Here is a 115,343-nt window from a genome sequence, read left to right on the forward strand (position 1 = left end):
ATGACCTAATAATTGCAAGACATATGTTATACCATGTGAAAGATGTTGAAAAAACAATTCAAGGCTTTTATAAAGTCATTCGTTCTGGCGGAACACTTTTAGCTACAACAAATTCTAAAGTTTCATTACCTCGTATAGTTGAAATGTGTAACAACATGCTTGACGCATTTGATCTAGCGAAAACATCACCAGCAGTCTCTCCATTTTGTTTAGAAAATGGTAAAGAGATAGTAGCATCTGCTTTTCCAACGGTTGAAGAAACAGTTATTCATAATGCGCTCGTTTTTCATCATGCTACCCCAATAGTAAACTATATTTCCAGCATGTTTCCATCGTTAAATATACCCGATAATATGTATCTTCAAGCCGAGATGAAAGAATGGCTAACAGAAGAAATCAACAAGGAATTATCGCTCCATAACGGTATATGGCGCGATCCAAAAACGTTAGTAATTTATCGGTGTAAAAAAGCTAGCATTTGCTAGCTTTTACACGTTTTCTCGTAAAAGTTTCTCCATTACTACATTGCCTTTACCACAATAAAAATCTGTATTATGTTCGTCTGCCACTCCAAAATAAGAGGCAATCGCTATTCCAAATGGTACAAATGCATGCCCTTGTGCTGTAATGATATTTGAGTGTTGCACAACTTCTTCATACACGAAATTTTCTACTGGAAAACAATCGAATTTTTGATAATCTATAGTCGCAGTATAAGAAATCCCTTTAAATAACCCTGCTTTTGCTAGCGCATACGGTCCAGCACAAATTGCCGCCACTAATTTTTCTTGTTCGTGAAATTGACGAATGACTGAAAAAAGAGATTTCGCATCTTTCAACTGTACTTCTTCTCCACCTGGAATAAGTACCCCCTCATACTCATCTACACGTACTTCACTTACTTCTATATGTGGTTGCACTTGCAAACCTGTTTCACTTATAATCAATTCTTTTGTTAAGCCCGCTGTAATGATTTCAAATTTATTTTTCAGCAATGCCGTCGCTACTGTTATTTCAAACTCCGCAAATGTTGGGTATACAAATAAAAGTATTTTTTTCATAGCCCTCTCTCCTTTAACCAGTCCATAAAATATACCTCTAAATCGTCAACTGTTAATCTATTTGTGTCCACATAAGTTACAGGAAATTGTTTATACCAGTCTTTTTCAGTTTCTGCTAATTTAAATTGCTCCTCAAATGTACTTCTGTTTCTTGTTCTATCATTATTTTTTCTATCATATACATTCTTTTTCGTAACATCTAAGTAAAAAATCACATCCGAACGGCATTCTCTTAATTTATATAATTCATCTTTCAATTCAGTTTCTATATCCCACTCTTCTCCTATACTCGTTGGATAAAAGAGTGTAAAAAACTCAATGTCTTCTGGTCCGCGATCAAAAATTACGACTGAATCTTTCACATTTTGAAACTCCTTTATTTTTGCTTCCATAAACATTTTTTGATTCATAATAAACCCTACTTTTGAATTCATATCTAAATTCAATTTTTTTCGCTTCTCTACAATTGGATATGGATTTTCATATATAACTCGAAACCCTCTCTTTTCTAACCTTTTTGCTAATGTTGTTTTTCCGCTAGCCATCGGCCCTTGCAGTGAAATTACGTATGTCACACCTCTCATTCCCTTACACTTTAGTACACCTATAATATACAGAATCTTGAAAACTCTCAACATTATATATATCATCTTGTTTCTTATTCTTATCTAACTTATAATGAAAAATAGAGATTATGACGGACGCATCAATAATGTAAGCTTGGAAATCCAAGCTTACATTATTTTTTGCTTTCCCTTTTCTAATAAAAAGAGTATACTAGATTAGAACGTATGTTCTTAATAATTACATACAGTAAGGAGATAGAACAATGGTATACGACACAAAAGCAATTTCTTGGAATGAATCTTTAAAACAACTTCAACGCCGCTATACAAACAAACAAGTTGACCGAAAAGAATTTGAGGATATTGAACTGATGGAATTCTTCCGCGATAACGACTACATTTCTTTACCTACACACATAAGCGGCCTATCAAAAACACGTTTTACTTCTTACTCTATTTTCACAACTGAAGATAAAGATCGTAAAGTTGGCACATTAATCATTGAATATGTAGAAGATGATAATAATAATTTACATGTGGAACAACTATACTTTGTTTAAATGATAACGCTTGGTCAAAATGACCAAGCGTTCTTGCTTTCTATGAATCTCACTGTATATAATATGAATAAAAGAAAACCGCTATCATTAAGGGGGGATATGCTTGCTCGAAGGATGGTTCAGTTGGTTCATTGTATTATGGACGGTTATTTTATTAGGGCTTATGTCTATCGGTGGATACTTTATGTTCAGAAAATTTTTAAAACGTTTACCAAAAGAAGACGGCATGTCCATTTTGGATTGGGAAGAACACTACATAAATAAAACGAGACATTTATGGGCTGACGAACAAAAACAATTGTTAGAAGAGCTTGTAAGTCCTGTTCCAGAACTATTTCGCGATGTTGCAAAATCAAAGATTGCTGGAAAAATCGGGGAACTTGCATTACAAGAAAATGCCTCTCAAATTACACAAGACTTAATTATTAAAGGATATATCATTGCCACACCAAAGCGTGATCATAAATTTTTAATTAAAAAACTACAAGAAAAAAAGATTGATTATTCTAACTATCGATCTTTACTCGCAAAGTAACTTCATATTATTTTCGATAAAAAAGACAGCGCCTTTGACGCTGTCTTTTTATTTGGTACATATACAGTTTTTAAGTTAGCTTCATATCTTTTTCATTATAAAAACCATCTTCTTTTTCCATTTCCTTTTGTAATTTCGTAAAGGAACGGTACATGGCAATTCTCCATGACACAATCATCGCGAACGCCAGTAAGAAGAACATGCCACTAAGTTGTCCTAAATCAAGAGATTGGCTTAAGTATGTTTTAAATACAATCCGCACGACAAGTAATCCAATTAATATAAAAACAAACGCTTTTGAACGCTTCAAATAAATCTCTTGTCCTCTAATTTCAAATTTAGATGTTTTAATAAGAAAAATAGAGAAAAACAAACCGACGCCAATTGCTTCTAACATTTCCGCTGGAGTTAATCGAAATTCAGGAAAAACATACATCAATGCTCCCGTGCTCATAAAAAATGGCGGAAGTATAATTTTTTTCAATGTTGCAGGTTTCTTAGCTGCTTTTAAACGAATAAACATCGCACCGACAGCCATACAAACAGCAACGATACTTGATAAAAGAACTATGTTCATATTTTCTCATCCTTTTTTGTGGCTATATGCAAAATATACTTTCATTATATGCTTTTCCGTTAGTATTTCCAACATTTTCGCAGAATAATACTAAAAACCGGTAAAACCACCAAATAAACTTGAGAAATATACGATAATTTTCGTCATCCAGTTAAAGTATAGGAAGACCCCCATAACAATCATAATATATCCTCCGACTTTCATGAAGGCCATACTATTTCTTTTAATCCAAGACATTTTCGTAATAAAGAATGACAGTACGAAAAACGGGATAGCAAATCCAAGTATGTAAGCAATCATGTAAATCATTGCTGATTCTGGGTTTGTTGCTGCTAATCCAATTACGGACACTAGAATTGGTCCGGTACATGGCGTCCACCCTGCTGCAAAGGCTAATCCAATTAGTACTGATCCAAAATAGCCACTTGGACGATTTTTAAATGTAAATTTACGGTCTTGCATTAAAAATTTCGGCTTAAACACCCCGACAATAATTAAGCCGAACACGATGATAAATATACCACCTAACTGTCTGATTAAATCTTTATAGTCAGTAAAGATTCCTCCAATAAAACTTGTACCAAATCCAATTGCAATAAATATAATTGAAAATCCAAGTAAGAAAAACGCTGTATGTATCATACTTCTTTTGCGAAGCATTGCATTTTCTTCTTTCAATTCAGAAACCGACATACCTGTTATGTACGATAAAAATGCCGGATAAAGCGGTAAGCAACATGGGGAAATAAATGATAAGAACCCGGCGCCAAACGCTAAAAAAATACTAATATCTTGCATCATTCCACTCCTCTCCCTAAATATTGTAACAAAAACACATAAAAATACTATGAACAATTCGTGAAATCACTTTTACAACGTGGCAATAAGAAAAACCGTACTTCCTCACAGTTTCTAATAAAACGTTTTCATTTCCTTCTATTATATAGAAAAAACTCAAATGGATTATGAAAACTCCTTTAATTGTCATTACCATAACAAAGGTAACATAGTTTCTCAAATAATTAGCACGTTACTAGTACGTCTATATACATATTGGTTTAAAAAATATTTTTTCAAATGCTGGCTCTATACAATGCAAAGTTGATTTTATAATACTTCTACTATTAATAATTTCAAGATTATGCATAAATATCATACTTTTATTATTATTCTATAAAATGTCATACTTTTCTTTCATTTGACCCTTTATTTCTAATTTTGTATACTTCCCTCTAGTTATATATTTTCGATACGGAACAACTTCATATAGATGGGAGGAATTTTTCATGCTTCGTTATTCTCTTTTAGTTTTATTAGGAGCGTGTAGTTATGGAATTTTAGCTATTTTTGTTAAGCTTGCATATGCAGAAGGATTTTCACTTGGAGAGGTAATTGGCAGCCAATATTTGTTCGGTTGGATTATTTTGCTTGCTATTACACTTCTATTTTCTAGACATCGCGTTCCTTTAAAGCAAGCATTACTTTTATTCGTTGCAGGAACATCTGCAAGTTTTACCGGAATTTTTTATTATGCTTCATTAAAAACTGTACCAGCTTCTATTGCAATTATTCTTTTATTCCAATTTGTTTGGGTCGGAATTATCATTGAAGCAGTCGCAACAAAAACATTACCTTCAAGAGAAAAAGTTATTTCTGTTATTTTCTTACTTGTAGGGACATTTTTATCAAGTGGTTTACTTGAACAATCAGCAGGTGCTTTCGATACGACTGGGATCATTTTAGGTTTATTATCTGCTGTTACATTCGCAACATACATTTTCGTGAGCGGAAAAGTTGCTGTTGAAGTACCTTCATTACCGCGCGGTGTTCTCTTAATGACTGGTGCTTTAACTTTAGTCATGATTGTATTCCCACCAACATTTATTTTTAATGGTGCCATTTCTCAAGGTCTTTGGAAATACGGTTTAGGATTAGGAACATTTAGTATCGTAATTCCATCTATTGCCTTTACAATCGGTATTCCAAAAATCGGTTCTGGCTTAGCAACTATTCTTGGTGCAGCGGAACTACCAGTTACAACAATTATGTCCGTATTCGTTTTAAAAGAGGCTGTACTATCTTCACAATGGTTCGGTGTATCACTTATTTTAATCGGGATTGCAATCCCGCAAATTGCATACGCAATGCGTGGACGTTATCGTAAACATCATACGCATAAAAAAGTCGCAGCATAAAGCGAAACTTTAATTAGTTGAACCAATCGGACTGCCCATTAATACGGGATAAACGAGAGAGGATTTTCATTTGAGAATCCTCTCTTTTATTGTTGTATACTTATGATAAATATTTTGCTGAAGAAAGAAGGCATACTACATGGTATCTATTTCAAATCAACTAAAAGAAAAACTTATTTCCATCCGTCGACATTTACATGAGTATCCAGAACTATCATATGAAGAGTTCGAAACAACAAAAGCAATAAAAAATTGGTTAGAAGAAAAAAACATTACTATCATTGACTCCAATTTAGAAACAGGAATTATCGCTGAAGTGTCTGGTAATAAAAACGGGCCAATTGTAGCAGTTCGTGCTGATATTGATGCCCTTCCTATTCAAGAAGAAACACATTTGTCCTATGCATCTAAAGTACGAGGAAAAATGCATGCTTGTGGACACGATTTTCATACAGCTGCCATTTTAGGTACTGCTTTCTTATTAAAAGAAAGAGAATCTTCCCTAAATGGAACGGTTCGCTTCATATTCCAACCAGCTGAAGAAAGTAGTAATGGCGCTTGCAAAGTTATTGATGCTGGACATTTACGTAATGTGCAAGCGATTTTCGGCATGCATAATAAACCTGATTTACCAGTAGGTACAATTGGCATTAAAGATGGTCCACTGATGGCTGGAGTTGATCGATTTGAAATTGAAATTCACGGAGTTGGTACACACGCGGCTGTACCAGATGCTGGCGTAGATCCTATTGTCGCATCCTCTCAAATTGTGATGGCACTGCAAACAATTGTAAGCCGAAATATAAGTTCATCTCATAATGCGGTTGTTAGTGTTACAAATATTCACGCAGGAAATACGTGGAACGTAATTCCTGAAAAAGCTACGTTAGAAGGAACGATTCGCACGTTCCAAGCTGAAACACGTGAAAAGATTCCAGCACTCATGGAGCGTATTATTAAAGGTGTATCTGATGCATTAGGTGTAAAAACGAAATTCCGTTTTTATTCAGGTCCTCCTGCTGTTCACAACGATAAAGCTCTTTCAGACTTATCTACTCAAGTTGCCACAAAGATGAATCTTAATATCATCTCGCCTAGTCTATCAATGGCTGGAGAAGATTTCTCATTTTACCAACAGGAAATACCAGGTTCATTCGTCTTTATGGGAACGAGCGGTACACATGAATGGCATCATCCTGCTTTTACAATTAATGAAGAGGCACTGCCTATAAGTGCAGAATACTTTGCTTTACTAGCCGAAAGAGCACTTAAACAATTCTCATAAAAAAAGCCGTTCAAAGTGCATCTCAGCACCCTGAACGGCTTTTCTTATTAAGTTAAATCACGTTTTAAAAACACAGTATATGAAATACATAAAAATACGAACAAATAAAGTAGCAACATACATGATGCAAACGGGAATGTTACTCCATCAATAAAACTTCCGTTCTTTGAAATACTATATAAATCTGTGTTTGCTGGCAATAAATATTTCGCCCAGTTATATCTAGTGGCTGCTAATAACGCAATATTGCCTGATAAAGCAAGGAATAGTGAAATACCAATTGCACCTCCACTAGATCTCGTTAACACAGAAATCATAAATGCAAACGATGCGTACACAACCGTTGGTAACCACGATAAAACATAATATTTACTTGCTTCTACAAAAATGTTTTGTTTTATTATATTTCCATCTTGGAAAATAAACTCACTCCATGCAGGCTGTTGGAATTTATAAATAACAAGTCCACATAAAGCGGAGAAGATCATATTAAATATAAATAATAAAGCTGCAAATATAACGATTGCTAAAAATTTTGCTGTTAAAATTTTAAAGCGACTCGCTGGTCGTATCGTTAAAAATTTATATGTTCCCCAGCTATATTCATTCGCAAAAATTGTACTTGCATACACGAGGATAAATGGGAGCAAAATTGGAAATACGATAAAACCTGTATCTCTCATGAAAGAAAGTGGAGAACTGCTTGCCGGTGCTGTATCCGTATCTAAATGCTTCATCTTAAGCTGGTATTCTTTTACAAGCTCATCCCCTGATTTTTCTGCTAAAATAGCTTCTTTTTTCATGCCAAGCTTTTTCTCAATTTCTACAGTTCGTTCTGTATAATCTACTTTCCATCCTTTTGTTTCCGGTTCAAAATACTTTACCGTAACCCATCCTAATCCGATTATTAATACTGCAATAACTGCAAATGGAATAATCGTTCGCTTCCGCTTAAATATTTTATACAGTTCGTTATATACTAAATTAAACAATATCTTTTCCCCCTGTTAATTCTAAAAATTGCTCTTCTAACGTTTTTCTTTCTTCATATACACGATACACTTGAATATTTTTCTCAAGCAATGTACGAATAACATTTGGGATTTCTTCATCTTTTACATTAATAAGTAATTCATTATCTTTTACTAAAACATCATGCCCTAATATTTCTGCTGCTTTATTCGCATCATCTACACGTATACGGATCGTCTCCATCTCTTCGCTTTGGCTATGCTGAATATTTTGCGTAGCCACATATTCCCCGTGCTGAATAATGATAACTCTGTCACACATTAATTCAACTTCTGAAAGTAAGTGACTTGATACAAGTACAGCTTTTCCTTGTTCATGTGCAATTTTTTTTATGTACATTCTCATTTCATGTATTCCACTAGGGTCTAATCCATTTGTCGGTTCATCTAGTATCAACACGTCTGGATCGTGAATAAGTGCCTGAGCGATTCCTAAACGTTGTCTCATGCCGAGTGAATACGCTTTTACTTTGCGATCAATTACTTGTCCCATCCCTAACAATTTCACTACTTCATCGATACGTTCTTCGGTCACATTACCATTCATTCGTCCGAAATATGTTAAATTTTCATAGCCGCTCAAAAAAGGATAAAATTCAGGTGTCTCAATTACCGCTCCAATTTTCGCAGCTGTTTTTTCGAATTGCTGTTTCACAGATTGACCATCAATCCATACTTCACCTTCTGTCATACGGATCATACCAACCATCATTCTCATTAAAGTCGTTTTTCCAGCACCGTTTGGTCCGAGTAAACCGACAACCTCGCCTTTTTTCACTTCAAAACTAATATTTTGTACAAGTGTCTTTGATCCGATTCGCTTCGTTAACCGATCGACTTTTACAATTGATTGTTCATTTGTCATTCTATACAACCTTTCCTTCCCATTCTTTGTCAGGTCTTTTCACTGTAACATGATTATTTTTATGTGTAAAATGGAAAAAGGCATGATTTCTCATGCCTTTTTCTTGAAATGCAACGAATTTTTATCTTGTAAACTTTGAACAAATCGAAAACATTGCACCATCGATAATAGAAGGATAACAATCATAATTATACTCACTACTACTATTGCATATATTGTAATCGGTGCACTATTTATCCCTTGTATTCCTGCTATTCTTATAAAGATAATCGTAAATAATTTTAAAAATAACATCCCATTAACTAATCCAAAAACAAACGCTGCTCCATAAATGAATAATTGCTCCTGACATAATAAACATAGTACTTCTTTTCTTTTTATATTTTCTGCTACATAAGATGTAAACTCCTCTCTCCTCACTAGCAAAAGGGAGTACATCATTTTATATGTAGTAAAAATACATATGAAAATTAGTACAATAAACAGTGTGTAAAAATACATTTGAAATACAAATGCATCCCCTACTTTCAAAATAGCTCCTTCATTAAATTGTAACGATATCATAAAAAACAAAATCATAATACTCATAGCAATCCACATAAATTGCTTCATCCTTTTGGTAGCAAATGTTCTAATATTTTTTCTCGCTAACCGACATAAAGACATAAAATTCTTCCCCTACCTTATTACATACGCATTCTATACTACTAGTGTATAAAAATATGACATTTTAAACATCGCACTACAATCGGAATTTCTTCTAAGTCTTTAGTCCTAGAAAACGAAATGATAAAAAATCACATTTAGAATATAATTGTAAAAAGGAGGAGATTGCATGCGTATAAAATTACTATCAATCTTGTTTTTATTATTACTCACAAGTTGTAGCAAAATAAAAAACAATGAAGTTGCCATTGTTGAGCCATACAAATTAACAAAAGAGCAAGCTTCTATTTTACAAATGACTCCTTTTCAAGAAGGAAATAGCATGTTTTATAACGTTACGCTTAAAAATGATAAAGATGAAATAAATGCTACAATTGATTATTATAACAATGGTAAAAAAACAAAAGAAATTGCTAATATAGCTACCTCACATTTTTCAAAAAAGAAAGTAAAGCTTTCTTTTTTACCACCACATTTCCAATTCGATAAAGATATACAAGAAAAAAGGCAGTGGTATATGAATATTGAAGGTGCTTCAACGCTTGTTCATGAAGAAGCACCACCAAGCGTAAATAGCTCCGCAACTACTACAATCCAATCTATAAAAAATTTAAAATACAATCAAAAAACAATTTTAGCTGCTGTAATCCAAACAAGTAAAGAAACTGTAAGCGTCCCTACAATTGACGAAGACAAAGGTATTGATTTACTCTTAAAAGAAAATGAACACGTTTATCTATTTAGTATCGAGCTAAAAAAAGAACAATAAAGCGGAAATGCAACTTAAGTTGCATTTCCGCTTTATTGTTTAACAAGGTGTACTTTTATAAATCTGAATTAACTTCATTTTCTGTTACTACTATTACTCATCTTCTACTTCTATTCTTTTCTTCTCTCTTGCAATTTTTAAAAACTCTAGCAACTCTGGATTACTATTCATTTTTTTGTAAGCCACTGACATTTCTGCCACAAAATTAGAATCATATAATTCTTTATATACAACTTCTGTTTTATATAACTTATTTGCCGATACGGGTATTACTGTAATTCCAATCCCTGCCGCTACAAGCCCCATAACTGTTTGATACTCTGTTGCTTCTTGTACAATACGTGGACTAAATCCAACTTCTCTGCAAAGAGATAAAATTGTATCATACAAAGCTGGCCATACTGGTCTCGTAATAAATACAAATGGCTCATCTCGTAAATCTTCTATATGTATTTCATCTTTCTCTGCAAGTGGATGTGCCTTTGGTAAACATAAGGTACAAGATAACCTTTGAATTGGCTCTAATTCTAATAATTGTGTTGGAATTGGTGGACGTAAAAAGCCAATATCAATACGGTTATCATGAAGTGCATGAACTTGATCTGGTGTTGACAATTCATGTAATGCAACAGACACTCTCGGAAATTTCTTTCTATATTCCCTAACAATTGATGGTAAAATATCATATATCGCCGCACCTACAAAACCAATTGAAAGTGATCCTACTTCTCCCCTTTGCGCACTTTGTGCAACTTCTACTGCTTTTTCAATTTGTTCAAACGCTTTTTTTACTTCTTTTAAAAACATTTCTCCTGCTTCTGTTAGTTCAACCTTTCTTTTCGTTCTTGAAAATAATGTAACTCCCATTTCTTTTTCTAATTGCTGTATTTGTTGACTAAGTGGTGGTTGTGTCATTTGTAAACGAGCAGCTGCCCGTCCAAAGTGTAACTCTTCTGCCACAACAACAAAATATTGCAAATGCCGTAATTCCATTTTTGGACACCCTTTTCACTTTCGATTAATATGTCTAATATATTAATAACATATAATTTATATATTAGACAAATATTTTGAATGAACGTATAGTAGAAATTGTTAATTCTTTTTTACAATTTTTATGTAAAAAAAGAAAGAGGTGGTTACTGTATGAAATGGTGGAAGTTAAGCGGACAAATTTTGTTACTATTTTGTTTCGCTTGGACAGGTGAATGGATTGCAAAACAGGCACACCTCCCAGTTCCAGGAAGTATAATCGGTATTTTTTTATTATTAATTTCGTTAAAATTTAACCTAGTTAAGAAAGAATGGATACAGGACGGAGCAGATTTTTTATTAAAAGAACTTATTTTATTTTTCATCCCTTCTGCAGTCGCTGTCATACGTTACAGAGATACACTAACACAATATGGAATCGATCTCATTTTAATTATTATGATTAGCACTCTTTGCGTTACCTTAGTTACAGGACTTTTAACAGAATTGCTACTAAAGCGGAAAGGATCAACGCAATGATCGGATTTCTTTGTTTACTATTAACACTATTCACATATTGGATATCAAAAAAAATGTATCAACGTTGGAATTGGAGTCTACTTTCTCCTCTTCTCGTCTGTCCCATTATTTTAATTGCTTTATTGCTCGGATTAGATACACCTTATGAAACATATGAATCTGGTGGTCACTGGTTAACTGAATTATTAAAGCCCGCAACAGTTGCTTTTGCATGGCCAATCTATAAATATTTTGATTTGTTAAAGAAACATGGAATGGCTATCTTACTTAATGTCATTGTCGGTTCGTTTTTATCAGTCATTACTTCAGCACTACTAGCAAATTATTTTCAAATTGATTCATCACTAGAACATAGTTTAGCGCCACATATCGTAACAACACCAATCGCAATGGCTATTTCAGAAATGATTGGTGGTATGTCACAATTAACTGCTGTATTTGTCGTTTTAACTGCCTTAACAGGAGCATTGCTCGGTCCTTCTCTCATACGCATTTGCCGCATTAAAACAGCAATCGCAAAAGGTATTATGTTAGGAACGAGCGCAAATGGAACCGGTACATCAAAAGCATTCGAAATCGGTCCTGTGGAAGGAACAATTGCAAGTTTATCCATGCTTTTAACAGCAGGCGCTAGTTTAGTTATCGTTCCGCTTTTCTTGTCTTGGATACATTAAAGGAGCAAGTATTTACATACTTGCTTCTTTATCTATATATTGGCACAGCAATTCATAATCCTCTGGAAAAGCTAAACACAATTGTTCAATTTCATGTATCCCTTTCCAAGCAATTTCATGTATTAACTCATCAGGATCTTGGATTTTCATATTACCGCCTATTTGTTTAACAAAATAATAATGGACATACACTGGAACACCGTATGTAATACCCTCTTTTTCATATATTTTATTTACCACTTCCACATTGTAACCTGTTTCTTCCCAAACTTCCCTGATACAACATTCTTCTAGTGTCTCTCCCTTTTCAAGTCCTCCACTTGGGACAGACCATCTTTTTTCTTCTCCCTCTTTGCCCTGCAGTACCATTAAAACTTCATTTCTTTCATTTACACATACCGCTGCACTACCTATCCATCTCTCCATAAACATCCCTCCCCTACTAAAATTCGCCCTCTTTTTTATTTTCCCCTTGAAAAAAAGAGGAAAATAATAAAACAATGACGAAAAATTATATCAACTTCATAGACAATCCTTTTTTAGAAATTAAAACTGGAAGGATGAAAATATGATTTCTAATTATGTTGTGGAATGTGTCTTTTGTGAAGAAAATCGAAAGGCTCGCCAAGCTATTGTCACAGTTCCCGCGACTACTCAGCTACTAGCCATTGAAAAAGTGCGTGCGGAATGCAAACGTCGCTTCGGAAAAACTGTATTATTACAAACAGAAATTAAAGAAAAAATTGTTTTTGAACAAAAAGAAAGCCGACCATAAATTGGTCAGCTTTCTTATCCGATCATATTTTCACATGAAGATTAGGGGCATCCTCTTTAAGGATCGGGATTTTCCCATTATGTACGTTCCATAATGGTCATCGAACAATATATTTCTATGCAATTAACTATTGAATAGAATAGGGCAAAACTTGTTCGCATTTTTAGAAAAGGGATAGGGATATAATTCAAGTAGTACTTCGAATACTCGAACTTTACACTCATAATATTAAAACAAATCCTTTTATATGGGAAATATGAATTACCTACATAATTCATTCGTAAAATATATTAATAGTTTGCTATATTAATTTTATCCCGCTATTTGTAAGCAGTAACCCCCTACTTATTATAATTTCACCTTACTCCATCAATAGCATACATCCAGCTAAAACCGGTGTCATAATCATCGAAAACCTCAAAAGCATTCGCGGTGCATAATTTGTAAACTTCGCGCCAATATATGCCCCTAACATGGTCCCAATTAATACTTGCAATAACAATATATAATCTAAATATCCTTCCGAACTATATCCTAGACCGCCTCCAATTGCAATCGGTAATATAACAAGCATTGTTGTCCCTACAGATTGCTGAATCGTTAATCCCAATAGAACCATTAATCCAAGCTGAATAAACGGTGCAGAACCAATCCCAAATGAACCAGCCATCATTCCAGTAACTAATCCAAGGCATATACATTTCAACAAGTAGTTCATGGAAAACTCCTTATGCTTATATAAAGATGACTGTTCTTTGTTTTGGAACATAATTAATTTAATAAACATAAAAATTGCCGATAAAAATAACATCCCAGCTGTAAACCAATGAAGAAGATGTGCTGGTATAAGTGAACCAAATTTAGAACCAATATAAGAGCCAATTGCGCCAAATCCCCCAACAATCCCGCCTATAATAAGTGCTACATTACCTTCACGGTAATGACTGACAACACCTGATAATGTCGTAAACGCCATTGCAGTTAAAGATGTTGCAAGAGCAACATGAATAGGAATATGAAATACTAAAGTGAGTATCGCGATAATAAACCCAGCTCCTCCAGCTCCAACAAATCCTAATAAAATACCCATTACTAACATTGTTATAATAATTGCCACAGACTTTCCCTCCAGTAACACAATTATCCATCATATTTATCCTTACATACAAATAAAAAGCATCCTAGATGGATGCTTTTTATTTCAATGATATGTACTTAATCTTGATTAATCAAAATAACCGCTGGACCAGCTACTACTACTCCAGCTACTTCTATTTTTTCAAATTCCTTTACTGTAATAGATATAACTCCTTCTCTTTCCATCAATTCTTTACTCAGGACATCAGTCGGGATTGCTTTCACCGTCTTACCTCCTTTTCATTTATACAATATGATAAAGTGAAACTTTCATCAGTGGGGTTTTGGTCCGTACTTATTGATTATTAACCCTCACCAATCGGGCGAATAATCGCCCAATGCATCTATATATATGCATCACCTCCGCTTTCATTCCTTATTCCACTCAAAAACCTTCTCCCCCTTCCTTGACATATTGAAAAATAAAAAAGAAGCTATAACATATAGCTTCCCTCCACGTTTCTTTAATCTTTATGCACCGTATATTCCATGACTTTACCATCTCTATCAAATTGTAAAATAAGCTGTTCGCTATCTATTGGGATAAAGCCACGTTCAGTCCCAAGATAATACAAAGTGATAACTCCTTCTCCCCCACTTCTCGTTTCCGTTGGGGCTCCTAACAATTGTGTAATTTCTTCATTTGATTTCCCTATTAATTTATATTTTTGTAATAGATCATCTACCATATGTACCCGCTTATCTGCATGATTTAACCATCTATTTTGATTAAACTTTGATGTATATTCATTTACACTTAGTTGTACAGTGCACACTATTAATGGTATGAGTGCTACTATTAACCCCCCCAACATTTGCTTCTTTTCTTCATTACGATTTTTAGAAACATATAAAATAGCCCTTTGAATCATGACTAATAAAACAAATGGTATGAATACTACAAAAATGCTCCTTACACTTAAGGGTATATGGACCATATCAATGACGAATATAAATACAATGTACATTACTATATACAAACAAAAATAGACATACAAAATGCCACGTAGCATAGCGTTCAGAAAGATCTCCCCTTTTAACTCACTATATAATTCATCCGGCTAATCATTTCTCGAATCTGTTCTAATTCTTGCACTGTATATACTATTTTTCCTGCTAAGATTTCATTTCTGAAGAACGTTACAATTTGCTCCCGATCTTTTAATCTAGGTGTTTCCTCACTTGAAAGATCTATTATTTCTTTTCCATTTTCATTATAAAAATATACAACTGGTTTTACCTTTTCTTTTATACTATTAGCCTGCATTTCTTTCAAACAATTGTATAAAATTTGAGATAGTTTCTTCGCCTTATATACTGGATTCCCTTCATTTTTCACTTGTATAGTTGCCGAATCTTTACCTACTATATATTCAAATGTCTCTTCTTTTTCAAGTTCTTGTTGATACTTACCCATTTCATCAATCATAAATGAATATATACCAGCATTTTCTTTCGTTAAACCATGAATTAATTTCTCTTCCCATTCTTTCGTCTCAAGTAGATAAATACCAGTTTTGCACAAAATGAGATGATGGATTCGATTATCGTTTATTTCACTATTATTTTTAATAAAAACATTCGGCATGATTTCAATTTCAGCATCTAATATGATGCCTTGCTCTATGAATCCTCGCTTCATATAATGTAATGTTTCGTACGTATTCATTTCAGCGCCGTTTTTAGTATATTCTCGTAAATTTGCAATTAATTTTTGAAACATATGTATTTCGTTATTATGTTTATTTTGTATTTCACCACGTTCTTTACTATGTTGCATAGCTAATTGATTCTTCATCATACGCATATTTTCAATTTCTCTATTTGCACTTACTTGTAAATCATTGTATTTTTTCTGTTCCATATTTTTTAAATTATTTTGTTGTTCTTTATGCTCTATCACCGTAGCTGCAATTTCGTTTTCATACGTTTCAATTGCTTGTTTCTTTTCAAATTCTACTTGCTGACTCTCTGATTCTAACTGTTTATTTTTATAAAACAGCACAAATACTACAGCTAATAATATTAAAACCGCACCTATTAGCACATAATTCATATTTTTACCCCTTTATTTCATTTTCGATTATTTTTTATAAATATATCTATTATAGTATACTATGGTTTCGATATAGACTTTGTAAAAGTTGTATATTTTTAATAAAAGGCACCTCTGACGGGGCACCTTTTATTTTCACTCTATTGTACACCATACTGAATATAACTTGGATCATAGTATATCCATTGATTTGTTCCTAAGCAAAGCCATCCATCTTGCTTACTCCATACTCGATACGATTCACCATGATGTAACTGTCTTATAACATTTCCATTTAATGATGGAGCATCACGCAAATTTACATTATCACCAGTAATAGTCGCCACATAATGTTTATACTGAATATAACTCGGATCATTATATACCCACTGATTTGTCCCTAAACAAAGCCATCCATCTTGTTCTCCCCAAACTTCATATGTTTCGCCACGATTCAATTGGCGAATTACACTAGACTGCAAAGATGGTCCACTTCTCAAATTCACATTATCTCCATTAATTATAGCAACCCCGTACACTGGAGTTGCATTATTAGGCGGGGAAACATTACCTCCACCACTTGCTCCATTCCCTTTTAAAGCTTCTAATGAAACTGCAGCTGATACATCACAATTTCCTACGCCTGAAATTTGTCCTGAATCTGTGTACTGCCACGCTGTCCACGTTGTCCATCCACCAGCATCAGCAGGCGGTGTACTCGAGTATTTAGCAATCCAAAGCGGTATATCACTTAATCCGCTAATTCCGAACTCATTAATATACCAAACTCCTGTATATAACATTACATCTTTTCCAGTAGCCTGTTTCACATAATTTATGAAGCTTCTTGCCCAATTCGATATAGCGTTACCAGTTAAATTACTGTTACTCGGATCTATTGGTGATTCTAAATCCAGAACTGGCATTAAGTCTGTCTGGTTATTTTGTAATATACTCACAAAATATTTTGCCTCTGAAATTGCATCATTTTGTTCTGGGCGTGCAAAATGGTATGCACCAATTAATACATTCGCATTTCGTGCTGCTTGTACATTCTTAGTAAAAGTAGGATCAATGTAGTTTACACCTTCTGTCGCTTTTGCATACGCTGCTGGAATTCCAGATGCCTTCACTGCATTCCAATCAATATTCCCTTCCCAATGAGACACATCAATAAACGTAACATTTGAACTTGATCTGTTTTGCATATAAAATCTCCTATCATTTTTTTACTTCGTATACATACAATATGTACAAGTTTCATAAGAGGACACGACATTTATGCTATAGAAACAAAGAGTAAACATATTTTGTATACAAAATAAAAAAGACCTTGTATTACAAGGCCTTTTGCAAACTCACTTTATTTTGTAGCAAATACATATTATAATACAAACCTTGCTCACTTAATAATTCTTGATGTGTCCCTCTCTCTACTATCTCTCCATCATGCATCACAAAAATTTGATCCGCATCTTGAATTGTAGATAACCTATGCGCAATGGCTATCGTCGTTCTACCTTTTCGCATTTGTTGCAACGCTGTTTGAATAGCCTCTTCTGTTTCTGTATCGATATTAGCTGTTGCTTCATCTAATACTAATACTTTCGGATTCGTTGCTATCGTTCTAGCAAAAGCAATTAATTGTCGTTGACCGCTTGAAAATGCTGCACCTCTTTCTACTACTTCTGTTTCATACTGTTTTGGTAACTTTTCAATAAACGTATTCGCTTGCACAAATCGAGCAGCTTCTTTTACTTCTTCATCCGTAATTTCTTCATTATACATACGAATATTTTGCTTTACATTTCCAGCAAATAAAAATGCATCTTGCAATACGAGTCCTATTTTCTTTCTAATTTCTCGTTCTTCAAATTTTTCTAAATCTACACCGTCTATTACAATATTTCCTGACTTAATATTATAAAATCGCATTAACAAATTCATAATCGTACTTTTTCCGCTACCAGTATGCCCAACAAAAGCAACCGTTTGCCCTTGTTTCACGTGAAATGATACATTTTTTAAAACGTCACGCTTTCCATCATATGAAAAAGTAACATTTTTAAATTCAATATCTCCATCCACGATTTGAGGATTCTCATTGCCTTTTTGAACCGGTGCTAAATCTTTCTCGTCCATTAAATGAAATACACGTGATGACGAAACAAGTGCCTGTTGGAAGAAGGACAATTTCATCATCATCTCATTTACAGGTTGGAAGAAACGATGTATATAGTTAACAAAAGCATATAAAACTCCTACTTCAACAGGGCTCTTTAAAGCATCAATCCCAAATAAACCTAGTACTAACGCAATAGCTACAATATGTACTAAATCCGTAGCTGGTCGTAAAAGTAATGCGTCTAACTTCAAAGTACGTCGCCCTGCACTATAATGTTTATTATTCACTTCTTCAAACTCTTTTCTCATACGTTTTTCTTGTCTGAACACTTGAACAATATTCATTCCTTGTATGGACTCGTTCAACTTTGCATTTAACACGCTTAGTTGATTACGTACTTCTAAATAAAAAGCTGCACTTTTCCGGCGATATAATACCATAATCGCAAACATTATCGGAATTAATACGAGAGAAAATAGCGCTAATTTTACATCTAATAAAAACATCGCTACTAAAATACCTACTAAAAAGACTACATTTTTTACAAATGTTGATAATACACTGACATAAAAATCTTTAATCGCTTCCGTATCATTTGTTATACGCGATACAAGTGTACCAATCGGCGTACGATCAAAGAAACTTAATGACAGCTTTTGAACATGTTCATATACTTCAACTCGCATATCTTGAACAATCTTAAAAGCAATGTTCTGAAAGTACAATAGATTTAAATACGTAAATAGTACTTTTAATAAATGAGCAACTATGTAAATTACAAATAAAGTAACGAGCGCTGATCGTTCAAAATCCCGCGGTACTAGGTGTTCATCGAGGAATTGTTTAATTAAAAAAGGACCCATCATTTCCGTTACTGTCGCACCAACTAAAAAGATAAATGCTAAAGATAGTAACCCTTTATATGGCTTCATATAGGAAAGCAATCTACTTAAATCACTTCGCTTCTTCTCTACCATCATACGCCTCCTTTCTCGACTAAAGCTTCTAATTGCTGGCTTTCATACATTTCCTTATACCAGCCGTTTTCCTTCATTAATTCCTCATGTGTACCTCTTTGTACAATTCTACCTTCATCAACAACAAGAATAAGATTGGCATGCTGAATTGCACTTAATCGGTGTGCAGTAATAATCGTCGTTTTCCCTGCTCTCTCCCTCTTTAAGGCACTTAAAATCGTCTCTTCTGTTTTTGCATCTACCGCTGATAAACAATCATCCAAAATTAAAATTTCAGCATTTGTTAATAAAGCACGAGCAATAGAGATTCGCTGTTTTTGACCACCAGATAACGAAACACCTCTTTCCCCTACTACTGTTTCATATCCTTCTGAAAATTGGAGGATGTCATTATGAATACAAGCAATCTCTGCTGCTTGGGTAATTTCATTATATGTAGCATCCGCCTTTCCAAAGGCAATATTCTCGCCAATACTTGCTGAAAATAAAAAATGATCTTGCGGCACGTATGAAATGGCAGAACGGACACCATGAAGTGTTATATCTCGAATATCTCGCTCCCCAATTTTTAATTCACCATTAAAATGATCATACTCACGGATTAAACATTTTAATAAAGTCGTTTTCCCTGCGCCTGTACGTCCTACAACTCCTAGCGTTTCGCCCTTCTTCAAATCAAAGTGAATATCGTTTAAATGTAACAATTCATTTTTCTTATACGAAAATGAATCAACGGCAAACGAAACATTACCGCTCGCTATTGTATGTACAGCATTTTCGCTATTTACTACATCTGATTTTTGTGAAAGAATTTTTTCTACACGGTCATATGAAGCACGCCCACGCTCCATAATATTGAATAACCATCCAAACGCTAACATTGGCCAAACGAGGGTACCTAAATATGTCGTAAATGTAACGAGATCACCTACTGTTAATTCACCTCTTACAACTAATACCGATCCGTAACATACTGCGATTAAAAAAGAAAATCCAACGATAAGAGAGATTGTCGGATCAAATAACGAATCAATACGTGCAACTAACACATTTTTATGTACAACATCTTCTGATTTTCTTCGAAACGCCTGTAAATCTTCTTTCTCTTGTCCAAGCGAGCGAATCACTTTCATTCCACTCATACTCTCTTGCACTTTATCATTGATTTCCGAAAACGATTGCTGTGCTTTATGAAACCTTTTATGTAATAAAGTTCCATAATAATTTGTCGAAATAGCTACAATCGGCATTGGAATTAAACTTAATAATGTTAACTTCCAACTAATTGTAAAACCCATCGCTACGAGTACACATCCTCCGACAGCTAATGAGTCAACAAGCGTCAAAACACCTGCTCCAGCAGTTTGCTGGATCGCTTGAATATCATTGGTCGCATGTGCCATTAAATCACCTGTCCGATTTGACTGATAGAAAGATGGACTCATCTTTGTAAAATGTTCATACAAATTTTTTCGTAATTGGCGAGCTAATTTTAATGAAGACCCGAAAATCATAATACGCCATATGTAACGTAATATGTACATCGTAATACCTACAATTACTAATAGTACAACCCATTTTAGTAACTTATCGGTCGTCAATGTTCCATCATTAATTTCATCTACAACGATTCCAATTACTTTTGGTGCTACAAGTTCTAAAAGTGCAACGCCAAACAATAAAATAATTCCAGTTATGTACGCTCGTTTTTCTTGTTTAAAAAACCACGCTAAATTCATAAACACTTTCATTTTTTTCCTCCTCCCTTAAAATGAGCGATGTTTTCAGTTTACCAAAAATACAGAATTTTTAAAAGTTTTAAAAACTATAACTAACAAAAAGAAAGACACTCTTAGCGAGTGTCTTTTAGCGCTTATTTCATTTGTTGCTTGTTCATTGCGCTCATCATTTGATTGATTTTCTTTTGGGAAGGTTTTTGTCCCATTTGCATCATCATCATTTTTAACATTTGTTCGTTAATTGGTGGATTTTTTTGTAAGTAATTCATCATGTATTTGCGGGCAATGAAAAATCCTAACGCCACGCCTGCTACTAGTGCTACTACGCCCACTAGAATACCTAACCAAATTGGCATATATTTTCCTCCTTCATGTTGTCTACCTTACAGTGTACTAAAACCTTTTCAATAAGACAAGATACAATTCGACATTTTTTACACATATGTTCGTACTTGTTTTAGAGGATTCAGCCATCCGTACTTTGTATTTTCATAATCCATAGCTAAAAATGTTAATTCACACTTTCTTAACACCTCAAAGAACGTCGTTTCCATAGAGACATTTCCAGAGGTATTCATACGAATATAGTGCGGTTTCACCATTATTTCGCCGTACTCCGCTCCCGTATAAAGTGTATGTGTATGATGTGTTCTATCATATTTACCAAGAACGCGCAAAGCTTGTTCTAATTTATGATGAATTTTCATTACTTGCAATGGCATCGTTATATACATCATTTGCTTATATAACACTTTTTTCTCCGAAAGGGACCCAGATTCTGAAAATCGAGCAAATAAATCAAAAAACAAATATTCACGACCAAAATAAGCTTTCGCAATATCCTCTTGAATTAAATACAATTCATACGTTTTCATTTTTCCACTCCCAATCTGGACAACCTTTTCTCTTCATTATATATAAGAAAATTTGCAATGATTGTCTGACTGCGGAGAGATAAAAAACTTTTTCTGTCGAAAAAACTCATTTACATAGAAAAACCTCTCCATGCCGGAGAGATTTTTCTGAAATGATTAAAGCATTTCTTTTACTTTACGAACAACGTTCTCTACAGTAAATCCATACTCTTCCATAATCTTCTCACCAGGAGCAGAAGCACCGAATGTATCGATACCTAACACATCTCCTTCAAGACCTACGTAACGGTGCCATCCGAATGTAGCACCCATTTCGATTGCGAAACGTTTTGTTACTGCTTTTGGTAATACAGATTCTTTGTACTCTGCAGTTTGAGCTTCGAAGCGATCCATAGATGGCATGCTGACAACAGCTGCGTCAACGCCGTCTACTGCTAATGCTTTTTGAGCTTCAACAGCTAGGCTTACTTCAGATCCAGTTGCAAGTAAGATTACGTCAGCCGTTTCTTTCTTGCTTGCAGAAACTACATATGCACCTTTTGCTACTTTTTCATACGTATCATCTTTTGCACCTTCTAATGTTGGAAGGTCTTGACGAGTTAATACTAAAGCAGTTGGTTTGTTTGTAGATTCTAAAGCTAGTCTCCAAGCTGCAACAGATTCGTTACCATCAGCAGGACGGATAACAGAAACGTTTGGCATTGCACGAAGCGCTGCTAATTGCTCGATTGGTTCATGTGTTGGACCATCTTCACCAACAGCGATACTGTCATGTGTGAATACATACGTTACTGGCAATTGCATTAATGCTGCAAGGCGAATTGCTGGACGTAAGTAATCAGAGAATACGAAGAACGTACCACCGTAAGTTTTTAAACCACCATGTAGTGCAATACCGTTCATTGCTGCACCCATTGCGAACTCACGTACACCGTACCAAATGTTTTTACCGCTGTAATCATCTCTTGTAAAGTCTTTTTCGTTATTCATGTATGTTTTGTTAGAACCAGCAAGGTCAGCAGATCCACCGAAGAATGATGGTACAGACTCTGCAATTGCATTAATTACAGCACCAGAAGAATTACGAGTTGCTGCTTTTGATCCTAATTCATAAGTTGGTAAGTTTTGCTCCCAACCTTCTGGAAGTTGACCGTTCATTGCTGCTTGGAATTCGTTTGCTAATTCTGGGTATGCTTGTGCATATTCACCTAGCATCGTGTTCCACTCAGCTTGCGCAGTTTCACCAACATCTTGTACTGTTTTACGGAAGTTGTCATATACTTCTTCTGCTACGTGGAAGTCTTGCTCAGCAGTCCAAGCATATGCTTCTTTCGTTAATTTTGTTTCTTCTACACCAAGTGGAGAACCATGTGAAGCTGATTTTCCTGATTTGTTTGGAGAACCGAAACCAATTGTCGTTCTTACTTCAATTAGCGTTGGGCGTTTTTCGTCAGCTTTCGCTTCTTCAATTGCTTTCGCGATTGCTTCAATATCGTTTCCATCCTCAACACGGATTACTTGCCATCCGTATGCTTTGTAACGATCTTCTACACTTTCAGAGAATGAACGATTTAAATCGCCATCTAATGAAATATCGTTTGAATCGTAAAGCACAACAAGACGACCTAATTGTAAATGAGCAGCTAATGAAGATGCTTCAGCAGAAACGCCCTCCATTAAATCTCCATCACCACAAATAGCGTATGTATAATGATCTACTACATTATACGCATCACGGTTATATTTAGCAGCTAAATGTCTTTCAGCCATTGCCATACCTACAGCAGTTGCAATACCTTGTCCAAGTGGACCAGTCGTTGCATCTACACCAGCTGTATGACCATACTCAGGATGTCCTGGAGTTTTGCTTCCCCATTGACGGAAGTTCTTTAAGTCATCCATTGTTACATCATAACCAGATAGGTGAAGTAGGCTGTATAATAACATTGAACCATGACCTGCAGATAATACGAAACGATCACGGTTAAACCACGTTGGGTTATTTGGATTGTGTTTCATAAATTGAGTCCATAATGTATAAGCCATTGGTGCTGCACCCATTGGCATTCCTGGGTGACCAGAGTTTGCTTTTTCAATCGCATCGATGGATAATGTGCGAATCGTGTTGATAGAAAGTTGTTCGATTGAATGTGACATGCTATTCTTCCCTTCGCTTATATTAGTAAACGTTTTATACATTTATATGATAGCTTCCCACGCAAGATTATACAACATGTATCGACAAATATGTTGATATTTTTTTGATTTTTTATAAAAAAATCAATGTATCCGGGAATGTATGGGCATTCAATATGACATACTTTTTCATTATTTTTATTTTAAAAAGAAAGGGAATTATCTGTATATTTATACAAATTTCTTCTACACTTACTTTTTTAAATAAGTTTTTAAAAACATAAAAAAGCATCTAACTTCGATGCTTTTCAAATAAGTTAAACAATCCGTTTCCGAATCGAGCTTGAAATCAAATCAATTATAATTACCATTAAAATAATACCTAATAAAATAATACCAACACGAGACCAATTCCGTGAACTCAGCGCAAAAATTAAAGGTGTACCAATCCCTCCTGCTCCGATAACTCCTAAAATCGCAGCGGATCGTACATTAATTTCAAATCTGTATAACGTATACGATAGAAAATCTGGTAACACTTGCGGTAACACCGCATACCAAAGTATTTGAAAACGATTTGCTCCTGTTGCTAGTAACGCTTCCGTCGGTCCTTTATCTATGTTTTCAATTCCTTCTGAATATAGTTTTCCTAACATTCCAATAGAATGCAATCCTAAGGCTAATACTCCTGCAAAAGAGCCTGGACCAACAGCTTTTATAAATAAAAGAGCCATAACTAATTCAGGAAACGTACGAACAAAACTAAGTACAAATTTCCCAAATCCTGAAGTTAATTTTCCACTACTCATATTCGTTGCCGCCCAAAAAGCAAACGGAACAGATAAAAATGCAGAAATAAATGTACCTAATATCGCAATTGCCAACGTATCAATTAATCCATGTAATAAATCTTCACCATCTGGCAAAGATACATACGACCAGTCTGGAGTCAATATCCCTGTCATAATTGCTTTTGTAATTTCTCCCGCCGTTTCCTTTATTCCCTCTAGCGGTACTCCTGAAAAAGCCCATATATAAACAAATGTAAGTGCTATAAAAATAAACGAGCGATACACACTCGGTTTCTTCGGTTTTGGTACGATTATCGTCGTTTTACTCATTATAATTTCTCCCGCAACAATGTACTTACATAATCAATTACCAATACAACAACAAGAGTATAGATGATAATAGATGCAGTTTGTTGATATTGTAAAAATCCAAGTGTACGATCATAATATAGTCCAATACCACCTGCTCCTACTAAACCTAGGACAGCCGCTGCCCGTACATTCACCTCAAATGTATATAGTACATAGGAAACAAAGTGTGCTTTTACTTGTGGAATGACTCCATAAACAATCCATTGCACCTTATTAGCCCCTACAGCTGTCATCGCTTCTAGTGGGCCAGGGTCAATTGATTCAATTGATTCATACAACAATTTCGCCACGAGCCCAATTGAGAAAAAAGTAAGAGCTAAAATACCCGGAAGTGGTCCTATTCCAAAAATAGCTACGAAAATTGCCGCTAATAATAAATCTGGTATCGTTCGAATAAAATTTAAAATCAATCGAGCTGGACTGTATAAAAATGTACTAGTAAACACATTACTTGCCGCAAACAGTGCAAGTGGAATAGCTAAAATCGCTCCTAAAGTCGTCCCAATAATCGCCATACGTATTGTATCTAACATTGCTGTTGTAATAACTTGAAAATAACTCCAATCTGGCGGCACCATTTCTTTTAACAAATCCATTATATTAGGAAAACCAACTACTATCTTTGAAAATGATGCGTCGACCTGTATACTACTTCCCCACAACAGTAAAATGAATAGAATAAACGTTAACATATGTTTTAACTTACTCGGCGGCTTCGGTATCGACTTCGAATATATCGTCACATCATTCATTTAGCTGCCACCTCTAACAATTCACTTTTCTGTGCTACGTCACCATAAATTTCAGCAAACTTTTCATCCGTTGCTGCTTCTACTAAACCATCAAAAACAATTTCGCCTGCATGTAATCCAATAATACGCGTCGCATATTGCCTAGCTAAAGCAATAGAATGTAAGTTTACAATTGTTGTAATTCCAAAATCTTCATTAATTTTCTTTAAATCATCTAATACTTGCTTTGTTGTTAGCGGATCTAACGACGCAACAGGTTCATCTGCCAATATGATTTTTGCTTCTTGCGCCAATGCTCTAGCTATCGATACACGTTGTTGTTGTCCTCCTGATAATTCATCAGCACGTGCATATGCTTTTTCTAAAATATTCACTCTTTTTAACGCTTGAAATGCGAGCTCCACATCCTCTTTCGGAAACAAACCTAACGTTGTACGCAATGTCGAATGATATCCAACACGGCCAGCTAATACATTCTTCAATACTGTTGATCGCTTTACAAGGTTAAAACTTTGAAAGATCATACCAATATCCCGGCGCATACGTCGTAAATCTTTTCCTTTTGCAGCAGTAATAGACTCACATTCAATCATGATTTCGCCTTCTGTAATCTCATGAAGACGATTTACCGATTTTAGAAGTGTAGACTTTCCAGCTCCGGACAGCCCTACCATTACAACAAACTCACCTTTTTGAATTTTCAAGTTTATATTATTCAATCCTTTTGTACCATTTGGATACACTTTGGAGACATTTCGAAATTCTATCACACATCTTACCTACCTTCTATGTATTCAAAACGACAAACTAACTGAAAACATTCCCTTTCAGCTAGCTGCCATTTCCATATGTATTATTGCGTTTTTACTTTCTTCCCATATTCACGAACGATGTCAAATTTACTATCATCAGATTTAACATATCCTTCATGTGAATATACTTCTTTAATGATTTTGTGACCTTCCTCATTTTTTCCAATTTCAATGAAAGCATCCTGTAATTTCTTGCTCCACTCTTCATCTAAATCAGAACGTACCGAAATCGTATCGTTTGGAATTTTCTCCGTAAATTTCACTATTTTCGTTTGCTCGAATATATTCGGATAATCTTTTTTTACAATATTACGAGCATCTTGGAATACAACAGCTGCATCTACGTCACCATTTAAAAGAGCAATAAGCGACTGATCGTGACCTTTTAATGTAACAGGTTTCACATCTTTTAACGGATCAATTCCCTCTTTTAATAGAACAGCTGCAGGCCATACATACCCTGCTGATGATGTTACATCTTGATAACCAATCTTTTTACCTTTTAAATCTTTTACACTATTTATATTAGAGTCTTTTTTAACAACAAACTCAGATTTATAATAATCTACTAAATCTTTTGTAGGAGCTCCTGTTTCATCCTCTACTCCAAAACGTTGTGCTTGTAAAATTACATTTGCAGCCTTCTTTTCATGTGCTAATACGTACGCTGTTGGCGGTAAAAATCCTACATCTACTTGTTTAGATGCCATCGCTTCTACAATTGTATTGTAGTTCGTTGAAATACTAACTTTTACTGGAATATTTAACTTATCACTTAATAGCTTCTCAAGCGGTTTTGCCTTCGCCTCTAACGTATCTGCATTTTGAGAAGGAACAAATTGAACATTTAAAGTCTTCGGTACATACCCTTTTTTCGTATCTTCATTTTTACTTGCACTTGATTCCTTCGTTCCACAGCCACTTAATAATCCCGCTGCTAGTACAACTGTTGTGCTCATTGCAAAAACTTTTTTCAACATATTAATGCCTCCATTTTTCATTGTTATAAAATAACCTTTCATAAACATGAAGAAATATATCACATATTTTTACAAATAATTGATTATTTACATAATCTTTACACATTCTATACACTCACATTAAAATTCTCTTCACATATTTGATATGATGAATTGGAAGATAACAATAGAAAAGGTGAGTCATATTGGAACAAAATCAAACTGTAACTTTAAACATCTTATTAACAAGCGATATACATGGCACTGTTTATCCTATTCACTACCAAGATAACTCCCCAGCAGAACTTGGTTTAGCTAAAATTTCTACTCTTATAAAAAAAGAACGTTCCCAAAATACAAACGTTCTTTTAATTGATAATGGCGACTTTATTCAAGGAACACCATTTACTTATCATTATGTTACATACGAAAAAAACAAAAAAAACCCAATGTCCTTATTAGCGAATTACTTACAGTATGACGCTGCAATTATCGGCAATCATGAGTTTAATTACGGGATGGGTATATTAAATAACGCTGTGACTACTGCGAACTTCCCGTACCTATCAGCAAACATTTTAGATAAAAACATAAAGAAACCTTATTTCGGAAAACCTTATATAATCAAACAGATTGAATCCAATATAAAAATCGCTATTTTAGGGGTGACAACGCACTACATTACCAATTGGGAACAACCCCATCACATTAAAGACTTACAATTTGAAGATGCATTAGAAACAACGAAAAAGTGGGTTTCTTACATTCGCAAACATGAGAAACCAGATTTACTAGTCGTAGCGTATCACGGGGGAGTTGAACGAGATTTACAAACCGGGGTACCGACTGAAGTTTTAACAGGAGAAAACCAAGGATATGCAATGTGCCATGAAATTGAAGACATAGATATTTTATTAACAGGTCACCAACACCGGGAAATTGCTCACACAATGGCTAACGGTGTAACAATTTTACAGACCGGATGTAATGGAAACTCAGTTGGAAAAGTAAAAATAACATTCGAAAAAACAAAACATAAATGGGTTAAAAAAGAGAGTTCTTCTGAATTATTATCTGTACAAGGAGTTGAGGCTGACCAAGATGTACTTTCATTGGTAGCCGATTACGAAGAGAAAACACAAAAGTGGCTTGATCAACCTATTGGAATCATTCAGGGGGATATGCAAATTTCAGATGCTATGCAAACTCGTTTGCATGATCATCCTTTTATCGAATTCATAAATAAAATACAGATGGATATAGCTAATGTATCAATTTCTTGTACAAGTTTGTTCCATAATACATCTCCAGGTTTCCCGGAACATGTAACAATGCGTGACATCGTTTCTAATTATATTTATCCAAACACATTAAAAGTAATTAGAATAACTGGAGCGGATATAAAAAATGCTCTTGAACTCTCTGCTTCTTATTTCACATTAAAAACAGATGGATCCATCACCGTAAGTCCTACCTACATAGAACCAAAGCCACAACATTATAATTATGATATGTGGGAAGGGATTTCATACGTATTAAACATTTCAAAACCAATTGGTGAAAGAGTAGAATCTTTACAGCATAACAGTGCTCCTCTTAATATGAATGAAGAATATGACGTTGTAATGAATAATTATCGTGCAAGTGGCGGGGGAAATTTCTTTATGTTTCAAAACAAACCGGTAGTAAAAGATATACCCACAGATATGTCTGAACTTATCGCTAATTATATATTGGAACATAAAACGATAGAAGCAACAGTTAATAACAACTGGAAAGTTATTAAATAACGATTTTTACATATAAAAAAGATGGGCTTCGCCCATCTTTTAATTTAATTTTGCATTATCTTGCTTTTTTAAAGCTTTTAATTTCGTCGGTGTAACATCTGTACCTTCTTCGTTAACAACTTTAATACCTTTAAGTTCGTTTAACATATTTTGACGAAATCCTTTTAAATATTGTTCACGTAGCGATTGACGCTCACGTTGCTCTTCTTCAGTTAAACCTTCAGCTTTTGCTTTTTTCGCTAAGAAGTTAATGCGTTCAACGAGTTCGTGATTAATCATCTCGAATCCCCCTTCTAATCAAAACTGATTATTATCATACAATAGTTACTCTTCTTTATCAAGCAATTGCTTCGTATACTCTACATATCTACGATGTACAGTCGCCTTTGAAACATTATGACCAAATCCACGTAATGTTGCTGCAATTTCTTCAAACGTGAGTTCACTTTTTCGCAAACGTACAATTTCCTCAATTGGCACTTCTTTTTTCTCTCTTCCTACACTTAAATGACGATTTTTTAAATTTTTTTCTGGACGATAACCTTTTTCTACTGCACGTTGCATACCTCGTTTAATTTTCAAATTATGAATCTTTCTTTGATATTCTTCAACAATACCAATAATATCTAATACCATTGAATCAGAATCCGACAATTGTAATTCACCATTATGTGTATGCGTATATACTTTTATGCCTTCTTTATGTAAACAATGCATTAACGCGATCTTCGCATTTCCTCTACCAAGACGCGTTTCATCTTGTATAAGTAACACATCAATTTGTTCGTCTCGAATTGTATCCAACACCTCTAATATACCGTCACGTTCAATTGTATATCCACTAGCCTGCTCTTCAATCACCTTAGTAACATTCATTTGATAGCGCTCAGCTAAATGCAATAATTCATCTTTTTGACGTAATAATGATGTTTCTTGCGCTTCTTTCGTTGTACTCACACGTGCATAAATAATTGCATTCATTTTGAACCCCTCTTTCTCCCTATTATTTCCCTATAGTGTAACATAAATCCGCCATTTGTTCGAACTTATGTTTGTAGAATGTTTTTTCACATGTTATACTTATTAATAAGAAAAATGAAAGAAAACGAGGTGTTAGAAAACATGGAAAAGTTAACGAAACGCCAGCAAGACATTCTCGACTTTATTAAGCTAAAAGTACAAGAAAAAGGATATCCACCTTCCGTACGTGAAATTGGTCAAGCAGTCGGCCTCGCTTCTAGTTCTACAGTGCACGGACATTTATCACGATTAGAAGAAAAAGGATACATTCGACGCGATCCAACAAAACCACGTGCCATTGAAATTTTAGGTGAAGACCGAATGGATACGGAAACACAATCTGTTATTCAAGTTCCAATTGTCGGAAAAGTCACTGCTGGTTTACCAATTACAGCGGTCGAAAGCGTAGAAGAACATTTCCCACTTCCAGCTAGTATTGTTGCTGGAGCAGACCAAGTGTTCATGTTACGTATTTCTGGAGATAGTATGATTGAAGCTGGTATTTTCGATGGAGATTTAGTTGTTGTTCGCCAACAGCAGTCTGCATATAATGGTGAAATTGTAGTCGCTTTAACAGAGGATAACGAAGCAACAGTTAAACGTTTCTATAAAGAAAAAGACCATTTCCGTCTACAACCAGAAAACTCTTCATTAGAACCTATCATTTTAAAACAAGTGTCAGTTATCGGGAAAGTAATTGGCGTATATCGTGATTTACATTAAAAATAACAAAAAGAAGATAATTACCTTATTTATATACGGTAATTATCTTCTTTTTGTATTTTGATAGATTTCCATGCATTCTATTTCTTATTAACGAGTTTCAATCGTCACATCTCCCGCAGCCGTTTTACCGCTAATCTTTTTACTACCATTTCCAATTGTTACATTTTTATTTTCTTCATTAAAAATTGTTACATCTCCAGCAGCACTTTGCCCAGTAATTACCGCATCTTGTGGTGTTTCCGATAAAGTAATATCTATATCTCCCGCAGTTGAACTTGCTTCTAGATTATACTTAGAATCATGATCTTGAATATTTATTTCCCCACTTGTTGTTTTTGCGGTCACTTTCCCTAATACCTTCTTAAAGTTCACCTCACCAGCTTTTGTCGATCCCTCCACATTCTTAGCCGTTACTTGTTTCAACTCTACTTCTCCAGCAAGTGTCCTAACACTTACGCTATCACTTTTCACATCACTCATTTCGATTTGTCCAGCAGATGAATTTACTTTTACATCTTGGTAAGAGCGTTCGGGCACAAGGAGAGTCAATTTAGACGTTTGAAACCTAAAATCGTAAAAAGAAAAATCAAATGAAGCACCTTTTTCTCTTTCCCCAATAATTTTTAATGTGTCACCATCTTCTGCGATACGAATCTCTTGTTTACGTACATCTCCCGATTGCTTTACATAAAAAGAAGAGTCAGGAGATTTTTGGACAATAATATCCCCGGCATCTAACTTAACTTCTATATTTTTTAATGTTTCGTTTTTAATTACATTTTCTTTATCGCCTTTTTCAGCAGTTTGTACTGCTTTTTCATATGTTTGGGAAATTCCTATTACTCCAATAATGATACAAGCGATAGCGATTAAAAATAGTTTTTTCATCATTTACTCTCCTTTTATCATTTTGAAGTTCCATATTACATATCGTACACACAATCTCTTAAACCACTTTGTACTATAAAAAGCGATAATACATAAAAATAAACCTACCCCAACAAACGTTATACTAACGAAAAGATCCAACCATATAAAAGTACCCATAAATACTTTTCCAATAACGAAAAATGGTGTTACTACACTAGCAATACCACCGATCCAAAAAGAAAATATAAAAGCAATAATTGCGACTAACGGGCCTAACACAATAATAAAATTAAACAAACTAAGTCCAATCGCTGCCATAACAGCTCTTGTCACATTTGAAGTCGATGGATTTTTTTTCATTTCATCGAAGCGATACATCGCAAGTAATTCTTTCGCGATTACTTTCGGAGAACCAAGGCCCTGTATTATTTCCGATTCAGTTTTCCCCTCTTCTAGTCCAAACTGAAAGTGCTCTTCATAATCCAATAAAATATCTTGCCTCTCTTCCTCTGGTAACTTTCTAAGATAACTTGATAATTCTTTAAGAAACCCTTCTTTACTCATCCCATTCCACCCCTTCAACAATTTCTTGTACCCCTTTCGCAAAATCACGCCATTCTGTTACTAACAAATGAAATTGCGTCTCCCCTTGCTCTGTTAATTGATAATATTTACGAGGTGGCCCTTCCGTAGATTCCTTTAAATACGTTTGAAAATACCCTTCTTTCGTCAAACGACGTAATAAAGGGTATACTGATCCTTCCGATATTAAAAATTTATTAGAAATTTGCTGAACAAGTTCATAACCGTAACTATCTTTACGTTTTACAAGTGCTAATACACAAAGTTCAAGCACACCTTTTTTAAATTGAACGTTCAAGTGCCATCCTCCTTTCCTATCTTAGTACTGTTCAATACACGGTACCTGTTTTATCCATAATATACCACTTAGTATTGTTTATTGCAAGGTACTAAACTATATTTATTCCCTAAATTTAGAAAATGAACTAACGAAATCCTGAATAAGACTGCGTTATAACTAAGCATCATTACGTTAATATCATTGAGTGATAATCTGATTCACAAGCCACAAACTTATAGCCTTGCAGATGAGGACATAAAAATCATCGCTCGCGTTGTACAGGCAGTAAAGAATTATTAAGTTATAGCACAAGTGATTTAAAAAAGATAAAATCAATTCTTTTGAAAAGATTTTCTTAGTAACATGATTCAAAATAACCAAAAACAATCCATTATCTAGTAGTTAATATATCCAATAACTTCACTAAAAAAGCCCTGATACCGTAGTATCAAGGCTTTTTTAGTTCATAAATTATATAAAACTTACGTTTATCTGATAATGTTTTTCTATGATATCACTACTTGTTATTAATTATTGGCTTTTATGTGGTTGTTTTTCATTTTGCAACCACATAAAATTGTAATAATAGGGAATTAAAAAACCCTTGATACTAGTTGTATCAAGGGTTCAAGCCTCTTAGTATAGAGACATATATTGATCGCGTTCCCATTGGTGAACTTGTGTTCTAAAGATATCCCACTCAATCTCTTTCGCTTCGATGAAGTGCTCAAGTAAGTGTTCTCCTAGTGCACCGCATACTACTTCATTAGATTGTAATGTAACTAATGCTTGCGCTAATGTTGCTGGTAAGTCAACGATACCTGCTTCTTCGCGCTCTTCTTTTGTCATTACATAGATGTTACGATCTACTGCTGCTGGTGGAGTTAATTTGTTTTTAATTCCATCAAGACCTGCAGCTAATAATGTAGCCATTACTAAATATGGGTTTGCAGCTGGGTCAACACTACGCACTTCTACGCGTGTACTAATACCACGAGATGCAGGGATACGTACTAACGGACTACGGTTTTGTGCAGACCATGCTACGTAACAAGGCGCTTCATATCCAGGTACTAGACGTTTATATGAGTTTACAGTTGGGTTTGCTATCGCTGTAAATGCTGGTGCATGTTTTAAAATACCTGCGATGAAGTGACGAGCATCATCACTTAATTGTAAGTCACCGTTTGCATCAAAGAATACGTTCTCACCATTTTTAAATAATGATAAGTTACAGTGCATACCTGAACCGTTCACACCATATAGTGGTTTTGGCATAAACGTTGCGTGTAAACCATGTTTACGAGCAATTGTTTTTACAACAAGTTTGAATGTTTGAATGTCATCACATGAGCGAATTGCATTTGCATATTTAAAGTCAATTTCGTGCTGTCCTGGAGCAACCTCATGGTGAGATGCTTCAATTTCAAATCCCATTTCTTCAAGTTCAAGAACGATATCACGACGACAGTTTTCCCCTAGATCCATCGGCGCAAGGTCGAAGTATCCACCGTTATCGTTTAGTTCTAATGTTGGATTTCCTTTTTCATCAACCTTAAATAGGAAGAATTCTGGCTCTGGTCCAAGATTGAAGTCTGAAAATCCTAAAGCTTCCATTTCTTTTAACACACGTTTTAAGTTGTTACGTGGGTCTCCATCAAATGGAGTGCCATCTGCATTGTAAATATCACAGATTAGTCGAGCTACTTTACCTTTTTCAGCTGTCCAAGGGAAAATTACCCAAGTGTCTAAATCAGGATATAAATACATATCAGACTCTTCAATACGTACGAAACCTTCAATCGAAGATCCATCAAACATCATTTTGTTATCAAGAGCTTTCGTTAATTGTCTCACTGGAATCTCTACGTTTTTAATTACCCCTAAAAGGTCCGTAAATTGTAAACGGATATACTTTACATTCTCTTCTTTCGCCAAACGGAAAATATCTTCTTTTGTGTATCTAGACATTATAAATTCCTCCTTAGTCCCTCTAATCGCCTTCAGAATCAGTTATCTTTAGTGAAAAAATCTTGAAATGTCACCTTGTCGCAATGAAGTTCGATTGAATCTACCTGTATGTTGTAGTTCATCTCGAAGTATTTTGCGAAGCTCAGTTTTTGAAATTTCTTTCGTTTCTTCTTTTACTTTCACTGCTTCTGTTTGATTTTCTTTCATTAGTAACACTTGTTTAATACCAGCCATATTCAGGCCTTGATCTAACAAATCTTTAATTTCTAACAACTTATCTACATCGTTAAATGAAAATAATCTACGATTCCCCTTTGTACGGGTTGGAGAAACAAGATTATGCTCTTCATAGTAGCGAATTTGACGTGCAGACAATTGTGTTAAATCCATAACAATACCAATAGGAAACAGCGGGGCAGAACGTCTATCTTCTTTCATTTTTCAGTTCCTCCTTCGCCTTAACTGCTTCTCATTTTATACCATGTTATGTTTAGTGTCAATAGATGTTAGCTTTTCTCACATGATTTTTTATAATTTTTTTTACGAATTTTTTCATTCTTTTTTCTAATCGCATAAATCATTACTTTTATACGAAAAAAGCTGCCAAAATCGACAGCTTCCCATTAAGAAATTATTAATAAATTCTTTTCAATCAATTCGTCAATCGCAGAACAAATCGCAATTTTAACATGCGAATACGTTAAGCCACCTTGCACATACGCAACATACGGTGGTCTAATTGGACCATCAGCAGACAATTCAATACTTGCACCTTGAATAAACGTTCCCGCCGCCATGATTACATCATCTTCATAACCTGGCATATAGTTTGCATACGGAGTAAAATGCGAATTAATTGGAGATGCATATTGAATCGCTTGGCAGAAGGCAATCATACGGTCTTTATCATCAAATTGAACCGATTGAATTAAGTCTGTTCTTGGCGCATTCCACGCTGGTGACGTGTTCATTCCTAACTTTTCTAAAAACGCAGCTGTAAAAATTGCACCTTTCAGCGCTTGTCCTGCAACATGTGGCGCTAAGAAGAACCCTTGATACATTTCTTGCAGACTGTATAAAGACGCTCCAGCTTCCGCACCAATTCCCGGAGATGTTAAACGATATGCACACGCTTCAACATACTGTTCTTTCCCGACAATATAACCGCCAGTTTTAACAATTCCGCCGCCCGGGTTTTTAATAAGTGAACCCGCCATTAAATCTGCACCAACATGACATGGCTCTTGCTCTTCAATAAACTCGCCATAACAGTTATCTACAAACACAACAACATCAGGTTTAATTTCTTTAACAAACGCGATCATCTCTTTAATTTGAGAAATAGTAAACGATGGACGAGTAGCATAACCTTTCGAACGCTGAATACCGATCATTTTCGTATTATTATGAATCGCCGCTGCAACAGCCTCAAAATCAACAAGCCCAGCACTAGTTAGCGGAACTGCATTGTAACCGATATTATATTCTTTAAATGAACCTACACCTTTCCCACGCACACCAACAATTTCCTCTAACGTATCATACGGTTTCCCAGTGATATATAATAACTCATCTCCCGGGCGTAAAATACCAAATAACGCTGTAGAGATAGCGTGAGTACCTGAAATAATTTGCGGACGAACAAGTCCAGCTTCCGCCCCAAATACATCAGCATACACTTTTTCTAACGTATCACGGCCAATATCATCATAACCATAACCTGTTGTCGGGATAAAATGCGAGTCACTAATTTTATGTTTCCGAAAACTTTCTAATACACGAAACTGATTGCTTTCAATCACTTCATCCGCACGTTTATGTACTTCTGTAATCTGACTCTCTACTTCTTTTACAATTGGAGCAATTTTTTCTCCATTTTTCAAACGATCAAACATTTTTATTTTCTCCTTCTTCCACTAAAAATCTCTTTAATTGCACATTAAGCGATGAATGAGTAAAAATATACCCTGCACAATCATATACAAATTTATCTTCTAGAAACTCCATCTTTGCTAATAGAGTTTCCGTCTTTAAAAGCGTTAACAACTTACCTTCACTCGGAGGGATTTCCACTCGATAACAATCCATTTCTTTCTTCATCTTCGTTTCTATCGCTTCTTTTATACGCAATAAATCACTTTCTTCAAAAGCACTAGTCATTAAGAAATCACTTTTCGGAAACGGAATAAAGTTTTGATGTAATTCATCTTTTTTATTATATAACGTAATAATAGGAATATGGTTAATTTCAAGTTCTGATAATAATCGTTTTACTGTTTTTTCATGCCCTATGTAGTTAGAATCCGCGGAATCAACTACATGTAAAATGACATCTGCTTCCCCCGCTTCTTCCAGTGTCGAACGAAAAGCAGCGATTAATGAAGTGGGTAAATCTTGTATAAAACCAACAGTATCAGTTAGTAATACTGTATAACCAGAAGGTAACGGCATCTTCCTCGTCGTTGGGTCTAATGTTGCAAACAGAAGGTTTTCTTCAAACGTATCAGCTTCCGTTAATCTATTAAACAGTGTCGATTTCCCTGCATTTGTATACCCTATTAACGAAACTTGAAATACTTTATTATCTTTTCTTCTCTCACGATATCTTTTTCGATGTTCCACAACAACTGCAAGTTGTTTCTTTATTTCATCAATACGGGATCGAATATGACGACGATCCGTCTCTAATTTCGTCTCACCCGGTCCTCTCGTTCCAATACCACCACCAAGACGCGATAAGGACAATCCCTGCCCCATAAGACGCGGCATTGTATATTGCAACTGAGCTAATTCTACTTGAAGCTTACCTTCCCTCGACTTCGCACGTTGCGCAAAAATATCCAGTATTAGTTGCGTTCGATCAATTACTCTCGCATTTAATACTGAGGATAAATTCCGAATTTGACTCGGCGTTAATTCATTATTAAATACAATAACATCCGGCTCTAATTCTTCAGTTAACATTGTAAGCTCTTCTAATTTCCCTTTACCTATGTAAGTTGCCGGATGAAACTTTGGTCGTTTTTGCGTTGTTGACACTAACAATTCTGCTCGTGCAGTCTTCGCTAGTGATGCAAGCTCTTTCATGGAATGCATAAATTTTTCATCATCATCTTGTGGCAATTGACAGCCTACTAATATGACTTTTTCTTTTTCTTCCATCAAATATGTTCACTCATCCTTTTCGAAATTTAAACCTTCTAATATAATAGCAGAGGAAGCACATTTCATCTAGTTAGCGGGGGAGAAAATTCATGGCATGGGAGATTTTTAGCATCATAGGCACAATCGCTTTCGCACTAAGCGGAGCCATTGTTGCAATGGAAGAGGATTATGATATTTTCGGGGTGTATATTTTAGGAATGGCAACCGCATTTGGGGGAGGTGCCCTTCGTAATTTATTAATCGGTTATCCGATTGTCGCATTTTGGCAACAAGACATGTTATTCCAAATCGCACTTTTATCAATGACTATTATTTTTCTTTTTCCAAATAAGTTAATTAGACATTGGAAAAAGTGGGAAAATATCACTGACGCTATCGGCTTATCAGCATTTGCTGTACAAGGAGCATTATATGCCCAAAAATTAAATTTACCAATTAGCGCCACAATTGTAGCAGCTGTTTTAACTGGTATCGGCGGCGGTATCATTCGCGATCTTTTAGCCCGCAGAAAACCTCTCGTTCTTCGAGCTGAAGTATATGCCTTTTGGACAATTTTAGCAGGTTTCTTAATTGGCGCTCAAATTATTGTTAGCGATTGGGCTCTTTACATTTTATTCATTTTAATTGTTTGCTTCCGCATGGTTTCTATTCATTACAAATGGCATTTACCACACAGACGTATCGAAACGAAAGAACGTTCAATGCATAAATAGCAATCTAACCTCTTTGCATATCGTAAAGAGGTTTTTCTTTTCTAACGATTTTTTCTTTATATAATGTTTATACTAATTTTTAAAGTGAGGTGAATACAAATGACAAACCACGTTAATAAAGGAGCTCAAAAAAGCTCAGTAAATCAATTCGGGCACGATCCTAATTCAGCACACGAAAAGAGCGCTAAAATGGAACACTTCCATAAAGCACACCAAGAAAAAGCAAAAAAAGAGTAAACGAACTTATACACAAAAATCGACGCACAGTTTATGTACTGTGCGTCTCCTCTTCGAGCATCAAATCCATGCTCGATATTCCAATTAAATCATTTTTATCATAGGCATCTTCTTGCAACAACCGCATCGCCTGTGTACGAATTGATTTTTCAACAATATTCCGTACATACCGCCCATTACTAAACGATGTAATTTGCGACGAATACTTTACAGCATGTAAATGATCCCTAAATTTCCATTCAGCCTCTTTCGATAACTGATATTCACGCTCTTCATACATTCTTTTCCCAATTTCCAACAACTGATTTACCGAGTAATCCGCAAATTCAATAATAAATGGAAAACGAGATTGCAGCCCTGGATTTAATGAAAGAAAGTGATTCATCTCTCTTGAATATCCAGCTAAAATCAATACAAAACCATGTTGTTTATCTTCCATATGTTTTACAAGCGTATCAATTGCTTCTTTTCCAAAGTCCTTCTCTCCTCCTCGAGCTAAAGAATACGCCTCATCAATAAACAAAATACCTCCCATTGCTTTTTTTATTAAGTCTCTTGTTTTTTGGGCTGTATGGCCGATGTACTCTCCTACAAGATCAGCACGTTCAGCTTCAACCAAGTGGCCTTTCGATAGAATATTCATCTCAAACAGCAATTTTCCTATCATTCTAGCAACTGTTGTCTTCCCTGTACCTGGATTCCCTTTAAACAGCATATGAAGTACTTGCTTCTCTGACTTCAATCCCTTCTCTTGTCTTTTTTTATTCACATAAATCCAAGCATATATTTCTTTTATTATCTTTTTTATATCATCCATCCCAACAAGCTTCCCCATCTCTTCTTCAATTCTCTGCAGCATTTCATGTTTAATTGTAGTTTCATTTGAAATTACCGTTTTATTTTCTGCGGCTGGCAAAGAAATTTTCTTTCGATGGTTTAACACAATATTAATTTGATTATTGTTTTTCTTTCGCATCGATTGTTCCATACAATCACCTCATTTTATCCACTCACCAAATATTATTATTCCTGTCCCCCTTGTAAATGCCTATTTTCAGAAAAGTTTGCTATAATATAAGAAATAATTAAGGTGGTGGGACTATGGAGACAACGGAATTCCATGATACAATACAAGCCTTTTCTATTTTTTTATTGAATAAAGGCCGAAAACCCTCAACTATTAAACGTTATGTTTATGACGTTGAAGACTTCGGACATTGGTTAGAAAAAAACAAAAAGCTCCCTTCCAGTAATATATGGGCTACACTTTGTACAAAAGACTACGAAGATTACTTTTCCGATTTAAAAACGAATCGACATTACTCAGAAAAAACGATGCATCGTGTATTTATTGTACTAAATAGAATGCATCATTTTCTAAACATTCCTAATCCATTGAAAAATATGGAGATATCTATTCAACCAGACCGTACACTTCGTAACGAAGATTTCATTTCACCTGATGAAGAAAAAAGGTTAAAGTATATAGTCACTTCATTAGAAGGACTTTCAGAAAAACAACTTCCTGTGCGCCCCTTATTAATGGATCGCAATATTGCTATTTTAAATCTATTGATTGACTACGGTTTATCCTTACAAGAACTTACAGCATTAACAATGCATCACGTTCACTTTGAAACTAACACATTATCAATCCCAGCAACCGCAGGTGTAGAAAGAACAATTACATTAGCAAAAGAAGACAAAAAACAACTATATAATTATTACAAAAGCATCCCGGAACCAGTTCGTCCTAAATACCATAGTGATGATCCATTATTTGTCGCATTCGATTTTAACCGTGGAACATACAGGTGGGTATATGAAAATGATGCACCAAAGGCATTAACGGAAATTGCTATACAAAAAATGATTCGCCTCGAAGTGGCTAGAGCCAATTTACGTAAAGGAATTTCAGGACAACATTTTCGTAACACCTATATTTTAAACTTAATAAAAAAAGAAACTCCTGAATCAGAAATTATAAAACTCGCTGGATTCAAATCAAAAATTTCATTAAAGCGATATTATCAATACGCAGAAAATAGAAAAAACGCCTTATTGTAAGGCGTTTTTTCTATTTTTTCTTTAAACAAACGATTTTATTATGACCATTTAACTAATTTCTGCATCTACTATGATGAGTTTCGTTCACATTTTCGTGAGAAAGGAGAGATTTAATGTCTCGTTATAACGACAATCAAAACAAATTCTCCAAACCATGCTTTCCAAGTAGCGCCGGACGAATTCCAAATACTCCATCAATCCCAATTACTAAAGCTCAACTTAGAACATTTCGTGCGATTATTATTGATTTAACAAAAATAATCCCAAAACTTTTCGCAAATCCATCTCCCCAAAATATTGAAGATCTAATCGATACATTGAACCTACTGAGTAAATTTATTTGTTCACTAGACGCTACTTCCTCCCTGAAAGCACAAGGGTTAGCTATTATTAAAAACTTAATAACTATATTAAGAAATCCAACCTTTGTAGCAAGCGCTGTATTTATTGAGCTTCAAAATCTCATTAACTATTTACTATACATTACAAAATTATTCCGAATTGACCCTTGCACACTTCAAGAGCTCCTTAAATTAATAGCAGCATTACAAACTGCTCTAGTTAATTCTGCTTCGTTCATTCAAGGACCTACCGGACCTACTGGACCAGCAGGCGCTACTGGTGCCACTGGGCCTCGAGGTAACACGGGCGCTACTGGACCTACCGGTGCCACTGGGCCCCGAGGTAACACAGGCGCTACTGGACCTACCGGTGCCACTGGACCTCGAGGTAACACAGGCGCTACTGGCGCCACTGGACCTCAAGGTAACACGGGCGCTACTGGGCCTCGAGGTAACACGGGTGCTACTGGCGCTACTGGACCTCAAGGTAACACAGGTGCTACTGGTGCCACTGGACCTCGAGGTAACACGGGCGCTACTGGCGCTACTGGACCTCAAGGTAACACAGGTGCTACTGGTGCCACTGGACCTCGAGGTAACACGGGCGCTACTGGCGCTACTGGACCTCAAGGTAACACAGGTGCTACTGGTGCCACTGGACCTCGAGGTAACACGGGCGCTACTGGCGCTACTGGACCTCAAGGTAACACAGGTGCTACTGGTGCCACTGGACCTCAGGGTGTTCAAGGTAACACAGGTGCTACCGGCGCTACTGGTGCTACTGGACCTCAAGGTAACACGGGTGCCACTGGCGCTACTGGTATAGGAGTTACCGGACCTACTGGACCTCAAGGTAACACAGGTGCTACCGGCGCTACTGGTGCTACTGGACCTCAAGGTGTTCAAGGTAACACAGGTGCTACCGGCGCTACTGGCGCTACTGGACCTCAAGGTGTTCAAGGTAACACAGGTGCTACCGGCGCTACTGGTGCTACTGGACCTCAAGGCGTTCAAGGTAACACAGGTGCTACCGGTGCTACTGGACCTCAAGGTGTTCAAGGTAACACAGGTGCTACCGGCGCTACTGGACCTCAAGGTGTTCAAGGTAACACAGGTGCTACCGGCGCTACTGGTGCTACTGGACCTCAAGGTGTTCAAGGTAACACAGGTGCTACCGGCGCTACTGGTGCTACTGGACCTCAAGGTGTTCAAGGTAACACAGGTGCTACCGGCGCTACCGGCGCTACTGGTGCTACTGGACCTCAAGGCGTTCAAGGTAACACAGGTGCTACCGGTGCTACTGGACCTCAAGGTGTTCAAGGTAACACAGGTGCTACCGGCGCTACTGGACCTCAAGGTGTTCAAGGTAACACAGGTGCTACCGGCGCTACCGGCGCTACTGGTGCTACTGGACCTCAAGGCGTTCAAGGTAACACAGGTGCTACCGGTGCTACTGGACCTCAAGGTGTTCAAGGTAACACAGGTGCTACCGGCGCTACTGGACCTCAAGGTGTTCAAGGTAACACAGGTGCTACCGGCGCTACTGGTGCTACTGGACCTCAAGGTGTTCAAGGTAACACAGGTGCTACCGGCGCTACTGGTGCTACTGGACCTCAAGGTGTTCAAGGTAACACAGGTGCTACCGGCGCTACTGGTGCTACTGGACCTCAAGGTGTTCAAGGTAACACAGGTGCTACCGGTGCTACTGGACCTCAAGGCGTTCAAGGTAACACAGGTGCTACCGGCGCTACTGGACCTCAAGGTGTTCAAGGTAACACAGGTGCTACCGGTGCTACTGGACCTCAAGGTGTTCAAGGTAACACAGGTGCTACCGGCGCTACTGGTGCTACTGGACCTCAAGGTGTTCAAGGTAACACAGGTGCTACCGGCGCTACTGGACCTCAAGGTAACACGGGTGCTACCGGCGCTACTGGTATAGGAGTTACCGGACCTACTGGACCTTCTGGCGGGCCTCCTGGACCTACTGGACCTCAAGGTAACACAGGTGCTACTGGTGCTACTGGACCTCAAGGTAACACGGGTGCTACCGGTGCTACCGGCGCTACTGGACCTCAAGGTAACACGGGTGCTACCGGTGCTACCGGCGCTACTGGACCTCAGGGTGTTCAAGGTAACACGGGTGCTACTGGCGTTACCGGTGCCACTGGACCTCAAGGTAACACAGGTGCTACTGGTGCTACTGGACCTCAAGGTGTTCAAGGTAACACAGGTGCTACTGGTGCTACTGGACCTCAGGGTGTTCAAGGTAACACAGGTGCTACCGGCGTTACCGGTGCCACTGGACCTCAAGGTGTTCAAGGTAACACAGGCTCTACCGGGCCTCAAGGCATTCAAGGACCAACGGGTGCTACCGGCGCTACTGGCATAGGAGTTACTGGACCTACTGGGCCAACTGGACCTAGCTTCCCTATAGCAACAATTGTTGTAACAAACAATATTCAGCAAACAGTACTGCAATTTAATAACTTTATTTTTAGTACTGCAATTAACGTAAACAATATTATCTTCAACGGCACAGATACAGTTACTGTTATTAACGGTGGTATTTATGTAATTAGCGTATCCATTTCTACAACTGCGCCAGGATGCGCTCCACTCGGAGTAGGAATTTCAATTAATGGAGCAGTCGCAACTGATAATTTCTCTTCAAATTTAATAGGCGACTCACTTTCATTTACTACAATAGAAACATTAGCAGCTGGTGCAAGAATCTCTGTCCAATCTACTCTTAATGAGATTACGATCCCTGCGACAGGAAATACTAACATCCGCCTTACTGTATTTAGAATCGCTTAAATTTCACTATATATTGTTTATGACAAATAAAAAAAGAGCGAGGAAACTCGCTCTTTTTTGTTATGTACAATAATTCATTACTATTCTAATTCAATTGAAACATTTTTTTGTGGTACAAATGTAGAAATTGCATGTTTATAAATAAGCTGTTGCTTACCTTCTGTTTCCAGCAGGACTGTAAAATTATCAAATCCTTTAATTAGTCCACGAAGCTGGAAACCATTTAATAAGTACAGCGTAACAAACGTATTTTCTTTACGGAGTTGATTTAAAAACTGATCTTGAATATTGATTGATTGCTTCATGTCGAATCCTCCTCTTTTTCTCTACTTACTATTATTCGACTTTACTTGTAACTTTCCTTCTATGTATCGTAAAATTTCTGACGTTTTTTCACCGTCTGTAACATCAAACCACGTGACATCCATTTTATTACGGAACCACGTTAATTGACGTTTTGCATAACGACGCGAATTCGTCTTTAATTGTGACACCGCATCTTCTAAAGAGGCTCGATTCTCAAAATAATCATAGATTTCTTTATATCCAATCGCTTGAATAGATTGACAATCTCGTATCCCTCTATTATACAGCCCTTCTACTTCCTCTAATAGGCCTTGTTCCATCATCAAATCCACTCGTAAGTTAATGCGATCGTATAGCATTTCTCGATCCATTGTCAAGCCAATTAATGAAACATCATAGAGTAACTCTTTTTCTTGTTTCTCAATTTGTTCACTCATTTTTTCACCCGTCGTGTGGAAAATTTCTAACGCCCGAATGACACGTCGTACATTATTTGCATGAATACGCTCCGCACTTTCTGGATCTACTTCTTGCAATTTTTTATGTACATATTCCACACCGCGTTCTAAAGCTAACTTTTCCATTTGCTCTCGGTATATCACATCACCAGCATCATCTGTAAACTGATAATCGAATAAAACAGATTGTATATAAAGACCGGTCCCACCAACTATAATTGGTAATTTACCACGTTCTGTAATTTCTCGAATATGCTTGCGAACACGTTCTTGAAATTCCGCGACAGAAAATGAATCTTCCGGATTTTTTATATCGATCATATAATGTGGAATTCCGTCCATCTCTGCTTTTGTTACCTTTGCGGTTCCAATATCCATCGTTCGATAGATCTGCATGGAATCACCACTAATAATTTCACCGTTCAACGCTTTGGCAAGATCGATACTTAACTTCGTCTTTCCAACAGCAGTTGGTCCAATGATGACAGCAACTTTTTCACGTTGCACTTCTCCCATATCATTCAACTCTCTTTATGTAATATACTCCATCTATTGATTATACCCAATCTTACCAATTTTAACGGCATGATTGCAAGTTCTTTCATTTCGGTACATGAAATTATACAGAAAAAAGAACATAGTTTGTCCAATTCTGCATATACATGATAAAAATAGTTTCGAGAGGATGAGTTAACTATGAAACAATCCACCATCAATTTTTCATCTTTGACAAAAGACCTCATTTTAGCCACTTCTACAAAAGAACAAAATTGTTCACAAGAGGAATTATACTTCGCCCTAAATTGTTTACTACGGGCTTTTCATTCTACTCTCCATGAAACAACATTACATCCAGAAAATAAAAATACAGAATATATACAAACGCAATTTTGCAGTGCATATAAAATTATTACAGGTAAAACTATTTATCCATTTCAATAATCCATAAAAAGCGGCTGCTTACATAGTTTCAAGCAACCGCTTTTTATATTAATATCGATAACCTATTGTATAACTTTCACTTTTACAGATTTGCGCCCCCAGCTATTAGCACTACCATCTGAACCGACTAATACATCAATACGATTTCCTTTAATCGCACCACCGGTGTCTCCAGCAATCGCTTCTCCATATCCTTCTACCCATACTTTTGATCCAAGCGGAATTACTTTCGGATCAACAGCAATTACTTTCATATTTGGATTTGCTGTTAAATCATGCCCCATTGCAGTTAATACACGACCACCATACGAACCATTCTCACTCGGATCTGCTGTATATGCCGTCGCTTCTACTGTAATTTCACGACCACCAGTAGGCGCACTTGTTTCAGTAGATTTTGCAACTGGTTTTGCAGCCGGTTTTTCTTTTACCACAGGTTTACTTGATTCTACATTCTTAATAGAATCATTACTCTTAACAGACTCTTTATTCTTAACTACTGTATTATTTTTAACTGGCGTATTTGTTCTAGCTGGCGCTTCTTCTTGAGCTACAACCTCTTTCTTTTCGATTACAGGTGCTGTTCCTGTTAAAAATGGCACGTGAACATATCCAACTTTTCCATTGTAGTCGAATTGTAACCATTCATTTTGAACTTGATTCGTCGTTTCAATCACATCATTTTTATTAAGTTTACCTAAAATTTCAGAATCAGTATTCGCTCCAGCACGAACATTTAATACGCCCGCCGTTACATAATATGTGCTCTTTGTAAAATCGGCACTTACAAACGCTTCCTTACCGTTCAACTTAATTTTTGTCCATCCATTTTCTGTATTTATAACATCTAGTGTATTCCCACTGAACACTTTACCTACAAGCTTTGACTCTACATTTGGGTTTTCTCTAACATTTAATACGTCTGTTGTTACAATTGTTTCCGCTTTAGCAGAACCCACAAAAATCCCAAGACCAAAAACTGCTGCTGTTGCTATACCTAATAATTTTTTCATGAATAGCCTCCATTTGCTTTGTTTTCGTATTTTCATTATAGCAACAGATTTTTAGAATTTTTAGAAATCACACAATTACAAAGCATTCGTAATATACGATTAACGAGTTGTAACATAAATTTCCATATTAATAAAATGCATTTCTAATACAATCTTCAGTGGTTTTCATATATTTTTCATATACGAGCACAAGAACTTTTTCCCAGAAAAAATTACAGTGTTACTTTTTTGTTACAAAAAATTCACAATTCGTTACATCTTTTACCAAAAAACATCAATATTCAATTGTTAACCTATTTTTTTGTAATAAAAAGAGAGCAGCTACTAAAAACTGCTCTCTTTTTATTTGTTATTGAACTTTCTTTTTCCAAACACCTAGCATAACAGCCGAGACAATTGTTCCAATTAATATAGAGAAAATATATAGTAACGGTTTATTTACTAACGCTATTACAAATAATCCACCATGCGGTGCCGGTAATGTAATTTGGAATAACATAGATAACGCACCTGCAATACTTGAACCAACAACACAACTTACGATTACTCGAACCGGATCTGCAGCTGCAAACGGAATCGCACCTTCTGTAATGAACGACGCTCCCATAATATAATTTGTTAAACCAGATTTACGTTCCGCTTCTGTAAACTTTGATTTAAAGAATGTAGTTGCGAATGCAATCGCAAGTGGTGGTACCATCCCACCAGCCATAACTGCTGAGTGCACTCCAAAATTCTGCGCTTCTATTGCAGCAATACCAAACGTAAATGCCGCTTTATTAATTGGCCCCCCCATATCAATTGCCATCATACCACCTAAAATAAGACCTAGTAATATAGCATTCGTACCGTTTAAACCATTTAACCACCCTGTCAACATTTCATTTAATGCTACTACAGGCGGAATTACTACTTTTTGCATTACAACTCCTGTAATCAATAATCCAAAGACTGGATATAACAATACAGGTTTAATTCCTTCTAATTGTACTGGTAGTCCTGAAAATAATCTTTTCAACCCTAAAACAACATATCCAGCTAAGAAACCAGCAATTAATCCACCTAAAAATCCAGCATTCGCATTCGCCGCTAAAAATCCACCTACAACACCAGGCATAAAACCAGGACGATCAGCAATAGAACTTGCAATAAATCCAGCTAAAATTGGTACAAGGAATAAAAACGCACCTGTTTTTCCTCCACCAATTGACATGAACAATTCAGCTAAAGGACCTTCCGCCTTTATACCACCAAACGAAAACGCTAGCGCTATTAAAATCCCGCCACCAACAACGAATGGAAGCATATTACTTACACCGCTCATTAAATGCTTATAAATTCCTAATCCTTTTTCTCCCTCAATACTTTCTGATTTCCCGTCCTCTTTTACACCTTTAAAGATTGGTGCATCTTGTTTGACAGCTCGCTTAAGCAGATTTTCCGTTTTTCGAATCCCATCAGCAACTGGCACTTGAATGACATGTTTACCAGCAAAACGATTCATTTCTACTTGTTTATCCGCCGCAACAATAATAGCTGTTGCACGTTCAATATCCTCTTTCGTTAAACCGTTTTTAATACCTGTTGATCCGTTTGTTTCAACTTTAATCGCTATTCCTAACTCTGTCGCTTTTGCTTTTAAGCTATCCGCTGCCATATATGTGTGAGCGATTCCAGTTGGACAAGCTGTAACAGCAAGTACGTACGGTTCATTTCCTTCTGGTTTTGCGACTTCAATCTCTTCTTCTTTTTCATTCTCTTTTTCATCAAATAGTTGAAGAAGCTCACTTTCATCCTTTGCTTCTAATAGTTGCTTGCGAAATCCTTCATCCATTAATAATGTCGATAAACGAGACAACGTTTCTAAATGAGTATTATTCGCTCCTTCACTTGCAGCAATCATAAAGAATAAGTGTGCTGGCTGTCCGTCAAGCGACTCATAATTGATACCGCTTACACTTCTACCAAAACAAATCGATGGTTGTTTAACAGCCTTTGTCTTCGCATGAGGTATTGCAATACCTTCCCCTATTCCAGTCGTACTTTGGGCCTCCCGCTTTAAAATAGCTTCTTTAAATTCCGTTTTACTATTTAAACGATTTGCCCCGTTTAATTTCTCAACTAATTCATCTATGACAGCTTCTTTATTTGAAGCTGTCAAATCCATAATGACTGTATCCCTTTTTAATAGTTCTGTAATTTTCATATGTTGCTTCCCCCTATCGCTTAGCTACAATTACTTGCGACAATAATTCTTCTACTTTTTCCTTCTTACATAAATCAGCTGAAAATGCTGTTGCACTCCCTGTTGCAACGCCGTATTGAAATGCCTTTTCAATATCTTTTGTCTGTTCATATTTGCCTACAAACCCTGCAACAAGAGAATCCCCGGCCCCAACTGAATTAATTACAACACCTTTTGGAACAGTCGCTTCATATATACCTTCTGCCGTAAATAATAAAGCTCCCTCTCCAGCCATCGATACGATAACGTGTTTTACACCTTGTTCAATTAATTTTCTTCCATAAGGTAAAACGTCCTCTACTGTTGAAAGCTCCACTCCAAACAACTCACCAAGTTCATGGTGGTTTGGCTTAATTAAAAATGGCTTATTTTTAATTACATGTTGCAGTGCACTTCCACTTGCATCTACTACTACACGAATACCTTTTTCAGCTCCAAACGCAGCAATTGATTCGTAAAAGGTACTTGGAATAGAAACTGGTACACTCCCAGCAAGTACAACACAATCTCCAGGTTGCATACTCTCAATTTTTTTCATTAACTGTTCGAACTGCTCTTTTGTTACAATAGGACCTTGGCCATTTAATTCTGTTTCTTCTTCCCCTTTTATTTTCACATTAATGCGAGTATCTTCATCTACTTGGACGAAGTTTGTTGTTACACCTTCCGTCTGTAATACCTCTTTAATAAATTGACCAGTAAATCCACCAGTAAATCCAAGTGCTATATTTTTAACACCTAAACGCTGAAGAACACGAGAAACATTAATTCCTTTTCCTCCAGGAAACTTCATATCTTTTTCCGCTCGATTTATTGTTCCTAAATCAAAGGAAGAAACTTGCACTACATAATCAATAGATGGGTTTAAAGTAACTGTATAGATCATTGTTTATCAGCCTCAATTACATTGGTTTGTTGTTTATATTTTTCTAAATCAATTTCTAAATGGTTTGTAATAATATTTGCATCTTCAACATTTGCAATTTTCGCAAACGCAACTTCTGAAAACTTACTTTCATCAATTAAGAAATATCCTTCGTTTGCTAATGTTAATGCCATTTGTTTTAAGAGCGCTTCTTCTGGATCTGGCGTTGTAAAGCCAAGCTGTTCATGTACACCATTTGCACCTAAAAAACATTTATCAAAACGATACTTCTGCATACTTTCCTGTGCCATAGCACCGATTAAAGCTTTCGTCCTACTCTTCATCATTCCGCCTAGTAAATACGCACGAATATTATTTTCAACTAAAGCTTCAATATGCATAAGTCCATTCGTAACGACAGTAACATCTTTATTTATTAAAAATGGAATCATTTCAAATGTTGTACTTCCTGCATCTAAATAAATACAATCACCTTGTTCAATAATGCTAGCCGCATACTTAGCAATTTGTTGTTTTATTTGAATGTTTTTGGATGATTTTTCGACCATCGTTGGTTCTTGCCCTTTTCCTGTTAAAACAGCGGCACCACCATGAACTCTTTTTAATAACCTTTGCTTTTCCAATTGTGCTAAATCACGGCGAATTGTCGACTCAGAGCTTTCTGTTCTTTCAACTAATTGCTGTAATTTTACAACTTTCTGTTCTTTTACAAGTTGCAATATCATTTGATGACGTTCAGGAGTTAACATTTTATTCACCTCTTCTTTGATTACAGTATAATGAAAACGGTCACAAAAATCAACCATAAACAATCAAAAATAACCAAAAACATCCACAAACATTTATAAACAGCAAAAAAAGAAACCTATTCGATCAAACAATCAAATAGATTTCTTTTCTAAATTCACTTATAAAGAAGCTTTATATATACTTAAAACATCATCTTTATTTAATTTTTTAAAGTTACCAAATTCACCATACGCCATCGCTTTATCCGCCATTAAATCAATTTCATTTTCTCCAATAGCGTAATCAGATAATGTTACTGGCGCCTCAATTGAAGTCCAAAATTGACGTAACGCCTGAATTCCTTCTAACGCAATTTCTCGATCAGTCTTTCCATCTGTTTCTACATTGAATACTCGAATAGCAAACTGTTTAAAACGACTTACATTTCCCTCTACAACATGCTTCATCCAGTTCGGGAATAAAATCGCAAGGCCACCCCCGTGTGGTATATCATGAACAGCAGAAACTGCATGCTCAATATTATGAGTCGCCCAATCTCCTTTTACTCCCATTGCTAAAATGCCGTTTAACGCCATAGTACCACAATATAAAATAGTTTCTCTATGCTCATAATTTTCTAAATCACTTAAAAGCTTAGGAGCTGTCTCAATTACTGTTTTTAAAACAGCTTCACAATAACGATCTTGTAGTTCTGTATTCGTTCCATGATGGAAATATTGTTCTAATACGTGCGACATAATATCTACCATACCGTAAATTGTTTGATCTTTCGGTACAGAAGTAGTATGAACTGGATCTAAAATCGAAAACTGCGGGAAAGTAACCGGGCTACCCCATCCATACTTTTCATTCGTTTCCCAGTTTGTAATTACCGAGCCTGCATTCATTTCAGATCCTGTTGCTGCAAGAGTAAGTACAGTACCAAATGGTAATGCCTCATTAGCAAATGTTTTTTTCGTTACAATATCCCATACATCTCCATCGTACTTACTACCAGCTGCAATTGCCTTCGTACAGTCGATTACACTTCCTCCACCAACTGCTAAAATAAATTCAACACCATTCTCTTTACAAATTTGAATCCCTTTCTTTACAGTTGATACACGTGGATTCGGTTCAACACCTGTTAATTCAAATACTTCTGCATTAATATCCTTTAAAATAGAAATTACATTATCATAAATACCGTTTCTTTTAATGCTGCCTCCCCCGTATACGAGAAGAACTTTTTTACCGAACTGTGGAATTTCAGTTTTTAACTGTTCTAATTGACCTTTACCGAAAATAAGTTTCGTTGGATTACGAAATACAAAATTTTGCATATTTCTTTACCATCCCTTCTATATGAAAAGCAACTATACTTTTGTATACCATATTTTTTTCATTTCACAAAAATATTTGCCTAATAAAAAAATCCCAGCCTACAGGCTGAGATTTTTTTATTGGTAATAAGGTGAGATCATTAAGTAAACAATAACACCAGATAAACTTACATATAACCAAATCGGCATCGTCCAACGTACAATTTTACGGTGACGTGTTAATTGATTTGTAAAACCAAATACAAGCGCAAACAATGCAAGTGGTACGATAATTGCTGCTAGGATAATATGTGTAATTAAAATGATGAAATACACATATTTAATGAATCCTTCTCCGCCAAAATGTGTTGCCGGTGCTAAGTAATGATACGATAAATACGACACACAAAATAGTAAAGTTGTCGTAAATGCTGCAAGGATAAAACCACGATGCATTTTCACATTCTTTTTAATAATAGAGAATAACGCTGCTAATAAAAATACGAACGTAAAGCTATTAAAAATCGCGTTTAACATTGGTAAAATCGTTACATCAAAATGTACTTCTCCTTCATAGCCAACAGGTCCAAAGAACAAAAATAAAATAATCGCATTTACAATTACAGAAAGCGTTATCACAATAGGAGCATAGCTTTTCTGATTTGTTGATTGATCCACCAAAATGGTCACTCCCTCTTCCTTCAAGTATGTATACATAACCTCACTATTTTAACATATTATTCACAGTGTAAATGTGACAATAGTTTGACACAGCAAGACCAGACAAAGAAAAAAATCCTTCTTAATAAAACTTCTTAAGAAGGATTTTATCGCTTTATTATTCAAATAGCAATGCGATTAGTTTTTGTTAAAAAATGTATCGCTATATGCTTGAAAAATTTCAGACACTTGATATCCCATTAATGAAATTGCTGTTAATGAAAAGAAACCAATCATAAGAAATCGAAACCACATATAAATCTCCTCCTTGTATTTAGCTTAAAAAACGTTAGCTACCTTACAAGTTGAGTGGCACTCTTCATCATCACTTTCCTTTTTCCTTACAATTGCTGTAATAAATCGAATCATAAAGAAAACTACAAAAGGAAATTGTTCGTAATTCACATTGGCATAGTTTAGCAACGGCTCGCGCTGCACATCGAACGGAGATGAGAAGGAATAGAACATACCTTGCTCTTCCATATATACAATTACAATTTTCATGCAAAATACGATTCCTAGAAACGAAACAATATCTTGCCATTCTGTCGTATATAACAGGTTATACAGCTCTAATACGTACTCTTCCATCATCATCCCCCCTTCCTTTTTTACCATTTTGCTCGCCTTCGTATAAAAAGTCAAGAAAAAAGTTTATATCCACTATGACAATAGTAATTACTTGTTTCTATGATTATATATGATTCTTTTATAGCAATGACTGGGTGTAACTCTCTTCGAAAATAAGAAAATTAGAATCGAACAGATTCCTCATTCTTACTTTTAGGATTCAAAACTGTGCTATTTTTATTTCTATTAAAAATAAAATAAGAAAGTATGATAAGAACTGTAACAAACATTGTTAAAAGTGCTTGTGAACGTAAAGTATCAATTGCGAACATCGCAACTAAAACTGCTATAATAGCAGCAATTGTAACATACGTTACATACGGAAAAAGCCACATTTTCACTTTCAAATTTTGTTGTTCTACTTTCCCCATTTTTTTACGCATCTTTAAATGCGAAACTGCAATAACGAGATAAACTAGTAACGCAATCCCGCCAGATGCATTCACTAAAAACAAAAAGACTTTATCTGGAGAAATGTAACTAAACACAACTCCAATATAAGCGAAGAAAGTTCCAAATAAAACCGCTCGAACGGGAACACCACTACTGTTCAATTTTAAAAATGACTTTGGAGCATCTCCTCTTTCTGCCATTGAAAAAAGCATTCTTGAATTTGTATATAAGCCTGAATTTAAGCAAGAAAGTACAGCTGTTAAAACGATAAAATTCATAATTTGTGCTGCCGCTGGTATTCCTATATGTTCAAGTACAGCTACAAATGGACTTTTTAATATGTTTGCTGAATTCCATGGCAGTAGCGTAACAACTACCGCTATAGACCCAATAAAAAATACAAGAATACGCCAAATCACACTGTTTGTTGCTGTTTTTACTGCTTTTACAGGTTCTGCAGATTCACCAGCCGCTACTGCTACAATCTCTGATCCCATAAATGAAAATATAACAACAGTAATTCCAAGCAGGACCGAACTTATACCGTTTGGCATAAATCCACCTTGTCCAATTAAATTCGAAGTGCCGGGTGCTTCTGTTCCTGGAACAAATCCTAAAATAACAGCAAGACCTAGACAAAGGAACAAAACAATACTTATTACTTTAATAAAAGAAAACCAATATTCAAACTCTCCAAATGATTTCACCGAAAAAACGTTCGTCAGCGTTAATAAAATTGTTAATATTAAACTTAATAACCAAAGCGGTATTTGTGGAATCCAATATTGGATAATACCAGCACCTGCTGTGGCTTCTATTGCAATAACAATTACCCAAAAAAACCAGTATAACCAGCCTATTGTATAACCCGCCCAAGGACCAATCGCTTCTCTTGCATACGTTGCAAATGAACCACTTGTCGGATTAACAGCTGCCATTTCTCCTAGCATTCTCATGACGAAAATGACTAGAAGTCCTGCTAATGCATATGAAACGATAGAACCTGGTCCTGCCGAATGTACAACTGCACCACTTCCAACAAACAAACCAGCCCCTATTACGCCGCCAATTGAAATCATTGTAATGTGGCGTATTTTGAGGTCTTTCTTTAGATTTTTATCCAAATCTTGTACATCCCCTTCCAAACTAAATTTTGAAACTTATGTAAGAGTACTGTGCGAAAGATTTTGTTCTATACGTTAAAATATATCAAAATATTCTGAATTTAACAATTACAATTCAACCTTCTTCAAAAATTATTACATTAGGTTTAATACTTTCCCATACACAATTGTTGAGAAAATTATAGTCCCTTTACAAAAGAAAGAATTTTCAGATATTATTAAATAAACAAGATTATACATCTAGACAACTTTTTGTATAGGAGTGTTGATATGTTAAACAAGTTCAAATTTTTTTGTTGTATTTTAGTAATGTTCTTACTTCTACCGCTATCCCCTTTCCAAGCACAAGCAGCAAACAATTTAGGTTCAAAATTACTCGTTGGATATTGGCATAACTTTGATAACGGTACTGGCATTATTAAATTAAAAGACGTTTCACCAAAATGGGATGTAATCAATGTATCTTTTGGTGAAACTGGTGGTGATCGTTCCACTGTTGAATTTTCTCCTGTGTATGGTACAGATGCAGACTTCAAATCAGATATTTCTTATTTAAAAAGTAAAGGAAAGAAAGTAGTTCTTTCAATAGGTGGACAAAATGGAGTCGTTTTACTTCCTGACAATGCCGCTAAGGATCGTTTTATTAATTCCATACAGTCTCTAATCGATAAATACGGTTTTGATGGAATAGATATTGACCTTGAATCAGGTATTTACTTAAACGGAAATGATACTAATTTCAAAAATCCAACTACTCCCCAAATCGTAAATCTTATATCAGCTATTCGAACAATCTCAGATCATTATGGTCCAGATTTTCTATTAAGCATGGCTCCTGAAACAGCTTATGTTCAAGGCGGTTATAGCGCATATGGAAGCATATGGGGTGCATATTTACCAATTATTTACGGAGTGAAAGATAAACTAACATACATTCATGTTCAACACTACAACGCTGGTAGCGGGATTGGAATGGACGGTAATAACTACAATCAAGGTACTGCAGACTACGAGGTCGCTATGGCAGATATGCTCTTACATGGTTTTCCTGTAGGTGGTAATGCAAATAACATTTTCCCAGCTCTTCGTTCAGATCAAGTCATGATTGGGCTTCCAGCAGCACCAGCGGCAGCTCCAAGTGGTGGATACATTTCGCCAACTGAAATGAAAAAAGCTTTAAATTATATCATTAAAGGAGTTCCGTTCGGAGGAAAGTATAAACTTTCTAACCAGAGTGGCTATCCTGCATTCCGCGGCCTAATGTCTTGGTCTATTAATTGGGATGCAAAAAACAACTTCGAATTCTCAAATAACTATAGAACATATTTTGATGGTCTTTCCTTGCAAAAATAACAAAGTAAAACTATAATTAGCCCCCATCAATCGGACATTTATGGGCAATCAATGCAGGATAAAAACAACAATAGGACCCTTTATAGGTCCTATTGTTGTTTTTTATTTATGAAAATTACTTTGTCACATCTAAAGTTTTAAGAAACTGTTTTCCATCGCCCAACATCGCACGTTCCTCCGAATCATATTGTTAAATATTCTAGTCACTCTTTTGCTTCAACACAAAAACTGAAAGTTCAGGTACACTACAAAATCTAACAGGCATCCTAGTAGTCCCAATACCACGATTTACATATAAATATAACTGCTTACTCTTCCCCTCCACTTCATACATACCTTCAACATAACTCTCAGCTAGTTTGGTAGTAATTAACGGACCTACAAAAGGGATTTGGACTTGTCCCCCGTGACTATGTCCTGACAGTTGAAGATCAACTGGGTAACGATTTATTTTGGTTACAACATCCGGCTCATGTACTAATAACATGTTGAAATCATTTTGTTTCAAGTTTTTTAAAGTTGAATCTATTTTCGGCTTCCCTAATAGAAAATCATCCAAACCTGATATTGTAATATATTTGCCGTTTTCCACTTTAATTTTCTGCACTTCATTTACTAATACAGAAAAACCAGCTTCCTCGATATATTTTTTGTAAAATAAACTACCGCCCCCGCCCCTATCATGATTCCCAAACACAGCATATTTCCCTAAGGGAGCATAAATTTTCTGCAAAATAGCCTTCGCTCCCTCTCTTTCTGCACTATAAGAACCAAATTTATCTATTAAATCTCCGGTAAAAACTACTATATCTGGATGTAATTCATTCATCTTCTCCACCAAATGTTCAAGTTGCTTCAATGTAAACTCTGGCCCTAAATGTACATCTGAAAACTGTAATATTTTTTTATTATTAAATTCTTTAGGAATTGCAGAAGCTTCTATTTCATTCCATGTAACTGTTACTAGTTTTCGTTCTATTTCTGTCGCATAATAATACAAACTTACTAGTATCATTAATATACTTATAAAACTAATAATAAATATCTTTACGATTGATTTTTTTCGTTCTTTTTTTACATGATTCGTATTCATGTTTTCACCTCTAGAAACACTTTAAATCCTTATTGTTACATTAATGTGACAACATGAACAATGTTATTAATATGTAATTTCCTCCCTATTCACTTTGACAATTTTATACAGAAGTCATACCATATTTTTATAATACATATATTTTCGAATCTTTTTCTATTCATTCCATCATTTTATTACGGAGGGGTTATTCATGTCTGTATTTACACCAGAAGAAATTACGGAACTTGCTGCGAATTCCGGAAGGAAAAAAGCTCATTTATCATTACTCCCTATGCTAATTCTCGGTTTTTTTGGCGGTGCTTTTATCGCATTAGGGTATTTACTCGATATTCATGTTATTGGAACAATGCCAAAATATTGGGGATCATTTACTAGTTTTCTAGGCGCTGCTGTATTCCCTATCGGTCTTATTCTCGTTATTCTTGCAGGCGGTGAACTAGTAACTGGTAACATGATGACAGTTTCTATGGCTTGGCTTCAAAAGAAAATTACTTTATTTCATTTCATACGAAATTTAGTTATTGTTACGTTTAGCAATTTCATAGGGGCTGTATTTGTAGCCTACTTTTTCGGCCATATCGTTGGCTTAACTGAAGGAGCTTTTTTAGCGAAAACTATTTCTATCGCTCAAGCGAAACTACAAGATACACCATTGCAAGCATTTATTTCTGCAATCGGATGTAATTGGCTCGTTTGTTTAGCTGTTTGGCTCAGTATGGGAAGTAAAGAATTTATCGGAAAGATTATCGGTATTTGGTTCCCAGTTATGACTTTTGTTGCGATTGGATTTCAACACGTTGTAGCAAATATGTTTGTCATCCCAGCCGCAATTTTTGCCGGTCATTTCACTTGGGCTGAATATTTTCCAAACTTTATTTTTGTTTTCTTTGGAAATTTAGTAGGAGGTATGTTATTTGTAGCACTACCTTACTTCATATCTTATAATAAGAAACTATCTTCTTATCAAGAGAAGACTGAAATGAAGAACAAATCTCTGTCGGCTTAAATAGAATGTCTATAAAGAACCCTAAAAATATTACAAATTTCATTTTTTTTGCGAATATATGTACGTACACTTGTTCTCGAATGTTTTATACGTTATAATAACAACTTAAATAGCATTATTTACATATGAGGTGAAAAACATGAACAAAACAGAATTAATTAAAAACGTAGCACAAAATGCTGAGATTTCTCAAAAAGAAGCTACTGTAGTTGTACAAACTGTAGTAGAATCAATCACTAACACTTTAGCTGCTGGTGAAAAAGTACAACTTATCGGATTCGGTACATTCGAAGTTCGCGAAAGAGCTGCTCGTACAGGCCGTAACCCACAAACTGGTGAAGAAATGCAAATCGCAGCTTCTAAAGTACCTGCTTTCAAAGCTGGTAAAGAACTAAAAGAAGCTGTAAAATAATGAAAAATATCCTTCTCATTTATGAGAAGGATATTTTTTCATAACATAATTAATAAAAATCTGACCATTATGCTGTTTCTTTTGTTCTTTTATGCAAATAAAATCTTTACTTTCAAAAAAAGGTTTTGCGGTAATGCTCGCCTCTGTATATATCTCCCTATGTCCCAAGTTCACTGCTTCTTTTTCTAACTTCTGTAGTATGTATGAAGCGACTCTTTTCCCTTGATAATCTTTATGCGTAAATAAACGATCTACGTAACGATCATCGTTATAATCCCCAAACCCCACAATCATACCTTTATGATCCGCTACATAGCTAATATTCTTTTCTAAAGACTGTAACCAATTTTCTCTATCTAGTCGCTCCGGTGCCCACGCCTGTAGCTGTAACTCATTATAATCTTTTGCATTAACCGTATGAACTGTTTCATAGAACAATTGTAATACTTGATCTAAATCTTTTTTCTGGAATGTTCTAATTATAATATCTTTTAACATATATAAGTCTCCTTACCAAACTACCTCTTAACTTTTCTACTACATACGATTCTATATTTCTGCTTTATTATATCGTTTTAATTTCTATACGAACAAAAAAACAATACTTATTCAAGTATTGTTTTTTAATTCTATTCAATTACTTAATGTAGCTTTTTAAGGTTTTAATTTAACTCTTTGTAATCGTAATGCATTTAATACAACGGATACAGAACTAAATGCCATCGCTGCTCCAGCAACCCAAGGGGCTAAGAAACCTAATGCCGCAATTGGAATTCCTAACGCGTTATAAGCTAATGCCCAGAATAAATTTTGTTTAATATTTCTTATCGTCATTTTACTCATAAATATCGCATCAGCAATACTATTTAAGTCACCGCGGATTAACGTTATATCCGCTGCTTCCATCGCTACATCCGTTCCCGTTCCAATTGCCATACCAATGTTCGCTGTAGCAAGAGCAGGAGCATCATTTATCCCGTCTCCAACCATCGCTACTTTCTTACCATTTGCTTGCAGTTTTTTCACTTCTTCTGCTTTTCCTTCTGGCAATACTTCTGCAATTACGTGATCAATACCAACTTGCTTTGCAATTGCCTGAGCAGTTTGTGTATTATCTCCTGTAATCATCACAACGTCTAGACCCATTTTTTTCAGTCTTGCGATAGCTGCTTTTGAAGTATCTTTCACAGTATCTGCAACGGCAACTATACCAGCATATTCTTTATCGATTGCAATAAGCATTGCTGTTTTTCCTTCTCGTTCTAGCGCTTCCATTGATTTAGAAACTTCTTCAATATCAATATTGAATTTCTTCATTAATCGACGTGTACCAATTAATAAGTGTTTTCCTTCTACAACTGATTCGATACCAAATCCCGGAATCGCTTCAAACGTTTCTGAACTCGGGATATCAATTTTCTTTTCTTTACTTCCTTCTACAATCGCTTCTGCAAGCGGATGTTCAGAATTTCTTTCTGCTGCCCCTACTAATCTAAGCAGTTCATTTTCATTGAATCCATCTGCTACAATTACATCTGTTAATACCGGCTTCCCATTTGTCACTGTACCCGTTTTATCTAGAATAACCGTATCTAATCGGTGCGTTGCTTCTAAATGCTCTCCACCTTTAAATAAAATACCATACTCAGCCGATCTTCCTGATCCTGCCATAATAGATGTAGGCGTTGCAAGACCTAATGCACATGGACAAGCAATAACAAGTACTGCTATCATTTTCTCAAGTGCTCCGCCAAAATCACCAGGTGTAACAAATATCATCCATACTGCAAATGTGATAATCGCAATCACAACTACAACCGGTACGAAAATACCTGAAATTTGATCTGCTACCCTTTGAATAGGAGCTTTTGAACCTTGTGCCTCTTCTACTACTTTAATAATTTGAGCTAATGCAGTATCTCTTCCTACCTTAGTTGCTTTCACTTTTAAAAATCCATTTTTATTTATTGTCGAACCTATTACTACATCCCCAATTGACTTATCAACAGGAATACTTTCACCCGTTAACATCGATTCATCAATTGCTGACTTTCCTTCTACAATCTCACCATCTACTGGTATTTTTTCACCAGGCTTTACATAGACGATATCACCAGTTACTACTTCTTCAATCAAAATTTTTATTTCTGTTCCATCTCGCACAACTGTAGCTGTCTTCGCTTGTAAACCCATCAATTTTTTAATTGCTTCTGATGAGCGCCCTTTTGCTTTCGCTTCAAATAATTTACCTAAAATAATTAATGTAATAAGTACCGCACTCGTTTCAAAATATAAATCTGTCATATGTTCCGAAGAACCAATAGATTGAATACTTAAATATACACTATAGAAGTACGCGGCCGACGTTCCAAGCGCCACGAGAACATCCATATTAGCACTTTTATTGCGTAACGCTTTATAAGCCCCAACATAAAACTGTCCACCAATGATAAATTGAACAGGAGTTGCAAGTGCTAGTTGCACCCAAGGGTTCATTAACATATCCGGTAAATAAATAAATGACGTAAATGAGAAATGACTAACCATTGCCCACAATAATGGGAAAGATAAAATAAACGAAATAATAAACTTCTTCTTTTGTCTTTCAATTTCTTGTAATCGATGATCAGTTGATGCATCTTGATCATCTGGTTTCACTTCTAATTTATATCCTAGCTTCGTAATCGCGCTCTTCATTTCATTTACATTAACTTCATCAGGGTTAAAGTCTACTGTGGCTGATTCTAAAGCAAAATTTACTGTCGCCTTGTTCACACCATCTAACTTATTTAAACGCTTTTCAACTCTATTTGCACATGCTGCACATGTCATTCCTGAAACAGTAAATTCAGCTTTATCACTTACAATTCCATATCCTAATGATTCAACTTTTTCTTTAAATTGTTGCGGATTTGTTTTAGTTGGATCGTACATTATTTTTGTTTTTTCAAGCGCAAAATTTACATTTGCCTCATGAACACCTTCTACTTTTTTTAGACCTTTTTCAATTCTATTTGCACATGCCGCACATGTCATTCCTGATATTTGAAGATTGGCCTCTTTTTTTTCATTCATGTCTCTCACCTCTATATACCCTTATGAGGTATAATGATTAGCAAAATAAATCGTACTTCATTTAAAGTACGATTTATTTTCATATCTAAAAATAATTATTGAACATCGTATCCTTGATCTTCGATTACAGCAACGATATCTTTTAATGTGACAGCAGACGAGTCGATAGTAACTTCAACAGTTCCTTCTGCTAATTGAACCTTCACTTGTTCAACACCGTTTAGCTCTTTCACACTGCTTTCGATAGCATTTACACAATGTCCACAAGACATACCTTCAACCTGTAATGTTAACTGTTCCATTTAAAATCCTCCTCTTGTTTATTCATTGTTTGTTAATCACAATTATATCTTACCATACCCCCCTAAGGTAATCAATGGTTTTGTATCATGATTTTTCAATTATTTTCTAAAAGTTTATTTTACACACACTTTTTCACTACAATACACCCAAATCCAATATGAGGGTAAACAAAAAAACAAGCCAGTTAAATACTAGCTTGTTTTTACGCTTTTGAAAAACGTTCAAATACTGTCATTAATTCTTCAATTGCTTCGTCACCATTTCCATTTTTAATAGCTCCTGAAACACAATGACTCGTATGATTTTTGAGAACGCCCATTCCTACTTTTTTCATCGCTGCATTAATCGCTGAAATTTGCACTAAAATATCTACGCAATAACGATCATTTTCAATCATGTTTTGAATACCGCGGACCTGTCCTTCAATTCTCTTTAATCTATTTATAATCTGTTCTTTTTCTTTTTCTGATCTATGTGTTACTGCTTCATGCTCTTTATGATCCATATTATCACCTTCTTAAAGTTTCTCTTCATCCAATAAAACAATTGTTTTTTATGAGTATATCAATTATAGCATTAAATATCTACGCATGATACCCCATAAGAGTATATTTACACTTTATGATTATTCTTAACAACGCATTAGCTTCTTAATCTCAATTTTCAGTATACCCTTTCCTTTTTGTCAAAAAATCATTATATCTCTCATCAAAATTCAATAAAGTGAAACAAGAATAAGCGGGGATTACCCGCCCCCGCTTATTCTTCGTCTATAATGTTTTAATTTAAATTTTCAGATATTTAACCCGAGAATTTTTTCTTTCCATATATAATTATTGCTGATCACATACTTTTGTATCATTCACTACTGAAGTTCCTTCAACGGTTACCGTATGAAAACAGTCATTTACTCGAACTGTCACAACATTATCTTGCCGATCAATGATATGATATTCATTAAAATTTTTATTTAGAGCACTGCGAATTTGTTCTCCTTCATAAATTGGAATGCCATGTGATAGAACCCAAATAAGTCCAGCGATAGCAAGAATTGTTTTCATACGATCTACCTCCTTGGGAATATAGTGAACTTTTCATCCATGCTTTTTCAGCTCTACGAATCCTGATTGTAATAAACCAAGCCTTTTGGAAATAAGTTCATTTCGTCTATTTTATGTTTATGCTAATTGTGACCGAATTGTGACAACTTTTTGTCTCTTTAGACGAAAAGTTGAAACAAAACTTTCGAAAAGGACAATTCTACACATTAAAAAAGGTTATGGAATGTTTCATCCATAACCTTTTTTCCTATACGTAACTAATAAACCTCAATCCTTTACTTAAAGACGTCGGCACAACAGATGCATGATTCTCCCCTTCAGCTTCATAAAACTTAAATTTAAGTTTATCGTGGTTTACTTGGAGAAGGCGCTCTGATAATTCATTTGCACCTACAACCATATGCTCTCGTTCAAGTGATCCAACTGTAAGGAACACTCCTGTTTCAAACTTAGCATTGTTTAATTCAATTATAAGGTTCTCTTCTTTTTCAAGAACGGATTTATTATTCCACCATATAGATGGACTACTAATAAAATAATTTTGAAAAGCATTCAAGTTTGTAAATAGTATATGCAAAGCGAATAGGCCACCTAAAGAATGCCCAAATAAAGTTTGCTTACCTTTATCAATCTCAAAATTCTTTTCAATTTGTGGTTTCAGTTCTTCTTCAATAAAAGTAAAGAAATTATGTGCTCCTCCTGTTTTAGGCCACGGTTTACCGTCTGGTTTTAAAGGGGCATCTTTTGAAATTACGCTAGGCGTAAAATCATAGCACCTTTCTTCCCCTGAAAATGCGCCTTCAATTGGATAACCCACTCCTACTATAATAGCTGGTGAAACACCGGTTTTTTCCGCTCTTACTGATTGTATTTTAACTGCTTCATGAAATGTTTGAAAAAAGGCATTGCCATCTAATACGTAAATGACAGGATATCCTGAATCCGGTGCTGGTTGCTTCGGCTTTGAAATATGAATTTGATATTCCTTACCTTCTAATTTTGAATACATTTTCCACTGCTCTGTATTAGATGTTATAATCTGCTGTTTTTCAACTGTAGTATTCACCCTATCCCCCCCTTTTTAACTTGTTACATATATTTCGATTTTTTCTTCTTGAGATACAACGCTATCATAACCGAAACAAACAGGAGCCCCGTTATACGGATCAATCATGACACGCGCATCAATATGAAATACTTCTTTTAACACTTCATTTGTAATGATTTCTTCTGGGCTACCAGTTGTAACAATTTCGCCTTCCTTCATTGCAATAATTTCATCTGAAAACCTTGATGCATGGTTAATATCATGTAATACCATAACAACCGTACAATTATGTTCTTTATTTAACTTCTCCACAATTTGTAATACATCTAATTGATGAGACATATCAAGGTATGTAGTTGGCTCATCTAATAGCAACACTTCTGTCTCTTGTGCTAATGCCATCGCTAGCCATACCTTTTGTCTTTGACCACCTGATAAATTTGCAATTTGTCTCGTTCGAAATTCAGAAGTTTTCGTTATATCTAATGCCCAATCAATCATTTCTTTATCTTTTGTCGTTAACTTATTTACGTTATTTCGATGTGGATAGCGTCCATAAGAAATTAATTCTTCCACTTTAAGCTCACCTGGTGCAATTGGAGTTTGCGGGAGTAAAGCTAACTGCTTCGCAATTTCTTTCGTTGGAATTGTATGTAAATCCTGTCCTTGCAAATATACTTTACCGCTTTTTTGTTTTAAAATTCTTCCCATTGTTTTTAACAATGTCGATTTACCGCAACCGTTTGGACCTATAATTGTCGTTACTTTTCCTTCTTGTATTTCCACATTTAAATCGCGAAACACTGTAAGCTTTTCATAACTTGTTTCTAAATTTTTTGCACTTAAAATACTCACTTTTATTCCTCCTCTTACGCTTTCGCCTTATAAAGTAAATATAAGAAATACGGTACACCGACAATAGAAATAACGATTCCCACTGGTAGCTCTACAGGTGTAAAAACTGTTTTCGCAATAAAGTCTGAAGCAATTACAAGAAACATTCCGATTACGCCGCACGTAGGAATTATATACTTATGTTGAATACCGACAAGCCTTTTCGCTATATGCGGTGCCATTAAGCCAATAAAACCGATACTCCCTGAAACAGCAACACATGCGCTCACAAGCCCGATACTACTTAATAGTAAAATCGATTTCTCTCTTTCTACTGAAACACCTAAACTTGTAATACTCGTTTCTTCCAATTGAAATAAATCTAATAAATAAGCTTTCTTTTGTATAAGCGGAATTAAGATAATAAGCCATGGTAACATAGCCACAATATACTTCCAGTTTGCACTATATATGCTTCCAGACACCCACACTGCGGCCATTTCAAAATCAGTTGACTTCATTTTGAGTGATAAGTACATAGAAAAGGCTCCAAATCCTGATCCAATTGCAATCCCTGTTAATAAAAGTCGCTGCGAATCTAATTTACCGTTTTTCCAAGAAAACAGATAAATGATGATAGCTGCACCTAATCCGCCTACTAAACCAAACATTGGCATCATCATAATAGAAACCCAGTCTGTGCTTTTTAATTGCCCTTGAAAGAAAAACATAAAAATGACAATCGCTGTTCCTGCTCCGGCATTTACGCCTAAAATACCTGGGTCCGCCAACCCATTTCTCGTAATCCCTTGAATAACGGCACCCGCAACACCAAGGCCTAATCCTACTAATCCAGCAATTACGATGCGCGGAAGGCGAAACTCAAAAATAACTAAATCATGTTCTGGTACTGGATCAATTCTAAACAGTGTTTTAAATACATCTGTAATCGTAATGTCGAACGTACCATTTGTTAAACTAATATAAATAGCACATAGTATTAAAAATATAATAATCCCCATCGTCATTCCGAAACGTTGACTTGAACTTTTAAGCATGTCTCTCTCCTCCTCTAGTACGGATTAAATAAAGGAAGAAAGGAATTCCAATTAAAGAGGTAACGACTCCAATAGGTGTTTCAAATGGATAGTTTACAAATCTACTCAAAACGTCACATAACGCTAAGAAAACGCCACCAATAACACCTGCACATGGCAAAATCCACTTATAATCTACCCCAATTATAAAGCGCGTAATGTGCGGAATAATTAAACCTACAAAACCAACTTTCCCCACTAAAGCAACTGCTGTTCCTGTTAAGAAAATTACCGATAAAATTGCCATCGCTTTAACTAGTTTTGTACGTTGCCCTAAATTAATAGAAACCTCTTCGCCTAATGAAAGAATGGTAATAGATTTTGATATTAACAATGCTAAAATTATTCCAATTATCCCAAACGGTATCGTGATTTTAATGATATTAGGATCTACTTGATCTAACTTTGCATTAAACCAAAAACTAACATTTTGAGAAATTTGGAAATACGAAGCCATTGCAGCCGATACACTACTTAAAAATGTTCCAATAACTGTTCCTATAATCGCTAACCTAACTGGTGATAAGCCATTTTGAAGGAGCGAACCAAAACCAAACACGATACCGGCTCCTAGTGCAGAACCAATCATTGAACATACAACCATACCAATTGATGACATTCCCGGAAGAAAAATCATGCTAAGTGTAATAACAAAGGCAGCGCCATCCGTCACACCCATAATAGAAGGGGATGCAAGATAGTTTCTTGTCATCCCCTGCATAAGTGCTCCTGATATGGCTAGAAATGCTCCGACTAAAAGAGCTGCAACTACCCTTGGTAAACGTGAAGTAATAATAATATTATGATTTACATCGCTTGAATCAAAATGAAATAATGCGTTCCACACTGTTTCAGCGTCAATACTTTTTGCCCCATACAAAATCGAAAGTATAATTGTAAATAAGATGAGTATGGGTGCTATACATAATATAGTTACTGGTACTGCATTTGTTTTCTGCATATCATTCAACGCACCTTACTTATTGTATTATTTAGATAAATTTTTCACGGCTTCTTTTAAGAATGCTGTTTTACTCCAAGCTGTACCACCTTGTGCCATTGGATCTACAACATTTACAAATACTTTCTTTTCCTTCGCAGCATTCATACTTTGCCAAATTGGATTACTTTCAATTTCTTCTAACACTTTCGGGTTTTTATTTTCACTTGCCTCATATTGTAAGAAAATATAATCTGGGTTAAGTTCAGCAAGTTTTTCAAATGAAATTTTCTCTTGTGCTTTTACAGTTTTCAATTGTTCTGGAGCAGTTAGTCCAAGATCTTTATAAATTACAGGATTGAAGTATACTCCTTCTGGATATAGGAATAATTCGTTTGCTCTTAGTCTTATGACAAGTACTTTTTTATCTTTTAACTTATCTCCTAGTTTTGCTTTTGCTTTTTCAGCGTCCGAATTGTAATCCTTAATAATTTTTTCGGCTTTATCTTTTTTACCAGTTAATTCTCCCATTAACTTTAAGTTATCTTCCCAATTTGTTGAAACGTGTGATACCGGGAATGTAGGAGCTACTTTCGTAAACTTTTCAGCTGTTTCTGCTGGGAATTTCGTACTCGATGTAATAACATCTGGTTTTAATTGTAGTAATGTTTCGAAATTGGGTTGCATTTTCTCACCAACAGATTTAGCACCTTCTAACTCTTTTTCAAGATATTTTGGTAATTTACCACCTACAGTAATGGCACCAACTGGTTTAATTCCAAGTACTGCCGCATCTTCCATTGACTCTAAACTAGCTGTCGCAATTTTATCTACTTTTGCTGGCACTGTATACTCTTTACCTAAATATGTGATTTTTCGTTTTTCATCTTTTTTCGTTTCCGTAGCTTTTGTCTGTTGTTTTTGCTCGCCTGAAGTTTTATCCGCACTATTACATGCCGCTAAACCTACACTTAAAACTGTAACCATCCCTAAAGTAAATAATTTCTTGTTCATCTTTATATGTCTCCTCTCGAATTTTCAAACTATATTCTCAATAAAATTTAACTATATGAACCTTGTCCCATATATATATTTCATTAGATTAATAATTTTATCCAGAACTCATTCCCGTTCACTTCCCCTAGACTATAATTCTTTTACGCCTTCATCACTTGATAATCATTTTCACTGATAATGATTATCGTTACTAAGTATATATTTAATATGAAATTATTTCAAGAATGATTTGAAAAATTTTAACAAACTGAATTAAAAAAAGAAGTATCTCCCTAATATTAGGGAGATACTTCTTTTTTTTTAGAAATTTATATGTAATTCAACTGGACAATGGTCTGACCCCATTACTTCACTATTAATTTTCGCTTCTGTTATTTGGTCTTTCATTCTTTCCGAAACAACAAAATAATCTAAACGCCATCCGATATTTTTCGCTCTCGCGCCCATACGATACGACCACCACGAGTATGCACCTTCTTGATTAGGATAAAGGTAACGATATGTATCAATAAATCCTTCTTCTAAAATACATGAAAATTTCTCTCGTTCCTCATCAGAGAATCCAGGATTTTCACGATTACTTTTCGGATTTTTCAAATCGATTTCTTTATGAGCAACATTTAAGTCTCCACAAAAAATAACTGGTTTCTTCTCATCTAATCGTTTGATATAGGACCTGAAATCATCTTCCCATTTCATTCTGTAATCTAATCGTTCTAATCCACGTTTTGAATTTGGTGTATATAACGTTATCATGTAAAAATCTTCGAATTCTAAAGTAATAAGTCGCCCTTCTTGATCATGCTCTTCAATGCCTAAACCATATGTAACTGAAAGCGGTTCTTTTTTCGAAAAAATAGCAGTTCCTGAATATCCTTTTTTCACAGCATAATTCCAGTATGTATAATATCCCTCTAAATTTAAATCAATTTGCCCTTCTTGTAATTTAATCTCTTGTAGACAAAATATGTCAGCACTTGATTCCTCAAGATATTCCAAAAATCCACCTTTTGCGATAACAGCTCGCAAACCATTTACATTCCATGAAATTAACTTCATTTATAGTCCTCCTCTTGATGTTTATTTCCAAATTTCATGCTATCACAAAATAGAAAACAATCATATTTTCACCTTTGTAATCTTGCTCTTACATTTATGAATACATACATACGCACTTTATTCAGGTTATACTAATTTCAGAGGTGATGTTCTATGCACAATGAAGGAGTTACATTAACAAATGAGTATTGGCAAGCAATTATTCATAATGATTCTTCCTATGATAGCAAATTCTTTTATGCTGTGAAATCAACTGGAATCTTTTGCAGACCATCATGCAAATCAAGAATACCGAATAGAAACAATGTACGAATTTTTCATCATGCAGAGCAAGCATTAAGTGAGAACTTTCGCCCGTGCAAACGTTGTAAGCCAAATGGGATCACTTTACCTAATGAAGAGTGGGTAGAACAAATTAAAGACTATATCGAAAAGCATTATGACGAATCCTTAACTCTCGACATGCTTGCGGAAATGTGTCACGGTAGCCCTTTTCATTTACAACGTACTTTCAAAAGAATAATAGGGTTAACTCCTATAGAATATATACAACAATTCAGGGTTCTTAAAGCAACCGAATACCTTTTACACACAAATCAATCTATTAAAGAAATTAGTACTGCTGTCGGGATAGAAAACCCAGAGTATTTCGCAACTTTATTTAAAAAGAAAACCGGATTTACTCCTACTGAATATCGAAAAAAGAACGAAATGAAAGAGGGATACGATAATGAATTCCTACAAAAATAATTATATATATTGGACGCTACTTACACATAAAAATTGGCGATTTCATATTGCTGCAACTGAAAATGGACTATGTTTCATTGGATCACAAGACGAAAACTTTGAAGAATTAAATATATGGGCTAGAAAAAAACTGCCCCAACATATATTGACCCATAGTCCAGGTTACTTGCAAATATATACGCAAGAAGTTATCGAGTATTTAGAAAACAAGCGAGAAACTTTTACATTTCCTATCGATGCTTATGGAACTAATTTTCAATTATCTGTTTGGAATACGGTACGTGAAATTCCTTATGGAAAGACATATTCTTATACAGAAATTGCTGAAAGAATTCAAAAACCTAAAGCTGTGCGCGCCGTTGCTTCTGCTATTGCTGCTAACCCTCTTCTTATTACCATTCCTTGTCACCGCGTTATTGGGAAGAATGGGAAACTAACCGGATTTAGGGGTGGATTAGAAATGAAGAAAAAATTGCTTACATTAGAAAAGTTGCAGGTGGAATTCATATGACAGCAGAATATAATAGCGCATTATCTATAGCAGTTCCAAAAGAATTTTGTTTCCAAGAAAATTTACGTTATCTATCACGCTCTAACAATGAATGTATGTTCCATATTGAAGATAACAAAATTTATAAAGTTATCCCTGTTCAAGATGTAAATCCTTTAGTTGAAATTAGTGTGAATACAGATGGGAATATTCAAATACGTTGTTTAGAAGAACCATATACATCTGAAAAATCGATACGTGAAGCTGTAGTTAACTATGTAAAAGAATGGTTTGATTTAACTACTGATTTAGCCCCATTTTATACATTAGCTAAACATGATTTACTCCTTCAAGGACCAATTGAACAATATTATGGCCTTCGTACTTTAGGCATTCCAGACTTATTTGAGGCACTTTCCTGGGGAATTATCGGTCAACAAATTAACTTAACATATGCTTATACACTAAAAAGGAGATTAGTTGAGCAATTTGGAAGTTATGTAGAATGGGACGATAGAAAACATTGGATATTCCCATCACCTGAAACAATTGCAAATCTACATGTAGAAAATCTTCAACAATTAAAAATGACGACTAGAAAATGTGAATATTTAATCGGTATTGCGAAGCTTATTACAGAGAGAAAATTATCAAAAGAGGATTTACTGCAAACACAAGATGTAAAGGTTGCTGAGAAACAATTAACTGCTATCCATGGTATAGGACCATGGACTGCCAACTATGTTTTAATGCGTTGTTTAAGATTTCCTTCGGCTTTTCCAATTGATGATGTTGGTCTGCATAATGCAATTAAATTTATAACAGGTTCCGAAAATAAACCGACAAAAAATGAAATAAAAGATTTCGCGGCAAACTGGGCTAATTGGGAGTCTTATGCGACTTTTTATTTGTGGCGAGTACTATATTAAAAGAACCAAGTAGCACATTCGTACTACTTGGTTCTTTTTTAAGCTTGCTCCTCAAAACGTCTTGCAATTTCCACAATAACTTGAACGGCTTTTTCCATAGTATCTACCGAAACATACTCAAATTTACCGTGATAGTTTTCACCACCAGTGAAAATATTCGGCGTCGGTAATCCCATATATGATAATTGTGATCCATCTGTGCCTCCGCGAATCGGATGAATATTTGGTTCAATGTCTAAACTTTTCATTGCTTCATATGCAATATCAACAATTTCTCTTACCGGTTCAATTTTTTCAAGCATGTTATAGTATTGATCATTCATTTCTAAAACGACTGCATCTTCGCCATATTTTTCTTGCATAGTCTTCACAATATTTTTAACGTTATTTTTACGTGCCTCAAAATTTTCACGATCAAAGTCTCGAATAATATAATATGCTTTACTTTGCTCAACATCACCATTTAAAGAAAGTAAATGATAGAATCCTTCATAGCCTTCTGTATATTCTGGCGCATCTTCTACTGGTAAATACCCATTAAACTCCATAGCAAGTTTAGTAGCATTGCGCATTTTATTTTTTGCTGTTCCAGGATGTGTATTCGTTCCGTTAAACGTTAACTTAGCACCTGCAGCATTAAAACTTTCATACTCTAAACCACCTAATGGACCTCCATCCATCGTATAAGCGAATGATGCACCAAACGCTTCTACATCAAAATGCGCTGGCCCACGACCAATTTCTTCATCCGGTGTAAATGCTACTCTTATTTTCCCGTGCTTAATTTGTGGATTATGTATTAAATGGTTCATTGCAACCATAATTTCTGTAAGACCAGCTTTATCATCTGCTCCTAGAAGTGTTGTACCATCAGTTGTAATAATGGTATGTCCTTTATATGATGGTAATTCCGGGAACTGCTCTGGTGTTAACACAACATTTAGCTCTTCATTTAACGTAATTGCATTACCATCAAAATTTTCATGAATTTGTGGTTTGACGTTTTTCCCTGTAAAGTCTGTTGCCGTATCTAAATGGGCTAAAAATCCGATTACAGGAACATCCTTGTCCGTATTAGCTGGAAGTGTTGCCATTACATAGCCATTATCATCCATCGTTACTTCTGTTAAACCAATTTCTTTTAGCTCTTCCACTAATAACTTACCAAACTCAATTTGTCCTGGTGTTGTTGGTACTGTATGACTTTCTTCATTTGATTGCGTATCAATTTTTACATATCTCGTAAATCTTTCAATAAGTTCTTGTTTCAAGTTCATTCACTCCCTTTTATGTTCCTCCCTCCATTATAATCCTTAAAACGAAATATTTTAACTTTTTTGACTGTGAAGATGTATATTTCATTTACATTGTTAACACTTTTACATAACAAAAAGAAAATTAGTGAACATATTTAAAGTACAGCTTAATACAAATAAATTCACCCTATTTACGACTCTCATCGCAAATAGGGTGTTTCTGTTTTTATCTCGCAATTTAAGAATATATACTACTCATTTACAATAAAAGTATATACATCATCATAAATACAGCCATTTACTTTAATCACATACTTCCCAGGTTTATTAAAACTAATTGTGTATTTATTTAACTGAATTGCTTCTTTATCTCCAGAAAGAATATCAATGCTTCTGCCACTTAATACATACAATTCATTTAGATTCATCGTTACATCAATTGTATTGAAATTTTCTACTTTCACTTGCTGTGCTTCCGCAACGCTTACACTTGGTTCTAAAAACAGTAATCCACTTAATCCAATCGTCCCCGCTAAAGCAACTCCCGCAAACTTTTTAATCTGTTTCATTACAATGACCTCCTTATAGATTTTACGTAAAGGCAATGTCCTCCCTTACACCACAAAGCCTATATGTAATGAAATGAAAAGTAAACGGGGACTGTAAGACAAAATTCTACATCTTTTTCTCCTATTGAATATAAATCCAACGTTTGGAATTTTGACACATTTAAAATTGTTTCCCTAAACCAATTTCTCCATAATTTATTCAAAGACTGAATAATTACTTATTTATTTAACATTCTAACAATAGTTGATAAAGATGCTTTCTATTCAAAAAAAGACTTTGCTATAAAAGTAACTTTTACAACAAAATCCATGCAACTAATTTTATTCAGCTTTCCATAATCTCTCTACATTCATTAATTGTTCTTCTTTAAATTCCATCTTATATATATCCGGTTTTGACGTATTCATTAAAAATTCAAAACCATATTGTTTATCAAAATAGTTCATCATTAATGTCATGACAAGCCCATGTGTACCAATTACAATTTTGCATCCTCGAAAATCCATTAAGATTTCTTTTAATACTTTCACTACTCTTCTCTGGCAATCTGCATATGACTCTCCTTGCGTTCGTGCAAAGTCCGGATTAGAGAACATCTTCTGTACAAGTGGATACACCTCTTTGTCTGATATAACCTGCTCCTCACTTGAAAACATACACTCTTTAAGATTTTCATATACTACTATTTCTTTTTCATGGAAATTAGCTGACTCCTCTATCGTTAGCATAGCCCGATTATAAGGACTGGAAATAAAAGTATCAATCCTCTCCGCTTTTAATATGTCAGTTACTCTACGGGCATCCATATGTCCCCTCTCAGTTAATCCACGCATTCTTTCATTTCCTTCTAGTTTTGGTGATTCACCGTGTCTAACCATATAAATATATGTGCTCATAATTTCTCCTTAAAATTTTTTATAAAGTGAAACTTTAATCAGCCCTCACTAATCGGGCTGCCCGGCAAATAGCAAGATAAGTTAATAAATCACGTTCATTTATCCCATTTCAACACTTAGGGGTAATACTAAAATACTTTATAAACTGTGCTGATTTGTTCGTCTAATCCATTCTCCTACTAAACTCTCAAATAATTCAGGCTGCTCAATTTGCAAATTATGCCCTGCCATATCTAACACTGCTAATGTTGCCCTTGGATATTCTTCAATAATTTCTATAATATTTTGATAACCTACTGATATATCTTGTCTTCCAGTCAGTAAAAGAACGGGATTTTCATATTTTTCATGCTGAAAATCCATAGTAAGAGAGTAATTCTTTTGCAACCTTTCAATAAATTCATAATTAGCAACATCTAACCCAGGCTTAATTTCTTCTTTAAATCGCTTATATGTATATTCATTTGCTATTACAGCTAACTCACAAAACTCCTCTCTTTCTGCGGAAGTGAGCGTATTTAAAAATTCCTCATCTTGTACAATTACCTGTTTATCTGGAAGAATCCTTTTTTCTGGCTCCGCTACAACAACAGGACATACTAATAGTAATCCGCTAACTCTCTCAAACATCTTTGCAAGTATACCTTTGGCTAAATAGCCTCCATATGATTCTCCTACCAATAAAAATTTTTCAGTAGAAATGATTTCCTCAATAAATGTGATAAGCACTTCTACTATACGATCTGAACTATTTATCCAATTTGGAGCATTCGATTTTCCCATTCCAGGTAAATCAATATATATTCGCTTATAACCTTCATATTTCTGAAATACTGATTCCATACATTTCATCATTAACCTATGGTCAGGGGCGCAGCCATGTATGATAATGACCGGTTTACCCTCTCCCACAATTTCATAGTATATTTCTGCATCTTTAATTCGATATATCATAAAAAAGCCTCCCTATTTAGTGGCAATACTATTCCACTCTGTAAGAATACACGTTCTTATTTTATATCTTTTCTCAACATTTTCACAAATATTAATCTTCAGATTAAAAATAAAAAGCTCACCAAAAAAAGATACTCATCATTTTATATGCAATTTTGCATCTCCACTTACAAATCACTAAAAAAACTTTACAATTCAAAGGATGACTAAATATACAATTTCTATTTAAAGTCTTGATACAGTCTATACTATCAACCGTAATATTTTTTCAACCTTAAGAATACTTACACTCTTTAACACTTTCCTTATAAACATGATTTTTATAAGGAAATCTGATACAATTCTTAAATAATATTATTATGTATAGATATAACGAACATAGTGCATAATTAAAGAAGGTGATTTCATTGAAATTAAATAAAAATTTACAATTATGTATATTAATCGGAACATTAATATGCTATTCAATCTATTTTATGTTTTTCTATCTGTTCCCTACTCATTTTTCAAATTCAGATGTACGCTTCGCTTCACTTGTCGTTGAAGCCATTACATTTGTATCACTGATTTACTCTATATATTCTAAAAAAGTCAGTTCAAATCCGTTTTGGATATGTATTACAATAGCAATTGGTAGTTTTTTATTAGGGAAAATAGTATATACATATCAAGATAGCTTCTTCGAAATTCCAATACATCGTTTTACGGTTTCTGATGTATTTTACATGTTTTTTCTATTTTTCTGTCTTATCGCTTTCTGCTATAAAATCTTAAAGGAATGCAATAAATGGGAAAAAGCGTTCTTTATTTGTGATATATGCATAGTGCTTACTTCCATATTTACATTAGAATGGTATTTATTTAATCAACCAAATTTAAATATATTCGCTCTTTCACTAGGAGATGTTTTCCTTTCATTTTTATACCCAATTGCAGATTTATTATTTCTACTGCTAGGTGTTAGTCTCTTTTTCCGTCCAACAATTTTTAATTCCAAACGGAAAATTTATATCTTTATTTTTGTATTAATAAGTTCTGCAACTTTTAACTATATTTATTTTTACTTAAATAACCACTTATCAACTGAAACGATAATATTATTACGTCTTTTATATAGAATACCTATATTACTTATTGCAATAGCTGGCTCTATTTCAGAAGATCATAATAGCCATAAAAATTATTTCCTTGTAAACCCTATAATAGGAAAAAAAGCTTTAGTTGTATTTCCCTATCTTGCTGTTGCAATACTAATCGGGTTTACATTAAAAGAACAAACATCATCTTCAACTCTCATTACAGGAAATTGTATTACTTTTATTTTCGTACTCATTCGTCATTCTATCGTACGTATGCAAAACAATTCCTTAACACAACGTTTGCAGGCATTTAATGCCCAACTAGAAGAAAAAGTTACTTTACGGACTTCTGATTTAGTTCATAAATCAGAGGCTCTTTCTCAAAAACAACAAAAGTTTAAATCATTATATGAATATCATCCTGACCCTATCTTCACCATTGATTTAAATGGAATATTCTTAAATGTAAATAAGGCTGGGAGTGTACTACTTGGGGCACCAACGGATGAGTTACTAGGTGAAACTTGTTTTTCGATCATTTTAGATGAAGATAAGCATAAGCTAGCATTAGCATTAGAAAAAGTGAAACAACAAGAATCGGCATTCTTACAACTTAGTTCTCAATATAAAGATGGCTTTACTTATTTTTTATACGTTACAATCATTCCTATTATAATAGACGGACAAATTTCAGGAAGCTATATTATGGTGAAAGATATTACTGCACTAAAAAAACAGCAAGAAGAAATAAAATATTTAGCATTCCATGACACTGTAACGAAAATTGGTAACCGTGCCTTTTTCCATAAGAAATTAAAGAGAGTTATAAAAAATGCTAAAATAACAGAAAGCGAGTTTGCATTATTATATTTAGATTTAGATCGCTTTAAAGCAATTAACGATACACTTGGACATTCATCAGGAGATTACATATTAGAAGAAGTAGCAAAGCGCTTCCAATCATGTCTTCCATTACATACTCATCTTTCAAGAATCGGTGGCGATGAATTTACAATCATAATTGAAAACTATACTGACGAAGATTACTTATTCCAATTATGTAACCAATTATTTAAATGCATGAAAAAGTCATTTATCATACATGAGCATAAATTAACTTTATCACTGAGTATCGGCATCGCTATTTATCCACATTCCGGAATCGATACCGCTACACTTCTGAAAAACGCTAATGTTGCAATGTATGATGCAAAAGCAAAAGAGCTTAATTCTGTCTCTATTTATGACGATGTAATCGCTAAAAAAATTGAAAGACGATTACGATTAGAAAAAGATTTACCAAACGCACTACAAAATGAAGAATTGTTCCTTTTGTATCAACCTCAAGTTGATAGTGAATCTAATAAAATTATCGGTGCAGAAGCTTTAATTAGGTGGAATCATCCTGAATTAGGTATTATTTCTCCATACGAGTTTATTCCGATTGCAGAAGAAACACTACAAATCATTTCAATAGGTAAATGGACATTAGAGCAGGCTTGTAAACAAATGAAACGTTGGCACGCACTCGGATATTCACATTTAAAAATAGGTGTAAATTTATCTGCTAAGGAATTTGAACAAGAGGATTTTGTAAAATCTATTTCTTCTACTCTAACAAATACAGGTTTACCAGCAAGCTCTCTTGATCTTGAATTAACAGAGCGAATTGCAATGATGGATGAGCGAGAAACATTGATAAAACTGCGTACACTAAAAAGTTTAGGGATTCACATTTCTATCGACGATTTTGGTACAGGTTATTCTTCGCTAGCCTACTTACCTTTGTATCCAATTGATACGTTAAAAATCCCGAGAGAATTTATTACAATGTCTGAAACATGTGATGATGGAATGGAAATTATTAAAACGATCATCACATTAGCAAATACATTAGGAATGTCTGTCATTGCTGAAGGTGTAGAAACGAAAGAGCACGTAAATTTCCTTCAAAAAAATAAATGTCAGTTTATTCAAGGTTATTATTACAGTAAACCTATTCATATTCATGCATTTACTGAGCTATTAGAAAACGGCATTCACCCATAGTACATAACTAATCAGAACAAATATAGCAAAAAGGAAAGAAGATACCTTCTTTCCTTTTGTTTTTCTATTTACATTTCTATTAATTCACCACTTCATTTATTATATCTATTATTTGATGAATTCCCTCATCATTTGTTTTCTTATATCCATTCATGTTTTGAATATATTTCTCCTTATTTGTATACAACTTATTTACTGCATGTATAAATGTATTCGTACTTACTCTGTCTTGGAGTATAACTTCCGCATATCCTTGCCGTGAAAAATATTCAGCATTTAAAACTTGATCTCCCCTACTGGAAATGTTAGTTAACGGGATAAGCAACATCGGTTTCTTCAAAAATAACAATTCAGAAATAGCAGTAGAACCCGCTCTAGAAACTACAACACTTGCCATATTTAGTATATGCGGCAACTCGTCGCCTATATATTCAAATTGCATATATCCCTCCATGCCAATAGATGGGTCTACCTTCCCTTTACCACATATATGAATAATATTAAAGTTTAATAGTATTGTATCTAAACATTCCCTTACCATATCATTTATCCACTTAGCACCTTGACTCCCACCCATAATTAATAATACTGGTTTATCTTGCTGAAATTCACAATATCTTCTTCCTCGTAATACGTTACCCTTCTCAATTTCTTCCCTTACAATTGGTCCTACATAAACCTTCTTCTCATTACTTACATTTTCTCCTGTCTGAGGAAATGTTGTGCATAGCTTTGTAGCAAAAGGTAATGCTATTTTATTGGCAAGCCCTAATGTGCTATCTGGTTCACGTATAATTATAGGCACACGATTTAACCATGCTCCTATAGCTACAGGAACTGAAACAAATCCTCCTGCTGAAAAGATAACGTCAGGCTTTGTTTTCTTAATTAAATTATAACTTTGTAAACAACCGCGTATAATTTTAAAAGGATCTTTAAAATTCTCCCAATCCCAATATCTCCTAAGCTTTCCCGTTGAAACACTATTGTATTTAACATTTTGCACTAATGATTTTTCAATTCCATTTTTGGATCCAATATACTCGACTCTCCAGCCTTTCTCTATAAATTTAGGAATTAATACAATATTAATCATAACGTGTCCGGCTGTACCGCCCCCAGTAAAAAGAATCGTTTTGCTCATAACTTATACCCACCTTTATTATTAAAAATCTAGCTTTCTCTTTACCTTTTAAATGTAAATAAACTTATTATTTTTTATATAAATCTTTAACTCCACCTCTATATCTTGTAAAAGATCGTTAATGAGTTCATAAAAATCATTTCCATACTCACTACACTCGTATTGAGCAAAGATTTGAATCACATATCTAGTTTCCGTCTCTAATGCTGACTTTATTCGATTAACCCTTTTTTCTTCTACATACGCTTGATATTTATGTATTGCCTCATAAATAAGCAATACATGCGCTTCTTCATCTCTCCAGTCCAGCGTATCAACAATTGAAAGAAATAGCGTATTTTGATTATCTATTACTTCATAACCATTCATATATTTCTTACACCCTTTTTTGTTTTTCATTGCATGCAGATGTCACTACACTTCGCATACTCAAGTACATCTTTTAATGATTGATGAAATTCAATTTCTGGGATCCAACCTAAATTTTTTATTTCCTCTGTTGCTAAACTCTCATTTGAGTCGCTCCCACTTTTCTCTGTTTCCTCTATAAAAAAATTTAGCTGTGTTAATTCTTTATATTGTTCTAGTACATCTAATAAAGATCGTTTTACTCCTGATCCGATATTATATTGTTTTCCATTTATTCCATCTCGTAATAACACATGATACGCTTTGACCGCATCACGTACATCTAGAAAATCTCTACTATCTTTCAAACTGTTTACTTCGATAATAGCCTTACTTCTACCTGATTCTATATCTATTATTTTCTTTGCGAGAATCGAACAAATACCATTCGATACCCCTGGACCAATTAAGTTTGAGGGCTTTGCAATGATAATATTTGAATCCATTAATCCTCCCCAAGCCTCTGCAATAATGACTTGCATCGTTTTACTTAAACTATATGGATTTGAAATTTTCATTTCGTTCATACTATCTGCTTGCAAAGCAGATCCTATAACTAATGTTCTACAATGCGAGGCTTCTTGCTTAATTGCTTCTAATAAATATAACGTTCCTATTACATTAATCTCTATATACTCAAGAGCAGCTGTCCAAGATTCTATAACCGAATTCCTTCCCGCTAAATGCAATACGTAGTCTGGCTTTATTTGTTTCATTACCTCCATTACTTCGCTCTTATTAGTTAAATTACACGTAATACCATTTCTAATTTTTTCTCTATGTGCACGATTTTGAAACATAGGAATTACATGAAAGCCCTGCTCTAAAAAATAGTGGCAAGCATGGCGGCCTGTGAAACCATTTGCACCAGTTATTAAAAGGCTCGCATTTTTTTTCATCGCAAAAACCCTCCTTTTAATAACATTTGTTTCACCTCATGTTTTGCAAGTAAATCTTGTTGAGAACTAAAACTCTTCACATCCACTAGCGGATAGGTAGAATAATATTCTTGAAGTCCTTCGATAGGAATCGTCGGTAGTACCACAAAATAATTTTGATCAAAACTTATACTTGTTTTACTCTCTACCTCAGATAGAAGCATTTCACTTAATTTTTCACCCGGTCTTATCCCTACCTCTTTCACCTTAATATTTTCTTTTTTTGAATCTTCAATTAATATTTCCGCTAAATCTGTTATTTTACATGCCGGCATTTTCATAACAAAGATTTCCCCGCCTCTACCTTGAAATACGGCTTTAAATAACAATCCAACAGCATCTTCAACTGTTAAGAAAAATCTAGTCATATTCGCATCGGTAATCCCTACTTCTGAAGATCTTTTAATTTGTTGTTTAAAAAGCGGTACTACACTTCCACTCGTTCCTAAAACATTTCCACCACGAACACAAATGAATTTTGTTTTCTTCGTTTGTATATTCGCATGAACCATTAATTTTTCACCAATTGCTTTTGTCATCCCATACGTATTTGATGGATCAGCTGCTTTATCCGTTGAAACATATATAACTTTTTCAACTTGCATCTGTGTAGAGGCTTCAATTACATTTTGCGTACCATGTATGTTAGTTTTTATAGCTTCATAAGGATAATACTCACATACTGGAACGTGTTTTAAAGCTGCAAGATGGAATACATAATGTACACCTTGGCATGCATAGACTAGTTGATCTTTATCACGAATATCTCCAATAATAAATTTTAGCCTATCATCATTTATAAACTGTTGCTGCATTTCAAACTGAACCGTTTCATTTCTTGAAAAAACTCTAATTTCTTTCGGTGATTTTTCTAATAGTTGTTTTATAAGTTCATGCCCCCACGAACCTGTACCACCAGTAATTAAAATTATTTTATTTAACATTCCTTTTCCTCCTACGAAACATCTCAATTTAAATAATATTTATTGAATTATTTTCAATTGATTCAAATCATAATCGTCGTTTGTTACATTTAATTGACAAAATAAAAAAACAGAAACTATTAAACTTAGTTTCTGTTTTTCATTTCACCTCACAACAGTAAGATTTTCCATACTGTTTGCATGATAAATAAATTCCTTGTAAAAAAACACCGCTCATTTATTTCTTATACTCGTAATAAAATAAATAGAATGATTCATAGCCAATAATCATGTTTAAATTTATGAAAAAGGGAGGTAACGGAATGGACCGAAACAATTCATATCATACATATAACGGACCTTCCAAAGCACTGCCTCTCTCCCTATTCGATGTAAAAAATGAATTGAAACAAAAAAGCAAACTTATTCCTTCTGATACCATGTATAAATTAACAAAAGAAGAGCAACTCATCATCAACAAAATAAAAATACAAACAGAACAGCTAAATAAAAATAATGTTACAAGAACACGCGCATACTACCAATTTTACATTCAATATCCAGAAATACATTGGGCACTGCTTGGACATATGGTATCACGTAACGGCGGTTGGAATATGACTGATTTAAAGGGGGATTTATATACGAGAATTTTATCAGAGAAAGATCAATTCATATTTTTTTCTTTTTTAGAAAAAGGGAATTGGCTTATTTTCCAAGATGTATACCCTCAATTTTTACTTTACGAACAAAGTGTAAAGAGATCACAAAAGTTATTTCACCTTCTCCCTCACCTAAATGTTTCTACATTTATGGAAACGATGTGGCACCATTTTTGGAAAACAGGTAACAAAAAAACTTTAGCGATTGCCACTATTATTAATGAACAAAACTACTTAGAAAAAAGAGTGATTCAAAATGTACAATTTAAAAAGACTGTACTAAATAGTATTGGATTTAAACTCTTTGATTTCTTTCAGTTTAATCATATTCTTTTCCCATTCTACGAAAATGATAAGAAACAAAAAGTATTACTATTTGGTGATACAATGAAACATTTCACTTCCTTACATGAACGGATATTAATTGGAAAAAGATTGTACTCATTATTATTTCGAGATACACATGTTTTATCTCAAATAATAAGCTGGGCTCAACACCATCCACATACAGGATCAAGGAAAGATTACTGGCCCCATTTATTTTCAAGTGTAAATGAATCTTTTTCCCGTGAGTTTTATAAGCGCCGAATAAAGAAATGCCAGTTACGAAATGGCGCTTATCGCATATACAGCCCTGCACTCATCTATGCATGGCGAGATATGAAGCATGAAGAAGTTGACAGTGAAGATTGGTTTACCGATTGGCAAGTTGTAAATTACTTAGTTGATAAGGAGGAAAATATAAATGGACAAATTACAGAAGACTACTGCAAAACACTCGAAAAAATTGAACTCGCCATTCTCGCAAAGAAAAATGTCCTCCTCCGAGAAGAAGAATGAGTTTCTAGCATTAGTAGTTACAATCTTTCTCTCTTCTATTATTGGAACTTGCTTAGATGCCTTTTTTGTTCATAAACAAATATATTCCTTTCCGGCTAGGCCCTTCTCATCCACATTTTCGGTTAATATAGCTTTTACATTGTTCGTACTGCCGATTTTAACAGTTATCTTTATACACATTTCCAAAAAATTATCTAACGTTTCTAGAATTTTATTTATTATTTCAATCGGTATTTGTGCTAGCCTTTTTGAACAGATTGCTGAAAGTTTAGGTTTATTTGTACATAACGCGAATTGGAACCATACATATTCTTTATTTGGTTATATGATTTTTCATTCTTTTATTTGGAACGTATATAATTGGATAAAAAAATAAAGAGACCATTATAGGTCCCTTCTTAAGCATACTCTTCCGTTATTGCTAATGGTGCCAATGTTTGAAGGCTTTTAGAGCGTAAACGATAGGCAACGACTTTCTTCTTATATTGCTTAATGACATCAACATGTTCTTCATAGCTATATAGCGAAAATCTAATCTCTTTATTCCCTTTCTTCGTATCAATGACTATGGGTGTCCCTTCTCCGTGCGGCGGGAAATAATGTTTATCTAAAAACAAAGCCTCATTAAATTCATGAATAACTTGTAGTTTCATTTCTCCCTCTATATTTTTTCCATCTATCGATATAGAAGTATTTTCCGCCTCAAGCTTTTGATGCAATTCAAATTTACTAATAATTGATTCCACAACAGAAGTGGGCATGCTAGAAACTAATACTTTAATAGCTCCAAAAACAAATAATGTAACTATAAACCATGTTGTCATTGTTATCATCTCCATTACATTTAAAAAATAAATTTCGTTCCATACGGTATTAGTATACTAATGAGTATTCCAGTTACAATCATCGTTACCGAACCGATTGTCGCCTCTTTCTCGCCTTCCTTCACGAGACGGCTCACACCGATAATATGTGATGCACAGCCCATTCCAACTCCTTTTCCAATCGTACTTGTTATACTGAAAAACTTAAGTACTGTTGGTCCGATAATAGCGCCTGTTATTCCTGCAACAACTACAAAACTAGAAGTCATAGATGGAATACCACCAATTTGATCCGCTAATGATAGGGCAATAGGCATCGTTGCTAACTGTGGTAAAGTAGTTAATATAAGTTCCTTATCTATATTTAAAATTCCGCCAATCACTACATTCATACTCGTTACAGCCACTATACCTATCACTACTCCAATAAGTATCGATAAAAAATTTTTCATAAGTATCTTTCGCTCTTTAAATAGAGGTATGGCTAATGCTACAATTGCAGGGCTCAATAAGCTTGAAAGAATGTCTCCTCCATTTTCCCTATACTCATGATGAGAAATACCAAAAATGAAAAATAAACAAATCATAATTGCCGTAACTGTTAACACCGGTAACGTAAATGCAAACGTAAATTTTTTATATAGCTTTGTCGCCAAGAAATAAATTGCTACAGTAATAATAATTAAGACCATTTGAATCGTGCACCTTGTCGATTTTATTTTTTTGTTGTTATTAATAATTGACTTATATACCCTGAAACAATCAAAGTTACTACAGTACTTGCAACTACTAAAAGGAATATAATACTCTCCTTACTGAAAAGAAAAGACCCGTATTCCATGAGCCCTGTTGTCGAAGGGATTAAAAATAACGGTAAAAATACGATTAACTTTTCCGCACCCAACTCAAACCATTTTAACGGTAAAACGCGAGTGGAAAGGAGCAGGAACAGTATTAACATCCCTATTAAACTTCCTGGCATTGATAGATGGAATACTCCTTGAATCCACGTACCCACTAGGCTAAATACATATAGCACGCCTACTTGAAGTAAAAGCGTCACGTACTTCATTTCTTTCCCTCATTTCACTATCACACATCCATATTATGAAATCTCATTTAGCGTGTCGGCAAACCGTTTAATTCCAAGTTGAATTTGTTCTATATTCGCTCTACCAAACGTAAATCGTATATATTCATTTTTCGAACCTAAAACACTGCCCGGAACAAATGCGACACCATTCTGTATAGATTCACCTAATAAGTGATATTCATCAAACTTTCCTTTCACTTTACACCATACATGTATTCCACCCTCTGGCACGAAACATTCAACTCGGTCTCCCAATGTTCCTTCAAGCTCTGCAATTAATACATCTCTTCTTTGCTTCAATTGTCCACGAAGTATCGTAATATGTTTATGGAAATCCTTTGATTCTAAAAATTGATTTGCTACCCACTGCGTAAATACACTATGGCCAAAATCAACTTGTTGCTTTGCATCTGCTAAACGCTCAATTACACGTGTAGGACCAATTATCCATCCAATACGTAATCCTGATGCAACAATTTTTGATAATGAACTTATATAAAGAACATTTCCATTTTGGTCCATTGATTTTAATGTCGGGTTCACTTCTCCATTAAAAGAGATTAAACTATACGGATCATCTTCTACAATTGGTATACCGAACTCAGAAGACAGTTCTAAAATTTTTTTACGTCTCGCTAATGAAAGCACAGTCCCCGTCGGATTCTGATAATCTGGATTCAAAAACACCATACGAATGCGATGCTTTTTGTGCAAATCGATTAAGTCATCTGGATTCATTCCATGCTCATCAACAGGTAAATGAAATATGTTTAAACCGGCCGATTTAAACATTGGAAGCGAAAAACAATACGAAGGATCTTCAATCGCGATCGCATCACCAGGTTTTAATAAACATTGAACGATAAGATTAAGCGCCTGTTGTGCTCCTGACGTAATAAGAATAGAGCTTGAATCTGCTTCAATTTGTTTATATTGCTGAACATGTGCTGCAATTGTTTTTCTCAACATCTCATTTCCAAGTGGATGATCATAACCGAGGTTTTCCATAAATGTTTTCTCCGACAAAATTGTTCGAAATCTATCACTTGGAATTAATTCTGGTGACAGTTCACCGCTTGCTAAATTAATTAAATCATCTTTTTGTGTTTCCGTTCGAATTTGTTGAACGAGTGGTACGTTAGGTAAGAACGATCCATCCTCCACGTACCTACCCCAGTTCGGTATTCGTTTATGTGAGACACCCCATATGTCTGTATTGACCCGTGTTCCGCTTCCCTTTTGCCGTTCTACTACTCCAAGTGATTTTAATTCTTCATACGCAGCTACTATTGTACTCCGGTTCACCTGTAATTCCTTTGCTAACATACGCTCAGAAGGTAACTTACTATCAGAAGGAAATTCACCTGAAGAAATGCCTCTTTCAATATAATCCGCAATTTGTTTATATACAGGTGTCTTATCTGCACGATTTGGTTTCCATTCCATCTAGTTTCCTCCTTTCAAAACGAACTATCCTCATTTTTTACTAACAGTATTCACCGTAAAAATAGTATTAATTAGTCACATTTTCTTATCCGTAAATGGATATATCCAAAATGGTTCTCTTTCTGATTACTCAATAGCTTCTGAAATTCCAACTTCATACTCTCATTTCAGTTCTTTTACAAACTATTAAATCATTACCGCGTACCATGTTACCCCGGCCAGTAGAACAAAAAGAAGAAGAATATAGATTGCAGATAAGTTTTTCACATTTCTTTTTGTAGACTTACCGTAATTCTCCTCCACGTTTCTTGCAACTAGTACAGTCCCAAATAGCGATACAATTACAATAATAACGACTAGTGAAATTGCAAAACTCATTGTCTTTTCACCTCTCTAAGACCCATCTATTTTAATTAAAGAACTTACATAAAAACCTTCCTCTTTAAAACGTCGATAACATACTACCTTTCTTCTCTTATCATAATAGATGTTTGCAAAAAGCGGACCAACCACTTTCATGTTTTTTTGCTCATCCACTTAAAAAATAAAAAGCAACTGATCACTTAGGACCAGTTGCTTTTTTCACACGATAATTTTTCATTTAAAATTAATTCGATTTAAAAGTTTCGCCTTTTCATAATGAAACATCGACTGAGATAACTCAAAAATTGTTCCATTTACAAGATACACTGTATTTTCAATAAGAAGCGCCGGATCACCTTCATTTAATTCTAAAAGCTGTGCATTTTCTTTATTTACTTTTTCACAACTAATAACTTTATCAGCGAAACCAATATTTAATCGTAAATCTTCAATGAAATAACTGTATACAGAGCTTAATGCTATTTCTTCGTTCAAATATGGAATAATATCCTTTTTGAAATAACTTACTTCAATAGAGAATGGTTTAGCATCTACAATTCTTAAGCGCTTCAAAAAATACAACCTAGTTCTAGCTTCGCATTGCATCCGCTTTGCTATCTCTTCGTCCGCATCTATTACTTCCAGCTCTAACACTTTCGTTTCAATATTTTGTGAAACAAGATTTTTCGTTAATCCACGTAAACTTCCTAAATTAATGTAATCTGTTACAGAAGTTTCGCGTAAAAACATGCCACTACCTTGCACTTGAAAAATATAACCTCTATTCACAAGCTGACTAATTACTTTACGTATCGTATTACGGCTTACTTCAAATCGATTCATCAACGCTTCTTCTGTAGGTAGTTTTTTCGTTTCATTAAAAAGCCCATCTCGAATGTTTTGCTCTAACACATCTGCAATTTGTTTATACTTTGCACTCATACACTTTCTCCTAAAATACGCTTTTATCTGTTATAACTCTTCCCCTCTCGTTTCGATCACACGTTTATACCAATGAAACGAAAGTTTCTTCTTACGTTTTAAGTTATCATTATGATCGACAAAAATAAAGCCATATTGCTTTTTATATCCATTTAACCAACTTAAAAGATCAATCACTGACCATGCATAATAACCTTTTAAGTTAATTCCCTCTTCAATTGCACGCTTCATTACTTTTAAATGCGCTTCAATAAATTTAATTCTCGGAACATCTACAATTTCTCCGTCAATGATTGGATCTTCATCACCAAGTCCATTTTCCGTTACATACATCTTTATGTCACCGTAACGCGCTTTCAACATATGCAATCCCTCTAAGAAACCTTCGGGAGATATTTCCCATCCCCATTTTGTATATGTTTTATCATCCATTTTAACTGTTCGATAAAAACCATCAAAAGAAGGGTTACCTGGAGCAAGCGTTGAGTTTTCTCGAGAATGTTCCTCACTCTTTATATCCATATCGTATCTTTCTACTCGTATTGGTTGATAATAATTCAAGCCAATAAAATCATTTTCTTCTGCATTTTGTTTAATGATTTCTAATTCTTCAACCGTCCAATTAGGAGTCCATCCTTTTTCCTTTAATTGTTGTACAACATAAGACGGATACTCGCCTTTTAAAATTGGATCATAATACCAATACGTTTCATATTCATTCGCATGATTTGCTGCTTGTATATTTTCTTTTTGATCATCCACACTATAAGCTGGTAAGAAAACATGTGTAATCCCAATCTCACCATATTGTTTCAGCTGCTTGTACACCGCAACTGTTTTCGCGTGTGCATAAAATACATAATGAGTCGCTTGAAAATACTTTGGAACATCATTTTGTATTCCTGGTGGATGTGCACCTTTTAAATAACCTAATCCACAAAACATTACGGTCTCATTAAAAGTAATCCAATGCTTAACTCTGTCACCAAATGCCTTAAAACAAGTTTCTGCATATTTTACGAAAGCCTCTGCTGTTCTTTTATTCGTCCATCCACCATCTTTTTCTAACGGTAATGGTAAATCCCAATGATATAAAGTGACAAACGGCACAATCCCGTATTTTAAACATTCATCAATTAAGTTGTTATAAAATTCAATCCCTTTTTCATTTACCTTTCCATCTCCAGTCGGCAATATTCTCGCCCAAGAAATAGAAAAACGATACGATTCTAATCCCATCTCAGCCATTAAGCGAACATCTTCCTTATATCGATGATAATGATCAACAGCTATATCACCATTTGTTCCATTGTATGTTTTGCCAGGAATTTTTGAAAACTCGTCCCAATTCGTAACACCTTTTCCATCTTCATTCCATGCACCTTCTACTTGATAAGAAGCTGAAGCAGCTCCGAATAAAAAATCATGTGGAAACTTCATAGTATATACCTCCATTTCATTACAACAAATCAAATTCAATCATACATATAAAATTTATAGGTACAAATTTTATATGTATGATTATATCTTATGTTTTTATTTTTTTCTATTATAAAAGTACAATTTATATTGTTGGTTATTGGAAAAGAAATAAGAAGCGATATATTTTATCGCTTCTCACTCTCATCATCTTTATTCTTTTATTAATGACTTATTCGCTCTTATAACTTCTTGATACAATAATGGTGACCACTTTTCATTTATGTAGTCTTGAATTACCCAGCCTACTCTCGCAGGATTCTTTTGTTTTATATGGTTTGCAATTTCAGGATTTATATAAGAGGCATAGTAATATGGACTATTCCATGCTGTACCACCAGAAGACAAGCTTGTAAAATTTATATATAGATGATTTAAATCCTCGCTATTGTTCATCGTTTCATTCATTGTATCTTTAATAGATTTTACTTTCTCATCATAACTCACTTTATATTTATCTTGTACTGTTACATTTACATTTTGATTTACAGTTGTGGTAAACGTCTCATTATCTGGCCAATAAAAATTATTATATCCTCCAGATTCATTACTACCACTATATCTTTTTAGTAGTACAATTTTCCCACGAGCATCTCCAAGTTTTATATTTCCTTCTGTTTTTAAAAAGATAGGATCAACAAAATAATTTTTTTCAAACGTACTACTAAATGAATCTTCTGCCCCTTTCATATCCTCATACTCTTTTTTTAAAGACATAATAATCGTTTCACTCGGGTTATCTCTTAAAAATTGTTTCGCTTCGTTTATGAATTCATGCAGTGTTACATAAAGATATAATGGCCCATGATGAAGAACTATCGTATTATCATCTGTTAAACGTCCTCTTATATCAAAAATGCGAGCTCCATGGTCCATTTGATAGCGAAAATCATATTCTTGCGTCATTCCCCATACTTGCTTAATCGGATTTTGCAACTTGAACGTCCCACTATCGTGTGTTCCTGGAATTGAAATTCGTGCTAACGGGATATTATCAGGTATAGGTTGCATCCATTTCGACCAATTTTCAAGCTCATTAACAGAGCTAGCTGCAACTACTCTCTTATCATGTAAAGCAAATACAAATGTGATAAATATTGTACTACATATGAATAATTTCAAAATTAACTTCTTATTGCTCATTATTATCCCTCTCTTTTTCTGTTTTTATATCAAACTTATTGAATATAATATAAGCTAGTTCAGAAAAAATAAATAACATTTCATCAATATGAAATATTGCATAGAAGTAAAGTTAAAAAATCATTCACATATACTAAATTAGAAAAATTTAAAGGAACTTCATCTGAAGTTCCTTTTACTTATTTTATGTTCAATACGTATGAACCATCTTTATTCTCATATTTATAGACGTATAAATAATATTTACCTGGCTTTGCATTATAAGTTCCTTTAACTACATTGCCTTCATTTTCACCATATGCTACATAGTTATTTAAATCTGATTCATGATGAAGTACCCATGTCATTCCGATATTTTGTTCATTTAGTAGAGAAATATTAATATTTTCCGGCGAGTCAATTTGGAAAGTAAATACATCTACTCTATCACTATTATGTAGCGTTCCTTTCACCGGTGTATGAAAGTTAACTTTATTTGCCTGTCTAGGCTCATTATTTGGTTCATTTTCTGTTACTTGTAATTCATTCCCACCGTTTGGTTTTCTTTGTTCATAGCCTAAGTTTACTAGTATAGACTTCAAATCTGGTAAAACACCAATTTTATCTGCATATGGATCTTTAGATTTTGTTCCTGTGCTCTGGTTGCTTAATATTGCTCTTAGTTCACTAGGTCTATATGGTTGTCCTAAATTTTCTTTAGCAATGCTTTGTACTAAAGTCGCTGCCCCAGCAATAATTGGCGAAGCACTAGATGTTCCGCTAAAGCTTGAAGTATAAAGATTTACAGCACTTCTACTTTGTTCAGCTGTAGTTGTATCTACATTTTCTCCCCATCCGTACACATCAATACGGCTTCCATAATTCGAAAACCACATACGTTCATGAGGGAAAGATGAAGAGCCAGCGCCTACCATAATTGCACCCGAATCTTTAAAATCTTTACTATTACGATTTAAGACTTGCTTACCTTTTCTATCTTTGAACTGGTCTAAATCATTCCACCCATTTGCTCCAGCCTCTATAATTACAATCCCTTTATCTGTACCAGCACGAATTGCATCAAAAATATCTGGTTGTACTTCAACAGGTAAATATTTATCACCATATCCATCAAAGGATGCTTGCGCCTCTAATAATAAAACATCCCCAGCTTCTAACTGATTTACAGCGCTTAATATTGCATCAGCCGTATTATACTGTCCGTTATCTCTTATTTGAGAGATAACCTTTGCTTTCGCTTTTGGCGCAATCCCAATATTCCCGACTTCATTGTCCTCAGAGGATACAATTCCTAGTACAGACGTCCCATGACCGACATGCTGATCTATATTTCTTCCAGACATTAATTCAATATTTTGATGTAATAAATCCTCATGATTTAATAGCCATCCGTATTCCATATCAACAAAAGTAATACCATTTCCATTACCGCCTTGAATTCCCCAGGCGAAAGGCGCATTAATACCGTATGGGGCTGCTTCAAGATAACCTTGTTTTTTAAATCTAGGATTGTTATTAGGATTAAGAGCTACACTTGATGATTGCACTTCAGGTGGCACTATTTTCTCTTGTTTCTTCATATACGCATCTTCTATTAAAGAAGATGCCTTTAACTTATCTACTATTTCTTCTTCATACCCACTATTTTGATTTTGAAGAATATAGTAGTTTAATAGACTTGTAGATACATGATTAGGTGCTTTCACTTCAAGGTTTTGTATTTGTTCCGGGCTTACAGATGTGAATAAACGAGTAAATGTTACATCTGGATATTCTGTCAAAAGATCTTTTATTACTTTATCATTCGTTTGAGATTGTATTTGTTTTTCAATACCATCTTCATATGGCAAATCCAAATCCGCTTTAAATTTTACAATGATTTGCTTATCTGTTTCTTGTTCTATCCCTAATTTACTCTGCTGTTCTATAGAATCAGCATATACACTATTGATAGTGCCTCCTGTTCCTAAAAGTGTTGTAATGATTACAGTTGACGCACACATTTTTTGAAATATTTTCATTACATCAATCCTCCTATTAATAATTATTAATCATTATATTAATCTATAATGATTAATTCTATAACGTATTCCCTTTCTACTAAATAGATTATAGTAATCAGAAATATGAACTTCAATGTATTTTCATATGCAATATTTCATATTCTGACTCTACACTAAACGAATATGAAACTTATAGTGATTATTTATTTTATATGTGCTAATATACTTACATTAATATATTACGCATATACACATTTCAAACTACATTACTTAATCGTTTCACCTTAATTTTTTCTTAGGAGGATTTACAATGAAATTACTAAAACTAAAACATATAATTCCTTTATCTGCGGCCGCAATTACATTCGTATGTAGTCAAAGTACAGCTGAAGCTTCTACCATTCATACAGTAAAAAAGAACGATACACTTTGGGGCATTAGTAAACAATACGGAGTTTCAATACAATCCATTAAACAGGCTAATAATAAAGGAAACGATAAAACCTTTATTGGCGAACAGTTACATATTCCAGGGTCCGTGAAATCAAATGAAATCACTGTTCCTCAAAATGCCAAGCCTGCGAACATTTCTGAACAAATTATTTATCAAGTACAACCGGGAGATTCATTAGAAACGATAGCAAAGCGTTACAATGTCACTGTCCAATCTATAAAACAAATGAACAATACAGTCGGAAACAAGCTTTATACAGGACAACATTTAAAAATCAACTCAAGTATTTCACAAAAAGAAAAAGACTTAATGGCACGCTTAGTTACCGCTGAAGCAGGTGGCGAATCCTATAAAGGAAAAGTAGCAGTAGCCAAAGTTATACTAAATCGTGTAAATGCAAAAGGTTTTCCAAATACAATAACAGGCGTTATTTATGAACCTATTAAATACGGATATGCATTTACTCCTGTTACAGATGGAAGAATTAATCAACCTGCAAGTGCAGAAGCAAAAATGGCTGTAGAAGAGGCTATCTCCACAAATGGAGTAGATTCAGACTGGATTTATTTCTACAATCCAAAAACATCAACGGACAAGTGGATTACGACACGTCAAACAGTAGCAGTAATTGGTAATCATGTGTTTGCTAAATAAGATTTAAAATCATTAACAGACCTCTTCACTTAAAAGGTCTGTTTTTTTCTATGTAAGATGTTATTAATCATATGACATAGTTATTTTTTAAACTGTTTCTTCTTTCAAATAAAAATTTTTGTATTTACTCCACCACTCGTAGAAATTAATAAAGCATCAAGTTCAAAAACTCCCACTTTATTAATAAAAGCTATTTCTTAACTTCATAAAATTGTTATACACTAGAAAAATAAAAAACAAACTATTCGTTAGCAGGTGGAAGAATATGTATGATGTTACGATTATCGGCGCTGGAGTAAGTAGCATTTTTATGGCTTATTCACTAGCTAAAAGTAACAAAAAAGTTTTAATTCTTGATAAAGGTAAAGCGCTAGAAGATCGCCATTGTCCTTTAGACGAAGGAAAAGTGTGTAATTGTACTACATGTGATAAATATTTCGGGTTTGGTGGTTTAGGCAAATCTGAAGGGAAATTTAATTATACAAACGGATTTGGCGGAGAACTTGAGAAAAAAGTCGGTAAAGAGGGTTTTATACAACTCATGGCTGAAGTAGATGAAATTCTATGTCAGTTTGGTGGAAGTTCGGTTTCAAAATATTCTACTGAAAATTCAAGTCTCACTAAGAGAGCTGAAGCGTGTGGTTTACAAATGCTAACAACAGAAGTAAGACATCTTGGTACTACACTTTCCAGTAACATTTTTCAGCAGCTCTATGAATTTTTACTGACGAAAATAAAGATCCAATTTCATATAGATGTACAACATATTCTGAAACAGGAAGATCATTTTACAATAGATACAAATCAAGGAACAGTTCAAACTACGCAACTAGTATTTGCAACTGGGCGCTCTGGGGCCGATTGGTTAAAAGAAATGTGCAGTTCCCTAAATATTTCTCAGGAGCAAACACGTGTAGATTTAGGAATTAGAGTAGAAATGAAAGAACATCAATTACGTTCTATATTAAAAGATACTTTTGAAACAAAACTTTCTTATCAAGGTGAGCATTTCACAGCAACTACTTACTGTATGAATCCAAAAGGACGCATCATTCGAAAGTACGAAGAAGGTTTAGTTATGCCTGACGGTCAAAATTTTCGAGAGCAAGGAACTGGCACTTCTAATTTAAATTTCACTTTATTTATTCCTAGCTATTTTCCAACTCTCAAAGAAGCAAATGTATACGCAAGTTCAATTATTAAAGGCATTAACCAAGGACGAGATCGGATTGTTATACAGCGCTTAGAGGACTTACTAAAGAAACAACCTACGGTGGAAAACATCATGGAACATAGCCGTATACAGCCTACACTACAGGGAGATTATGGAGATTTGAATCAAGAAATTCCTCAATTATATATTGAAGGGCTCAAAGAATTTTTATTACGTTTAGAACAATTTATACAAGAACCTATTGATCAACATACTTTACTATATGGAATTGATGGAAAGTTCTATGCTCCTACGATAAAAATTAATAATCATTTTGAAACTAGTATACATGGGCTATTTTTAATTGGAGATTGTTCAGGCGTTACGCATTCATTATCTCAAGCAGCTGCAAGTGGTCTGTATGTTGGAAAGTACTTATCTGACATTTAATTTCTATCATTAAAATGTCAGTCAAATATTTTCAATTTCAAAACACTTTACTTACATATAGTAAAATTATATTAATAAAACCCCTATCCTTCCCTGCTAATAATTAACCGACAAAAAATCGGGATTTTACAAAATACATATGTAATATAACTGTATATTTAAAACGATTGACATTCAATTCTAATAAATTGAATGTCAACAGTTTTAAAAGTCTCTATCCATTTTCACTTTTATTTGTTCGATATTTTGTAACATCATCATAGTGTTTAATATGGTAGGATGTCTATAAGTCAATTTCACTACAACTATGACTTGTTCTGCCCGTTTCTCAAAAAGAGTTATATTTATGCTACTACGCTTTAAAAATCCCCATTGTATATATATGAATACTTCAAATTATTCCCTTTAGAAAACAAAGTCTAAATGGTTCATTACACTCTAATAGTTATAAAAACATAATATATAACTTTAGTTAAATAAATTATATAAAGAAGGTGTAAAAATGAAGAACAAAATAAATTTACAAATGCAAAATATAAGTTTTGTTATAATAATGGCTTTAGCGGTATGGTTAAAAACATATCTTATTACGCGATTCAGTTTTGATTTAAAAATCGAGTCTTCAACGCAAGAGCTCATTTTGTTTATTAGCCCTCTAGCCGCATCATTAGCATTTGTTGGATTAGCATTATTTGCAACTGGTGAAAAGCGAAATTATATAGCGCTCTGTATTAATTTCTTATTAACAATCGTGCTTGTTGGAAATGTAATGTTCTATGATTTTTATAGTGATTTCGTTACATTACCAGTACTTGGACAAACCTCAAACTTCGGCCAATTAGGCGGCAGTATTATAGAAATATTAAACTACAAAATTATACTCGCATTCGTAGACATTGTTTTCTTCTTTATTTTATTAAAAAAGAAATCATTGGTCTTTAAAACAGAACGTGTAAATCATTCTACGCGCTTGTTATACTTTCTTTTAACGATTGGTGTATTCTTTGCGAATCTACATCTTGCAGAAAAAGAGCGCCCTGAATTATTAACAAGATCATTCGACCGAGTCATGCTTGTCAAAAATTTAGGCTTATATACTCACCAAGTATATGACTTAACACTGCAAGTAAAAGCTGGGTCACAAAAAGCACTTGCTGATAGTAGTAAATTACAAGAAACTGAAAACTACGTAAAAGCAAATCAAAGCGAGCCAAACCCTAATATGTTTGGTGCAGCGAAAGGAAAAAACGTAATTGTCGTCACTCTTGAATCCTTGCAGACCTTCTTAATAGGCGCATCAGTGAACGGGCAAGAAGTTACACCATTCCTAAATGAATTCATAAATGAAAGTTATTACTTTGATAACTTTTTCCATCAAACTGGTCAAGGGAAAACATCTGATTCTGAATTTCTAATCGATACGTCGTTGTATCCATTAAATCGAGGAGCTGTATTCTTTACACACGGTAACAATGATTATACTGCAACTCCAGAAATTTTACGTCAGCAAGGTTATTTCACTTCTGTATTTCATGCGAATAACGCAACATTTTGGAATCGTAATATCATGTACTCTGCTCTTGGTTATGATCGTTACTATAATGAGCTTGATTACAAAATTACACCAGAAACAAATTTAAATTGGGGATTAAAAGATATCGAATACTTTGATCAATCAGTAGATATATTAAAAACTGTTAATCAACCATTCTATGCTCGTTTCCTTACTTTAACAAACCATTATCCATTTACGTATGATGAAGATACAAAATTCATTGAACCATACAACTCTGGTAATGGCGTATTTGATCGTTACATCGTAACAGCACGTTACTTAGACGAATCAATTAAAAAATTTATTGAACGTCTAAAGGCCGAGGGGCTTTACGATGATTCTATTATTGTGTTATATGGTGATCATTATGGCATTTCTGAAAAACATAATCGTGCAATGGCACAGTTTTTAGAAAAAGATCAAATAACAGAATTTGATACTCTGAATTTACAACGTACACCTTTATATATTCATATGCCTGGCCAAACAGAAGGTGAAACGATTTCAAAGCCTACAGGACAAATTGATATAAAACCTACTATTCTAAATTTACTTGGGATTGATACTACGAATGATATTCGTTTTGGCCATGATATGTTTTCAGATGAATATACTGGCTTTGTTGTTTTACGTGATGGTAGCTTCGTTACAGATAAGTATGCATACAAAAACAACACTTTCTACGACCGTATAACAGGTGAAATTGTAGATTTACCAAAAAAAGAAGCTCAAGCCCTCATTAAACGTGCCCAAAATGAATTACGAATGTCTGACAAAATTATTGAAGGCGATTTATTACGCTTCTCAGAAAGTAATAAGATTAAAACTGGTGAAGTACAAACTAAAATTAAAGAAACAGAAAAATAATCTATATATGAAAAAGGAGCAACTTATTACAGTTGCTCCCTTTTACTTTTATTCTACGCTTGTTTCTAAAGCTACATCCGTATAGGTATTATCATTACCTATATTTAAAATTACTTCACATTGACGCAATCTCAATTCAAAGAGCATGATAGAATCATGATAGATTTCAGGATTTGATTTCATCTTATGTAATATCTCTTGTTTTTCTTGTATTTCTAAATGCGTGTTTTCTACAGCTTGCTTTAAAGAGTTAAATGGATTCCTAAAGAATATATTAATATCTCGCTCTTGTGTGTTTTCAAATAGCTCAAATTGCAAGAAAAATTTCTTCATAATAGAAGCCGTTACTTCAGTATAATCTTCATTTTCTACATACTGTTTGTATTTGTTATATAGCATAGATTTATTTTTAGGAAGAACTCCAAATAATTTACCGGCACTTTTCAGTAAAAATTGTGCTGGCGTAAATCGACGTAAAATATTTACTTCATCCATTTGTATTCTAGTCGTCATCCTGTCAGTATCTCTGCGCCAGTCATCAAGCACTTTAAAGTCACATTCTAACTGTATTCTATTTTCTCCAAATAGTGAATTAAGCCCTTCACTAAGTTCTTCTAAATACGTTTGACTTTGAAGAAGCTCATTATTAGAAGTTGCAATCCAATTTTGCATAGAAAGAGCCAGATTAGGTAACACAGTTTGTTCTAAATATTTATGCACTCTTTCATTCATTGCTTTATTTAGTTCCGTATCCATGTGCCCGAAATCACTTTCTTCACTAATTAAATTAGAACAGCTCTTTAATATCTTCGGAATATTTTCAGTAAGATCATTTGTAATTTCAGTCTTCATTGAACGATATGATTGTGTAATGAAATGAATTTTTTCCCTCTCAAATGTAGTAAGGTTATTAATGCTACCGTTTAGTTTCACTAGCATATCTTCATTCCAATTAATAGCATCTACCAGATTATTTTCTTTCTCAACACGTTTATCCAAAAGATATGTAATTGTTTTTCGAATGAAAAATAATAACTTTTCAGTACGTTCTGCATCGATATTTTTATGATTAAAGTTAAAATGAATAAACTCAGTTAAATCATTTAATTGTTGACTACTTGTATATAACGAGGAATAAGGGAAAATTCTCGCATACGGGAAATATGTGTTTATTCTCGTTGCCGTATCATGTAATACCCTTTTCACTTCTGCTTCACTGTAAATGTTATCGATTTTATTTAATAAGAAATGAATTTGTAAATTTGGCGTATGTTCTTGAATACTTAATAGAATGTCACGTTCTTTATCAGTAAAAGGTGAATCCGCATTCAATACGAACAGTAATTCGTCTACAGAATTTAAATATTCGAATATCTCATCTCTAGTGTCGTTATTCCTATTAAAGCCAGGTGTCACTACAAATGCAAGTTTATTTTCATTTAAAAATCTGCATGGTAATTTAAATTCAACACACGCTCTATCTCTATATGTTTGATGGTGCTGAGACATCATATTATGGTAATCAGAGACATCTTCCGTTGTTGTAATTGCTGAGTCTGTTATAGCGTTTATTTCTATATGAGCATCATTTTTTAAAACTACTACATTTGAAATTGATTTTTCTAATATATTTTCTCCTAATATAGAGTTAATAAATGTAGTTTTTCCGTTCCCTGAAGTTCCCGTTACTAAAATACGATTTGTTCTTAAATCTGCGAGCTCGTCAACTAACCATTTAAATCGGTGACCTATTTCTATATTCTGCTTTTGTGCCCACTGTGTAATAGATTCAAAAAGGTGTAAGCTGTACTCTAAGCCATTTACATGATTAATAGAATGTGACAGTAAGTTTTCCGCATGTTCTATATTTGCTGAATCTATTTTGGAAGGGAAAATCTCATCCCATGCCAATACAGCTGCAGATGGAAATACAGCATAAGATGGATTGACTACCTTTAACCAATTTGCTAACAGATTTGGTATGATATCGTTTAATTGTCTAAGCGTATATTGACCTTGAATTAATGCAAAGTATGTTTCTTCGTAAAGAGCAGAAACTTTGTTCCATATATCGGACGAATGTATTTCAATATGTAAGAAAAATTCATTTATTGTGTTAAGCCACAATAAGTAATTTTTTTCATTTTTATAACTGTTCCAGAGTGATGAAACCATTTGCGTAAATTGTACTTGATCTACATTATTTAATGTATCTAATGCATCATAAAAATAGTCTGGTGAAATATGTTTAGTAAACCCTTTATCGATATATCCTTTTAACACCTCAAACCAAGGATACGATTCTATGCGAATTAACTCATTCACAGCAAGCTCTACTGCACTATCAAAATCTTGCTGTTCCTCATAAAAGGAACGGGCAATTTTTGTGACATTCGGATAATCAGGATTTAAAGAAACTGCTTCTTTAATAACACCGAAAGCTGAGTCAAAATTATTTTGCTCAATGTAAAGAGAAAGTAATTGTAGTCTAATTTCGGTCATCAATATTTTATTATCAGTAGTAATAGAAGTATAAATATTTTCAGCAAATGATAACTGATTCAGTTCGAAATAAGCATCCGCAATATTTTTTTGTGCCCATGGTGCTAATTCATTACTAACCTTCTCCCATTTAAAAATAGCTGCTTCAAAATCTTGATGACGATAATAAAATTCACCTTGTGCAAAACGAATATAAGACCCATCAGAAATCTCATTTTTTTCTTCGTTTACATAAGCTTGTCCAAGTACGTCAAGAGTTGGTTTTGTTTCATTCTCCATTAGGAATGTTTCATAATACATCTTTTTTATTAATTGTTTTTCTAATCTCATCTTTTCCCCCACTATATCTTGAAAATACATTTTTAAGATATGTCAATACTTTTTGTATGTATGCTTTTTATCTTAACAAAGAATATCTTTTGGAAAATTTCATTTTCCTTTCATTTTTCAAGTTAGATTGAATTTTTATGAGAAAAGTTTCAGTTTTTTTTCAATTACCTTTCAGTTATGAAACAGCATTAAATGTTCCTAATAACCTAATAACACTATAATATTCCACATTATATTATCAAGAAAATCCCATATAAACCATATTATAAAAACAATCTATATTGAATTTATATACATAATTAACTGTGCTGTCAAACAAAAAAAACAACAATAGGAGCCAACAGCTATTCATACCATTTCTTTCTCAAATTGTTTTCCTTTAAAATGTTTCAGTAGTTATGTAATTAAATTCCATTAACCTATATAAATAACTAGTCCAAAAAATATCTATATGCATATCATGTTATAGTAAAGAATTTAGGAGATCCTAAAAGGAGGCATTTTCATGTTTGAAGATAAATCTAAAATAAATTACCCATATGAATTTACTGAAACTACAACAGTTCCTCTAAAGAACCCCATTGATAAAAAATTCAAGAACGGCACAGGTACACATAACTTCCCAATTAAGAAGCACTATAAAGAGCAAGTTCTATACACTGAAAAAATTAATAATAATAAAAATAAGTAATTGTATAGATCTTTATAACAATTAGCTAAATAAGAAGCAACATTCAACCATGCATAGTTATTTAGTTAGTAATGATACAATTCATGCACATTTTAAAAAGTGCTGTATACAGCGCTTTTTTATACATAGATAAATTTAAGCTAACACAACCAAGAAATAAACGGTAAAATTACTCCACCATATTCTCGTTTAACTATTAAATCTACATATGAAAAGGGAGCAACAGTAAATGTTGCTCCCTTTTGAAATATAATTTATTCACTCTACATAACCCTCTTAAACATCTTCTCCAACTCATAAGTAGAATGATGCACAAGAATCGGTCTTCCGTGTGGGCATGTGTATGGGTTTGTTGTTGTACGTAATTCTTCCAGTAAGGCAAATATTTGATCGTTCGTTAAATATTGATTCGCTTTAATGGATGCTTTACAGCTCATCATGATGGCTGCTTCTTCACGTAACTTTTTAATATCCACTTTTTTTAGTTTGACAACTTGCTCCATCATTTCATCGATAATTTCTGTTTCTTGTCCTTTCGGGAACCATGTTGGATGCGAGCGGACGATAAAGGATTGATGGCCGAATTGTTCTAAAAATAGCCCAACTTTTTTTAGTTCTTCTAACTGTTCTTCGACACGTAAAAATTCAGTAAGAGATAGATCAATACGGTACGGTACAAGTAACTCTTGTACTTCTTGCGCTACCCTTCCTACTTTATCACGGAAGTATTCATAATTAATACGTTCCTGCGCGGCATGCTGGTCAATCATATATAAGCCTTTATCATTTTGAGCGAAAATATATGTTCCATGCATTTGTCCAATTGGATAAAGCGGTGGTAAGTCATTCCCGTTCATTTCAATCTCTTTTATTTCCCGAACTTCTTCTTCTAATTCCTCTAGTTCAAAATCCTCTTCATTACTATCCCACGATTTCTCTTCTTGAATTGGTTCTTCGATTATCGGTTTAGTGGATGGTTGCCAACTTTGTTCTTCTCTTATGAGCGACTGTGGTGGTTGCCATTCTTGTTTCGGCGGTTGCCACAGTTGTGGTGGCTGTTTCACAGCCTGCGGTTCTTCTTGTTTTGCATCCATGCCAGTTGGTAAAACAATGTCCGGCATAGATGGTTCTTTCGGCTTCGCATGCTCAAACTGGAACTGTTCTTGCACACTTTCGTCTTTTTCTTTTTTCTTCGTTGTTACGCCTGCATCTGGAATGAGCTGTATTTTTTTAAATGCAGCTTGCAATGTTTCTTCGATCAGCTTTAGCAATTCTTGTTCTTTACTAAAACGAACCTCTAACTTCGCTGGATGTACGTTAACGTCAACTAGCATTGGATCCATTTCAATCGATAAGAAGCCAATTGGATACCGGCCAACTGGCAGTAATGTATGGTAGCCTTGCTGAATTGCTTTCATTAGTACAAAGTTTCGAACGTAACGACCATTTACGATCGTTGACATATAATTACGAGATGCTCTCGTTACTTCTGGTAATGTTACATAGCCTTTAATTGTAAAGTCTAAAGATTCAGCTTCAATTGGAACAAGCTTCTTCGCAACTTGAATACTGTAAATCGATGCAAGTACTTGTCTTACATCACCGTTACCTGATGTATGAAGCAATTTCTTTTCATTATGAAACAGTTTTAACGATACTTCTGGATGTGACATTGCAATACGATACACGATATCTGTAATATTCCCGAGCTCCGTATGAATGGTTTTCATATATTTAAGACGCGCTGGTGTATTAAAGAATAAGTTTTGTACTGTAATATCTGTTCCTTTTCGGCTCGCAGTTTTCTCTTGTTTTATAATGTCTCCACCTTTAATTATGAGGTGTGTACCAGGCGCATCACCTGTGCTAGTAATTAATTCTAATTCACTAACAGAGGCAATACTCGGCAATGCCTCACCGCGGAAACCGAGTGTTCTTATGCGAAACAGATCGTTTTCATCTTTAATTTTACTCGTCGCATGGCGTTCAAAAGCGACGATACAGTCTTCTTCTGCAATACCATCACCGTTATCAATGATACGAATTTTCGATAACCCAGCTTCTTCTAAGTGGATTTCAATAGATGTACTATTCGCATCGATAGAATTTTCCACAAGTTCTTTTACGACTGAAGCAGGGCGCTCTACTACTTCCCCTGCCGCAATTAAGTTAGAGAGTTGGTCATCGAGTTTGCGAATTTTCCCCATCTACTTACTCATCCTTTCTTTAACTTTTTCTGTAAGCGATACAATTCGTTCATCGCTTCTAAAGGTGTCATATCAAGTAAATCGATTTTTTTAATTTGCGCCAATACTGCTGTTTCTTTTTGATCTAGCAGAGGTTTGTCTTGTTTCTTCGAAGACTGTTCTCCTCCAAAGAAAGATAGTTGCGATTCTTCTTCAGTCTCTACTTTCGTTTCCTGTATTTCTGCTATTTCCTCTTTTACAACTACAGGTTCTGGAGCAGCTTCTTGTACTTTCACTTCTACTCGTTTTGGAATAATAATTTCTTCCTGTCCTTCTAGCTGTGCTAACACTTCTTTCGCGCGGGCGATTAAGCTATCTGGAAGCTCTGCAAGTTGCGCAACGTGAATTCCGTAACTTTTATCAGCTGCCCCGTCTTGAATTTTATGAAGGAATACTACTTTTCCATTCTCTTCAATTGCTGAAACGTGTACATTTTTCAGTTGATCTAAACTCTCTTCTAACACAGTCAATTCATGATAATGCGTAGAGAATAACGTTTTTGCACCAATTTGGTCATGAATATGTTCAATGATTGCTTGTGCAAGTGCCATACCATCATAGGTAGATGTACCTCGTCCAATTTCATCGAATAAAATTAAACTTCTTTCTGATGCGTTTGCAATTGCATTTTTCGCTTCTAACATTTCGACCATAAATGTACTTTGACCTGATATTAAATCATCCGCTGCACCAATTCTCGTAAAGATTTGATCAAATACAGGTAATACTGCTTCTGTTGCTGGTACGAAACAACCGATTTGCGACATAACAGTTACAAGTGCTAATTGTCTCATATACGTACTTTTACCAGACATGTTCGGTCCTGTAATTAAAAAGACATCCATCTTCTCTGGCATAATACAATCATTCGGTACATACAATTTCCCGTTCAATACTTTTTCAACGACAGGATGACGACCATCTTTAATAAAGATTTCACGCTTCGTTGTTAGTACAGGTTTTACAAACTGTTCTTCTTCACTAACTGTCGCAAAACTTTGCAGTACGTCTAATTCACTAATTACTTTTGCTAAATGTTGTAATTTCGGAATAAATACTTTTACTTCTTCACGAAGCGCTGTAAATAAATCGTATTCTAGTTGTACAATTTTTTCTTCTGCTTCTAAAATTAACGTTTCTTTTTCTTTCAGTTCATCTGTAATGAAACGTTCAGCATTAGCAAGCGTCTGTTTACGTTCATAGCGACCTTCTGGAAGTGCTGCAAGATTCGCTTTCGTTACTTCAATGTAGTAACCGAAAATACGGTTGTATCCGATTTTTAACGATTTAATTCCAGTAATATCACGTTCTCTTTTTTCAAGCTCAGCAATCCACGTTTTCCCGTTTTTACTCACGTAACGATATTGATCAAGCTTGTCATTATAACCATCTTTAATAATATCTCCATCTTTAATTGAAAGCGGTGGGTTTTCTTGAATACTTCTTCCTAGTAATTCTGTTAAGCTTTCACATGGATCTGCACCTTGAATTAATCTCGATGCATAAGCGTTATCTAACAAACTAATTGCTTCTAAAATAGCTGGCACTTGAAGTAATGAACGTCTTAATTGTAATAAGTCTCTTGCATTTACGTTACCAAATGCAACTTTTCCTGCTAAGCGTTCTAAATCATATACTTCTTTTAACTTTTCTTTTAAATCTTCACGTAAGAAGTAATCATTTACAAACGTTTCAACCATTTCTAAACGCTCTTCAATTCTTTCTTTCTGTATAAGTGGACGTTCCATCCACTGTTTTAACATACGACCACCCATAGCTGTTTTCGTCTTGTCCAATAACCATAATAGTGATCCTGTTTTTTCTTTCGTCCGAAGTGTTTCTGTCAGTTCTAAGTTTCGCTTTGAATGTACATCAATTTTCATAAATTGATTCGTATAATAAATTTCTACTGGTTGCAAATGATCTAAAGAACGTTTTTGCGTTCTTATTACATAGTTAAATAAACGTCCAACTGCTTTAATTAATTTTGCTTGTGAAACATTTTTCACAAGATGTTCTAATCCTTCCGGAATTGCCGTTGCATCTTCATACGAAATCGTCATTTTCAATGTTTCAGTTAACTTGTTTAGTTCATCTTTAGAAAATGAAGAATCAACAACAATTTCTTTCGAACCAGTTGCATACACTTCTAATAAAATATCTTCTACTGAACCAGTCAGTAACGTTACTGTATTTTGTCCAGTCGTTAAGTCGTTACAAGCTAATGCATATGATCCATCTTCAAAATGTGTTAATGCGGCTAAGAAGTTGTTTTCTTTCTCATCAATTGTACGCCCTTCCATCATCGTTCCTGGCGTAATTAATTGTACTACTTCACGACGTACTACACCTTTAGCTGTTTTCGGATCTTCTACTTGCTCACAAACAGCTACTTTATATCCTTTTTCAACAAGTTGTTCAATATAGTTTTTAGCCGCATGATATGGTACACCGCACATTGGTATACGTTCACTACTACCACCATCTCGGCTCGTTAATGTAATTTCAAGTTCATGGGCTGCTTTAACAGCATCCTCAAAGAACATTTCATAAAAATCGCCTAAGCGAAAAAATAAAAAGGCATCTTGATAATCTGCCTTAACCTTTAAATATTGCTGTATCATAGGCGTATATTGAGTCATACTTTTCCTCCATAATTCTTACATGATAATCTATTTTCATATATGTCGCATTTCACGGACACTCTTATCTCCTATTTCAGGAGTCTTTCTTCATTATAACATATTTCATAAAGAATCATGTTCATTCAGCGCCACTTATGTAAAGTAAAAAGCTAGGAAGAACTTCTCCCTAGCTTTCTATTACTCTTCTTCTGCATCAACGATAAAGTTTGGATCTAATTCTTCAAATTCATCATCAGCAATTTGGAAATCATCATCTGATTCTACGCAACCTTCAGGATTTACACTTACACAAATTTTCGTTTCTCCAACTACTTCTGTTACAAATTCACGTTCTACAGTTACAACAATTTTATTACCATTTGGTGATACAAGTGCTTCTAAACAATTTGGCGGCTGAATAACACGAGCAATAATTTCTAAATCGTCACCAGAAAAGTTTTTATCACGATAACCAATACTTACTTCGTCCGTGTAGTTCACACGTTCTGTTACAACTTCAGTCTTTGTATTTCCATCAAATGAATACCAAGTGTTCACATCATAGAAACCTTCAATTTCCACATGTTTTCCATTCTTTCTTGCTTCGTACGAGTGGTTAATTACCCAGCACCCTAAAATACTTGTTGGCTCATTATTCGATTCACATGTATGCGTTGACTTTGTATACTTACGTCCTTTTCCAACCACTGCTTTTGTAATAATCTCTCTAAATTCGGACATTCGTAACCCTCCTCAATCACTATTCACTTAATCATATGCGTGACAATAGCGGAATGTGTCATTCTTTTTTTTGAGAAGACCTTACGTTTAATCCACAAAAAAAGAGATGTCAATATGACATCTCTTTAACAACCACAATTTCCTTTTTTACTTTCTACTGCTGCGCCAGTTTCACCCTTTAGTACATCGCCACCAGTTGAAATTAATATTTCATCTGTTACGTTGTTAGAAATTGTACTAGCAACTAACTGTAATAAGTCATTTACGTATGTTTGTGAAGATTTAAATTGTTGTACGACTGGAATACTGTCTAACTTATCTTGCAATGCATCAATTTCAGCTTCTACCTTTTTTAAAGCTTCCCATTTCCCGTAATGTTGCAAGTTTACTGCTTGTTTTTGCAGTGCTTTAATTTCATCGATTGCGCGCTTTACATTTTCATTTTTATGAATTTGCGCCTCTGCTTTCTTAAAAAAATCAACTTCTTCTGTTTCAGAAATCATTTTTGCTAATTCTTTCGCTTGTTCAACAATGTCATCTTTCGAATATACTTTCATCTATTATTTCACCTCAATCGGCTCTTCAACTAATTCCCCGTTAAGAGACCAAGTTTTTGCTTCCGTTATTTTTACTTTCACAAGCTGACCAATTAAAGATTTTGAAGCGACGAAGTTTACAAGTTTATTCGTACGAGTATAACCTGCAAGTACTTCCGGATTATTTTTACTTTCCCCATCAACTAACACTTCTACAATTTGACCTTTGTAACGACTATTCTTTTCAATTGCCAACGTATTTACTAGTGTATTTAAGCGTTGAAGACGTTCTTTCTTTACTTCCATCGGTACATTATCTTTCATTTTTGCTGCTGGTGTACCTTCGCGAGGAGAGTAAATGAATGTAAAGGCAGTATCAAACCCTACTTCACGATATAACGACATCGTTTCTTCAAATTGCTCATCTGTTTCATTTGGAAAACCAACGATAATATCTGTTGTTAATACTGCATCTGGAATTGCTTCTTTAATTTTTCTTACAAGTTCTAAATAATGCTCACGCGAATATTTACGTGCCATAATTTTCAGCATATCCGTACTTCCAGATTGAACTGGTAAATGGATATGTTCTACTAGGTTGCCACCTTTGCCAAGCACTTCAATTAAGTGATCATCGAAATCACGTGGATGGCTCGTTGTAAAACGAATACGGGCAATATCAACTTTACGAAGTTCGTCCATTAAATCGCCAAGACCGTATTCTATATCTTCAAAGTCTTTACCATATGCATTTACGTTTTGACCAAGTAAAGTAATTTCTTTATAACCATTTGCAGCTAAATGACGAATCTCTTGGATAATATCTTCTGGACGTCTACTTCGCTCTTTTCCGCGTGTATACGGTACAATACAATACGTACAGAATTTATCACAGCCATACATAATATTTACCCAAGCTTTAATATCACCACGACGTACTTTCGGAAGGTTTTCAATTACGTCACCTTCTTTTGACCATACTTCAACTACCGTCTCTTTCGAGAACATCGCATCTTTTAGAATGTACGGTAATCTATGAATATTATGCGTTCCAAATACCATATCTACATGCTGATTTTTTTGCATAATTTTATTTACAACAGATTCCTCTTGAGACATACAACCACATACACCAATTAAAAGGTCTGGATTTCTTCGTTTGAGTGACTTTAAATGGCCTAGCTCACCAAACACCTTATTTTCAGCATTTTCACGAATTGCACAAGTGTTTAATAAAACTACATCTGCATCCTCAGTTGAAAAAGTTGGTTCATATCCAAGTGCGGTGAAAATGCCTGCCATTACTTCCGTATCATGCTCATTCATTTGACAACCATATGTACGAATATAGAACTTTCTTCCTGTACCAAAATTGCGAAACTCTTCAGGTAAGCCAAAATCCCGTTCAATTTTAACTTCTTCTTTCCCGCGCTTTTTCGCATCCTTTAAGGAAGGTGGTTGATATACACTTTCAAAGTATTTACTATAATCTTTCTCTTCTTTTTTCGTAGAGGAATTTGCTTGTTGACTTGCTAATCGTTGTTGCTCGTTCATTGGTAATCTCCTTTCACCCTTAACTATACATACTCTATAGTCCATTTTAATGCGCCTAGACTCACCTCAAAAATGGTTAGATAGCTTGAGAGATAACTTGTCCTTTGAAACTTGAGTAATCAATCTAATCATTCATAAGAATGAAGTCTTCCCCACGCAAATAGACATTCCCTTTTTATCATTTCTTGTTGTCCTACCAAAAAGCATATTGCTTTATCCCTATAAACATTACCATAGTATGATGTATTTCGCCAATTTTAACAATAAAGAGGCCCTTTATTATCTTACATTTCATAAGCAATGAACTTGCCATTTTCATACAACGATTTATATATTATTTTATCATTCTGAATTTTCTAAGTAAATAAGACTACCCTATATTTTTGTACATAAAAAAAGGTTACCAAATCGGCAACCTCCTCTTCTTACATTACATAAATTCAGCAACAAGCTCATCAAACATTTTCTGATCCATATTTAAATCAGATTTCACTAAAGGCTCTTCACTATAGCCTTTAACAAGTTCTTGATATGATGGTTGCTTAGTATTTTGATAAATTAACCCTGTTACTAAACCGTTATTTTCCATTAAAGTTTGCATAGCCATCATGCGATTAGATGGATCATATCCCTCTACTGTGCTTAGTTTCGTTAAATTCTCTTTAAACCAATCGTAAGTATTTACTTTATTGTAAGTAACACATGGGCTAAATACGTTAATTAATGAAAATCCTTTATGGTTAATACCAGCTTCAATAATTTGTGTTAATTCTTTTAAATCACTCGAAAAGCTTTGCGCCACAAATGTCGCACCAGCTGTTAAGGCCATTTCCATTACATTTAGTGATGGTTCAATTGAACCTTGTGGTGTGCTTTTCGTTTTAAATCCAGCTTCACTACGTGGTGAAGTTTGCCCTTTTGTTAATCCGTAAATTTGGTTATCCATTACGATGTACGTAATGTCGATATTACGACGAATAGAATGGATTGTATGACCCATACCAATCGCAAATCCATCACCGTCACCACCTGAAGCGATAACTGTTAAATCACGATTTGCCATTTTCACACCTTGCGCAATTGGAAGGGCACGACCATGAATACTATGCACACCATATGAATTAATATAACCTGAAATACGGCCTGAACAGCCGATACCAGAAATAACAGCAAGTTCATCTGGATTTAGGCCAACGTTAGCTGCCGCACGTTGAATTGCAGCTTGCACTGAGAAGTCTCCGCAACCTGGGCACCAGTTTGGCTTTACACTGTTACGAAAGTCCTTAAATGTTGCCATTTAATACAACCCCTTTTTTGCATTCGTTGTAAATCTCTTTCGGCAAGAATGGGTTTCCATCATATTTTAAAAGACTAGAAATTTTCTCACCATTACCAAGATTCATTTTCATAATGTTAGCAAGCTGACCTGTTGCATTATTTTCTACTACTACAACACGCTTCGCCTTTTTCACAAGTGGATCGATTTCAGCTGTTGGGAACGGGTGAATTAAACGCACATGAGCATGGTTTACTTTCATACCCTCTTGTTCTAAACGCGTCATTGCCTCTTCGATCGCACCACGAGTTGAGTTAAATCCAACAAGCAATACGTCTGCTTCTTCATGCTTAACATTTTTATAAACAGGGGTATTAAACTTCAAGTTCTCCATTTTACGGAAACGTTTGTCCATTTGATCTTTACGGTTTATTGCTGATTCCGATGGTTTTCCAGTTTCATCATGTTCTACACCTGTAACATGGTGAACACCATTTTTCATACCAGGTAAAACACGTGGTGAAACGCCGTCTTCTGTTACTTCATAACGCTTGAAGTATGCTTTATTTTCACGTTCTGGTAATTCTACTTCTAAATCAAGCTTACCACGACGAATTTCCACTTTATCTAATTTAAGTGGTTCTACTGTTTGTTTTCCTAAAGAAAGCTGTAAATCTGTTAAGAAAATAACAGGAACTTGATATTCTTCAGATAAGTTAAATGCTTCTACAATGTCATAGAAAGCTTCTTCAACTGTACTTGGCGCCATTACGATTTTTGGAATTTCACCATGCGTACCGTAAATCATCGCCATTAAGTCAGACTGTTCTTGCTTAGTTGGTAATCCTGTACTTGGGCCGCCACGTTGTGTATCAACAATTACTAATGGAGTTTCTGTAATACCTGCTAAACCGATTGCTTCCATCATTAATGAAAGACCTGGACCAGCAGATGCCGTTAATGTACGAACACCAGCATAGTTTGCACCGATTGCCATTGTACAAGCTGCGATTTCATCCTCAGTTTGGATTACTGTTCCGCCGACTTTCGGTAATTTTTTAATTAAGTATTCCATAATTTCTGATGCAGGTGTGATTGGGTATGCTGACATAAAACGAGCACCACCAGCTACCGCACCAAATGCGATTGCATCGTTCCCAATCATAAACATGCGTTTTTTACCATCAGCTTTTTCAAGCTGCATCATGTTTACTTTCTCACCTAGTAATTCTTTCATATATTGAGAGCCACGTTTAATTGCGTCCATATTCTTTTGAACGACTTGCTCTCCTTTACGACCAAAGATTTCTTCAACAACATCTAAATAAGCTGTTTCATCTAATCCTAATACTGCACTTGACGCTCCAACAGCAACCATGTTTTTCATTAATGATGTGCCTAATTCTGAAGCAATATCTGTAAACGGTATCACATATAGATTTACATCTGTATTGTCGGGTATTGTTGGATTAAATTTCGCATCTGCAACTACAATTCCACCTGGACGTAGTTCGTGGAAGTTAAAATCAATTGTTTCTTGGTCAAAAGCAATTAAAATATCTAAATCATCTGAGATCGCGCGTACTTCTGTTGTACTTACACGAATTTTATTATTTGTATGGCCGCCTTTTATACGTGATGAGAAGTGGCGGTAACCGTATAGGTAATATCCTAATCGGTTTAATGCAATACAGAAGATTTCTCCTGTACTTTCAATTCCTTCACCTTGTTGGCCTCCAACTTTCCATGAAAGTTGACTAATCATCTCCTACACCCCTTTTGGCTGCATTCATTGTAGTGTATTTTTTTACAGTAATAGTTTAGCATTTTTTATGCAAATAAACTACAACGGACGCAAATTATGCCTCTTCTGATTTCCCTGAATCTTTAGTATAAAGCTATTTTGTTTTTCATTCTAGTATTAGGTCTTAAAAAAAGCAATAAAATCAAATGAATTAATTTTAATTTTTCCGAATTTTAAACCAAAACTTAAAAACTCATATGTTCTACAAAATTATCATATAAAAATCGTTCTACAGTAGATGCAGCATAGTGTTTACAAAGCTCATTCATTACATTTTCATAATCTCGATAAACTGATACATTTACAACTGTTTCTAAAATCCCATCAAAATCTGAACCAAATCCTATATTGTACTCTCCACCTAATGAACAAATATATTCGATATGTCTTACTATATCTGTTATATTTGCTTCATTTTCATTCGTTAGAAACTGCGGTACAAAAGTGACACCGATCATGCCATTTTTCTTTATAAGAGCTTTAAGTTGTTCATCGTTTAAATTACGTGGGTGCTCGCAAAGTTTCATACAATTTGAGTGGGAAGCAATAGGATTTTTTGCAATCTCTATAACATCCCAAAAACTTCTTTCATTCAGATGAGACACATCAGTCCATACATGTAGCGCATTCAGTTCTTGTACAACCTGTTTACCAAAATTCGTTAAACCCGCCCCACGTGTCTCTAGCGCACCATCAGCTAAGAGATTGGCATAATTCCATGTTAGTCCAAAAGAACGTACTCCTAGGCGATACAACAACCGTAATTTCATTGCTTCTTTTCCAATTGCTTCGCATCCTTCTAGTGTTAATATCGCTCCAACCTCGTCCTGTTTTAACATGTTAATATCATCTTTTGTCTGAATAAACTTTACACCTGGTAGGGATAAAATTTCATTATAAAAAATATCTACCATTTGTAATGCTGCTTCAAATCGGTTTTCATATGCCACTGTTTCTGGTACATATATAGCAAAACATTGTATACTTCCTTTTCTTCTCTTTAACTGTTCAAATGTAATATGTAATTGTGAATCATCGTTAAAATTCCTTTTCCCTTGTGCACTCCATAACTGAAGAAGCACGTCACAATGAGCATCAAAAATTTTCATTTTCATTCCTCCATTATAAAAACAACCTGTTTGCATACTGCAAACAGGTTGTTTAAAACTTAACGAGGTTCTACAATTAATTTTATTGCTGTACGCTCTTCGCCATCAATCATAATATCTGTAAACGCTGGGATACAAATCAGGTCCAAACCACTAGGCGCTACAAATCCTCTTGCGATTGCTACTGCCTTTACCGCTTGGTTCAATGCACCTGCACCAATAGCTTGAATTTCTGCTGTTCCGCGTTCGCGAATAACACCTGCAAGTGCACCAGCTACAGAATTAGGGACCGACGTTGCTTTAACTTTTAATATTTCCATTCCGCGTTTCCTCCTCGTTTCTTTAAAAAGTATTAGCAATTATTTCACTTTAACTTATATTCACGAGGAATGGCGCGTATTCCTGCTAAATTTTCGTAATTTTTCTAAAAAATTAAAATATAATAACTTATCTAAAATTTAACGGGAATTTACTCAAAAAATGGTTGATCGTCATTAATTAAAATACGTTCAATTTTCTTTGCTTTTCCTGTATTTGGATCCACATCAATTAACACTGCACTTAATTGCGTTCTACCATTTGTTACTTCAAATCGTACTGGTAAGTTTGTTAAAAACTTCTTCAATACTGCTTCTCTATCCATACCTAATATTCCATCATACGGCCCTGTCATTCCAACATCTGTAATGTATGCCGTTCCGCTTGGTAAAATACGGTTATCTGCTGTAGGGACATGCGTATGCGTACCTACTACTGCTGTAGCACGTCCATCTACATACCAACCTAGCGCTTGTTTTTCACTTGTAGTTTCCGCATGGAAGTCAACAAAGATAATATTCGTACGTTTTTTCGCAATATTAATTAATTCATCCACTTTACGGAATGGACAATCAATCGGAGGAAGGAAAGTACGTCCTTGTAAGTTAATAACTGCAACTTCTGTTCCATTACAGTTCACAAAGATAAGTCCTTTTCCTGGAGTTCCTTCTGGGAAGTTAGCTGGTCTTGCAAGATATTTTGCATCATCGATGAATTCAAATACTTCACGATTATCCCAAGCGTGGTTTCCAAGTGTAACTGCTTGCGCCCCACATTCTAAAAAATTTCGATATATTTTTTCTGTAATCCCACGGCCACCTGCTGCGTTTTCTCCATTAATGATTGTTACTGTAGGTGTATATTTTTTCTTTAATGCCGGTACGTATTGTTGAATCATACCTCTACCAGGAGATCCTACTACATCCCCAACAAATAATATTCTCATATGTCTTACCCTTTCTATGTACTGCATTTTTTATTGCTATAGCATCAAGTAAATTCCTTATAATATGTTTATTATAAGTTTGTTTCACTTTTATACTATATAACTAACTGTCTTTATTTTATCCAATTCCAACACAAAAAAATAAAGTGGTGTTTCACCACTTTATTTTGCGTATTCCACTGCACGTGTTTCACGAATAACAGTTACTTTAATATGTCCTGGGTAATCCAGTTCATTTTCAATACGTTTTCGGATATCACGAGCTAAACGATGAGCTTCTAAGTCATCGATTGTATCTGGTTTTACCAAAATACGAACTTCACGTCCTGCTTGAATTGCAAATGACTTTTCAACGCCTTCATAAGACTCTGAAATCTCTTCTAACTTTTCAAGACGACGAATATAGTTTTCAAGTGTTTCACTACGAGCTCCCGGTCTTGCAGCTGATAAAGCATCTGCTGCTGCAACTAAAACTGCAATGATAGAAGTTGGTTCTGTGTCACCATGGTGAGATGCGATACTGTTTATAACTACAGGATGCTCTTTATATTTCGTTGCAAGTTCAACACCAATTTCAACGTGGCTTCCTTCTACTTCATGGTCAATCGCTTTTCCGATATCATGTAATAGACCTGCACGTCTTGCTAGTTTTTCATCCTCGCCAAGCTCTGCCGCCATAAGTCCAGTTAAATATGCAACTTCCATAGAGTGTTTTAAGACGTTTTGACCATAACTTGTACGGTATTTTAAACGACCTAAAATTTTAATTAAATCTGGATGTAATCCATGAACACCCACTTCAAACGTTGTTTGCTCTCCGACTTCGCGAATATACTCGTCCACTTCACGTCTTGATTTTTCGACCATCTCTTCAATACGCGCTGGGTGAATACGTCCGTCCTGTACTAGTTTATCAAGAGCGA

General features: G+C 34.7%; 114 protein-coding genes and 1 pseudogene (2 of these 115 cut by a window edge). 30 read left to right on the forward strand and 85 right to left on the reverse strand.

Going from position 1 to position 115,343, the window contains the following annotated elements; translation table 11 throughout:
• Window positions 1-485: the 3' portion of a class I SAM-dependent methyltransferase gene (locus tag C3Y97_RS18520; RefSeq protein ID WP_000166758.1), read on the forward strand. Its footprint begins 466 nt before the window's first position; 485 of the gene's 951 nt are visible here — the last part of the coding sequence; the start codon falls outside the window, past its left edge; its stop codon occupies window positions 483-485.
• 3 nt (window positions 486-488) lie between these two features.
• Here the strand turns inward: C3Y97_RS18520 and C3Y97_RS18525 are convergent, their stop codons facing one another.
• Together C3Y97_RS18525 and C3Y97_RS18530 are read right to left on the reverse strand one after the other, a co-directional pair.
• A complete protein-coding gene (locus C3Y97_RS18525) occupies window positions 489-1,061 on the reverse strand; it encodes a DJ-1/PfpI family protein (RefSeq protein WP_000722200.1) in 573 nt (190 codons plus the stop codon).
• Window positions 1,058-1,645 carry an AAA family ATPase gene (locus C3Y97_RS18530; protein WP_033688984.1) on the reverse strand — a complete coding sequence of 196 codons (588 nt, stop codon included), beginning with the start codon at window positions 1,643-1,645 and terminating at the stop codon, window positions 1,058-1,060. Before C3Y97_RS18530 ends, C3Y97_RS18525 begins: the two co-directional genes overlap by 4 nt.
• A gap of 245 nt (window positions 1,646-1,890) precedes the next feature.
• Between C3Y97_RS18530 and C3Y97_RS18540 the strand changes: the two genes are divergently transcribed.
• Window positions 1,891-2,187: a hypothetical protein gene (locus C3Y97_RS18540; RefSeq protein WP_000262401.1), complete on the forward strand. Its 297-nt coding sequence runs from the start codon at window positions 1,891-1,893 to the stop codon at window positions 2,185-2,187.
• Between the two features lie 103 nt (window positions 2,188-2,290).
• Window positions 2,291-2,722 (forward strand): DUF2621 domain-containing protein, encoded by a 432-nt coding sequence (locus tag C3Y97_RS18545; RefSeq protein ID WP_000889373.1) that lies wholly within the window; start codon window positions 2,291-2,293, stop codon window positions 2,720-2,722.
• 70 nt (window positions 2,723-2,792) lie between these two features.
• Here the strand turns inward: C3Y97_RS18545 and C3Y97_RS18550 are convergent, their stop codons facing one another.
• The 3 genes from C3Y97_RS18550 to C3Y97_RS28385 form a co-directional block, all read right to left on the reverse strand.
• On the reverse strand, window positions 2,793-3,299 hold the full coding sequence (locus C3Y97_RS18550; protein ID WP_001028439.1) for a CcdC family protein: 507 nt from the start codon (window positions 3,297-3,299) through the stop codon (window positions 2,793-2,795).
• Window positions 3,300-3,389: 90 nt separating this feature from the next.
• Window positions 3,390-4,097, reverse strand: coding sequence for a cytochrome c-type biogenesis protein CcdA (ccdA, locus tag C3Y97_RS18555; RefSeq protein WP_001152676.1), 708 nt, complete (start codon window positions 4,095-4,097; stop codon window positions 3,390-3,392).
• Window positions 4,098-4,113: 16 nt separating this feature from the next.
• Window positions 4,114-4,263 carry a peptidase T gene (locus C3Y97_RS28385; protein WP_071732505.1) on the reverse strand — a complete coding sequence of 50 codons (150 nt, stop codon included), beginning with the start codon at window positions 4,261-4,263 and terminating at the stop codon, window positions 4,114-4,116.
• A 322-nt stretch (window positions 4,264-4,585) separates the two neighbouring features.
• Here C3Y97_RS28385 and C3Y97_RS18565 point away from each other — a divergent pair, with 322 nt between their 5' ends.
• Together C3Y97_RS18565 and C3Y97_RS18570 are read left to right on the forward strand one after the other, a co-directional pair.
• Window positions 4,586-5,494: an EamA family transporter gene (locus C3Y97_RS18565; protein ID WP_000947043.1), complete on the forward strand. Its 909-nt coding sequence runs from the start codon at window positions 4,586-4,588 to the stop codon at window positions 5,492-5,494.
• A 139-nt stretch (window positions 5,495-5,633) separates the two neighbouring features.
• A complete protein-coding gene (locus C3Y97_RS18570; RefSeq protein WP_000253674.1) occupies window positions 5,634-6,779 on the forward strand; it encodes a M20 peptidase aminoacylase family protein in 1,146 nt (381 codons plus the stop codon).
• A 47-nt stretch (window positions 6,780-6,826) separates the two neighbouring features.
• Here the strand turns inward: C3Y97_RS18570 and C3Y97_RS18575 are convergent, their stop codons facing one another.
• The 3 genes from C3Y97_RS18575 to C3Y97_RS18585 form a co-directional block, all read right to left on the reverse strand.
• On the reverse strand, window positions 6,827-7,771 hold the full coding sequence (locus tag C3Y97_RS18575; RefSeq protein WP_000482759.1) for an ABC transporter permease: 945 nt from the start codon (window positions 7,769-7,771) through the stop codon (window positions 6,827-6,829).
• Complete coding sequence (locus C3Y97_RS18580) at window positions 7,764-8,675, reverse strand: ABC transporter ATP-binding protein (protein ID WP_000180622.1); 912 nt, start codon at window positions 8,673-8,675, stop codon at window positions 7,764-7,766. Before C3Y97_RS18580 ends, C3Y97_RS18575 begins: the two co-directional genes overlap by 8 nt.
• Before the next feature lie 90 nt (window positions 8,676-8,765).
• Entirely contained in the window at window positions 8,766-9,341 is a 576-nt protein-coding gene (locus tag C3Y97_RS18585) for an ABC transporter permease (protein WP_000050617.1), read from the reverse strand.
• 169 nt (window positions 9,342-9,510) lie between these two features.
• Here C3Y97_RS18585 and C3Y97_RS18590 point away from each other — a divergent pair, with 169 nt between their 5' ends.
• Window positions 9,511-10,110 (forward strand): hypothetical protein, encoded by a 600-nt coding sequence (locus tag C3Y97_RS18590; protein WP_001220612.1) that lies wholly within the window; start codon window positions 9,511-9,513, stop codon window positions 10,108-10,110.
• A gap of 93 nt (window positions 10,111-10,203) precedes the next feature.
• Here C3Y97_RS18590 and alsR read toward each other — a convergent pair whose 3' ends face one another.
• The gene (gene alsR / locus C3Y97_RS18595; RefSeq protein ID WP_000423234.1) at window positions 10,204-11,103 is read right to left on the reverse strand and encodes an acetoin biosynthesis transcriptional regulator AlsR; all 900 of its coding nucleotides are present in this window, start codon (window positions 11,101-11,103) and stop codon (window positions 10,204-10,206) included.
• Between the two features lie 153 nt (window positions 11,104-11,256).
• Here alsR and C3Y97_RS18600 point away from each other — a divergent pair, with 153 nt between their 5' ends.
• On the forward strand, window positions 11,257-11,622 hold the full coding sequence (locus tag C3Y97_RS18600; RefSeq protein ID WP_000872365.1) for a CidA/LrgA family holin-like protein: 366 nt from the start codon (window positions 11,257-11,259) through the stop codon (window positions 11,620-11,622).
• Window positions 11,619-12,296 (forward strand): LrgB family protein, encoded by a 678-nt coding sequence (locus tag C3Y97_RS18605; protein WP_000578954.1) that lies wholly within the window; start codon window positions 11,619-11,621, stop codon window positions 12,294-12,296. The genes C3Y97_RS18600 and C3Y97_RS18605 overlap by 4 nt, the downstream gene beginning before the upstream one ends.
• A gap of 12 nt (window positions 12,297-12,308) precedes the next feature.
• Here the strand turns inward: C3Y97_RS18605 and C3Y97_RS18610 are convergent, their stop codons facing one another.
• Entirely contained in the window at window positions 12,309-12,722 is a 414-nt protein-coding gene (locus C3Y97_RS18610; RefSeq protein WP_000442981.1) for an NUDIX hydrolase, read from the reverse strand.
• A gap of 142 nt (window positions 12,723-12,864) precedes the next feature.
• Here C3Y97_RS18610 and C3Y97_RS18615 point away from each other — a divergent pair, with 142 nt between their 5' ends.
• Window positions 12,865-13,071, forward strand: coding sequence for a DUF3903 domain-containing protein (locus C3Y97_RS18615; protein WP_000625222.1), 207 nt, complete (start codon window positions 12,865-12,867; stop codon window positions 13,069-13,071).
• A 361-nt stretch (window positions 13,072-13,432) separates the two neighbouring features.
• Here the strand turns inward: C3Y97_RS18615 and C3Y97_RS18620 are convergent, their stop codons facing one another.
• The 14 genes from C3Y97_RS18620 to C3Y97_RS18685 form a co-directional block, all read right to left on the reverse strand.
• Window positions 13,433-14,188 carry a sulfite exporter TauE/SafE family protein gene (locus C3Y97_RS18620; protein WP_000974659.1) on the reverse strand — a complete coding sequence of 252 codons (756 nt, stop codon included), beginning with the start codon at window positions 14,186-14,188 and terminating at the stop codon, window positions 13,433-13,435.
• 98 nt (window positions 14,189-14,286) lie between these two features.
• Window positions 14,287-14,433 carry a BC1881 family protein gene (locus tag C3Y97_RS18625; protein WP_000644411.1) on the reverse strand — a complete coding sequence of 49 codons (147 nt, stop codon included), beginning with the start codon at window positions 14,431-14,433 and terminating at the stop codon, window positions 14,287-14,289.
• Window positions 14,434-14,672: 239 nt separating this feature from the next.
• Window positions 14,673-15,221: a hypothetical protein gene (locus C3Y97_RS18630; RefSeq protein ID WP_000943753.1), complete on the reverse strand. Its 549-nt coding sequence runs from the start codon at window positions 15,219-15,221 to the stop codon at window positions 14,673-14,675.
• Window positions 15,222-15,244: 23 nt separating this feature from the next.
• Entirely contained in the window at window positions 15,245-16,264 is a 1,020-nt protein-coding gene (locus C3Y97_RS18635) for an NERD domain-containing protein (protein WP_025689692.1), read from the reverse strand.
• A 140-nt stretch (window positions 16,265-16,404) separates the two neighbouring features.
• Window positions 16,405-17,451, reverse strand: a complete 1,047-nt coding sequence (locus tag C3Y97_RS18640; protein WP_001181393.1) for a GH25 family lysozyme — start codon at window positions 17,449-17,451, stop codon at window positions 16,405-16,407.
• A 130-nt stretch (window positions 17,452-17,581) separates the two neighbouring features.
• Entirely contained in the window at window positions 17,582-19,345 is a 1,764-nt protein-coding gene (locus C3Y97_RS18645; protein WP_000229520.1) for an ABC transporter ATP-binding protein, read from the reverse strand.
• The gene (locus C3Y97_RS18650) at window positions 19,345-21,096 is read right to left on the reverse strand and encodes an ABC transporter ATP-binding protein (RefSeq protein WP_000862455.1); all 1,752 of its coding nucleotides are present in this window, start codon (window positions 21,094-21,096) and stop codon (window positions 19,345-19,347) included. Before C3Y97_RS18650 ends, C3Y97_RS18645 begins: the two co-directional genes overlap by 1 nt.
• Window positions 21,097-21,218: 122 nt before the next feature.
• Complete coding sequence (locus tag C3Y97_RS18655) at window positions 21,219-21,440, reverse strand: YneF family protein (protein WP_001123317.1); 222 nt, start codon at window positions 21,438-21,440, stop codon at window positions 21,219-21,221.
• Between the two features lie 78 nt (window positions 21,441-21,518).
• Window positions 21,519-21,959 (reverse strand): sporulation inhibitor of replication protein SirA, encoded by a 441-nt coding sequence (gene sirA / locus C3Y97_RS18660; protein WP_000860645.1) that lies wholly within the window; start codon window positions 21,957-21,959, stop codon window positions 21,519-21,521.
• 156 nt (window positions 21,960-22,115) lie between these two features.
• The gene (tkt, locus tag C3Y97_RS18665; RefSeq protein ID WP_000019766.1) at window positions 22,116-24,116 is read right to left on the reverse strand and encodes a transketolase; all 2,001 of its coding nucleotides are present in this window, start codon (window positions 24,114-24,116) and stop codon (window positions 22,116-22,118) included.
• Window positions 24,117-24,412: 296 nt separating this feature from the next.
• Window positions 24,413-25,216 carry a phosphonate ABC transporter, permease protein PhnE gene (phnE, locus tag C3Y97_RS18670; protein ID WP_000047897.1) on the reverse strand — a complete coding sequence of 268 codons (804 nt, stop codon included), beginning with the start codon at window positions 25,214-25,216 and terminating at the stop codon, window positions 24,413-24,415.
• Entirely contained in the window at window positions 25,216-26,010 is a 795-nt protein-coding gene (gene phnE / locus C3Y97_RS18675) for a phosphonate ABC transporter, permease protein PhnE (protein ID WP_001000760.1), read from the reverse strand. Before phnE (C3Y97_RS18675) ends, phnE (C3Y97_RS18670) begins: the two co-directional genes overlap by 1 nt.
• On the reverse strand, window positions 26,007-26,780 hold the full coding sequence (gene phnC, locus C3Y97_RS18680; RefSeq protein ID WP_000569244.1) for a phosphonate ABC transporter ATP-binding protein: 774 nt from the start codon (window positions 26,778-26,780) through the stop codon (window positions 26,007-26,009). The genes phnE (C3Y97_RS18675) and phnC overlap by 4 nt, the downstream gene beginning before the upstream one ends.
• Before the next feature lie 83 nt (window positions 26,781-26,863).
• Window positions 26,864-27,802, reverse strand: a complete 939-nt coding sequence (locus C3Y97_RS18685; protein ID WP_000915065.1) for a phosphate/phosphite/phosphonate ABC transporter substrate-binding protein — start codon at window positions 27,800-27,802, stop codon at window positions 26,864-26,866.
• Window positions 27,803-27,987: 185 nt separating this feature from the next.
• Between C3Y97_RS18685 and C3Y97_RS18690 the strand changes: the two genes are divergently transcribed.
• The gene (locus C3Y97_RS18690) at window positions 27,988-29,571 is read left to right on the forward strand and encodes a bifunctional metallophosphatase/5'-nucleotidase (RefSeq protein WP_000437456.1); all 1,584 of its coding nucleotides are present in this window, start codon (window positions 27,988-27,990) and stop codon (window positions 29,569-29,571) included.
• Window positions 29,572-29,610: 39 nt separating this feature from the next.
• Here the strand turns inward: C3Y97_RS18690 and C3Y97_RS18695 are convergent, their stop codons facing one another.
• Together C3Y97_RS18695 and C3Y97_RS18700 are read right to left on the reverse strand one after the other, a co-directional pair.
• Window positions 29,611-29,850 (reverse strand): DUF896 domain-containing protein, encoded by a 240-nt coding sequence (locus C3Y97_RS18695; protein WP_000607015.1) that lies wholly within the window; start codon window positions 29,848-29,850, stop codon window positions 29,611-29,613.
• A gap of 45 nt (window positions 29,851-29,895) precedes the next feature.
• Window positions 29,896-30,552, reverse strand: coding sequence for a YneB family resolvase-like protein (locus C3Y97_RS18700; RefSeq protein ID WP_000991469.1), 657 nt, complete (start codon window positions 30,550-30,552; stop codon window positions 29,896-29,898).
• Between the two features lie 141 nt (window positions 30,553-30,693).
• Here C3Y97_RS18700 and lexA point away from each other — a divergent pair, with 141 nt between their 5' ends.
• A complete protein-coding gene (gene lexA / locus C3Y97_RS18705; RefSeq protein WP_000413738.1) occupies window positions 30,694-31,314 on the forward strand; it encodes a transcriptional repressor LexA in 621 nt (206 codons plus the stop codon).
• A 90-nt stretch (window positions 31,315-31,404) separates the two neighbouring features.
• Here the strand turns inward: lexA and C3Y97_RS18710 are convergent, their stop codons facing one another.
• The 3 genes from C3Y97_RS18710 to C3Y97_RS18720 are packed head-to-tail and all read right to left on the reverse strand — an operon-like array spanning window position 31,405 to window position 33,067.
• Window positions 31,405-32,208, reverse strand: coding sequence for a DUF4097 family beta strand repeat-containing protein (locus C3Y97_RS18710; RefSeq protein ID WP_136363606.1), 804 nt, complete (start codon window positions 32,206-32,208; stop codon window positions 31,405-31,407).
• Window positions 32,209-32,751, reverse strand: a complete 543-nt coding sequence (locus C3Y97_RS18715) for a DUF1700 domain-containing protein (protein WP_000031382.1) — start codon at window positions 32,749-32,751, stop codon at window positions 32,209-32,211.
• Window positions 32,744-33,067: a PadR family transcriptional regulator gene (locus C3Y97_RS18720; protein WP_001102629.1), complete on the reverse strand. Its 324-nt coding sequence runs from the start codon at window positions 33,065-33,067 to the stop codon at window positions 32,744-32,746. The genes C3Y97_RS18715 and C3Y97_RS18720 overlap by 8 nt, the downstream gene beginning before the upstream one ends.
• Before the next feature lie 162 nt (window positions 33,068-33,229).
• Between C3Y97_RS18720 and C3Y97_RS28495 the strand changes: the two are divergent.
• Window positions 33,230-33,349 (forward strand): annotated as a pseudogene (locus tag C3Y97_RS28495) (LexA family protein); the annotation flags it as partial.
• Window positions 33,350-33,685: 336 nt separating this feature from the next.
• On the opposite strand, the gene glnA reads toward C3Y97_RS28495, so the two are convergent.
• From glnA to hflX, 4 genes are all read right to left on the reverse strand, one after another.
• Window positions 33,686-35,020, reverse strand: a complete 1,335-nt coding sequence (gene glnA, locus C3Y97_RS18725; protein ID WP_000092763.1) for a type I glutamate--ammonia ligase — start codon at window positions 35,018-35,020, stop codon at window positions 33,686-33,688.
• 48 nt (window positions 35,021-35,068) lie between these two features.
• Window positions 35,069-35,458, reverse strand: coding sequence for a transcriptional repressor GlnR (gene glnR / locus C3Y97_RS18730; RefSeq protein WP_000656783.1), 390 nt, complete (start codon window positions 35,456-35,458; stop codon window positions 35,069-35,071).
• Between the two features lie 185 nt (window positions 35,459-35,643).
• The gene (locus C3Y97_RS18735; RefSeq protein ID WP_000460304.1) at window positions 35,644-36,915 is read right to left on the reverse strand and encodes a methionine gamma-lyase family protein; all 1,272 of its coding nucleotides are present in this window, start codon (window positions 36,913-36,915) and stop codon (window positions 35,644-35,646) included.
• Window positions 36,908-38,182, reverse strand: a complete 1,275-nt coding sequence (gene hflX, locus C3Y97_RS18740; RefSeq protein WP_000391408.1) for a GTPase HflX — start codon at window positions 38,180-38,182, stop codon at window positions 36,908-36,910. Before hflX ends, C3Y97_RS18735 begins: the two co-directional genes overlap by 8 nt.
• Window positions 38,183-38,274: 92 nt before the next feature.
• On the opposite strand from hflX, the gene C3Y97_RS18745 reads away from it, so the two are divergent.
• Together C3Y97_RS18745 and C3Y97_RS27895 are read left to right on the forward strand one after the other, a co-directional pair.
• Window positions 38,275-38,898 (forward strand): trimeric intracellular cation channel family protein, encoded by a 624-nt coding sequence (locus tag C3Y97_RS18745; protein WP_000312267.1) that lies wholly within the window; start codon window positions 38,275-38,277, stop codon window positions 38,896-38,898.
• 99 nt (window positions 38,899-38,997) lie between these two features.
• Window positions 38,998-39,135: a hypothetical protein gene (locus C3Y97_RS27895; protein ID WP_000181500.1), complete on the forward strand. Its 138-nt coding sequence runs from the start codon at window positions 38,998-39,000 to the stop codon at window positions 39,133-39,135.
• 31 nt (window positions 39,136-39,166) lie between these two features.
• Here the strand turns inward: C3Y97_RS27895 and spoVK are convergent, their stop codons facing one another.
• Complete coding sequence (gene spoVK, locus C3Y97_RS18750) at window positions 39,167-40,123, reverse strand: stage V sporulation protein K (protein ID WP_000438178.1); 957 nt, start codon at window positions 40,121-40,123, stop codon at window positions 39,167-39,169.
• A gap of 113 nt (window positions 40,124-40,236) precedes the next feature.
• On the opposite strand from spoVK, the gene C3Y97_RS18755 reads away from it, so the two are divergent.
• Together C3Y97_RS18755 and C3Y97_RS18760 are read left to right on the forward strand one after the other, a co-directional pair.
• Complete coding sequence (locus C3Y97_RS18755; protein WP_000450326.1) at window positions 40,237-41,202, forward strand: tyrosine-type recombinase/integrase; 966 nt, start codon at window positions 40,237-40,239, stop codon at window positions 41,200-41,202.
• 113 nt (window positions 41,203-41,315) lie between these two features.
• Window positions 41,316-44,360, forward strand: a complete 3,045-nt coding sequence (locus C3Y97_RS18760) for a Gly-Xaa-Xaa repeat protein (RefSeq protein ID WP_136363607.1) — start codon at window positions 41,316-41,318, stop codon at window positions 44,358-44,360.
• A gap of 80 nt (window positions 44,361-44,440) precedes the next feature.
• On the opposite strand, the gene hfq is transcribed toward C3Y97_RS18760, so the two are convergent.
• Both hfq and miaA read right to left on the reverse strand, forming a co-directional pair.
• Window positions 44,441-44,665, reverse strand: coding sequence for an RNA chaperone Hfq (gene hfq / locus C3Y97_RS18765; RefSeq protein ID WP_000813896.1), 225 nt, complete (start codon window positions 44,663-44,665; stop codon window positions 44,441-44,443).
• 21 nt (window positions 44,666-44,686) lie between these two features.
• Window positions 44,687-45,640, reverse strand: a complete 954-nt coding sequence (miaA, locus tag C3Y97_RS18770) for a tRNA (adenosine(37)-N6)-dimethylallyltransferase MiaA (protein WP_000504929.1) — start codon at window positions 45,638-45,640, stop codon at window positions 44,687-44,689.
• 180 nt (window positions 45,641-45,820) lie between these two features.
• Here miaA and C3Y97_RS18775 point away from each other — a divergent pair, with 180 nt between their 5' ends.
• Window positions 45,821-46,066, forward strand: a complete 246-nt coding sequence (locus C3Y97_RS18775; protein ID WP_000814429.1) for a hypothetical protein — start codon at window positions 45,821-45,823, stop codon at window positions 46,064-46,066.
• A 62-nt stretch (window positions 46,067-46,128) separates the two neighbouring features.
• On the opposite strand, the gene entD is transcribed toward C3Y97_RS18775, so the two are convergent.
• From entD to gabP, 8 genes are all read right to left on the reverse strand, one after another.
• Entirely contained in the window at window positions 46,129-47,079 is a 951-nt protein-coding gene (gene entD / locus C3Y97_RS18780; RefSeq protein WP_000734640.1) for a cell wall-binding protein EntD, read from the reverse strand.
• 349 nt (window positions 47,080-47,428) lie between these two features.
• Window positions 47,429-49,285, reverse strand: a complete 1,857-nt coding sequence (locus C3Y97_RS18785) for a PTS fructose transporter subunit IIABC (protein WP_000704605.1) — start codon at window positions 49,283-49,285, stop codon at window positions 47,429-47,431.
• Between the two features lie 13 nt (window positions 49,286-49,298).
• Window positions 49,299-50,210, reverse strand: coding sequence for a 1-phosphofructokinase (pfkB, locus tag C3Y97_RS18790; RefSeq protein WP_000640859.1), 912 nt, complete (start codon window positions 50,208-50,210; stop codon window positions 49,299-49,301).
• Window positions 50,207-50,959, reverse strand: coding sequence for a DeoR/GlpR family DNA-binding transcription regulator (locus tag C3Y97_RS18795; RefSeq protein WP_098213149.1), 753 nt, complete (start codon window positions 50,957-50,959; stop codon window positions 50,207-50,209). Before C3Y97_RS18795 ends, pfkB begins: the two co-directional genes overlap by 4 nt.
• A gap of 159 nt (window positions 50,960-51,118) precedes the next feature.
• Window positions 51,119-52,282, reverse strand: coding sequence for an iron-containing alcohol dehydrogenase (locus C3Y97_RS18800; RefSeq protein ID WP_001179093.1), 1,164 nt, complete (start codon window positions 52,280-52,282; stop codon window positions 51,119-51,121).
• A 117-nt stretch (window positions 52,283-52,399) separates the two neighbouring features.
• Entirely contained in the window at window positions 52,400-52,942 is a 543-nt protein-coding gene (locus tag C3Y97_RS18805; protein ID WP_000228315.1) for a DUF420 domain-containing protein, read from the reverse strand.
• Window positions 52,943-53,260: 318 nt separating this feature from the next.
• A complete protein-coding gene (locus C3Y97_RS18810; RefSeq protein WP_121868051.1) occupies window positions 53,261-53,599 on the reverse strand; it encodes a hypothetical protein in 339 nt (112 codons plus the stop codon).
• A gap of 134 nt (window positions 53,600-53,733) precedes the next feature.
• Window positions 53,734-55,128: a GABA permease gene (gene gabP / locus C3Y97_RS18815; RefSeq protein ID WP_000360113.1), complete on the reverse strand. Its 1,395-nt coding sequence runs from the start codon at window positions 55,126-55,128 to the stop codon at window positions 53,734-53,736.
• A 270-nt stretch (window positions 55,129-55,398) separates the two neighbouring features.
• Between gabP and C3Y97_RS18825 the strand changes: the two genes are divergently transcribed.
• Window positions 55,399-56,481: a chitinase gene (locus C3Y97_RS18825; protein ID WP_000932436.1), complete on the forward strand. Its 1,083-nt coding sequence runs from the start codon at window positions 55,399-55,401 to the stop codon at window positions 56,479-56,481.
• Between the two features lie 199 nt (window positions 56,482-56,680).
• Here C3Y97_RS18825 and C3Y97_RS18830 read toward each other — a convergent pair whose 3' ends face one another.
• Window positions 56,681-57,574, reverse strand: a complete 894-nt coding sequence (locus C3Y97_RS18830) for a metallophosphoesterase (protein ID WP_001095335.1) — start codon at window positions 57,572-57,574, stop codon at window positions 56,681-56,683.
• Between the two features lie 193 nt (window positions 57,575-57,767).
• On the opposite strand from C3Y97_RS18830, the gene C3Y97_RS18835 reads away from it, so the two are divergent.
• Together C3Y97_RS18835 and C3Y97_RS18840 are read left to right on the forward strand one after the other, a co-directional pair.
• Complete coding sequence (locus C3Y97_RS18835) at window positions 57,768-58,583, forward strand: formate/nitrite transporter family protein (protein ID WP_000110545.1); 816 nt, start codon at window positions 57,768-57,770, stop codon at window positions 58,581-58,583.
• A 139-nt stretch (window positions 58,584-58,722) separates the two neighbouring features.
• Window positions 58,723-58,995: an HU family DNA-binding protein gene (locus tag C3Y97_RS18840; RefSeq protein ID WP_001043904.1), complete on the forward strand. Its 273-nt coding sequence runs from the start codon at window positions 58,723-58,725 to the stop codon at window positions 58,993-58,995.
• Between the two features lie 15 nt (window positions 58,996-59,010).
• Here the strand turns inward: C3Y97_RS18840 and C3Y97_RS18845 are convergent, their stop codons facing one another.
• From C3Y97_RS18845 to C3Y97_RS18895, 11 genes are all read right to left on the reverse strand, one after another.
• Window positions 59,011-59,493, reverse strand: a complete 483-nt coding sequence (locus tag C3Y97_RS18845) for a GNAT family N-acetyltransferase (protein WP_000910167.1) — start codon at window positions 59,491-59,493, stop codon at window positions 59,011-59,013.
• A gap of 156 nt (window positions 59,494-59,649) precedes the next feature.
• On the reverse strand, window positions 59,650-62,070 hold the full coding sequence (locus tag C3Y97_RS18850; RefSeq protein WP_001003181.1) for a heavy metal translocating P-type ATPase: 2,421 nt from the start codon (window positions 62,068-62,070) through the stop codon (window positions 59,650-59,652).
• 95 nt (window positions 62,071-62,165) lie between these two features.
• Entirely contained in the window at window positions 62,166-62,372 is a 207-nt protein-coding gene (copZ, locus tag C3Y97_RS18855; protein WP_000436973.1) for a copper chaperone CopZ, read from the reverse strand.
• 203 nt (window positions 62,373-62,575) lie between these two features.
• Window positions 62,576-62,878, reverse strand: a complete 303-nt coding sequence (locus C3Y97_RS18860) for a metal-sensing transcriptional repressor (RefSeq protein WP_000349637.1) — start codon at window positions 62,876-62,878, stop codon at window positions 62,576-62,578.
• Window positions 62,879-63,206: 328 nt separating this feature from the next.
• Window positions 63,207-63,434 (reverse strand): hypothetical protein, encoded by a 228-nt coding sequence (locus C3Y97_RS18865; RefSeq protein WP_000849103.1) that lies wholly within the window; start codon window positions 63,432-63,434, stop codon window positions 63,207-63,209.
• A 247-nt stretch (window positions 63,435-63,681) separates the two neighbouring features.
• A complete protein-coding gene (locus tag C3Y97_RS18870) occupies window positions 63,682-64,500 on the reverse strand; it encodes an alpha/beta hydrolase (protein WP_001098699.1) in 819 nt (272 codons plus the stop codon).
• Between the two features lie 15 nt (window positions 64,501-64,515).
• A complete protein-coding gene (locus C3Y97_RS18875; RefSeq protein ID WP_000025766.1) occupies window positions 64,516-65,337 on the reverse strand; it encodes an ABC transporter ATP-binding protein in 822 nt (273 codons plus the stop codon).
• Between the two features lie 14 nt (window positions 65,338-65,351).
• On the reverse strand, window positions 65,352-66,374 hold the full coding sequence (locus C3Y97_RS18880; RefSeq protein ID WP_000920450.1) for a FecCD family ABC transporter permease: 1,023 nt from the start codon (window positions 66,372-66,374) through the stop codon (window positions 65,352-65,354).
• A complete protein-coding gene (locus tag C3Y97_RS18885) occupies window positions 66,367-67,374 on the reverse strand; it encodes a FecCD family ABC transporter permease (RefSeq protein WP_001173042.1) in 1,008 nt (335 codons plus the stop codon). The genes C3Y97_RS18880 and C3Y97_RS18885 overlap by 8 nt, the downstream gene beginning before the upstream one ends.
• 27 nt (window positions 67,375-67,401) lie before the next feature.
• Complete coding sequence (locus C3Y97_RS18890; RefSeq protein ID WP_001035506.1) at window positions 67,402-68,367, reverse strand: iron-hydroxamate ABC transporter substrate-binding protein; 966 nt, start codon at window positions 68,365-68,367, stop codon at window positions 67,402-67,404.
• A 303-nt stretch (window positions 68,368-68,670) separates the two neighbouring features.
• Entirely contained in the window at window positions 68,671-69,429 is a 759-nt protein-coding gene (locus tag C3Y97_RS18895) for an exodeoxyribonuclease III (protein WP_000767620.1), read from the reverse strand.
• Window positions 69,430-69,582: 153 nt separating this feature from the next.
• Between C3Y97_RS18895 and C3Y97_RS18900 the strand changes: the two genes are divergently transcribed.
• The 3 genes from C3Y97_RS18900 to C3Y97_RS18910 are packed head-to-tail and all read left to right on the forward strand — an operon-like array spanning window position 69,583 to window position 71,598.
• The gene (locus tag C3Y97_RS18900; RefSeq protein ID WP_000551322.1) at window positions 69,583-70,179 is read left to right on the forward strand and encodes a bifunctional transcriptional activator/DNA repair enzyme AdaA; all 597 of its coding nucleotides are present in this window, start codon (window positions 69,583-69,585) and stop codon (window positions 70,177-70,179) included.
• Complete coding sequence (locus C3Y97_RS18905; RefSeq protein WP_001089842.1) at window positions 70,160-70,690, forward strand: methylated-DNA--[protein]-cysteine S-methyltransferase; 531 nt, start codon at window positions 70,160-70,162, stop codon at window positions 70,688-70,690. Before C3Y97_RS18900 ends, C3Y97_RS18905 begins: the two co-directional genes overlap by 20 nt.
• Window positions 70,687-71,598 carry a DNA glycosylase gene (locus C3Y97_RS18910; protein ID WP_000123503.1) on the forward strand — a complete coding sequence of 304 codons (912 nt, stop codon included), beginning with the start codon at window positions 70,687-70,689 and terminating at the stop codon, window positions 71,596-71,598. The genes C3Y97_RS18905 and C3Y97_RS18910 overlap by 4 nt, the downstream gene beginning before the upstream one ends.
• 38 nt (window positions 71,599-71,636) lie before the next feature.
• Here the strand turns inward: C3Y97_RS18910 and pepT are convergent, their stop codons facing one another.
• From pepT to C3Y97_RS18930, 4 genes are all read right to left on the reverse strand, one after another.
• Window positions 71,637-72,869 (reverse strand): peptidase T, encoded by a 1,233-nt coding sequence (pepT, locus tag C3Y97_RS18915; protein ID WP_002164459.1) that lies wholly within the window; start codon window positions 72,867-72,869, stop codon window positions 71,637-71,639.
• Window positions 72,870-73,105: 236 nt separating this feature from the next.
• Window positions 73,106-73,423 (reverse strand): hypothetical protein, encoded by a 318-nt coding sequence (locus tag C3Y97_RS18920; protein WP_000809495.1) that lies wholly within the window; start codon window positions 73,421-73,423, stop codon window positions 73,106-73,108.
• Window positions 73,424-73,744: 321 nt separating this feature from the next.
• Window positions 73,745-74,320: a histidine phosphatase family protein gene (locus C3Y97_RS18925; protein WP_000109182.1), complete on the reverse strand. Its 576-nt coding sequence runs from the start codon at window positions 74,318-74,320 to the stop codon at window positions 73,745-73,747.
• Window positions 74,321-74,458: 138 nt separating this feature from the next.
• The gene (locus C3Y97_RS18930) at window positions 74,459-75,274 is read right to left on the reverse strand and encodes an alpha/beta fold hydrolase (protein ID WP_000640329.1); all 816 of its coding nucleotides are present in this window, start codon (window positions 75,272-75,274) and stop codon (window positions 74,459-74,461) included.
• Between the two features lie 407 nt (window positions 75,275-75,681).
• On the opposite strand from C3Y97_RS18930, the gene C3Y97_RS18935 reads away from it, so the two are divergent.
• On the forward strand, window positions 75,682-78,402 hold the full coding sequence (locus C3Y97_RS18935; protein WP_136363608.1) for a putative bifunctional diguanylate cyclase/phosphodiesterase: 2,721 nt from the start codon (window positions 75,682-75,684) through the stop codon (window positions 78,400-78,402).
• 79 nt (window positions 78,403-78,481) lie between these two features.
• Here C3Y97_RS18935 and C3Y97_RS18940 read toward each other — a convergent pair whose 3' ends face one another.
• The 4 genes from C3Y97_RS18940 to C3Y97_RS18955 are packed head-to-tail and all read right to left on the reverse strand — an operon-like array spanning window position 78,482 to window position 81,836.
• Window positions 78,482-79,546, reverse strand: a complete 1,065-nt coding sequence (locus tag C3Y97_RS18940; protein WP_136363609.1) for an undecaprenyldiphospho-muramoylpentapeptide beta-N-acetylglucosaminyltransferase — start codon at window positions 79,544-79,546, stop codon at window positions 78,482-78,484.
• 48 nt (window positions 79,547-79,594) lie between these two features.
• Window positions 79,595-79,945: a DUF6572 domain-containing protein gene (locus tag C3Y97_RS18945; RefSeq protein WP_002164458.1), complete on the reverse strand. Its 351-nt coding sequence runs from the start codon at window positions 79,943-79,945 to the stop codon at window positions 79,595-79,597.
• Window positions 79,942-80,853 carry an SDR family oxidoreductase gene (locus C3Y97_RS18950; protein ID WP_136363610.1) on the reverse strand — a complete coding sequence of 304 codons (912 nt, stop codon included), beginning with the start codon at window positions 80,851-80,853 and terminating at the stop codon, window positions 79,942-79,944. The genes C3Y97_RS18945 and C3Y97_RS18950 overlap by 4 nt, the downstream gene beginning before the upstream one ends.
• Window positions 80,850-81,836 carry a UDP-N-acetylglucosamine 4,6-dehydratase family protein gene (locus tag C3Y97_RS18955; RefSeq protein WP_136363611.1) on the reverse strand — a complete coding sequence of 329 codons (987 nt, stop codon included), beginning with the start codon at window positions 81,834-81,836 and terminating at the stop codon, window positions 80,850-80,852. Before C3Y97_RS18955 ends, C3Y97_RS18950 begins: the two co-directional genes overlap by 4 nt.
• Window positions 81,837-82,138: 302 nt before the next feature.
• Here C3Y97_RS18955 and C3Y97_RS18960 point away from each other — a divergent pair, with 302 nt between their 5' ends.
• Together C3Y97_RS18960 and C3Y97_RS18965 are read left to right on the forward strand one after the other, a co-directional pair.
• Window positions 82,139-83,317, forward strand: a complete 1,179-nt coding sequence (locus C3Y97_RS18960; protein WP_000375773.1) for a DUF2515 domain-containing protein — start codon at window positions 82,139-82,141, stop codon at window positions 83,315-83,317.
• Complete coding sequence (locus C3Y97_RS18965) at window positions 83,292-83,693, forward strand: CBO0543 family protein (RefSeq protein ID WP_033666325.1); 402 nt, start codon at window positions 83,292-83,294, stop codon at window positions 83,691-83,693. The genes C3Y97_RS18960 and C3Y97_RS18965 overlap by 26 nt, the downstream gene beginning before the upstream one ends.
• A gap of 22 nt (window positions 83,694-83,715) precedes the next feature.
• Here the strand turns inward: C3Y97_RS18965 and C3Y97_RS18970 are convergent, their stop codons facing one another.
• From C3Y97_RS18970 to C3Y97_RS19010, 9 genes are all read right to left on the reverse strand, one after another.
• Window positions 83,716-84,141 carry a YfmQ family protein gene (locus C3Y97_RS18970; RefSeq protein ID WP_000214634.1) on the reverse strand — a complete coding sequence of 142 codons (426 nt, stop codon included), beginning with the start codon at window positions 84,139-84,141 and terminating at the stop codon, window positions 83,716-83,718.
• 20 nt (window positions 84,142-84,161) lie between these two features.
• Complete coding sequence (locus C3Y97_RS18975; protein WP_000242939.1) at window positions 84,162-84,833, reverse strand: LrgB family protein; 672 nt, start codon at window positions 84,831-84,833, stop codon at window positions 84,162-84,164.
• 23 nt (window positions 84,834-84,856) lie between these two features.
• The gene (locus C3Y97_RS18980; protein ID WP_000878488.1) at window positions 84,857-85,213 is read right to left on the reverse strand and encodes a CidA/LrgA family holin-like protein; all 357 of its coding nucleotides are present in this window, start codon (window positions 85,211-85,213) and stop codon (window positions 84,857-84,859) included.
• 33 nt (window positions 85,214-85,246) lie between these two features.
• Entirely contained in the window at window positions 85,247-86,680 is a 1,434-nt protein-coding gene (gene pdxR / locus C3Y97_RS18985; protein WP_000454965.1) for a MocR-like pyridoxine biosynthesis transcription factor PdxR, read from the reverse strand.
• 186 nt (window positions 86,681-86,866) lie between these two features.
• Window positions 86,867-87,058 (reverse strand): hypothetical protein, encoded by a 192-nt coding sequence (locus C3Y97_RS18990; RefSeq protein ID WP_000006458.1) that lies wholly within the window; start codon window positions 87,056-87,058, stop codon window positions 86,867-86,869.
• Between the two features lie 219 nt (window positions 87,059-87,277).
• Entirely contained in the window at window positions 87,278-87,985 is a 708-nt protein-coding gene (locus C3Y97_RS18995; protein WP_136363612.1) for a GntR family transcriptional regulator, read from the reverse strand.
• Between the two features lie 30 nt (window positions 87,986-88,015).
• Complete coding sequence (locus C3Y97_RS19000; protein ID WP_000671620.1) at window positions 88,016-89,425, reverse strand: glycoside hydrolase family 1 protein; 1,410 nt, start codon at window positions 89,423-89,425, stop codon at window positions 88,016-88,018.
• 192 nt (window positions 89,426-89,617) lie between these two features.
• The gene (gene plcA, locus C3Y97_RS19005; protein ID WP_000066298.1) at window positions 89,618-90,607 is read right to left on the reverse strand and encodes a phosphatidylinositol diacylglycerol-lyase; all 990 of its coding nucleotides are present in this window, start codon (window positions 90,605-90,607) and stop codon (window positions 89,618-89,620) included.
• Window positions 90,608-90,786: 179 nt separating this feature from the next.
• Window positions 90,787-92,628 carry a S8 family peptidase gene (locus C3Y97_RS19010; protein WP_000689200.1) on the reverse strand — a complete coding sequence of 614 codons (1,842 nt, stop codon included), beginning with the start codon at window positions 92,626-92,628 and terminating at the stop codon, window positions 90,787-90,789.
• 292 nt (window positions 92,629-92,920) lie between these two features.
• Between C3Y97_RS19010 and C3Y97_RS19015 the strand changes: the two genes are divergently transcribed.
• From C3Y97_RS19015 to C3Y97_RS19030, 3 genes are all read left to right on the forward strand, one after another.
• On the forward strand, window positions 92,921-93,718 hold the full coding sequence (locus C3Y97_RS19015) for a cell wall hydrolase (RefSeq protein ID WP_000771172.1): 798 nt from the start codon (window positions 92,921-92,923) through the stop codon (window positions 93,716-93,718).
• A 265-nt stretch (window positions 93,719-93,983) separates the two neighbouring features.
• Window positions 93,984-95,321, forward strand: a complete 1,338-nt coding sequence (locus C3Y97_RS19020) for an NAD(P)/FAD-dependent oxidoreductase (protein WP_000272399.1) — start codon at window positions 93,984-93,986, stop codon at window positions 95,319-95,321.
• A gap of 502 nt (window positions 95,322-95,823) precedes the next feature.
• Window positions 95,824-97,743, forward strand: coding sequence for an LTA synthase family protein (locus C3Y97_RS19030; RefSeq protein ID WP_136363613.1), 1,920 nt, complete (start codon window positions 95,824-95,826; stop codon window positions 97,741-97,743).
• Between the two features lie 48 nt (window positions 97,744-97,791).
• Here C3Y97_RS19030 and C3Y97_RS19035 read toward each other — a convergent pair whose 3' ends face one another.
• A complete protein-coding gene (locus tag C3Y97_RS19035) occupies window positions 97,792-100,575 on the reverse strand; it encodes a dynamin family protein (RefSeq protein ID WP_001235314.1) in 2,784 nt (927 codons plus the stop codon).
• 505 nt (window positions 100,576-101,080) lie between these two features.
• On the opposite strand from C3Y97_RS19035, the gene C3Y97_RS19040 reads away from it, so the two are divergent.
• Window positions 101,081-101,266 (forward strand): hypothetical protein, encoded by a 186-nt coding sequence (locus tag C3Y97_RS19040; protein ID WP_000461138.1) that lies wholly within the window; start codon window positions 101,081-101,083, stop codon window positions 101,264-101,266.
• Between the two features lie 263 nt (window positions 101,267-101,529).
• Here C3Y97_RS19040 and mutL read toward each other — a convergent pair whose 3' ends face one another.
• From mutL to rny, 11 genes are all read right to left on the reverse strand, one after another.
• Window positions 101,530-103,473 carry a DNA mismatch repair endonuclease MutL gene (mutL, locus tag C3Y97_RS19045; RefSeq protein WP_000516465.1) on the reverse strand — a complete coding sequence of 648 codons (1,944 nt, stop codon included), beginning with the start codon at window positions 103,471-103,473 and terminating at the stop codon, window positions 101,530-101,532.
• A gap of 8 nt (window positions 103,474-103,481) precedes the next feature.
• Complete coding sequence (mutS, locus tag C3Y97_RS19050) at window positions 103,482-106,154, reverse strand: DNA mismatch repair protein MutS (protein ID WP_000196021.1); 2,673 nt, start codon at window positions 106,152-106,154, stop codon at window positions 103,482-103,484.
• Between the two features lie 180 nt (window positions 106,155-106,334).
• Window positions 106,335-106,877, reverse strand: a complete 543-nt coding sequence (gene cotE, locus C3Y97_RS19055) for an outer spore coat protein CotE (RefSeq protein ID WP_001288799.1) — start codon at window positions 106,875-106,877, stop codon at window positions 106,335-106,337.
• 125 nt (window positions 106,878-107,002) lie between these two features.
• Entirely contained in the window at window positions 107,003-107,434 is a 432-nt protein-coding gene (locus C3Y97_RS19060) for a YlbF/YmcA family competence regulator (RefSeq protein WP_000870461.1), read from the reverse strand.
• A 3-nt stretch (window positions 107,435-107,437) separates the two neighbouring features.
• Window positions 107,438-108,967, reverse strand: a complete 1,530-nt coding sequence (gene miaB / locus C3Y97_RS19065; RefSeq protein ID WP_001005386.1) for a tRNA (N6-isopentenyl adenosine(37)-C2)-methylthiotransferase MiaB — start codon at window positions 108,965-108,967, stop codon at window positions 107,438-107,440.
• A 430-nt stretch (window positions 108,968-109,397) separates the two neighbouring features.
• Window positions 109,398-110,264 (reverse strand): 2-oxoacid:ferredoxin oxidoreductase subunit beta, encoded by an 867-nt coding sequence (locus C3Y97_RS19070; RefSeq protein WP_000190155.1) that lies wholly within the window; start codon window positions 110,262-110,264, stop codon window positions 109,398-109,400.
• Window positions 110,251-112,008 carry a 2-oxoacid:acceptor oxidoreductase subunit alpha gene (locus C3Y97_RS19075; protein ID WP_000625418.1) on the reverse strand — a complete coding sequence of 586 codons (1,758 nt, stop codon included), beginning with the start codon at window positions 112,006-112,008 and terminating at the stop codon, window positions 110,251-110,253. The genes C3Y97_RS19070 and C3Y97_RS19075 overlap by 14 nt, the downstream gene beginning before the upstream one ends.
• Window positions 112,009-112,232: 224 nt before the next feature.
• A complete protein-coding gene (locus C3Y97_RS19080) occupies window positions 112,233-113,156 on the reverse strand; it encodes a dipeptidase (RefSeq protein WP_000688045.1) in 924 nt (307 codons plus the stop codon).
• A 59-nt stretch (window positions 113,157-113,215) separates the two neighbouring features.
• Window positions 113,216-113,476 carry a stage V sporulation protein SpoVS gene (gene spoVS / locus C3Y97_RS19085; RefSeq protein ID WP_000404341.1) on the reverse strand — a complete coding sequence of 87 codons (261 nt, stop codon included), beginning with the start codon at window positions 113,474-113,476 and terminating at the stop codon, window positions 113,216-113,218.
• 149 nt (window positions 113,477-113,625) lie between these two features.
• Window positions 113,626-114,420: a TIGR00282 family metallophosphoesterase gene (locus C3Y97_RS19090; RefSeq protein WP_001221095.1), complete on the reverse strand. Its 795-nt coding sequence runs from the start codon at window positions 114,418-114,420 to the stop codon at window positions 113,626-113,628.
• Between the two features lie 162 nt (window positions 114,421-114,582).
• Window positions 114,583-115,343: the final stretch of a ribonuclease Y gene (rny, locus tag C3Y97_RS19095; RefSeq protein WP_000204911.1), read on the reverse strand. 802 nt of this gene lie beyond the right edge of the window; the window shows 761 of its 1,563 coding nt (coding positions 803-1,563); its start codon lies off the right edge, out of view; the stop codon is at window positions 114,583-114,585.

Origin of the sequence: Bacillus sp. DU-106, from assembly GCF_004799705.1 — a bacterium.
Classification (GTDB): Bacteria; Bacillota; Bacilli; order Bacillales; family Bacillaceae_G; genus Bacillus_A; species Bacillus_A cereus.

What these genes read in the sequence shown, in the direction of transcription:
- C3Y97_RS18825 (WP_000932436.1), top strand. Translation starts at nt 55,399, where the DNA reads ATGTTAAACAAGTTCAAATTTTTTTGTTGTATTTTAGTAATGTTCTTA.
- C3Y97_RS18980 (WP_000878488.1), bottom strand. Translation starts at nt 85,213, where the DNA reads ATGAAGTACGTGACGCTTTTACTTCAAGTAGGCGTGCTATATGTATTT.
- C3Y97_RS18890 (WP_001035506.1), bottom strand. Translation starts at nt 68,367, where the DNA reads ATGAACAAGAAATTATTTACTTTAGGGATGGTTACAGTTTTAAGTGTA.
- C3Y97_RS18570 (WP_000253674.1), top strand. Translation starts at nt 5,634, where the DNA reads ATGGTATCTATTTCAAATCAACTAAAAGAAAAACTTATTTCCATCCGT.
- C3Y97_RS18755 (WP_000450326.1), top strand. Translation starts at nt 40,237, where the DNA reads ATGGAGACAACGGAATTCCATGATACAATACAAGCCTTTTCTATTTTT.
- C3Y97_RS18810 (WP_121868051.1), bottom strand. Translation starts at nt 53,599, where the DNA reads ATGGTAAAAAAGGAAGGGGGGATGATGATGGAAGAGTACGTATTAGAG.
- phnE (WP_000047897.1), bottom strand. Translation starts at nt 25,216, where the DNA reads ATGAGTAAAACGACGATAATCGTACCAAAACCGAAGAAACCGAGTGTG.
- miaA (WP_000504929.1), bottom strand. Translation starts at nt 45,640, where the DNA reads ATGGGAGAAGTGCAACGTGAAAAAGTTGCTGTCATCATTGGACCAACT.
- mutS (WP_000196021.1), bottom strand. Translation starts at nt 106,154, where the DNA reads ATGACTCAATATACGCCTATGATACAGCAATATTTAAAGGTTAAGGCA.
- C3Y97_RS18700 (WP_000991469.1), bottom strand. Translation starts at nt 30,552, where the DNA reads ATGAATGCAATTATTTATGCACGTGTGAGTACAACGAAAGAAGCGCAA.
- C3Y97_RS18865 (WP_000849103.1), bottom strand. Translation starts at nt 63,434, where the DNA reads ATGAAAACAATTCTTGCTATCGCTGGACTTATTTGGGTTCTATCACAT.
- C3Y97_RS18845 (WP_000910167.1), bottom strand. Translation starts at nt 59,493, where the DNA reads ATGTTAAAAGATATTATAATTAGAACATTCCAGAAAAAAGATTTAGAT.
- C3Y97_RS18925 (WP_000109182.1), bottom strand. Translation starts at nt 74,320, where the DNA reads ATGAGCACATATATTTATATGGTTAGACACGGTGAATCACCAAAACTA.
- C3Y97_RS18645 (WP_000229520.1), bottom strand. Translation starts at nt 19,345, where the DNA reads ATGGTAGAGAAGAAGCGAAGTGATTTAAGTAGATTGCTTTCCTATATG.
- C3Y97_RS18785 (WP_000704605.1), bottom strand. Translation starts at nt 49,285, where the DNA reads ATGAAAATTACAGAACTATTAAAAAGGGATACAGTCATTATGGATTTG.
- C3Y97_RS18975 (WP_000242939.1), bottom strand. Translation starts at nt 84,833, where the DNA reads ATGGTCTTAATTATTATTACTGTAGCAATTTATTTCTTGGCGACAAAG.
- tkt (WP_000019766.1), bottom strand. Translation starts at nt 24,116, where the DNA reads ATGTCACATTCAATCGAACAACTTTCTATCAACACGATTCGCACATTA.
- C3Y97_RS18970 (WP_000214634.1), bottom strand. Translation starts at nt 84,141, where the DNA reads ATGACAACATGGTTTATAGTTACATTATTTGTTTTTGGAGCTATTAAA.
- C3Y97_RS18760 (WP_136363607.1), top strand. Translation starts at nt 41,316, where the DNA reads ATGTCTCGTTATAACGACAATCAAAACAAATTCTCCAAACCATGCTTT.
- C3Y97_RS18525 (WP_000722200.1), bottom strand. Translation starts at nt 1,061, where the DNA reads ATGAAAAAAATACTTTTATTTGTATACCCAACATTTGCGGAGTTTGAA.
- C3Y97_RS19070 (WP_000190155.1), bottom strand. Translation starts at nt 110,264, where the DNA reads ATGGCAACATTTAAGGACTTTCGTAACAGTGTAAAGCCAAACTGGTGC.
- C3Y97_RS19015 (WP_000771172.1), top strand. Translation starts at nt 92,921, where the DNA reads ATGAAATTACTAAAACTAAAACATATAATTCCTTTATCTGCGGCCGCA.
- cotE (WP_001288799.1), bottom strand. Translation starts at nt 106,877, where the DNA reads ATGTCCGAATTTAGAGAGATTATTACAAAAGCAGTGGTTGGAAAAGGA.
- C3Y97_RS18585 (WP_000050617.1), bottom strand. Translation starts at nt 9,341, where the DNA reads ATGTCTTTATGTCGGTTAGCGAGAAAAAATATTAGAACATTTGCTACC.
- C3Y97_RS18605 (WP_000578954.1), top strand. Translation starts at nt 11,619, where the DNA reads ATGATCGGATTTCTTTGTTTACTATTAACACTATTCACATATTGGATA.
- C3Y97_RS18710 (WP_136363606.1), bottom strand. Translation starts at nt 32,208, where the DNA reads ATGATGAAAAAACTATTTTTAATCGCTATCGCTTGTATCATTATTGGA.
- C3Y97_RS18615 (WP_000625222.1), top strand. Translation starts at nt 12,865, where the DNA reads ATGATTTCTAATTATGTTGTGGAATGTGTCTTTTGTGAAGAAAATCGA.
- C3Y97_RS18530 (WP_033688984.1), bottom strand. Translation starts at nt 1,645, where the DNA reads ATGAGAGGTGTGACATACGTAATTTCACTGCAAGGGCCGATGGCTAGC.
- C3Y97_RS19000 (WP_000671620.1), bottom strand. Translation starts at nt 89,425, where the DNA reads ATGAAGTTTCCACATGATTTTTTATTCGGAGCTGCTTCAGCTTCTTAT.
- lexA (WP_000413738.1), top strand. Translation starts at nt 30,694, where the DNA reads ATGGAAAAGTTAACGAAACGCCAGCAAGACATTCTCGACTTTATTAAG.
- copZ (WP_000436973.1), bottom strand. Translation starts at nt 62,372, where the DNA reads ATGGAACAGTTAACATTACAGGTTGAAGGTATGTCTTGTGGACATTGT.
- entD (WP_000734640.1), bottom strand. Translation starts at nt 47,079, where the DNA reads ATGAAAAAATTATTAGGTATAGCAACAGCAGCAGTTTTTGGTCTTGGG.
- C3Y97_RS19010 (WP_000689200.1), bottom strand. Translation starts at nt 92,628, where the DNA reads ATGAAAATATTTCAAAAAATGTGTGCGTCAACTGTAATCATTACAACA.
- C3Y97_RS19080 (WP_000688045.1), bottom strand. Translation starts at nt 113,156, where the DNA reads ATGAAAATTTTTGATGCTCATTGTGACGTGCTTCTTCAGTTATGGAGT.
- C3Y97_RS18945 (WP_002164458.1), bottom strand. Translation starts at nt 79,945, where the DNA reads ATGAAAAACAAAAAAGGGTGTAAGAAATATATGAATGGTTATGAAGTA.
- C3Y97_RS18565 (WP_000947043.1), top strand. Translation starts at nt 4,586, where the DNA reads ATGCTTCGTTATTCTCTTTTAGTTTTATTAGGAGCGTGTAGTTATGGA.
- C3Y97_RS18920 (WP_000809495.1), bottom strand. Translation starts at nt 73,423, where the DNA reads ATGAAACAGATTAAAAAGTTTGCGGGAGTTGCTTTAGCGGGGACGATT.
- C3Y97_RS18835 (WP_000110545.1), top strand. Translation starts at nt 57,768, where the DNA reads ATGTCTGTATTTACACCAGAAGAAATTACGGAACTTGCTGCGAATTCC.
- C3Y97_RS19090 (WP_001221095.1), bottom strand. Translation starts at nt 114,420, where the DNA reads ATGAGAATATTATTTGTTGGGGATGTAGTAGGATCTCCTGGTAGAGGT.
- plcA (WP_000066298.1), bottom strand. Translation starts at nt 90,607, where the DNA reads ATGAGCAATAAGAAGTTAATTTTGAAATTATTCATATGTAGTACAATA.
- C3Y97_RS19030 (WP_136363613.1), top strand. Translation starts at nt 95,824, where the DNA reads ATGAAGAACAAAATAAATTTACAAATGCAAAATATAAGTTTTGTTATA.
- C3Y97_RS19040 (WP_000461138.1), top strand. Translation starts at nt 101,081, where the DNA reads ATGTTTGAAGATAAATCTAAAATAAATTACCCATATGAATTTACTGAA.
- C3Y97_RS18910 (WP_000123503.1), top strand. Translation starts at nt 70,687, where the DNA reads ATGACAGCAGAATATAATAGCGCATTATCTATAGCAGTTCCAAAAGAA.
- mutL (WP_000516465.1), bottom strand. Translation starts at nt 103,473, where the DNA reads ATGGGGAAAATTCGCAAACTCGATGACCAACTCTCTAACTTAATTGCG.
- C3Y97_RS18850 (WP_001003181.1), bottom strand. Translation starts at nt 62,070, where the DNA reads ATGAATGAAAAAAAAGAGGCCAATCTTCAAATATCAGGAATGACATGT.
- C3Y97_RS19075 (WP_000625418.1), bottom strand. Translation starts at nt 112,008, where the DNA reads ATGATTAGTCAACTTTCATGGAAAGTTGGAGGCCAACAAGGTGAAGGA.
- C3Y97_RS19020 (WP_000272399.1), top strand. Translation starts at nt 93,984, where the DNA reads ATGTATGATGTTACGATTATCGGCGCTGGAGTAAGTAGCATTTTTATG.
- C3Y97_RS19060 (WP_000870461.1), bottom strand. Translation starts at nt 107,434, where the DNA reads ATGAAAGTATATTCGAAAGATGACATTGTTGAACAAGCGAAAGAATTA.
- alsR (WP_000423234.1), bottom strand. Translation starts at nt 11,103, where the DNA reads ATGGAATTACGGCATTTGCAATATTTTGTTGTTGTGGCAGAAGAGTTA.
- C3Y97_RS18995 (WP_136363612.1), bottom strand. Translation starts at nt 87,985, where the DNA reads ATGAGTGCAAAGTATAAACAAATTGCAGATGTGTTAGAGCAAAACATT.
- C3Y97_RS18900 (WP_000551322.1), top strand. Translation starts at nt 69,583, where the DNA reads ATGCACAATGAAGGAGTTACATTAACAAATGAGTATTGGCAAGCAATT.
- C3Y97_RS18745 (WP_000312267.1), top strand. Translation starts at nt 38,275, where the DNA reads ATGGCATGGGAGATTTTTAGCATCATAGGCACAATCGCTTTCGCACTA.
- C3Y97_RS18795 (WP_098213149.1), bottom strand. Translation starts at nt 50,959, where the DNA reads ATGTTAACTCCTGAACGTCATCAAATGATATTGCAACTTGTAAAAGAA.
- C3Y97_RS18775 (WP_000814429.1), top strand. Translation starts at nt 45,821, where the DNA reads ATGAAACAATCCACCATCAATTTTTCATCTTTGACAAAAGACCTCATT.
- pfkB (WP_000640859.1), bottom strand. Translation starts at nt 50,210, where the DNA reads ATGATCTATACAGTTACTTTAAACCCATCTATTGATTATGTAGTGCAA.
- phnE (WP_001000760.1), bottom strand. Translation starts at nt 26,010, where the DNA reads ATGAATGATGTGACGATATATTCGAAGTCGATACCGAAGCCGCCGAGT.
- spoVS (WP_000404341.1), bottom strand. Translation starts at nt 113,476, where the DNA reads ATGGAAATATTAAAAGTTAAAGCAACGTCGGTCCCTAATTCTGTAGCT.
- C3Y97_RS18955 (WP_136363611.1), bottom strand. Translation starts at nt 81,836, where the DNA reads ATGTTAAATAAAATAATTTTAATTACTGGTGGTACAGGTTCGTGGGGG.
- pdxR (WP_000454965.1), bottom strand. Translation starts at nt 86,680, where the DNA reads ATGGAATGGAAACCAAATCGTGCAGATAAGACACCTGTATATAAACAA.
- hfq (WP_000813896.1), bottom strand. Translation starts at nt 44,665, where the DNA reads ATGAAGCAATCAATCAATATTCAAGATCAGTTTTTAAATCAACTCCGT.
- C3Y97_RS18630 (WP_000943753.1), bottom strand. Translation starts at nt 15,221, where the DNA reads ATGCTACGTGGCATTTTGTATGTCTATTTTTGTTTGTATATAGTAATG.
- C3Y97_RS18990 (WP_000006458.1), bottom strand. Translation starts at nt 87,058, where the DNA reads ATGAGTTTTGCAATTTCACTAGTCGTTATTATTGTAATTGTATCGCTA.
- C3Y97_RS19035 (WP_001235314.1), bottom strand. Translation starts at nt 100,575, where the DNA reads ATGAGATTAGAAAAACAATTAATAAAAAAGATGTATTATGAAACATTC.
- C3Y97_RS18950 (WP_136363610.1), bottom strand. Translation starts at nt 80,853, where the DNA reads ATGAAAAAAAATGCGAGCCTTTTAATAACTGGTGCAAATGGTTTCACA.
- C3Y97_RS18830 (WP_001095335.1), bottom strand. Translation starts at nt 57,574, where the DNA reads ATGAATACGAATCATGTAAAAAAAGAACGAAAAAAATCAATCGTAAAG.
- C3Y97_RS18610 (WP_000442981.1), bottom strand. Translation starts at nt 12,722, where the DNA reads ATGGAGAGATGGATAGGTAGTGCAGCGGTATGTGTAAATGAAAGAAAT.
- C3Y97_RS18800 (WP_001179093.1), bottom strand. Translation starts at nt 52,282, where the DNA reads ATGCAAAATTTTGTATTTCGTAATCCAACGAAACTTATTTTCGGTAAA.
- C3Y97_RS18960 (WP_000375773.1), top strand. Translation starts at nt 82,139, where the DNA reads ATGGACCGAAACAATTCATATCATACATATAACGGACCTTCCAAAGCA.
- C3Y97_RS18540 (WP_000262401.1), top strand. Translation starts at nt 1,891, where the DNA reads ATGGTATACGACACAAAAGCAATTTCTTGGAATGAATCTTTAAAACAA.
- C3Y97_RS18840 (WP_001043904.1), top strand. Translation starts at nt 58,723, where the DNA reads ATGAACAAAACAGAATTAATTAAAAACGTAGCACAAAATGCTGAGATT.
- C3Y97_RS18735 (WP_000460304.1), bottom strand. Translation starts at nt 36,915, where the DNA reads ATGTTTGATCGTTTGAAAAATGGAGAAAAAATTGCTCCAATTGTAAAA.
- C3Y97_RS18860 (WP_000349637.1), bottom strand. Translation starts at nt 62,878, where the DNA reads ATGGATCATAAAGAGCATGAAGCAGTAACACATAGATCAGAAAAAGAA.
- glnA (WP_000092763.1), bottom strand. Translation starts at nt 35,020, where the DNA reads ATGTCTAGATACACAAAAGAAGATATTTTCCGTTTGGCGAAAGAAGAG.
- C3Y97_RS18895 (WP_000767620.1), bottom strand. Translation starts at nt 69,429, where the DNA reads ATGAAGTTAATTTCATGGAATGTAAATGGTTTGCGAGCTGTTATCGCA.
- C3Y97_RS18905 (WP_001089842.1), top strand. Translation starts at nt 70,160, where the DNA reads ATGAATTCCTACAAAAATAATTATATATATTGGACGCTACTTACACAT.
- C3Y97_RS18685 (WP_000915065.1), bottom strand. Translation starts at nt 27,802, where the DNA reads ATGTTGAAAAAAGTTTTTGCAATGAGCACAACAGTTGTACTAGCAGCG.
- C3Y97_RS18715 (WP_000031382.1), bottom strand. Translation starts at nt 32,751, where the DNA reads ATGAGTAAAGAAGGGTTTCTTAAAGAATTATCAAGTTATCTTAGAAAG.
- spoVK (WP_000438178.1), bottom strand. Translation starts at nt 40,123, where the DNA reads ATGGAACAATCGATGCGAAAGAAAAACAATAATCAAATTAATATTGTG.
- C3Y97_RS18580 (WP_000180622.1), bottom strand. Translation starts at nt 8,675, where the DNA reads ATGACAAATGAACAATCAATTGTAAAAGTCGATCGGTTAACGAAGCGA.
- C3Y97_RS18600 (WP_000872365.1), top strand. Translation starts at nt 11,257, where the DNA reads ATGAAATGGTGGAAGTTAAGCGGACAAATTTTGTTACTATTTTGTTTC.
- C3Y97_RS18550 (WP_001028439.1), bottom strand. Translation starts at nt 3,299, where the DNA reads ATGAACATAGTTCTTTTATCAAGTATCGTTGCTGTTTGTATGGCTGTC.
- ccdA (WP_001152676.1), bottom strand. Translation starts at nt 4,097, where the DNA reads ATGCAAGATATTAGTATTTTTTTAGCGTTTGGCGCCGGGTTCTTATCA.
- C3Y97_RS18635 (WP_025689692.1), bottom strand. Translation starts at nt 16,264, where the DNA reads ATGAATTATGTGCTAATAGGTGCGGTTTTAATATTATTAGCTGTAGTA.
- C3Y97_RS18885 (WP_001173042.1), bottom strand. Translation starts at nt 67,374, where the DNA reads ATGCAGAAAACAAATGCAGTACCAGTAACTATATTATGTATAGCACCC.
- miaB (WP_001005386.1), bottom strand. Translation starts at nt 108,967, where the DNA reads ATGAACGAGCAACAACGATTAGCAAGTCAACAAGCAAATTCCTCTACG.
- C3Y97_RS18940 (WP_136363609.1), bottom strand. Translation starts at nt 79,546, where the DNA reads ATGAGCAAAACGATTCTTTTTACTGGGGGCGGTACAGCCGGACACGTT.
- C3Y97_RS18965 (WP_033666325.1), top strand. Translation starts at nt 83,292, where the DNA reads ATGTCCTCCTCCGAGAAGAAGAATGAGTTTCTAGCATTAGTAGTTACA.
- C3Y97_RS18930 (WP_000640329.1), bottom strand. Translation starts at nt 75,274, where the DNA reads ATGATATATCGAATTAAAGATGCAGAAATATACTATGAAATTGTGGGA.
- hflX (WP_000391408.1), bottom strand. Translation starts at nt 38,182, where the DNA reads ATGGAAGAAAAAGAAAAAGTCATATTAGTAGGCTGTCAATTGCCACAA.
- C3Y97_RS18590 (WP_001220612.1), top strand. Translation starts at nt 9,511, where the DNA reads ATGCGTATAAAATTACTATCAATCTTGTTTTTATTATTACTCACAAGT.
- C3Y97_RS27895 (WP_000181500.1), top strand. Translation starts at nt 38,998, where the DNA reads ATGACAAACCACGTTAATAAAGGAGCTCAAAAAAGCTCAGTAAATCAA.
- C3Y97_RS18880 (WP_000920450.1), bottom strand. Translation starts at nt 66,374, where the DNA reads ATGCTTAAAAGTTCAAGTCAACGTTTCGGAATGACGATGGGGATTATT.
- glnR (WP_000656783.1), bottom strand. Translation starts at nt 35,458, where the DNA reads ATGAAAGAAGATAGACGTTCTGCCCCGCTGTTTCCTATTGGTATTGTT.
- C3Y97_RS18655 (WP_001123317.1), bottom strand. Translation starts at nt 21,440, where the DNA reads ATGCCAATTTGGTTAGGTATTCTAGTGGGCGTAGTAGCACTAGTAGCA.
- sirA (WP_000860645.1), bottom strand. Translation starts at nt 21,959, where the DNA reads ATGAAAACGTATGAATTGTATTTAATTCAAGAGGATATTGCGAAAGCT.
- C3Y97_RS18650 (WP_000862455.1), bottom strand. Translation starts at nt 21,096, where the DNA reads ATGAAAGTGTTTATGAATTTAGCGTGGTTTTTTAAACAAGAAAAACGA.
- C3Y97_RS18695 (WP_000607015.1), bottom strand. Translation starts at nt 29,850, where the DNA reads ATGATTAATCACGAACTCGTTGAACGCATTAACTTCTTAGCGAAAAAA.
- C3Y97_RS18640 (WP_001181393.1), bottom strand. Translation starts at nt 17,451, where the DNA reads ATGCAAAACAGATCAAGTTCAAATGTTACGTTTATTGATGTGTCTCAT.